Genomic DNA, 115343 nt, shown 5'->3' on the forward strand with positions numbered 1-115343 from the left:
AGATGTGTATATGTGACAGTTGTTCGGTTTGATCGGGGCGGGGCTCTGGCTGTCCGTTTCGATCAGAGCGGCGACGGCGACGGCGGGGCGTCCTTCCAAAGCCTCGCTGCGATTCTCGAACGCGCTTTTCTGCGCGCGGCCGAGCCCCGGCCTTCGAGGTGAGGCGCCGGGATCGATGCGCGTTGCGATCCGGATTCTCCTCGTTTCGGTTTGGACGGCCTCATGCAAGGTGCCGGGCGGCTTCGCGATTGGGCCGGCGAACCTCCCGACGCCTCCGCTCCGGGCGATTCGCTCCGAGGGCGTTCGTGCGGGCCTCGTCGGACCGGGTTGCCGAACGGGCTGGACCGCCTGGGCGTCTGCGCCCTCCGCTTTGCCAGGGCCGTCCAGCGCCTTCTCCTCTTCCGATTCATACGACCTCGTCCTGCTCTCGGCTCGTTTGCGCGGCCTTCTTGTAAGCTGGGCGCACGTCTTCGGTTGGCTGGCTTGCCGACTCGCCCGCCTGCCCGGAGATTTGACGCATAGTGTTTCCGGTTCGATGACAATTTCGCGCCGTCCCTTATACTGATCCGAAAAAACGATGCGATTCGCAGGAGGAGTCATGAACGAGAAGCAAACGGCCAACGAGACATCCGCGGCGTGCAAGGAGCGTTCCGGCGGCGTCATCGACGTCGCCGTCATCGGGGCGGGTCCGGCGGGGCTCACGGCGGGGCTGTACGCTGCGCGCGCGGGCCTCGAGGCGGTGCTCTTCGAGCGCATTGCCCCCGGTGGCCAGCTCGCGCAGACCGAGCACATGGAGAACTACCCCGGCTTCCCGGACGGCTCGAACGGCTTCGAGCTGGCTTTCGCCATGAAGCAGCACGCCGACCGCTTCGGCGTGAACCACGTGGGGGAGGAGGTGACCTCCGTCGACTTCACGCAGAATCCCAAGGTGCTCAGGACGGCTTTCGGCGAGTATCGGGCCAAAAGCGTGATCATCGCCACGGGAGCGCGTCCGCGCAAGCTGGGACTCGACCTTGAGGAGGAGCTGCAAGGCCGCGGCGTATCGTACTGCGCCACCTGCGACGGCAGCTTCTTCCGCGGCAAGTCGGTCATGGTGGTGGGAGGCGGCAACACGGCCGCCGCCGACGCCATCTACCTGTCGCGCATCTGCGAGAAGGTCTACCTCGTGCACCGACGCGACAAGCTGCGTGCCACGGCCATCTACCACAAGCGCCTCGAGGATCTTCCGAACGTCGAGTTCGTATGGAACGCCGTTCCCAGAAAGCTCGTGGCCGACGAGGGCGCGCTCGCGGGCGTGCGCATCGAAATGCTCGAGACGGGCGAGGAGCGCGACATCGCCGTGAGCGGCCTGTTCGTGGCGGTAGGCACCGAGCCGAACACCGAGTTTTTGGACGACGCGCTCACGCTCGACGAGACGGGCTACATTGTTGCCGACGAGACGGGCGCCACCGAGGTGCCCGGCGTCTACGCGGCGGGCGACGTGCGCACGAAGGCTCTTCGCCAGGTGGTCACCGCCGTGTCCGACGGGGCGCTGTGCGCCGAGGAGGCCGCCGAGTACCTGGCCATCTAGCGCGGCTTTGCGGGCCGGCGTCCGACGGGGTCGATGCCGCGACGCTCGCGCGTCTGATCACGAGGTGCTCTCCAGGCCCGCGCACCGTCTCTTCGGGGCCGAGGGACGTCGTTGTCGGTGCGGATGGGCTCCCGGGTCCCGCTCGTCGGGAGCCGTCTTTGCGACCCCGTCGGCTTCGGATGCGGGCGTCTTTTCGATGGCGCAGCCGACAATCGTCGCACCCTGTTTCACATCACGCCGAGGACAAGGTGCGAAACAGGGCACGATCTGCTATCATAAGCCGGTTACAGCGAGGAGCTCGCTTCCGCACACGGAGGCGGGCGCTCTCGGCGCGCGAGGGCGCGTCGAGGTTACCATACTACGTGGCGAAGGGCAGCACACACCATGCAAGAGACCGATATGCGAGAGAAGCTCGAGAAGATCATACAGGCCTACGAGGATCTGCAGGACCGTATGGGCGACCCGGCCGTCCTCGCCGACCAGAAAGAGTACAACCGGTTGGCTAAGGAGTACGCGAGCCAAGGGCCGCTCGCGGCGAAGGCGCGCGAGTACGTGCAGGCTTCCGACGACTTGGCCGCAGCCAAGGAGATGCTGGCCGACGCGGACATGAAGGAGTTCGCGCAGGAGGAGATCGCCGGCATTGAGGCGCGTCTGCCCCAGCTGGAGGAGGACATCAAGTTCATGCTCATCCCGGCGGACCCCGCCGACGAGAAGGACATCATCGTGGAGATCCGCGCGGCGGCCGGCGGCGACGAGGCCGCCATCTTCGCGGGCGACCTGTACAAGATGTACGAGCGCTTCGCGGGCGCGCAAGGCTGGAAGACCGAGACCATGGACGTGTCGCCCTCCGAGGCCGGCGGCTTCAAGGAGATCCAGTTCAAGGTCAAGGGCGATCACGTGTACTCGGTCATGAAGTTCGAGAGCGGCGTGCACCGCGTGCAGCGCGTTCCCAAGACCGAGAGCCAAGGGCGCATCCACACGTCCACGGCCACCGTGGCCGTGCTGCCCGAGGCGGACGAGGTGGAGGTGGAGATCAACGAGAACGACTTGCGCATCGACGTGTACCGCGCCGGCGGCCCGGGCGGCCAGTGCGTCAACACCACCGACTCGGCCGTGCGCATCACGCACCTGCCGAGCGGCCTGGTGGTGCAGTCGCAGGACCAGAAGTCGCAGCTGCAGAACAAGATCGCGGCCATGGCCGTGCTCCGCGCACGCCTCTACGAGAAGATGCTCGCCGAGCAGCAGGCCGCCGAGGGGGCCGAGCGCCTCGCGCAGATTGGCTCGGGCGACCGCTCTGAGAAGATCCGCACCTACAACGGCCCGCAGGATCGCGTGACCGACCACCGCATCGGCTACAACGGCACCTACAACGGCGTGCTTTTGGGCGACGGCCTGGGCGACGTGATCACCGCCCTGCAGGCCGCCGACCGCGCGCAGAAGCTGGAAGCCGCAGTGTAGGCGCGAGGGAAGCCCTCGAATTCGGCTGCCTGCGGCAAACCGGGCGGCGAAGTCACCGTTTTGACCGCTGTGAAGCTTTTTCGCCGTGCGAGAGGCCGCGATTTCGCCCGAGCTCTGGAAATGGCGAGAAGCGCCATGCGCCCGACCTGGCGTTCTTCAAAAAGGATTGTTGCGCGACGGGCTGACGATCCGGGAATGAGCTTCAGAGCGGCCAAAACGGTGACTTCGGAGCGCGAAAAGTCGAAGGCTCGCTTCAAAGTGGAGCCTCGGCGAGGTGGTTTCGGCACCTGCAAGATATTCGGCCAAGCGCGGCGAAACCTGGGCAGGCATTATGGCTTACGGGAATGGCGAGCCTGCCGGTATGCGCTGGCGGTTCGAGAGGGAAACGGCAATGGACAACGATATCTGGACCATCAAGGCCGCGCTCGACTGGACGGTGGGGTACCTTGAGCGCAAGGGGGACGAGAACCCGCGCATCTCGGCGCAGTGGTTGCTGGCCGAGGCGTGCGGGCTCTCGCGCATCGAGCTGTACACGCGGCTCGACCAGCCGCTGTCGATGGACGAGCGCGACGTGCTGCGCGGCTACGTGACGCGTCGCGGCCAGGGCGAGCCCCTGCAGTACATCACCGGCGAGGTGGGCTTCCGCCATATATCCGTGCGGGTGCGCCCCGGCGTGCTCATCCCGCGCCTCGAGACCGAGGTCCTGGTGAGCGAGGCTCTGGCCCTGCTGCCGCCCGCGCCGCGCCCGCGCGCGAAGGACGAGGAGGCGGAGGCGGCCGCCGAGGGCGAGGCGGGGGAGGCCAGCACCGCAGGCCCCCCTTCCGCCGAGGCGCCCGAGCCCGAGCCGCTGCTCGTTGCGGACCTGTGCACGGGTTCCGGCTGCATCGCCTGCTCCATCGCCTACGAGCACCCGCTTACGCGCGTTGTCGCCACCGACCTTTCACCCGAGGCCGTCGCGCTCGCGTGCGAGAACGTTGCGGAGCTCGGGTTGAACGAGCGCGTCGAGGTTGTGGAGTGCGACCTGGGCCAGGGCGTCGACCCGGCGCTTGTCGGAAGGTTCGACCTCGTTGTATCGAACCCTCCTTATGTGCCCGCTTCCGTCCTCGCCGCCATCCCGCGCGAAGTGGCCGATTTCGAGCCTGCGCTTGCGCTCGACGGAGGCGAGGACGGGCTCGACGTGCTGCGCCGTTTGCTGCCGTGGTGCGCCTGCGCGCTCAAGCCGGGAGGTGGTGCGGCCTTCGAGCTGCACGAGTCATGCCTCGACGAGGCCGCGTCCCTTGCTCGCGCGGCTGGTTTCGAGCAAGCGCGTATTGTTTCCGACCTCGCAGGACGTCCTCGCGTGCTCACGGTCCGCAAGATGGTTTCGTGAATGCGCGCCTTCGTTTCGGGCGATCGGCCTCCCGCTCGACTTCGGTTATTGTTGGTGAAATACGCCTCGGAGGCGCTAGCGCTGTCGCTATAATGGACGGCGGGTCACGAAGAAAGGACACGCCATGCTCGAACGCAACATCCTCGACGACAACCTCACGCTGTCGGCTTATGTGCTGCGCAGACGGCTGGAAGGCCGCGAGCCGACGGTCGGCCTGGTGCTGGGTTCGGGTTTGAACCCGCTCGCCGACGAGATCGCCGATGCGGCGTCCATCCCTTATGTTGAAGTCCCGCGCATGAAGACGTCCACGGCCGAGGGGCACGTGGGCCGCTTCGTATGCGGCACGCTCGGCGGCAAGTGCGTTTTGGCCATGCAGGGCCGTCTGCACGGTTACGAGGGCAACGACGCGCAGGAGGTGGCGTACCCGATCTGGCTCATGGAGCGCCTCGGCGTGCGCACGCTCATCACCACGAACGCGGCCGGTGCGCTCAACCCGAACTATGAAGTGGGCGACTTCTGCATCATGGGCGATCAGATCAACTTCACGGGCCGCAATCCCATCGCCGCTCCCGATCCGGCGAATCTTTCCGACCGCTTCTTCTCCATGAAAGACGCGTTCGACCCTGAACTGCGCGCCATCGCCCACGACGTGGCCGCGGAGCGCGGCATCCGCGTGCAGGAGGGCGTGTACCTGGGCGCGCTCGGCCCGAGCTTCGAGACGCCGGCCGAGATCCGGATGTTCCGCTTATGGGGCGCCGACACGGTGGCCATGAGCGTGTGCGAGGAGGTCATCGCCGCGCGGCATGTGGGCATGCGGGTGCTCGGCATCTCGCTCGTGTCGAACATGGGCTGCGGCATCGAGGGGGCGAGCCCTACGGGTTCTGAGGTTCTCGACGTGGCGAAAACCCGCGAGGCGGACTTCGCGAGCTTGGTCACGGGCGTGATAGCGCAGCTGTAGCGGAACGGAAGGGTTGCCATGGTGCGTCGTTTGGCAGTGCACGTGCTCGCGAGCGGAAGCGGCGGCAATGCGACCATCGTCGAGGACACGGCCACGGGGGCGGGCGTGCTTGTGGACTGCGGCATCTGCAAGCGCGATTTTCTCGCGCGCTGCGAGGAGGCCGGATTCGATCCGACGCGGCTTTCGGCCGTCCTCGTGACGCACGAGCATACCGATCACACGAAAGGCCTCGGCGTGGTGATGCGAGGTCTTTCGAAGCTCGGCGTCGAGCCGGCGGTGTACGCCGACGTCGCCGTGCGCGCGGCCAGCAGGGAGGTTGCAGCGCTCGAAGGGACATGCGATATGCGCGTGTTTTCCGCAGGGGACGTGCTCTCGATCGAGGGCATGCAGGCTCACGTCTTCCGAACGTCGCACGACGCGGCGGCATCGTGCGGATTCAGGTTCGAGTGCGCGGGCGATGCGGCAGCGCTCATGACCGATACGGGCGTGGTGACGGGGGAGGCGCACGAGGCGCTTCTCGACGTGAGGTTGCTCGCGCTCGAGAGCAACCATGACGCGCATATGCTCGAGCGCGGCCCCTATCCGTATTCGGTCAAGCGCCGGGTGGCGTCTGATCGAGGCCACCTCTCGAACGCGCAGGCGGCTGAGGAGTTGGAGGCTCTGCTGACGCATAGGCTCGAGCACGTGGTTGCCATGCATGTCTCTCAGCGCAACAACACTTATCAGCTGCCGGGCGAGACGCTGGCTGCCGTGGTCACGCGCGCGGGCCATGGCGCTTGCGTGCAGGTTGCCTGCCAGGACGGTCTCACGAGCATTCGCTAGTCTGCGCGAAAGCCGCGCTCGGTTTGCGTTGCGTCTGTTGCGGGCGAGCTAGTCCGCGCTCGCGTAAGACCACAGCGCGGTCGTTCTGCTGAGCACTTCGTCAAAGGTCCAGTGACGCGAGGAGCGCTCGTCGCTGAGCGGGTCGTTCATCACGAGCCGTCCGTGCTCGTCGATATCCGAGAGCACCACGTAGGTGATGGAGGGACTGAGCGTTCCCGCATCCATGGCGGCGATGACGGGTCGGCCTGCCACGATCTCACGCCTCAGGGCCATCTCGCTTTTATCCACGGCGCTTGCGACGAGGCCGAGCTCTTGCGCGCCGTCTGTGAGCAGGGCGGTGGCGTCGGGCGAATCGGCGTAGCCGCTGCGCTGGGAGAACGACGCCACGTCGATGGGGCCGGTCTGCACGTCGCCGGTCGCCGATACGCGAACCATGGCCAAGCATACGGGCGCCGCGCCGGCGGTCCCGATGGTGCTCGAGCCGTAGGGCCGGTCGGCCCACTGGGGGTCGTCCTGATAGAGCTCGGGCACGCTTCCCATCTCCCATGTCGATCGCGGGGCGCTCAGGCTTTCCGCGCGAGTCTCGTTGTCTGCGCCGAAGGCGCTTGCGAAGGCCCTCGCGTCGTCGCCGAGGAGGCTGCTCGCGGCGCGGGCCGCGTACATGCCCAGAAACGTCGACAGGATGACGATGAGCAGCATGGCGAGCACGGCGGCGAGCACGCGCTTCAAATCGATGATTCCGGGAGGCGGATCTTGCGGTGTGGCGGTTGCGGGCCGCACCGACTCGGAGGGGGCGTAGGTTCTGATGCGCGTCGTTCGGCGCGGGGACGAGACGTAGGACACCCCGTGTGTGCGGTTGGGGAGGCTCCTCTGCTCGGTTGCGTACGGATCGGCACGCACCTCGTGTGTCTTGCTGCGGGTCACGAAGTAGGGAATTCCTCGATACGTCATGCGGATGCCTCCTTTCTCGGCTTCAGACGGGATGGACGTTGCGCGAGGTCTCGTGGCGGAAGGCGAGTGTACGACGCAGGCGAACCGCAGAGCGCGTCTTCGGACGGTCGTTTCCCCTCCTTGGCCGATCGGTCAGCCGTCCGACATGTTTGCGGATGCAGGGGCGCTAAGCGGAAGAGCCGTCGCGGCGATAGGGCCTGGGCCATCATGCCGCGCCGGTGTCGATGAGGCTCGTTTTCGCGCGAAGGGGATCCCTTATGCGCGCTATCCAGATTGTCGCGCTCGCTTTCTCCGTGCGACCGCAAGGTGCGAACGGGCCTTCCTCGTGCTGTGGTCCTGCGCGCGCAGCATGCGCATCCCGTTTGTCGAAACGACCGGAGTCCCGATGGCGGCATGGATGTTTCGCGCCCGGGGGAGCCCTGCGGGTCCGTGAGCGGCCGCATGTTCCGGCCCTCCGCCCGCTTTCTCGCAAACGCGGTGTTCTCCGCGCGCTCTTTTTAAGCTTCGCGCGCATCCCCATCATGCATTCGCAGGCGCATGCGCGCGTCTTGGGACTTGCGGACGCGGCGAAGAGGCGGTCGCGCCGTCGGCAACGTTCGACCGGTTTCGAGGCGAATGCTCCGCAAGCAGGCCGCCTTTCCCTGTCTGAGCGAGGCGTGCGCTTCTCAAGCCCCATCGGGTACGATTTCGGGCCTTTTTGGAACGCTTCGATTTGTGGCTTTTGTGGAGGGCGCGCAAGAGGCGCGCGGGAAAGGATGGGCGTGGAGGTATACTTCCGCTCGAAAAGTTCATAGGCGAAATGCGTTGACGAGGACAGTAGGGACGAACCCATCTTCAGAGAGCCGGCGGATGCTGCGAGCCGGCGGTGGGCGGCCTGAACGCCACCTCCGAGCAGTTCGGCGCGAACGTCGCGCAACGTATCCGGACGACCTTCGGCTGCGCGCGAGGCAAGTAGGCTGAACCGGCGACCCCGTTATCGGTCCGATCGAGAGCTGCCCCGGCGCGTGCGTCGGCGGCGCGCGCTCCTTCATTCCATCTGAGGTCCTGGTGCGGTCTGCCTGCAACGGGATTTTTTTATGGGCGGAAACGCCGCGGTCGGCAGGGCGCGGCATCGGGAGAAAGGATCGGACCCATGCAGCTGAGAAGCGATGCCGTGCGATGCGGCACGGCGCGCGCCCCCCATCGCAGCCTGCTCAAGGCCGATGGGGTCACCGACGAGGAGTTGGAGCGCCCTCTCGTCGCGGTGGTCAACTCGCGCAATGACATCATCCCCGGCCATAACAACCTCGACAAGATCGCCGAGGCCGTGAAGGCTGGCATCTACATGGCGGGTGGCGTGCCCTTCGAAGTGTCCACCATCGGCGTGTGCGACGGCATAGCCATGAACCATGACGGCATGCACTACTCGCTCGTGTCGCGCGAAGTCATCGCCGACAGCGTGGAATGCGCTGTGCAGGGCCACGCTTTCGACGCGATGGTGTGCATTCCCAATTGCGACAAGATCGTGCCCGGCATGCTCTTGGGCGCGCTGCGCGTGAACGTGCCCACCGTGTTCGTGTCGGGCGGTCCGATGCTCGCCGGCAAGCAACCGGGAGGGCGCGGCCCCGCCACCGACCTCAACACGCTCTTTGACGGCGCGGCTCGGGTGCAAGCGGGCACGATGACCGAGGACGAGCTGAAGTACCACGAGGACCATGCCTGCCCCACCTGCGGCAGCTGTTCGGGCATGTTCACGGCGAACTCGATGAACTGCCTCTGCGAGGCGCTCGGCATCGCGCTTCCCGGCAACGGCACGATTCCCGCGGTGTACTCCGAGCGCATCCGTCTGGCGAAGCGCGCCGGCATGAAGGTGATGGAGCTTCTGGAGCGGGGCGTCTGCGTCCGCGACATCGTGAACGCGGCGGCTATCCACAACGCCATGGAGTGCGATATGGCCTTCGGCGGCTCCACGAACACGGTGCTGCACCTCACGGCCATCGCGCGCGAGGCGGGGCATCCCATCACGATGGACGACTGGGATGCGGCGAGCGCGCGCACGCCGCACCTCGTGAAGCTCGCGCCCTCCGGCCCGCGCCCGCTCTCCGACCTCTACGAGGTGGGCGGCGTGCCAGTGGTCATGCACGAGCTGGCCGAGCTGGAGCTGCTCGACCGCAGCGCGCTCACCTGCATGGGGCCGCTCGACGAGTACCTGCGCGACTGCGCCCGCCCGGCCGACGGCGAGGTATGCCGCGCGCATGACAATCCATTCTCCCCGGTGGGCGCCTTGCGCGTGCTGCACGGCAACATCGCGCCCGACGGCGCCATCGTGAAGAAGTCGGCCGTCGACCCCTCGATGCTGACGCACACCGGCCCCGCGCGCGTGTTCGACTCCGAGGAGGCGGCCTGCGCCGCCATCAACGCCGGCGAGATCAGACCCGGCGACGTGGTGGTCATCCGCTACGAGGGCCCCAAGGGCGGCCCGGGCATGCGCGAGATGCTCACGCCCACGTCTTCCATCGTGGGGATGGGCCTGTCCACGAGCGTCGCGCTCATCACCGACGGGCGCTTCTCGGGCGCGACGAAGGGCCCGGCCGTGGGGCACGTGAGCCCCGAGGCGGCTGCGGGCGGTCCCATCGCGCTCATCGAGGAGGGCGACAGCGTCACCGTCGACATCGAAGGCGGCGCGCTCACGCTGAATGTGGACGACGCCGAGCTGGAACGCCGCCGCGCGGCCTGGGAGCCGCCGGCGCCGAAGCACGACCACGGTGTGCTCGCGAAGTACGCGAAGCTCGTCTCTTCCGCAGACAAGGGGGCGTACGTGTCATGACGAACTCACGCAAGAAACCAGGCTGCGCCGAGGCTGCGGCGCCCGGGGGCCGCGAGCCGCAAGCGCCGCGTCCCGGCGCGACGGCCGCTGCGAAGGGCGCGCCGCGCGGCCTCGGAAGCCGCACGGAGAAGCAGGGCCGCACCATGACGGGCGCGCAGGCGGTCGTCGCCTCGCTCGAGGCCGAGGGCGTGGACCTCGTGTTCGGCTACCCGGGCGGTCAGGCCATCAAGATCTACGACGCGCTCTTCGACTCCATGCAGATCACCCACGTGCTCTCGCGCCACGAACAGGGCGCGGTGCACGAGGCCGACGGCTACGCGCGCGCCACGGGCAACGTGGGCGTGGCCATCGTCACGAGCGGCCCGGGCGCCACGAACACCGTCACCGGCATCGCGACGGCCTACATGGACAGCGTGCCGCTCGTGGTCATCACCGGCCAGGTGCCGCGCGGCGTCATCGGCACCGACTCGTTCCAGGAGTCCGACATCGTGGGCATCACCATGCCGGTGGTGAAGCACAGCTACCTGCTGCAATCCACCGACGAGCTGACGGCTACGTTCCGCGAGGCGTTCCACATCGCCAAGACCGGCCGCCCCGGCCCCGTGCTCATCGACGTGCCGAGCGACCTGGCCAGCGAGGAGCTGGTGTTCGAGTACCCCGACGAGGTGAACCTGCCCTCCTACAAGCCCACTTACCGCGGCAACGCCAAGCAGGTGCGGCAGGCTGTCGCTCGCATCGGGCGGGCGACGCGCCCTGTTTTGTACGTGGGCGGCGGAGCGGTGTCCTCCGGAGCGTCGCAAGAGCTCGTCGAGCTGTCCGAGGCCATGCGGATACCCGTGGTCACCACGCTCATGGGCAAGGGCGCGTTTCCCGCATCCCATCCCCTCAATCTCGGCCCCGTGGGCATGCACGGCTCGAAATACGCGAACCTCGCCATGACCGAGAGCGATCTCATCATTGCGGCGGGAGCGCGCTTCTCCGACCGGGTGACGGGTAAGCTCGACGAGTTCGCACCGCATGCTGACGTCATTCATATCGATATCGACCCGGCCGAGATCGGCAAGGTGCGCGAAGTCCAGGTGCCCATCGTGGGCGACCTCAAGGGGGTGCTCGAGGGCATTATCGCTCAGATCGCCAAAGAGGGCGTTCGTCCCGACACGGCCGCATGGGTGGCTCAGATCGCCGAATGGCGCACGCGTCATCCGTTCTACCATCCTGCTGTCGGCGACAATCCCGGAGAGATCGTGCCGGAAGTGGTCATGGAGAAGCTTTCCCATGCGCTCGATCCTGAAAAGAGCATCGTCGTGACCGAGGTAGGCCAGCATCAGATGTGGGCGGCGCAGCACATCGACCGCGAGGTGCCGCGCACGTTCATCACCTCAGGCGGCCTCGGCACGATGGGCTTCGGTTTCCCTGCTGCCATAGGTGCGGTTTTCGGATGCCCGGACAAGACGGTGGTGTGCGTTGCTGGCGATGGATCGCTGCAGATGAACAGCCAGGAGATGGCCACAGCCGCCATCCACGGCGTGCCGGTGAAGGTGCTCGTCTTGGACAACCGGTGCCTCGGTATGGTGCACCAATGGCAGAAGCTGTTCTACGGGGAGCGCTACTCTTCCACGCTTCTGGACGCATGCCCTGACTTCGTGAAGCTGGCTGAAGCGTATGGTTGGCGAGCCGAGCGCGTGGAGCGGCCCGACGAAGTGGACGCTGCGCTTGCGCGCATGTTGGAAAGCGGCGGTCCTTATCTGCTCGATGTGGCTATTTCGCGTGACCAGAACGTGTATCCCATGGTGGCTCCGGGCCGTGCGCTCGACGATGTGATCGGGGCCATCGACGTGGCCGTGGGGGCCGTGCGCGAGGGAGTGCCCGAGGCGGAGCCCGCCGCAGGCGTGAAGGAGGGCATGCGATGAGGCATATCCTGTCCGTCCTGGTGGAGAACAAGCCCGGCGTGCTCTCGCGCGTGACGGGACTCATCTCGCGGCGTGGCTTCAACATCGAGTCGCTGTCCGTGGGTCCCACCGAGGACGCCACCATGTCGCGCGTCACGGCCATCGTGAAGGCCGACGAGGTGGCTTTCGAGCAGATCACCAAGCAGCTGCACAAGCTGATCAGCGTGCACAAGATCAACGACCTCACCGACGAGGGCGCTATCGAGCGCGAGCTGGTGCTGTTCAAGGTGAACGCGCAACCCGAGCGCCGCGGCGAGATTATCGAGATCGCGAACGTGTTCCGCGCGAAGATCGTCGACGTGGGCAGAAGCTCGCTCACCATCGAGGCGACGGGCGACGAGAGCAAGCTCAAGGGCATGGAGGACCTCTTCCGCGCCTACGGCATCAAGGAGATCACCCGCACCGGCAAGATAGCGATGTCGCGCAACAGCAAAGACACATGAGCGTTGCCGGCTTGGTAAGGCCGGCGAAGGGTGCCGAGACGTCCGGGATTGCCGTGAAAGCTCGACGAAGCGCGCCTTTGGCGCGTGGGGAGGGCTTGCCAAGGGGAGGTTGGGCGCTTCGGCGCCACGCAGCGTCAGCTTCTTCTCCGTTCGCCGGAACGGCGAAGCGATAAAGGTAACCGCAGCCAACAAGAAAGGAAGAGAGAACATGGCTGTCACCATCTACTACGAGCAAGACGTGGATCCGAAGATCATCCAGGAAAGGAAGATCGCCGTCATCGGATACGGGAGCCAGGGCCACGCCCATGCCCTCAACCTCATGGACTCCGGCTGCGACGTGCGCGTGGGCCTGCGCGAAGGCTCCTCGTCGTGGGCTGCCGCCGAGGAGGCGGGCTTGAAGGTCTGCACGATGGACGAGGCCGCCGAAGAGGCCGACCTCATCATGATCCTCGTGCCCGACGAGCTGCAGGCCCAGGTGTACAAGGACCACATCGAGGCGCACCTCAAAGCGGGCGACACGCTCGCGTTCGCCCACGGCTTCAACATCCATTACGGTTACATCGTGCCGCCCGAGGACGTGAACGTGATCATGTGCGCGCCGAAGGGCCCCGGCCACATCGTGCGCCGTCAGTTCACGGAGGGGTCGGGCGTGCCCGATCTGGCTTGCGTGGCGCAGGACGCCACCGGCGACGCATGGGACGTGGTGCTGTCGTACTGCTGGGGGGTGGGCGGCGCCCGCTCGGGCATCATCAAGGCCACGTTCAAGGAGGAGACGGAGGAGGATCTGTTCGGCGAGCAGGCGGTTCTATGCGGCGGCCTCGTGGAGATGATCAAGGCGGGCTTCGAGACGCTCACCGAGGCGGGCTATCCGCCGGAGCTGGCGTATTTCGAGGTGTACCACGAGATGAAGATGATCGTCGACCTCATGTACGAGAGCGGCATCCACTTCATGAACTACTCCATCTCAAACACGGCCGAGTACGGCGAGTACTACGCGGGCCCGAAGGTCATCAACGAGGAGTCTCGCAAGGCGATGCGCGAGATCCTCGCGCGCATCCAGAACGGTGAGTTCGCGCGCGAGTTCATGGCCGATTGCGAGAACGGCCACAAGTGGCTGCTCGAGCAGCGCGCCTCCATCAACGAGCACGAGATCGAGAAGACGGGCGAGAAGATCCGCGGTATGTTCAGCTGGATCAAGCGCGGCGACGAATAAGACCGTGCCGGAGCGGTTTCCGTAGGAGGTGCGCGGGACCGCTCCGGAACCCTGATCGAGGGGGATGGTTTCTGAGGTTTTCGCCGAGAGGCGGCTCGAATTCTGGGAATTCGCATTATCATGGACGCGTCGTCTCTTGCTGCGCGATCGCGCCGCTCTCCGGGACGATCCGAACCAGGCAAAAGTATGCTCGAAGGTGGTTTTCGCTATGACGAAGAAAGTGCTGGTTACCGAGAGGCTGGCCGAGGCGGGCCTATCCATGCTGAGGGACAAGGGCATTGAGGTCGATGTCAGGTTGAAGCTGCCTCCCGAGGAGCTTGTCGCGGTCATCCCCGCCTACGACGGGCTCATCGTGCGCTCGGCCACGAAGGTGACGCGCGAGGTCATCGAGGCGGGCGGGCGCCTGCGCATCATCGGGCGCGCGGGCGTGGGCGTGGACAACGTGGACGTGGAGGTCGCCACCGAGCGCGGCGTCATCGTGTGCAACGCTCCCACGTCGAACATCGTGAGCGCCGCCGAGCACACCATGGCCCTCATGCTGGCCTGTGCCCGCAACGTCGCCCAGGCCAACGCCGTCGTGCATGCTCGCGAATGGGAGCGGGGGCGCTTCATCGGCACTGAATTGTACGAGAAGACGCTCGCCATCTTCGGCCTGGGTCGCGTGGGCGGGCTCGTGGCCGAGCGCGCGCGGGCGTTCGGCATGAGACTGGTGGGCTACGATCCTTACTGCAGCCCCGAGCGCGCAGAGCAGCTGGGCGTCGCGCTTTTCGACGACGTGGACACCGTCGTGCCGCTCGCCGACTTCATCACGGTCCACCTTCCCAAGACGAAGGAGACGATCGGCATGTTCGGGCCGGACCAGTACGCCCGCATGAAGGACGGCGTCATCCTCGTCAACACGGCACGCGGGGGCATCTTCGAGGAGAAGTCGCTCGCCGACTTCTTGGCCGCGGGCAAGATCGGCGCAGTGGGCATCGACGTGTTCGAGTCCGAGCCGTGCCGGGAGAGCCCCTTGCACGAGTTTGAAAACGCTGTGCTCACGCCGCATCTGGGGGCGAGCACGAAAGAGGCGCAGGAGCGTGCCGGCGTGCAGATCGCCGAGTACGTGGCGGCGGGTTTAGAGGGTTCCATCGTTCCCACGGCTCTCAACATGGCGCCCGTTCCGCCGGAGGTCATGGACGCGGTGGGGCCTTACGTGCCCGCCTGCCAGATGATGGGGAGCATGCTCGCGCAGATACACGGCGAGATCCCCCAGTTCTTGAAGCTTTCCGCCGACGGGGATCTGGCGACAGCGGATCCGTCCATCCTCGTGGCCGGCACGCTCAAGGGGCTTTTGTCGTACAAGAACACCGCTACGGTCACGCCGGTGAACGCCAAGGCGGTGGCGAAGCGCCACGGCATCAAGGTGGAGACGACCTCGGCGCCCGATGCGGGCGGCTACGCCTCCCGGGTATCCGTTGTGGCCGACGGCACGGAGGTGGCCTGCACGCTGGCGGGGGAGATCCAGGCCGCGCGGCTCGTGTCGCTTCTCGGTTACCAGCTCGATATCGCGCCGACCGGGCAGTCGCTCGTGTTCGAGTACGTCGATGCGCCGGGGAAGATCGGAGCGATCGGCACCATCCTCGGAGAAGAGGGCATCAACATCACCACGATGCAGATTTCCGCGTCGCCTGCAAATGGACGAGCGCTCGCCTACGTGAATGTGGAGGGCGAGGTGAGCGATGCGGTGCTCTCGAAGCTGAGGGCCGGAATCGCTGATCTCGAGAATCTCTGGTGCGTGAGGCTGTGACGCCTCGCTGCCTAAAACGCCCTCGTCGGTCCGGCCAATCAGGCGGGTTCGGGGCGTCGCTTTGACGGTCGGCTTTATCGAGCACCGCCCGGCCCGGGGAGGACGCGGGCGGGCAACGAAACGAAAGGACGCACGATTATGACGCGCAAGATCAATATCTTCGACACCACGCTGCGCGACGGCGAGCAGTCGCCGGGCGCCTCCATGAACACGGAGGAGAAGCTCGTCGTCGCGCGCCAGCTTTTGCGTTTGAACGTGGACGTCATCGAGGCGGGATTTCCCATCTCGAGCCCCGGCGACTTCGAGTCGGTCCGCCGCATCGCCGATCTGGCGGGCGATATGGCCACGGTGTGCGGCCTCACGCGCGCGGTGGAGAAGGACATTGACGCGGCGGCCGACGCGCTCAAGTACGCCAAGCGCCCCCGCATCCACACGGGCATCGGCGTGAGCGAAAGCCACCTGCGCGACAAGCTGCGCATCACCGAGGACGAATGCGTCGAGCGCGCGGTGAAGTGCGTGAAGTACGCGCGCAACTTTGTGGAGGACGTGCAGTTCTACGCCGAGGACGCGGGTCGCTCCGACTACGACTTCCTCGCGCGCGTCATCGAGGCCGTCATCAAGGCCGGCGCCACGGTGGTGAACATTCCCGACACCACGGGCTACTCGCTGCCCGAGGAGTTCGGGGCGCGCATCAAGTACCTCATGGACCATGTGGACGGCATCGAGAACGTCACGGTGTCGGTGCACTGCCACAACGACCTCGGCATGGCCACGGCGCTGTCGCTGGCCGGCGTGAAGAACGGCGCCACCCAGGTGGAGTGCACCATCAACGGCCTGGGCGAGCGCGCGGGCAACACGGCCATGGAGGAAGTGGTCATGGGCATCAAGATGCACGGCGAGGAGCTGGACGCCTGCACCGAGATCAACACGCGCGAGTTCATCAAGGCCAGCCGCCTCGTGTCGTCCATCACGGGCATGAACGTGCAGGCCAACAAGGCCATCGTGGGCGCGAACGCCTTCGCGCACTCCTCCGGCATCCATCAGGACGGCGTGCTAAAAAAGCGCGACACCTACGAGATCATCGACCCCGCCGAGGTGGGCGCGGGCCAAAGTCAGATCGTGCTCACGGCGCGCTCGGGCCATGCGGCCCTCAAGCACCGTCTCGAGGAGCTGGGCTACGAGCTGGAGGGCGAGGCGCTCGACCAGGTGTACGAGGCGTTCCTCAACCTGGCCGACAAGAAGAAGGAAGTGTACGACGAGGATCTCGAGAGCCTCGTGAACGAGCGCGACCGCAACGAGAGCGCACTGTACTCGCTCGAGGGCGTGCAGATCAGCACCGGCTTCCCGCTGACTCCCACGGCCACGGTCACGCTGCGCAACGCGGCCGACCAGGTGGTGACAGCGTGCGAGTACGGCACGGGCCCCATCGACGCCATGTGCAAGGCCGTGAACAAGATCGTGCAGGTGGACAACGACCTCACCGAGTTCTCGGTGCAGTCCGTCACGCGCGGCATCGACGCGCTCGGCGAGGTCACCATCCGCGTGACCGATCCGAGCGGGGAGGTGTACACGGGCCGCGGGGCCGACGGCGACATCGTCGTATCGTCCACGAAAGCCTACCTCAATGCCCTCAACCGTCTGCTGAACGACAAGCAGGGGCAGCGTCGATAGAGGAGGTTTCGTCGCGTTTCGAGAACTGAGAGAGGCCGCGCACGCCGCATGCACGGCCTCTCTCGTGGTGTTTTGCGCGGTCCTTGCACGCTTGTCTCCATTTTGTCAAAAGGAGCCATAGTGAGAGCAAAAGAGAGACGCTACCATGTCGTGCACAGTGGCGTTCCCTCCATCAGGCTCATCGGCGATATGCAAAATGAAGCTCCCAGAGATAGAGACTGTGGAGCGATAAAGGGAGATCTCCATGATAATGAGGGACGCGTTCCCTTGTTGATGCTCATAGATGGCGTGACGTACGAGGAGCACCTTGCATGCGAGTAGGCCGTGCGAAAGTTGCATAGATAGAGATAGTGGCACCTTGTTTTTCGCAACGGTTTTCATGGCCGGATCAAAACGACGAACCGATAGATTTGATCTCCATTGCATCCGATATATCTTGAAAGTCAATGGACCTCAGATTGTTAACGATCTCGATCAAAGCATTGCCTTCTTATTTCACGATAAACAGATTTTGTTTATTTGGTGCCTAAGTTGGAAATCGCGTCCGATACGCTCATTCTTTTTGGTGATGACGTTCTTGTGCAGAAAACCCTCACGTCATGGATGCATATCTTCCCGAGATCTTATATGCGGCTAAAAGCGGGCCTAAGTCTTCGTCCGCTTGTCCTCAACGGTTGTTGGTGGGCTTTGACATATGAGGCGGAAAAGCGTCTGGTTACAATGCTTTTCGTAGATTCGTTTCGGAAATCGTAGAATCTGAACGTATGGCCAAGAATCATATATCCCATAAAACTCGTAAGGGAACCTCGCCATGGCCGCCTTCGTGGTGTTCAAGATGCACTTTGTCGTTCGCATGCATATCCAAAACCGATGCGTGTGTGCGTTCTGAGTGATGTCTTAGCGGTGATGGTTTGCAAACAACGCTTCGTCAATGAGAGGATGGAAATGGGCAATAGCCTTTTCCTGTCATTGTTGAAATACTATCGAGATCTTCCGTCGAGCTTACGTTCCTTTATTTCGCACAGCGTCTTTTCTCGAAAGATTCGGCGGTTTTGCGTTTGGGATTGTTCTTTGTCTCGCCGTTTGCTCCTTGGCGCGAAATCCAGCCATCCTTCAGCAATAGTGCGTCGTAGCCCGATATGGCCGTTTCGGGATTTCCCTATTCGTGGGCTTGCGATTCCCTATAGTCTCCCCTTAGGTCTGTCTTGTATTTCTTGAATGATGACGAAACGGATGTTTTCGTGAAGGCATCGGCGATCGCTCAGCTTCGAGACATCTAGAGAATGCGGCTGAGCTGCTGCTCTTTGATCACGTTTTCGAGAGAGGTGTGAACGATGTTCACGAAAGGGCCGATATCGGCGCGCAGGGGTCTGGATGGGGGCTCAAGGGTGCGGCGAAAGAAATAGGACAAAAATGCTCCTGTGTAGAATTCAGCGAGAAATGCCACGTTCTCCTCTTTGAGATATCGGTTACTCAGGATGAAGTGCACATCGTTCTGCAGTGCGGGCAAATAGAGTCGGTATAGGTACTCACGCAGCCCGTCGGGGGTTGCGTCGCGAAGCACCTTGGCATAGAACCTCCTGCGGGACTCTATGCAATCTGCGAATGCTTCAAAGAAGGCCGCATGGTCGAGGGAGCGCACGCCGCGTTTGGCGAAGAGGTAGAACGGATAGGATGAAGCCCCGTCCTTGCTCCTTTCTGGTTCATATACTAGAAGAGATTCTTTGAATCGGCTGGACAGGATGGTGCCGAGATCTCGGCGAAAAATCCACGCGACGAGAGCGTTCTTGTCTGCAAAATGATAGTAGAACGTCTTTCGGTTCTTGCCCGACGCCGAGACGATGTCGGAGATGGTTATTTTCTCGGGAGGTGTCGATTCGGTCAAGGCGATGAACGTTTCCCCGATAAGTTGCATCGTATTCAGAGAGCTCACGGCGTTCCCCTTCCAGCGGATGGCGAGTTCTTCGCGTAGCTCGCTCGTTATTTCCGTTACGTCCCCATTTCCTTTGCAATTATAGGAAGTCTCTATCGTAATGCCATCAAATAGGCGATTTTGACCATAAAAAAACCAAAAGACTTAGAGGATTATACGTAGTGGGTTTGTTCTTGGTTGTTTTGCGCTACTCAAGATAGCGCTTCCGCCTATAGAGAATCTGGCGCTCTGGAGGCGAAAGCGCGTATATTCCCGCAGGGAATACGTATCGAAGGAGGAAGAGAGTTGGGAGAAGCAACCTATACTGACAAGGTGGGCGTGAAGCACATGCTCGTCATCCTCACCGGCATCATGATCACCCTCGGATGCTCTGCCCTTGTGTTCTCGACGTGGAGCGCGTTCCAGGCGGTCGTTCCCGAGGTGCTCGGCGTCGAAACGGCGACCTGGGCGTTTTACGTCACGGTGCTGTACTTCGTCGAGGCGCTGTCCGCTCCGTTCATCGGGCGGTTGTTCGCAAAGTACGACATCCGCATCGTCCTGTCGGCGTCGGCGATCCTCGTCGGCGGCGGATTTCTGCTCATTTCGGTTTTCAAGAGCATGTGGGTGTTCTACCTTGCCGGCGCGATGATGGGCCTCGCCGAGGTCGGATTGCTGTGGCTGGCCGTTCCGGCGCTGTGCAACAGCTGGTTCAACCAGAAGGCCGGAACCATCCAGGGTCTGTGCATGGCGTTCACCGGCATCGGCGGCGCGCTGTGGCTGCAGGTGTTCAACGCCCTGTATGCGAGCGGCAACGGCATGGACGTGTGGAGCATCTACATGGTGTGGGGCCTGATCGCCCTTATCACCTCGCTGTCGTTCACCATCTTCTGCATTCGCAAGACGCCGCAGGAGGCGGGTGTTTTGCCGTACGGGAAGCCCTCTGTGGCGACGGGCGGCAAGGCGGTGGGCATCTCCGCCGCGAAGGCCATGAAGTCGCCGGTGTTCTATGCGGTGTTTTTGTTCGCAGGCATCATCAACCTTCTGACCATCGTGGCCCAGCAGTTCCCCAGTTACACGAAGTCGCTGACCGACGTGACGTTCGATGCTCTTGCCGTGGGCGTCATGATGTCTACGGTCATGATGGTGGCCCAAGCCGTCTGCAAGCTGGCTTTGGGCGTGTCGGCCGACAAAAGCCCCAAGATCTCGTTTTTCGCTGCGTTCGCGACCGGCGTGATCGGCGTGTTGCTCGTATGGTTTGGGACGGGCAGCGAGATCATGCTGTATGCGGGTTCTGCGGTGTACGGCTTTTTCTTCGCTTCGTGCGTGGTGCTCGTCCCCATCGTGGTGCGTCAGATATTCGGCACGCGCGAATACACCGATATCTATTCCCGGATCAGCCTGTTCGTGAATCTGCTCGGCGGCCTCGGATCGACCATCTGGGCGTTCATAGGAGGGTCGTTCGGATATCCTGCGGTGTTCACGGTGGCGCTCGTCTTGTTGGTCGTCGTGCTCTTGCTCGGCATGTACAGCTTCGCCAACGCGAAATCAGTTCAGAAGGAGTGGACTGAGTAAGAGGAAGGCGAACGTTTCGAAAAAAGGACGGCCCTGCGATGAGGGGCCGTCCTTTTTTCGATCCGCATGCGATCCGCGGTGTCGGAGCCGAGGGTGGAGGCGTGCGGCTCCACCTTTTCCTTCACGAGTGCGGCCATTCGAACTGGCGGGCGAATTCGATGAAGTTCTCGGTCGCGCGCGTCTTGTACGCGCCGGTCTTGTATGCGAGACACACCTTGTGGAAACCATCTTCAACTTCCACGAATCGTTTCGTGATAAGCTCACGGAACGGCCTGAGGCCAAGCGTATCGAGTGCGACCCCTACAGCGCCTTCCGTGCTGTCCACCATGCTGGCGAGTGTGATCTCGTCGTTGCAGACAGGCATCGAGGGGGTTACCCCATGGGTTCTCAAAAGCTCGGACACTTCCTTGCCGATGGGCGTTGTCTCCGGATAGGTGATAATCGGAGAGGCGTCTTTCAGGTCGGAAAGGCTGAGCTGAGGTCTCCAAGCCAGCTTGTGGTAGCGATGCACGACTGCCACAAGCCTTTGAGTGAGGACGGGGACGAAGGTGAGGTCGGGCTTGTTGTCGACCTGGGCGCAGAACACGACTTCGTATCGGTCGCTTTCAAGATCCTCTATCAACGGAAGCGAGAGCCCTTGGCACACGTTCACGGACGCGCCCTGCCCGTATTGGGTCCGGTAGGCGCTGATGAGCGCGGGGAGATAGTCCCCTTGGATGGTGTAGATGGTGCCCACGTCCACGTTTCCGGTGGGCGACCCCGCATGCTCCTTCGCAAGGGCGATGCCTCGCTCGAGGGCGTTGATCGCCTCGAGCGCATGCTCGTAGAACTCCTTGCCGTAGCGTGTGAGCCGCACATGGCGTCCTTCGCGTTCGAACAGGGGTATTCCCAACTCCCTTTCCAATGAGGCGATGGAGTTGGACAGCGTTGGCTGGGTGATGAACAGCTCCTTCGCGGCGTTGGTGTAATGCTGCAACTCGGCGAGCTTGCGAAAGTAATAGAGTTGGGGAAGGTTCATGCGTCCTCCTCGATGATCGACAACCGCAGTATAGCGCATGGGAGCCCCGGCATTTCGGAGGGAGGGGCTTTGCAAGCGAAAGCCCCGTGTCCTTCGAAAAGGAGCACGGGGCGCGTCTTCGTCCCGAACGGTCGCCAAAGGTGCAAGCAGAGGGAACGCCGGGCACGTCTGAAGGAAAGGGGGAGAAGTCCGGATACTAGAAGGTGTACTCGATCCTTCCGTCGTGGTTTTGCGTCTCGCGCGCGATGGTGATGCGCTGTACGCAGGGAGCGCCCTCTTCAAGCCACATGGCGCGGCAGTCGCGATAGAGGCGCTCGGTGGGGCCGTACGGGGAATCCTCGAAGTAGCCGTCGCCGCCGAAGATCTCGAGCATCTCGTCGGAGACGAGTTTGACCGTGTCGATGGAGAAGAGCTTGCAGATGGCGGCTTTCTCGGTGACGTAGTCGTTGTGCGGGTTCTTGTCGAAGTCGCGCGCGAAGTCGTAGATGGCGCAGCGCAGCACGTGGATCATCTTCTGCATCTCGGCGATCTTCTGCTTGATCATCTGGCGCGAGGCGATGGGCTTGCCGAACGTCTTGCGGTCGTTGGCGCGCTTGAGGGAGATCTCGAGCATGCGCTGGGCCATTCCCAGGTTCGACATGGCGATGTGCACGCGGGAGACGGAAAGCGAGTGGATGGCCACCTCCATGCCCTGGCCCTCCTCGCCGAGCAGGTAGATGGGGTCGAGCTTGACGTTGGTGAACTTCAAGCCCGCATGGCCTGCGCCCTTGCAGCCCATCATGTGGGGCATGGGGACGATCTCGAAGCCGGGGGCGTCGTTGGGCACGAAGAACGCGGAGAGGCGGCTCTCCTTGTCGCTGTCGGGGTCGGTGACGGCGATGACGTAGGTGAAGTCGGAGCAGTCGGTGTGGGAGATCAGCCACTTCTCGCCGTTGAGAATGTAGTTGCCGTCGGCGTCTTTGAGGGCGGTGGTGTGCAGGTCGGCGCCGGTGCCGCCGGTCTGCTCGGTGATGGCGAAGTTGCAATAGACCGTTTTGTCCTGGAACTTGTCCATGTACTTGGCCTTAAGCTCGGGCTTGCCGTAGTCGTCGAGGATGCGCCAGTTCATGTCGGCCGCGTGATGCAGGTGCATGCGCATGCCGCCGGGGCCACGGGAGAACTCCTCCTGCACGCGCAGGATCTCAAGCTCGTTGAGGTCCCATCCGCCGTACTCGGAGGGAAGGTAGAACCGGTAGAGGTCGTTTTTCTTGGCAAGCTCGTAGAACTCTTCGGGGAAGGTGTTGGTCACCTCCACTTCCTTTTGAATCTCCTCGAACGGACCTTCGGCCAGCTTGCGAATCTGCTTGAGGTACGCCTCAAACTGCTCGTCGGTGATCTTGGCGTTCGGATTCATGTGCAACCTCCTTTTCCGGTGGCGAAGGGGCGCGTCCTAAGGCCCCTCTCTCTGCCATTAGTATGCGCTCCGACCTGGCGAAAATCCAATTCGCAATACCGGCAGATACCGGGGGTTTCCATTTCTGGAAACTATGGCGGGCCTTGCGTTTTCGGGCGGGGAGGGCCTGCACGCCCGAAGCCGCTTCGCAAGGGCGCGCGAAAGCGCGGAATCGGCTCGTTGCGGCAAAGGTTGGGCGCAGGATGGGGTATAATGATGCGAGTCTTTGGACGAAGGGCGAACCTCGTCAGACTCGTCAGACTCGTTCTGATCGCCACCCGAGGCGCGCAGCATCGGGGGGGGGGGGTAATGAATCTCTCACAGCTCTACTACTTCCGCAAGCTCGCCGAGCTGCAGCATTACACCAACGCTGCGAAGGAGCTGTTCATCACGCAGCCGGCTCTGTCCGATGCGATCCATTCGCTGGAGAAAGAGCTGGGGGTGCCGTTGTTTCGACGCGAAGGGAGAAACGTCCGTCTGACGAGGTACGGCTCGGAGTTTGCGTCGTATGTGGACTCGGCTTTGCGCGAGCTTGACAAGGGCGTCTCGGTGATGAAAGAGTATACGGGCCGCCTGTCGGGGCGCCTGTCGATCGGAGGGCTGTACACCATCACTGGCGATTACCTTCCGGCGCTGATCGGGGCTTACGAGGCGCAGTTCGGCGACGGCGTGCAGTTCAGCGTGTCCCAAGGGTTCTCGCGCGACCTGGTCAGGGGGCTGAGAGACGATGCGTACGACGTCGTGTTCGCGGCGCGCGACGCCGACGCTGCGGAATTCGGATGCGAGCCGGTGGTGTCCCACCAGCTAGTGGTGAGCGTGAACGCCAAAAGCCCTCTCGCCTCGCGCAAGGAGATATCGCTCGAGGATCTGCGCGGCTTGTGTGTATACACGTATCGGACGGGTACGCCGATTGGCAACGAGGTGGCGCGGATATGCGATCGGTACGACGTGCCCACTCGCCGGGAGTTCGACGACGAGATCACACTGGGCGGCATGATCTCCCGCGCGACGCGCCCGGAGGTGTGTGCCTTAGTCACCTACACTATCGGCTTGAAGTCGTTCAGGAACCTGACGAACATCCCCATCACGGAGCGCGAGGTGCCGCACGATTTCCACCACGTGTACATGATGTACAAGAAAGACGAGTTCCGGGCGCGCGCTCTGGAGTGCTTCATCGAGTTTGCCGCGGGATTCATTCCTCCGAAGGGGACGATTCCCCGCTGTGGGGAAGAGTAAGCCCGCCCCTTCCCGAAGATCGCAAGGCGCGGGGAAGGGGGCTGCATGAGAAAAGAAGGGGGCGCCCCCTTCTTCTCTCATGCGCCTCGCGATGGGGCGGCGCTACTTTTTCAGATTGAGGGAGCTTATGCGGTCGAGCGGGGCGGCGACGATGCCGAGGTTGCGCACGCCCACGTAGAGGACGAAGCCGTTCTTGCAGCGAAACGCGCACTCGTCGCAGGGCTTCTTGTCGCAATAGGCGAAGGCGTCCTCGTCTCCGAGGGCGAACACGAGGGGCGGGCGCTTTTTCGGCATGACGTACTTCAACTGCATGCCGGTGAACGTCTTGAGGCACATCCACTCCACCTCGCAGCCGCTTTCCGCAGAGACGGACCACGATGCCACGACGCAGTTGTTGTTGAAGCCGCCGTCTATGCGGTAGTCGATGGACACCTCCTCGGGCAGCTGGTCGCAAGGCACGAGCTTTGGGCGCGTAAGCCCCGACGGGGCGGGGCCTTCCAGAAGGCCCAGGTACGGGGGCATCCCCACGAGGGTGCGCCCCGACCCGGTGTAGGAGGCCGGCTGGTCGCCCGACACCCCCAGAAAGACGTTGCCGTCCCCGTTGGCGAAAAAGGGGAGGTCGCGCGCGTCCACGCGCGGCTTCCACGTGGCGCGGGTGCGGGTGATGCTGTACTCTTGTGCGTTGCTCATGGTCATGCTCCAAACCAAGGGGCTCTCGTCTGCTGTTCTGCCTCGGCGCGCCTGCGGCGCTTTCGGCGAGGTGCGAAGGGGTCGGATTATTCTTTGCCGAGGCGACGGCCAAGCTCTTCGGCGAGCGCGTAGCGCTTGACCTTGCCGGTGGCGGTGCGGGGGATGGCCTCGATGCGCTCAAGGCGTTCGGGCCACAGGCGTTTCGCCACTCCCTTCCCCCGAAGGTGCTCTTTCACGTCGTCGAGCGAAAGGGGCTTTTGGCATCGAGGGTCGGCGACGTAGAAGAGACAGATGCGCTCGCCAAGGCGCTCGTCGGGAACGCCGACGGTTGCGTAGTCCGCGATGCCGGGGCATCCGAGCACGACGTCGTCCACCTCGCGCATGGAGATGTTCTCGCCCCCTCTGATGATGAGCTCCTTCTTGCGCCCGTTGATGCGGATTCGGCCTTGCTCGTCCATGCAGCACAGATCTCCGCTGTAGAACCAGCCCTCGTCGTCGAGCGCGCGCCGCGTCTCCTCGGGGGCGTTGAGGTAGCCGACGAACTGGTGCGGCCCGCGGCTCGCCTCCTCGCCTTGGACGCCGCGCGGAACCTCGCGACGGTGCTCGTCCACCACGCGCACCTCGATTCCCTCGTACGGAACGCCCGAGAAGCGGCCGTTCCACTCAAGGCACTTGTCGAGGGGGACGTGGATGTGCGGGCAGCTTTCCGTGGAGCCGTACAGCTCGCAGAGGAGTATCCCGTGGCGCGCGGCGTGCTCCACCATCGCGGGCGGGACGGGCGCGCCTCCGCACAGGTAGAAGCGCAGGGTGGGCACGCTCTCGCCCGATTCGTCGAGGTAGCGCAGGACGTCGTGCATGAACGGCGTCGCCCCGCACGACCAGGTGCAGCGCTTCTCGTTGACGAGGCGCACGGCCTCTTTCGCGTCGAACTTCGTCTGAAGCACCGCCCGACCGCCCGTCAGCATCGGGGTGATGAGGCCGTGGAACAGCCCCGTCGCGTGGTTGAGCGGGGAGGGCATCCACACCGCGTCGTCTTGCGAGAGGCCGGCGGCGGAGGAGAAGGATCGCTCCGAGAAGAGGATGGTGTTGTGCGTGCACAAAGCCGCCTTCGGGCGTCCGGTCGTTCCCGAAGTGGACAGGATGCACGCCACCTCGTCCGAGGCCGCCGGGGACGGGCGCTTCGCGGGCGCGTGCGTCCTCAGGATGTCGCTGAGAAGCGGGAGGTCCGTCCGGGCCGGCCCCTCCTTGTCGATGAGCGCCGTCGCCTCGAGGGTGGGAAGCTTTTCGGCGACATCGAGGTACTGCTGCTCGTAGTCGGTTTTGTGGTGGAAGGTGGGGCAGAGGTAGACCTTCGCTCCCACCTGATTGATGAGGTAGTCGAGGTCGCGGCCGTTGCACCTCGTCGCGATCGGGTGCATGACGGCGCCCGCTTTGAGGCAGGCGACGTAGACGATACAGAACTCGATCCATTTGGGAATCTGGAACGACACCACGTCGCCGTTTCTCACGCCCACCTCGTCGAACCAAGAGGCCAGCCGCCGCGCCTGTTCGTCCACCTGCCCGTAGGTGAGCGCCCCTCCGAGGTCGTCTTCTACGTACACGCGATCGCGAAACGCGTCCGCTTGCTCGTCCCATACGTCGCATAAGGTGCGTTCCGACCAATATCCCAGATCGTAATAGCGTTTTTTGGCGCGTTCGTCGATGGATAGGTTTTCGATCACGTGCTCATCCCCTTTGCGTGAATTTGAAAACGACCCCGAAAGCCTCTCGAAGGGTGCTGGTCGGGGGTGCCGGTCGGCTGTCGGGGAGGGTGCGGGGCGGCGAGGCGCCCCGCACCGCGACGGGAAGGCGGCCTTATGCCTTGCCCTGCAGAACCGCCAGGTCGGTCGGGCCTTGAACGGCCCCTTCGCTCAAAGCGGCCTCGATGTCGGCGTCGGTGTAGCCGAGCTCCTTCATGACGTCGGCCGTCGCAGACCCCAGCTTTCCGGTGGGCTTGAGGTCTTTCGTCTCCTCGAGCTCGAACTGAACCGGGATGGTGGGGCACCAGCGGCCGCCGGCGGGGTAGGGGACCTGCTTGATATAGCCGTTCACGAGCGCGTTTTGATCTTCGTACACGTCGAGCGGCGTTTGCGCGGGCTCGCAGGGGAAGTCGTTCTCCTTGAACATCTTCATGAGCTCTTCGCGCGTGAACTGGGCGAAGCCGTCGTCGAGGATTTTGACGACCTCGGGGGCGAGGCCCTTGTCGTTGACGATCTGGCAGACCGAGTAGTCGGGGTGCTCGGCAAGCTCCTCGCGGCCGATGAGCTTCATGACGCGCGGCCAATCGCGGTCGTACTCGGGCAGGCACAGAACCACCCATTTGTCGTCCTTCGAGCGGAACACGTTGTTGAGGGGGTTGTTCACCTCGAGGCGGCTCTTCGGGTAGGGGTTGCCGTACTGGGCCGACACCATGCCGGTCGACAGGGCGTATATGCCGGCATGCTGGAGGGCGCAGGTCACGTAGTCGCCCTCGCCCGTCTTTTCGCGTCCGAGCACCGCGGCCAGAAGGCCGGCGGCCAGGAACATCGAGCACTGGAAATCGCCGTACCCGTTCGTCGGAATCATGGGGGAGTCGCCGCGGTTGACGGTCGTGCCGAACACGCCGCCGCGACCCATGTAGCAGGTCACGTCGAAGCCGGCCGCGTCCTTCTCGGGGCCCTTCTTGCCGTAGCCCAGGCCGTGGCCCATGATGAGGCGCGGGAACTTGGCGTGCAGGCTTTCCCAGTCAAGCCCCATTTTCGCCAGGGACTTGGTGCGCGTGTTGGTGATGAAGATGTCGGCCTGGGACAGCAGCTTCATCATAACCTCGAGGCCCTTTTCGCTCTTGAGGTTGAGCGCGACGAAGCGCTTGTGCATGTTGGCCATGTCGAAGCCAAGGTTCTCCTCGTCGCTCGAGGGCATGCCGAATACGACCGCCTGGTTCACCCGGCCGGCGTCGCCGCGGAACGCCTCGACTTTGATGACGTCGGCGCCCCACTCTCCTAGCACGCGCCCGGTGGCGGGGGTGGCGAGAAAGGTGGTCAGGTCGACGACCTTGATTCCCTGCAAAGGCAACATCGTTACGGTTCCTCCTTCTTCAGCTCGGCGCGGGCCGAGCCTTGCTATGTGCGTGCAGATCGTTCGAGAGAGAAAAGGAGGGCCTGCTTGCGTGCAGCGGCCCTCCTTCCTCGTTCGTGGGTTTGTTCTCGGTCGATCAGCCTCATGCGAGGCGACGCGGTGCTTTACAGCTGGTACTCAACCTTGCCGCCGAACTTCTGGCAGTTGCGGGCAATGGTGATGCGCTGTACGTTCGGGGCGCCTTCCTCGAGCCACATGGCGCGAGCGTCACGGTACAGGCGCTCGACCGGGCCGTAGGGGCAGTCCTCAAAGTAGCCGACGCCGCCGAAGATCTCGAGCATGCCGTCGGAGACGATGCGCGTGCTGTAGATGGAGAACAGCTTGCACATGGCGGCCTTCTCTTCAATGTACTTGCCGTTGGGGTCGGCGTCGTACTCGCGGCCGAAGTCGTAGACCATGCAGCGCAGCGCGTGCGTGTAGGTCTGCATCTCGGCGATCTCGCGCTTGATCATCTGGCGGGAAGCGATCGGCTTACCGAAGGTGATGCGGTCGTTGGCGCGGGCCAAGCTGATCTCGAGCATGCGCTGGCACATGCCGAGGTTCGAAGCGGCGATGTGGGCGCGGGAGACGGACAGCGAGTGGATGGCGATCTCCATGCCCTGGCCCTCTTCGCCGAGCAGGTACTTCTTGTCAAGCTTCATGTTGGTGAACTTGAGGCCCGTGTGCGCGGCGCCGCGGCAGCCCATCATGTGGGGCATGGGCGTGACCTCGTAGCCGGGGGTGTCGACCGGCACGAAGAAGGCGGACAGGCGCTCGTCGCCCTTCTTCTCGGGGTCGGTCACGGCGATGACGTAGGCGAACTCGCAGCAGTCCGTGTGGGAGATCAGCCACTTCTCGCCGTTGAGGATGTAGTCGCCGTTCTCGTCCTTTTCGGCCATCGTGTGGATGTCGGCGCCGGTGCCGCCGGTCTGCTCGGTCAGGGCGAAGCAGGTGAACACGCTCTTGTCCTGGAACTTGTTCATGTACTCGGCCTTCAGCTCATCCGAGCCGTAGTCGTCGAGGATGCGCCAGTTCAGGTCGGCAGCGTAGTGCAGGTGCATGCGCATGCCGCCGGGGCCGCGGGAGAACTCCTCCTGCACGCGCAGGATATCGAGTTCGGAGAGGTCCCATCCGCCGTACTCCGCAGGCAGCGCGAAGCGGTAGAGGTCGTTCTCCTTGGCGATCTCGTAGAACTTCTCTGGGAAGGTGTTGGTCACCTCGATCTCCGGCTGCATCTCCTCGAGCGGCCCCTCGGCCAGCTCGCGGATCTGCTTGAGATACGCGTCGAACTGCTCAGTGGACAAAGTGCTCATGTAATCCTCCTTCAGGTTACCTAAGCGTTCCCTCGACCTGGCCAAACACCGACTTCCTGCGCTTGGCTGGGCCGTGCTTGCAAGCGTATTGTGCGATGCGACGCGATGCGCGGTCTAATAGAATGAGCTTTTCGGTTCCAAAGAAATCTATAAGCTGAAGTTATCAATTTGGTATTCATATCATCTGATCTGTGCAAATTTGATGACTATTTTGATTTGGTACGGATAGTTTTTTAAAATTGTTGAAATATTTTTTATACAAAATCGAAAAATTAAGTAAATGTGAAATCGAGTATGCGGCCCTCTGGCGCTCGGATGGGGAGAGCGTCCTCCGACAAGATTTGCGTAGTGATCGCTCAATTTGAAACATAAGGCTCTTATTGTTGGTATTTATAAAATCACATTATTTTGAAGCACTGGCGGATGAATTTTTAAAAACACCATATGAAATGCTATATATAAGCGAAATCTATCATTTTTACGGCTATTCCGAAGGAGTGCTTATGCGTCAAAATTCTTAGGTCATATTTACTCAAAATTATAAAATTGACCATTAAATCTCACTGTTTGAGCGCCTATGCTGTCAACGACGACCAGGGGGTTCCCGATGCCTTTTGGTCGGCAAGAGTTTCAACGCGTGTTTAACGGCTTAAGAACGAGGAGGAGACATGGACTTCGCTTTGACCGACGAGCAGCAGCTGCTGCTTGAGAGCGTTGACGAGTTCTGCGAGCGCTACTTCACGGAAGACGTCGTGAAGCAGATGTACGAAACGCACTGCATGCCCGACGAGATTGTCGAGGCGTACCGGGACGCCGGGTTCGGTCTTATGGGCATCCCCGAGGAGTACGGCGGAATCCCGGCCGACCGCGTGACCATCGGCCTTATGATCGAGCGCTTGTACCACAAGAGCGGCTGCATGCACATCCTGTACCAGAACTCGCTGTCCATGTTCGACATCATGGAGTTCGGTACGGAGGCCCAGAAGCAAGAGGCCATGGAGCACTATCTGGAGACGGGCTGGCCCATCGCGTCGCTTTCCATCTCCGAGCCGGGGGCCGGTTCCGACAACCGCTCCATGACCGCCGTCACGAAAAAGCAGGAGGACGGAACCTACAAGTTGTCGGGGCAGAAGACGTGGGTGACCATGGGCTCGGTGCTGCCCTACACCATCGTCGTGGCCAAGGACGAGGACCCCTCTTCGGACAACGGCAGCATGAGCCTGTGGCTCGTAAAGATGGACACACCGGGCGTGTCGACGGCGCCCCTGCACAAGATCGGCCAGCAGTGCATTCCGTTCTGCGAGGTGTACTTCGACGACGTGGTGCTGACGGAAGAGCAGCGCATGGGCAATTCGGGCGAGGGCTTCATGATGCTCATGAAGAACTTCGAGGTCGAGCGCGCCTACATCGTGGCCGAGCAGGTGGGACTTGCCCAGGCCGCCCTCGAGGATGCCGCCAAGTACGCCAACCAGCGCATCGCTTTCGGTAAGCCCATCACGCGCTTGCAGATGATCCAGGAGCTTCTGTGTGACATGGAGATCAAGGTGCAGAACACGCGCAACATGCTGTATAGGACGCTGTGGATGATGGACGAAGGCCAGCCTGTGCAGCTGGAGTCGGCGATGCTCAAGCGCTACGGCTGCTCCGAGTGCTTCAACGTCGCCAACGACGCGCTTGAGGTGTACGCGGGCCTCGGCTACACCACCGAGGTGCGCATCGGGCGCTTGTGGGCCGACATGCGCGGCAACATGTTCGGCGGCGGCACGCACGAGATCATGGCCTACATCGCCGGACGCCAGGTTGCCAAGAAGTATGCGGAGTAGCGTCTCGGCGCCTCTCCGTTCGCCGACGTTTTCAAAAAGGGCACTGAGGAAAGGAAGGAACCTATGAGAATCGCCGTGGCCTTCAAGGCCGTCCCCGACTCCCAGGACGTGCAGGTGGCGGCCGACCGCACCCTGGACTTCTCCAAGGCCAAGCTGGCCATCTCGGAGTACGACAAGAACGCCATCGAGCTGGGTGCCCAGCTGGCCGACGAGGCCGTGGCCGTCACGGTGGGCGGCTCCGACATCGACAACTCGAAGCTGAAGAAGGACGTGCTCGCGCGCGGCATGGCGCGCCTGTGCATGGCCGCCGATGACGCGCTGGCGGGCCTTGACGCCCATGCGACCGCCGCGGCGCTTGCTGACGTCATCGCCAAGGCCGGCGACGTGGACATGGTGCTGTGCGGCGACGGCTCGGCCGACGATTACGCGCAGCAGGTGGACGTGCAGCTGGCCGAGAAGCTGGGCTGGCCGGTGGTGACCGCCGCCGCCAAGGTGGAAGTCAGCGGTTCGACGGCCGTTATCGTGCGCGCCCTCGAGGAGTGCAAGGAAACGGTGGAGGTGGAGCTTCCCGCCGTTGTGTCCGTGACGCCCGACGCCGCCGAGCCGCGCATTCCCGGCATGAAGGACATCCTCGCCGCCGGCAAGAAGCCGATGGAGGTGTCGGGGGCCGACGGCTCGTACGAACGCGTGCTCGACACGGTGGAGTGCTTGGCTCCCGAGCAGGCCGCACGCAAGCAGGAGATCGTCGATGCGGCCGATGACGGGGCCGTTGAGAAGCTGGCCGCCGCCATCAAGGCCGCGCTGTAGGGAAGGAAGGTGCTGAACATGAAGGTATTGGTTATCGCTGAGCACGCCGACGTCGCCCGCGAGCTGGCCGGCGGCGCGCGGAGTTTGGGTGCCGACGAGGTGTCGCTGGTCTGCTTCGGTGGGACGGTCGAGGGAGCTGCCGACACGGTTCTGAACATCGCGGTGCCCGAGGGCGCGCTCGTCGACGATGCGCATGCGACGCTTGCCCCCTTCGCCGAGCAGGCCGACGTGACGTTGGTCGAGGCGACCCGCCGCGGCAAGGTCATTGCCGGCCGTCTGGCCGCGAAGCTGGGCGCTGCGGCCCCGACCGCGACGGTTGCCCTGACGCAGGACGGTGCGCGCGGCACGTACTTCGGCGGCGTGGCCGAGCGCGTGCAGAAGCCCGCGACCGGCGCTGCCGTGTACCTCGTGGCGGCAGGCGTATGCGATGCCGCCCAGGCGTCCGGCGCGGGCGAGGCCATCGAGGTCGCCTGGGTCGCTCCCAAGCGCGCCGCTCAGGTGACCGCGACCGAGCCGCGCGAGCGCACCGCTGCGGATCCGACCAAGTCCGATGTCGTGGTGGCGTGCGGCCGCGGATTCGCCGCCGAAAAGGACCTGCAGCTTGCTCGCGACTTGGCTGGCAAGCTCGGCGGCGCCATCGCGTGCACGCGTCCGCTCACCGAGGGCGTGAACTGGCTGCCCACCGAGCTGTATGTGGGCGTGTCGGGCTTGACCGTGACCCCGAAGGTCTACGTGGCCGCCGGCGTCTCGGGCCAGATGCAGCACATGGTGGGCTGCAACCGTTCGGGCGTCGTTGTCGCCGTGAACAAGGACAAGAACGCCCCGGTGTTCAAGCAGTGCGACTACGGCATCGTCGGCGACGTCAAAGAGGTTCTGCCGGCGCTGACCGCGGCCCTGTAGGCGCGCTCCCGCCGCCCTCGCCCTCCCTGGGCGGGGGCGAGGTTTGCCGACGCGGCGCGTCGGCGGCTCCGCACGGCAAGCGCTCTACCCTTGCCGTGCGAGGCGGGCGTCGTGCCTCTTGCCTTACGGGCGTCGCCCCTCGCATCCTCTGGCTCCAACCTTTGCAGCGAAACAGACGAGAAAGGACGAACGGTGGCTGAAACAGACTTCGATGTCATCGTTGTGGGATCCGGCTGCGCCGGCGGCGTGGCCGCTTACATGGCCGCCTCTGCGGGCAAGTCCGTCCTCGTGGTCGAGCGCGGCAACTACGCCGGCGCGAAGAACATGACGGGCGGCCGCATCTACTCCCACAGCTTGAAGGAGGTGTTCCCGGACTTCGAGTCCGAGGCTCCCCTCGAGCGCAAGATCACCCACGAGCGCATCGCCATGATGGATACCGCGTCGAACATGACGATCGACTTCACGAGCGCCGAGCTCGCCGAGGAGGGCAAGGATTCCTACAGCGTGCTTCGCGGGCCCTTCGACCAGTGGCTCGCCGAGAAGGCCGAGGAGGCCGGCGCCGAGTACATCTGCGGCATCGCCGTGGAGGAACTCGTCAAGGACGAGTCGGGGCGCATCATCGGCGTGCGCGCCGGCGAGGACGAGATCACGTCCCAGGTGGTGATCCTCGCCGAGGGTACGAACTCGATGCTCTCCGAGCGCTGCCTGGGCAACCCTCGCCCCAAACCCTCCCAGATGGCTGTCGGGATCAAGCAGGTGTTCGAGCTGCCCTCCGGCGTCATCGAGGACCGCTTCCTGCTCCCGGAGGGCGAGGGCGCCGCGATGCTGTTCGTCGGCGACTGCACGAAGGGCCGGGTCGGTGGCGGCTTTTTGTACACCAACAAGGACTCCATCTCGCTCGGCCTCGTGGCCACCATCTCGACGGCCGCCGACGGGGCCAACGAGACGCCGGTCTACCAGATGCTCGAGGACTTCAAGAGGCACCCGGCCGTGGCCCCCGTCATCAAGGGCGCGAAGCTCGTCGAGCACTCGGGCCACATGGTCCCCGAGGGCGGCTACGACATGATTCCGCAATACGTGTTCGACGGCTGCCTGGTCGCCGGCGAGACGGCGGGGCTGTGCATGAACATGGGCTACCAGGTGCGCGGTATGGACTTCGCGGTGGCGAGCGGCCGCATGGCCGCAGAGGCCGCGTGCGAGGCCATCGACAAGAACGACGTCTCTGCGGCGGGGCTGGCCTCCTACAAGGACAAAATGGAGGGCTCCTTCGTCATCCAGGACCTGCGGACCTTCTCGAAATGGCCGCACGTCATGGAGGAGTGGGGCAGCATGTTCACTGACTACCCGGTGATGGTGAAGGAGATCTTCAACGCGATGTTCAGCGTGGACGGGCAGCCGCAGAAGCCCCTCGTGAAACGCATGATGCCCATTGTGAAGAAGCGCGGCCTGTTCAAGCTGGCGGGCGAGGTTCGGAAGGCGGTGAAGGCGCTGTGAACAAGGTTTGCGAGATCACGGTTAACGTCGACGAGGCGCTGTCCGTCAACAAGTACGAGGTCGACGAGGAGAGCGCCCACATCGAGTTGGCGGAGGACCCCGACGATGAGGAGTTCCTCAAGCTCGTGCGCGTGTGCCCGGCGGCCCTGTACAAGGTCGACGGGGACGGCAAGAAGTCCTTCGACTACGCCGGCTGCCTCGAGTGCGGCACCTGCCGCATCGCCTGCGAGGGCACGATCGTCAAGAAGTGGGTCAACCCCGGCCCGACCATGGGCGTGGAGTACCGGTACGGTTGATCGGCATGAAGGACGATTCGGAAAGCCTCCGCGTCGAAGAGGGCGCCCTTCCCCCGTATCTGAGGGAAGGGTGCCTCAATCATCTGAGCGATCTTGGTGGGTTCGAAGCCCTGCGTAACGACCTGCTGCGTCGCGGCTATGTCCGCAACCGTGTGAAGGTGCCTCAGGATGCGGCGAACCTATTTCGCCGCGCGCACGGCGGGTTTCTCATGTTCCTCGTCGACGTGACCGCCTGCATGGCGGGCTATTCCATGGGCAAGCACAACGTCACGCAGCACGTCTCGCTCGATTTCGTGCGAGGGGTCTCTTTGGGGGACGAGCTTGCCATCGAGGCGCGCGTGCTGCACGATGGGCGCACCACCGCGCTTGTGGACACGAGGGTGCTCGACTCGGTTGGCCGTCTCTGCGTGAAAGCGAGCTGCACGCTCTTCTACGTGGGAGCGGTCGACTCGAGCGAACCCCCTCCCAAGCCGTATCTGGGCCGAAACCCCGGCGTGCGCTAGCTTTGCTGCTCAAGCGGTCCGAAGAGGAACATGGTGTAGGTCGCCTCGGCCACGATCTTTCCCTCTTCGGTTTCGATGGAGCAGTGCACGACCGCCGTGCTGCGCCCTTTGTGCGAAGTGCTGGCCGACACGTTCAGGCGCTGGACGCCGACCGCCCGGATGAAGTTCGTCGCGCTGGTGAGCGCCACGTTGCCCACCCCGTACGCGTACGTTGCCATCCCTGCGGCGATCTCCAGAATGAGGGAGATGGCGCCGCCGTGGATAGTTCCTCGGTAATTCGAAAGGGATTCAGGAACGTCGATCGTGTAGCCCACACTGCCGGGCTCTGAAGTGTGTATCTCGATGCATCCTTCAAGGTCCGGTAGCGGAGGGACATTGCGCATAAGCTCCTTGGTCACTTCCTGGGAGAGTTCAGTCACGATAGCCTCTCTTTTGTCGGGATAGAAAGGGGCAGCTTAGCTGGCCTCTCTCTGTCGGATTGTTGCGTCAATGTACGATGATAGGGTTTCCGTAGTTTTCCCGCGCCGTTCGCCATGAAAATCGCAGGGAACATGCCACAATGAAAGATAATTGACCGGATGGCGTAGCCATCGCGTTCGTTTGGGATCCACATCGAAGAGACTTGGGCTCATACCGGGCCTCTCGTGATTTGAGGAGGGAGACGGATGGATTTCGATTTGACCGACGAGCAGCGACGTGTGGTGTCCGAGGTGCGAGCTTTCGGGCAGCGGCGTCTAGGCTGGCCGGACGTGCGGCAGTGGCAGCGCGATTCGGGCGTTCCCGACGAGGTGGTCAAAGAGTTCGTGGGGCTGGACTTTGGCGATTACGGTGTGGTCCATCGACGCAATCACGTCGATTATGACATTTTCGCCCAAACGCTCGTTCTTGAGGAGCTTGCGCGTTGCGCTGGAGCCGTTCTGCCGTTCTCTAACGATTTTCTTAACCTTCAGATTATGGAGGAGTTTGCCGGGTCGGATCAGTTCGAGTTTGTACGTGCAGGCTATCAGGAGGAGGGAAGGCTTGCGTTTGCGCTCGCCATATCGGAGCCCGAAGGCGGGTCGGATACTATGGGCATGCGTACATCGACGCTCACGGTGGACGGGGACATTGTGCTCAATGGTGTGAAGACGTTCGTCAACAACGGTGAATATGCTCCGTACCTACTGGTGGGGGCCATCGACCGTGATGAGGAGCCGGGTAGGTATCCGGCTCTGTCTTTCTGGCTGGTGCCGCGCGACCTCGAGGGCATTACAGTGTATCCTGTCCAGAAGATCGGGCAGTCCATCCTGCCGTTTTCTACCTGCCTGTTTGAGAACGTGAGGTTGGACGAGAAGTATCGTCTGCATGGCAAGCACGGAGGGTTTCCTCAGTTGTTTCATCTATTCGAAATAGGAAGACTGTTCTCGTGCGCTACTGCACTCGGGCTTGCTCAAGCGGCTATGGAGGACGCGGTGGCTTATGCACGCACGAGGACGGCTTTCGGAACGCAGATAGCAAATTTCCAGCAGATAGAACAGATGCTCACTGATATGGAGGTGAAGCTAGATGCCATGCGTGGCTTTGTATACAGGTGCGCATGGGGCCAAGAGCGGGGCAGGAGAGATCGTCTGAGTGCGGCCTTGATGAAACGCTTCGTCCCAAACGCTGCGACTGAGGTTGCCAGCGACGCCATGCAGATCCTCGGTGGGCGTGGCTACACTCGAGAGGAGCGCGCGTCTTCCATCTGGCAGGATTGTCGAGGGTTCCAGATTGCAGAGGGAACCGACCAGATTATGGTTTACATAGCAGCTCCGCTTATCATGAGAAAGTACGAGCAGGGCTATTCCGGCGAGTAAGAGATCTGGTGGTAGCTAGGGGACGAGGGTTGGGCCATCGTCCCCATCGTTTTTGCATTCGAGGGCCGTCCACGATGCCGAATCGGCAAAGTCAAGGAACGTTTGCGGATCGATGCCCATCAACATTCCAATATCATCGAAAGTCCCCATGAAGAATTTCTCGAACTTACTCTTCACCGCTTCGTTCACCGGTCGACAGAACCACACCCATGCGCTGTTTGGACCTCCTGCGGTGTCGAATTCAGCACCGAAACCCGCGTCGACTGGTATGCCCTGCTCGTTTTGGATCATGAAGCCATCTATGGTGAAGCAGCCGATGAATCTCACACGTGTTTTTCCTTCCGCCGCTTCGCTGTCCGTCCTGTTCTCTTTCTCGTAGAACACGATACGCGTCCCATCGGGTCCGATGGATTCGGACGGTTGGGACGCAGAAGCGCCAATGCTTGTCAAAAGGGAGAGGGCGTTGAGGCTGTGCTCGGCATTTTGTTTCGGCACGGCGACTCCTTTCGTGTCGGCGAGCATTTTGGACGCAACCAGAGGTACGCTTTTCGAGACGCGTTATGCTTTTGGTGCCAATGGAAACAATATAGCTCATTTTGGTGCATCTTTTTGCCTTTCTTTAATCATGTATTCATAAATGATTCCTATGATTTGTTCATATTGCGTCAATTTGTAATATCTATCCGGTGACGGGAAAAAAGAGGTGTCGGATACTGATACGCGTTTTCGGAGTGCCTGGTACTGACGGGCGGGGATTGATCGGGGGTCCGATATGGAAAGCGCGAAAACTCAGGGGATGACGGCGCGACATTGGGGCGTGCTGGCAACGTGCGTATTCTGCACATTTGGCTGCGCAGCGATCGCGTTTAGCACGCCGGGACTTTGTTATCGCCCCGTGTCGCAGTATTTAGGCGTCGAGGTGTTTGATGTCTCCTTTTACATGACGATTGTATACTTATCGGAAGTGGCGTTTTCTCCTATTGCTGGCAAGCTCATGCAGCGTTTTGATATGAGGATTGTCTGCACCATCGCTGCGCTGTTCACAAGTTGTGGGTACGCTGCAATGTCATTCTATGTCGAGTTATGGCAGTGGTATATCTCAGGTGTCCTCATAGGGTTCGGAGAGGTTGTACTATTGTGGCTTATGGTCGCAGGCCTTTTGAATCGCTGGTTCAAAAGGAGGCTCGGACTTGTGATCGGTCTTTCTTACGCCATGACGGGAGCGGGGGGAGCCGTTCTCAATCTTGTGGGTCAGTTTCTGCTCGGAAGTGACCTGTCGGGCTGGAGGGAAGTGTATCTTGTGTTGGGCGTCATCGCGTTCGTCTTGAGCGTGCCCTTCACACTGTTCGCTATTCGGTCACGACCTGAAGAATGCGGCTTGAGGGCTTATGGCGAACCTTTTGCGGCATCTGGCGAGGAAACAGAAAGTACAGAGGCTTCCGTATCGCCGGGCGTCCCTGCTAAAAAAGCGTTTCGCTGCTGGTATTTTTACGCGCTTGTGTTCGCGGGTTGCATGGCCAATATAGGGGGTATATTCCCTCAGCACTTTACAACTTTCTATCAGGGTTTCGTAGCGGTTGACCGTGAAACCATGGAGAGCATTGGTAGTCTCATGGTTATGTCGGGAACGCTCGAGGCGTTCGTCATGGTGGGAATGGCGGGCGGCAAAGTGCTTATCGGGATGCTCGAGTCCCGTTCCGTTCAGCTGGCTCTTGTTGTTGGGTGTGTTGGAGGCTTTTTGGGACTTATCGGTATTTGGGTGGGTGGCGAGGCGGTATTTTTGCCCATGCTGTTCGGCGGAGGCTTATTCTACGGATTGGTGTATCCTTTTGTGACCACGCTGCTTCCTTACGTAACACGACTCTTGTTCGGCAGCAGAGAATACGACAGAATTTATTCGGTCATTTTAATGCCTGTGAATCTGGTGGGGGCGTTTGCGGCATCGGGGCTTGCGCTGCTGTATCAAATCGTTGGGTGGAACGTGTTTTTCATTGTTGGATTAGTGAGCATTGCAATCATTTATATAGGGTTTAGTATTGCATACAGTGCAGGTAGGAAGAGATACTGCGAGGATCTGAGATAGATGCGACGAGGAGCCCCGGATTGTCCGGGGCTCCTCGTCGCATATCGTCTGTCGTGGGCGTGTCGCCGTTCGCCAATCGTGCCTTCATGTGTATGCGCGGCTTTAATGTTACAAAATTGGCAGCAATCGAGAAAACGACACCGCTCGGATGATCGTTTGGAAACGAGGGCCGTGCGCAAAGGAGTTGGGGTGTATGGTGGCTGCACCGGCCCGACAGGTCGGAAGGCGGGCGAAACGCGCGTCTTGCGCGCCGTCGACACGCGTCGTGAGACGCTGCGGCAGCCATCGCTCGCAGAGCAACCTCATGCGAAAGGACGCATCATGGATAATCCAGCCCAGAAATCCTACCAGCTCTACATCGACGGACAATGGGTCGACGCCTCGGACGGGGGTACGCTCGACGTGTTCTGCCCGGCCAACGGCGAGCAGCTGTCCACCATCGCCGACGCCACCAAAGAAGACGTCGACCGCGCGGTCGATGCGGCGTGGAAGGCGTTCGAGACCTGGGGCAAGACCGACAAGGCCGAACGCGCCATCATCCTGAACAAGGTCGCAGACATCATCGAGGCCAACGCCGAGAAGCTGGCGCTCTTGGAGTCGCTCGACAACGGCAAGCCCATCCGCGAGACGCGCGCCATCGACGTGGCGTACTCCGTCGACCACTTCCGCTACTTCGCCGGCGTGCTTCTGGCCGACACGGGCGAGGCCGACCTCCTGCCCGGCAACATGATGTCGCTCGTGCTGCACGAGCCCATCGGCGTGGTGGGGCAGATCGTGCCGTGGAACTTCCCGTTCCTCATGGCCGCCTGGAAGCTCGCGCCGGTGCTCGCCGCCGGCGACTGCACGGTGTTCAAGCCGTCGTCCACCACCTCGCTCACGGTGCTGGAGCTGGCCCGTCTCACCCAGGACGTCATCCCGGCCGGCGTGTTCAACGTGGTCACGGGCCGCGGCAGCAAGTCGGGCCAGTACATCCTCGACAACCCCAAGATCAGCAAGCTCGCGTTCACCGGATCGACCGAGGTGGGCCGCGACGTGGCCCGCGCGGCGGCCGAGCGCCTCATCCCGGCCACGCTGGAGCTGGGCGGCAAGTCCGCGAACATCATCTTCCCCGACTGCAAGTGGGACATGATGCTGGACGGCGTGCAGCTGGGCATCCTGTTCAACCAGGGCCAGGTGTGCTGCGCCGGCAGCCGCATCTTCGTGCACGAGGACGTCTACGACAAGTTCGTCGAGGATGCCTGCCGCGCGTTCGGCAACGTGAAGATCGGCATGCCGTGGGAGGACGACACCCAGATGGGCAGCCAGATCGACCAAGGCCAGATGAACAAGATCCTCGAGTACGTGGAGATCGCCAAGCAGGAGGGCGGCCGCGTCCTCTGCGGCGGCGAGCGCGCCACCGAGGGCGACCTGGCCAAGGGAGCGTTCCTGAAGCCGACGCTCATCGAGGTGCCGAACAACTCGTGCCGCGTGGCGCAGGAGGAGATCTTCGGGCCCGTGGCCGTGGTCATCAAGTTCAAGGACGAGCAGGAGGTCATCGACCTGGCCAACGACTCGGTCTACGGCCTGGGCGGCGCCGTGTGGACCCGCGACATCAACCGCGCGTTCCGCGTGGCGCAAGGCGTGCGCACCGGCCGCATGTGGGTGAACACCTACAACCAGATCCCCTCGGGCGCGCCGTTCGGCGGCTACAAGGAGTCCGGCATCGGCCGCGAGACGCACAAGATCATGCTCGAGCACTACTGCCAGACGAAGAACATCATGATCAACCTCGGCGAGGAGCCGAGCGGCTTCTACCCCGAGAAGTAGGGTTCCGATCGAAAACACGCGTGCGAGCGCCCCGGATTCCGGGGCGCTCGTCTATGCTTCTCCGGGGAAGCGCCCCGGCGGGGAAGCTCGCAGCACACTGCATTCTAAAAGTCGCTGCGCTGCATGTTGAGGTAGTTCAAAAGCTCGCTCCTCTTGTGGATCTGCATTTTCTCGTAGATGTGGCGGATGTGGGTGTTCACCGTGTAGGGCGAGATGACCAGTTTCTGGGCCATGTTGTTGGTGGTGTAGCCGCGTGCGATAAGTTCGAGGATCTCGCGTTCGCGCGTCGACAGGCTGAACTCGGATGCCACCTCCGCGCAGATTTCGTCGATCTCGGCTTTCGAAGGAGGAGCGGCCGTCAGCGCCACGATGTTGAACTCCTGTCTCACGAGCGGCACGAGCAGTGCGGCCAGCGCGCACATGAGCGCCAAGCACGTTTCGGGCGTGACGAGGTCGGCTAACGAGGGCGCGTGCTCGTATCCTACGGCCCAAGTGTTTCCTATGGCGATGCCGGCGCGCACGAACGCGCCAGAGAAGGCGAAGGCCGCCGCGGGAGTGACGTAGCCTTTCGATGTGAGGATGCCGAAGTACATGATGAGGAGCATCTCTAGAAGCGACGAGATGCCCGTGGCCATGACGAAGGAGGGGAGGAAGGCCGACTCGTCGGCAAGGAACAGCGCGAACGCCGCAATCAGGAGCACGATCATCCATGGGAGCATCTTGAAGATGTTCGCCTTGTCCTTCGACGCGATGCTGATGCCGGCGATTCCCAGCATGATGGCACCGCCGCCCAGCACGCCGAGCGTAAAACTGAGATCTCGAGTGGGCAGCGCCTGCCAGGGAATGATGGCCACGAGGAAGTAGCACGCCGCGCTTGCCAGAAACGTGATGACGCTCACGGTCGTCATGCTCTTCAGGCCGCCTTGCGAGGCGCTCTTGGGGAGCAGCACGGGAAAGGCGCGAGCGCCGTCGCGCCGAGCGACTGCGAGCAGCGTGCCGGAGGCAATCGGCAAAAGCGAGACGAACGTCGTCGACGCGTACGTGGGCAGCGACCATGCGACGACGACGGTGGCGAGCAGCGTGAATCCAAACGTCGTGCCGATGTGCCGCAGCGAGAAATTCGCCTTCACGCATGCGTAGCGCTCGCCCCAGAGGATCCACATGACGGATTCGGTGGCGCCGAGGAAGAAGGCCAGCGCATAGGCGAGGATTGGAACGGCGAACACCTGGGGCGCCAAGCACAGCGCGAGCGTCGCCGCGCACGTGAGTGCGGGCGCGGCGACGTAGAGAGGACGGTATGTCGAAAGGTGGCGCTTGCGGCCCAGGAAAAGGGCTATCAACAAAAGGGACACGACGGTCGCTCCCAGGTTCACGAGCCAGGCGGTGGTCACGCGCTCGTCGAGCAGCTCGGTTTGCGCGAACACGTGCGGCACGAACCATAGCGCGTAATGCCATGCTAGAAGCAGGGCGAAGCCCACGTATTTGAGGGCGGCGCGGTTGACGAACTCGGCCACGCCCCTTTCCTTTCCCTCCGTTTTCGCCGTCCGAGGCCTTGAAGAGGCGTGCTTTTGGAGCTCCATGAAACCGATCATCCTTTCCGTCCCTGTTAGCGATGGATGATGATGCCGTTGAACTGCCCGGATGCGGAAAACTCTGCGCTGCTCTCGTTTTCGCCGCCCCGTTATCGTCAGAGGGAAAGCTATCACTAATTCAAAGCTAGCGCGTCGCAAAAAAGTAAGTATTAGGCCAATCAGTAGGGTTTTGCGATGCCAAATCGGTTGCCCGAGGACAAGAATGCGGGCAACGGTCCGGATCTCCGCCGGGCGCATCGCGCGGCACGCGGCCGGAGGAGGGATGGGCGAGGACAAGGAGAAAGGAAGGAAGATGTCACTGCTTGCCAAGAGCAAGGGCGAGGTCACCTACAAGGAGCTCTCGACGCTCCACAAGTGGGCGCTCGTCGTGCTCATCTCTATGGGGTCGTCGATCATCTACGCGCCGATGTACCTGAAAGGAGTGTTCTACGATCCGCTCATGCAGGCGCTCGGATGCACGAACGCCGACCTCGGCCTCATGGTGTCGGCCTACGCCACGGCGGCCATGATCTGCTATCTGCCCTCGGGCATCGTGGCCGACAAGTTTCGCATGCGCACGCTCGCATGGGTGGGCTTCATCGCCACTGCGGTGCTCGTGTTCGCTTACGCCATGCTGCCGTCCGTCCAGATCTGCCTCGTCCTGTTCGTGCTCATGGGCGTCACCTCCATCCTCATCTGGTGGGGCACGCGCTTCAAGGTCATCCGCCTGTGCTGCGAGGAGAACGAGTACGCCTCCAAGATCGGCATCAGCTACTCCATCTACGGTGCGACCGGCCTTGTGGTCGGCCTCATCAACGCCGCCATCATCGCAGCCCTCTCCGGCACCCTCGGCGTGCAGGTTATGATCGGCTTTTTGGGCGTCATGATCGCCCTGCTCGGCATCGCCTCGTTCTTCCTCATCCCCGACTTTAAAGGCGAGATCAACAAGGACGCGAAGCTGTTCAGCCTCAAAGAGGCCGTCCAGGCCGTCAAACATCCCGGCGTCATCTGGGCCTGCATCGCCTACTTCTGCGTGTACGCCGTCTACCAGGGTGCCACGTACACCACGCCCTACCTCACCCAGTGCTTCAACGCCGACGGCAACCTCGTGAACGTGGTCGGCCTCATCCGCACCTACGGCATCGGCTTGGTGGCCGGCCCGGTGGTGGGCTTCATCGCCACGAAGATCAAGAGCCCCTCGAAGGCCATCATGGGCGGCCTCGTCCTGTCGGTGGCCGCGCTTGTCGGGTTCATCCTGTTCCCGCAGGATCCCTCCGGCGCCATCGTCGCCTCCGTCCTTGTGGTCGTGTTCGGCTTCACCACCTACGGTGCGTTTTCCATCGGCTCGTCGCCTCTGTCCGAGGTGAAGATCCCCATGGCCATCTTCGGCACCGCCTCGGGCCTGCTGTCCGTCGTGGGCTTCATGCCCGACGTGTTCATCCACACGTGGTACGGCGCGATGATCGACGCGCAGGGCGCCCAGGCCTTCAACGCCATCTTCGGCTTCGAGATCATGTTCGCCGTCATCGGGTGCTTCTGCCTCGTCATGGTGCTGCGCACCCTCAAGAGGCACTTCGCCTCCGAGAAGCGCGCCGAGGCCGACGCCGAGACGGCGAACGCCTGACGGCCCATTCGTCCGATGCCCGGGCCGTCGCTGCAAACCGGCCCGGGCCCTTCCGAAACGACCGGAAAACCGAGAGGAGAGGGCTTCGTGAACAAGATCGACGTGCTTTCCAAGATCAACCCGCAGATGAAGGCGGTCCTTGCCAAGGAAGACGAGCTGGCAGGGGATGCGAACGACACGAGCGTGGGCTTCGAGCAGATGCGCGAGAACTACGTGGTCGGCCGCGCGCACTGGACCGAGGGCGGCCCCGTCATGGCCGAGACGGTCGATGCCGAGGTGGACGGCCCCCACGGCCCCGTTCCGGTGCGTCTCTACTATCCGACCGAGGAGGCGGCAGCGGCTCGCGCGGCGGGGAAGGGCGCGCTGCCGGCCATCGTGTACGTGCACGGCGGCGGCTTCGTGCTGGGCAATCTCGACACGCACGACCGCATCTGCCGCATCCTGGCCGAACGGACGCGCGTGCCGGTGGTGGCGGTGGATTACCGCCTGTCGCCCGAGGCGAAGTTCCCGAGCGCGGTCGAGGAGGTCGCGGCTGTGGCAGCGCACCTGCACGAGCAGGGAGCCCGGCACGGCATCGACGGCGAGCGCCTGTCGTTCGCCGGCGACTCCGGCGGCGCGCACCTCGGGCTCGCGGCCACGCTGTACCTGCGCGAGGAGATGGGCGGCAGCGGCTTCGTGAAGTGCTGCCTTTTGTACTACGGCTGGTTCGGCTTGGCCGACTCGTCCTCGATGCGCCTTCTGGGCGGGCCGTGGGACGGGCTCACCGAGGCCGACTGGCAGTTCTACATGCAGATGTACGCGAACGATCCCGCCGAGCTGGCGACCAACCCGTACGCGAACCTGTTCCTGAACGATATGGAGCGCGACATGCCGGCCTGCTACATCGCGGCGGCGGAGTACGACCCGCTGCGCGACGACTCGGCCACGCTGGCGGCCATCTGCGAGCAGTACGGCACCCCGTTTCGCTACGAGGTGTTCGAAGGCGTCATCCACGCGTTTCTGCACTACACCAAGATGCTCGATGCGGCCAACGACGCCCTCGAGCACGGCGCGACCTTCTACCGCGAGCAGCTGGGGCTGTAGCGGCGCGCCGCGAAGCGGCCGTGTCGAAGATCGGCGAGGGGCCGCGGCGGAGGAGGAATCTTCTGACGCATTCGGAAGGGAAGGGCTGTTGCGAGATTGCGCCTCGTGGGGATGCGATAGAGATTCCGCCCCCTGCCACGCAAATACGGTTTCAACGGGGGATCGGCCCCGTTGCATGAACATCGAAGGAGGATCAGCATGGATTTCAAGTTGACCGACGAGCAGGAGCTCATCGTCGACAGCTACCGCGAGTACATGGAGAGCGAGAACTGGGAGACGTACTTCCATGAGTGCGACGAGAAGCACGAATACCCGCTGCGCTGGGTCAAGGGCCTCTGCGAGCTGGGCTTCGACCAGATCATGCTCCCCGAGAGCCACGGCGGCCTGGGCCTTGAGCAGCCGTGCGTGACGCTCATGGCCGTCTACGAGATCCTCGGCAAGTACGGCGCGCCCACCTACGTGCTCTACCAGCTGCCCGGCTTCGAGACCATCATCCGCGAGGGCACCGAGGAGCAGATCGAGGCCGTCATGTCCACGCTCGGCTCAGGCGAGCAGATCTGGAACTCCGCCTGCACCGAGCCGGGCGCCGGCAGCGACGTGAGCTCGCTCGCCACCACGTACAAGCGCGAGAACGGCAAGATCTACCTCAACGGCACCAAGACCTTCATCACGTCGTCGCTCGGCGTGAAGTACCTCGTCATCATGGCGAAGAACGCCGACGACGAATCCGTGTTCACCGAGTTCTTCCTCGATATGAGCAAGCCGGGCGTGAAGCTGTCTCCGCTCACCAAGCTGGGCCTGCGCATGGACAGCTGCTGCGAGGTGTACATGGACAACGTGGAGCTCGAAGAGAAGGACATCTTCGGCAAGGAGGGCAACGGTTTCATGCGCGGCGTGTCCGACTTCAACTTCGAGCGCTGGCTGGTGGGCGCTTGCGACTACGGCACCGCCATCAGCGCGTTCGAGGACGCCATGAAGCATGCGAACACCCGCATCGCCTTCGGCAAGCCCATCAGCCGCTTCCAGCTCAACCAGATCAAGATCACCGACATGTGCATCAAGCTCACGAACATGAAGAACATGCTCTACGAGGCCGCATGGAACGCCGACAACAACGGCGGCAACTTCGACCCGGCCGCGGCCGCCATGTGCAAGTACTACTGCGCCAACGCCGCCTTCGAGGTGGTCGACGACGCCATGCAGATCATGGGCGGCATCGCCGTGGCCTCCGAGCACCGCATCAACCGCATCTGGCGCGACCTGCGCGTCGACCGCGTCTCCGGCGGCACCGACGAGATGATGATCCTCGCCACCTCCAAGGGCGCCTCCATCAAGTACCGTCAGTAGCATGTCTTGCTCGTTCGCCCCGCAAGGCGGGCGGGCGCTGCGAGGCCGAGGCCCGCGCCCCTGCGCTCCCTTTGGGGCGCGGCGGGCGGCGGGACCTTCGTTCGGTCGTCCGGGCGACCCCGCCCCGGGGTTCCGAGGCCTCGTGCCGGTTCACCGCGCTTGCGCGAACACATGAAAGGAGATCAGCAATGTCCGCCATTCCCACCGAAAAGCCGTCCTTCGGCGTACTCGACGACGTGAAGGTCGTCTTCGCCGCCATGGAGGAGGCCATTCCGCGCGCCTGCAACATCATGGCCGACTGGGGCGCCGACGTCACGTGGCTCGAGAACACCGGCTACGGCGACACCGTGCGCGACGCGAAGAACGCCGCCCAGGCCGAGCGCCGCAACTGCCGTTCCGTCGCGCTCAACCAGTTCACTCCCGAGGGCAAAGAAGTCCTTCTGCGCATGCTGAAGGACGCCGACATCTTCTTCGAGTCCTCCAAGGGCGGCACCTGGGAGCGCAAGGGCTTCACGGACGAGGACATGTGGGCCGTGAATCCCAAGCTCGTCATCGTGCACTGCTCCGGCTTCGGCAAGGTGGGCGACCCCGACCGCGTGAAGCGCCCCGCCTATGACGGCACCGTGGGCCCCTACGCCGGCTTCACCTGCCAGAACGGCACGCCCGAGCAGCCGATGATCACCATGCCCTACTCCGGCGACTACATAAACTCCTACCTGTTGATCGCCGCTTCGCTGGCCGCGCTGCGCAAGGCCGAGCGCACCGGCGAGGGAGAGAGCATCGATTGGGCCATGTACGAGGGCATCATGTACATGAGCCAGTACTATCTCGTCGACTATCTCAACGACGGCATCAACTGGGGCCGCGCCGGCGCCCGCAACCAGAACCTCTGCGGCATCGGCGTGTACAAGTGCGCCGACGGCTTCATCGCCCTCAACCTGTTCGGCATCCGCCAGAACAAGTGGATCATCGAGGAGCTGGGCCTCGGCGAGCAGTGGGGCACGCCGGAGCTTCCCGAGGACACCGCATCGCTGTGGCTGTCCATGCCCATCGCCAAGGAGTTCGAACGCCGCCTCGAGGCGTGGCTTTCCGAGCGCACGAAAGCGGAGCTCGAGGACATCCTCGCCGAGCACGCCATCGCGGCCCAGAGCGTCCTTGAGTTCGAGGACATGGTGAAAGACGAGCACATGAAGCTGCGCGGCAACTTCGTGGAGTGGCAGACCAAGGACGGAGAGACGTTCAAGGGCCTCTCGCCCATGCCCCGCTTCGAGCAGACGCCGGGGCGCATCTGGCGCCCGATGCCGGCCCAAGGAGGCGACACGATGGATGTGCTGACAAAGCTCGGCTACACCGAGGACGAGGTGCGCGCGCTCGCCGAGAAGGACGTCGTGAAGGTGGGCGAGAACTAGTCCGAAGTTCCGAAAGCTAGGCGAGCGAGACGATGGGATGGCCCCTGCGCCATGGGTAGCGGGGGCCCGCGAAGGGCGCGTTCGGTTCGCCTGCGCGCTCTTCGCGCAAGCAGGACGCGATGCCGGAGGGCGCAGAGCAAGGCGGATGCGTGGGAAAGCGAGGCGAGGGCATGGGCGGCATCATGGGTGACGGGAACCTCCGCGCCCTCTGGGAGCGGCTCGCTGCGAACCGCGGCGAGCATGTGTTCATGACGTTCGAAGACCGGCGCGGCTCCGTGCGATCCTACACCTACGCGGAGTTCGACCGCCTTATCAATCGGACGGCGAACTGTCTGCTCTCCCTCGGCGTGGAGGCGGGTCAGAACGTTGCGGTGCAGCTGTACAACTGTCCCGAGCACGTGTCCGTTGCGGTCGCCCTTGCAAAGATCGGAGCCGTGGCGGTGCCGATCAACATGCAGCACAAGCTCGAGGAGTGCGCCTACGTCCTCAAGAAGTGCGGCATCGACGCGGTGGTATGCGAGCCGGACTGCCAGTACTACTACCTTGAGGAGGCTGCGGGGCCCCGGCGGGAGACATACGGAACGCTCGGCGAAGGGGAGCGTCCCTACTCCTTGTCCCGCGTGCTTGTAAGCCATGCGAAGGGTCAGGAGCTTTACGGCGAGGCCATCGACTTCGACGCCGCGGTAGCCGCATGCTCGGACGAGCTCGTCGAGCGACGTCCGCTCGACGAGCTCGACACGTGCATGATCATCTTCACGTCGGGGACGACGTCGTGTCCCAAGGGCGTCGAGCTCACCCATGGCAATTTCCTGTTCGGCGGCGCCTACGGCGCCTGGCAGTGTGGTCTCGGACCCGACGACCGGTTGCTCACCACCATGCCCGCGTTCCATTCGAACTTTCAGACCGCGGCTCTCATGCCGGTGCTCTGCGCGGGCGCGACGCTCGTGTTCGTGGAGAAGTACAGCGCGCGTCGCTATTGGGGCCAGGTGCGAAAGCACGGCGCCACGGCCGTCCAGCTCGTGGCCATGATGGTGCGCACGATGATGATGCAGCCGTGCGATCCCGCCGAGCGAGACCATTGCGTGCGGTCGGCCCAGTACTACTTGGCCATCTCCGACGAGGAGCACGATGCGTTCGAGGGGCGTTTCGGCGTGCGTTTGCAGAACTGCTACGGCTCCACCGAATCGGTGTGCTGGGTGCTCACGGATCGGCCCTGCGGCGAGCGCCGCTGGCCGAGCGTGGGGAGGCCGGGCCCCGGGTACGAGGTGGAGATCAGGGAGGGGGGTCGAGCGCTCCCCGTCGGGGAGGTGGGCGAGATCGCCGTGCGCGGCGAGCGTGGCATAGCTCTCATGAAGGGCTACTACGCCGATGCCGAGGCCACGGCGCGCGCGGTGGACGAGGGCGGTTGGTACCTGACAGGCGACAAGGGCTACCGCGACGCCGATGGCTGGTTCTACTTCGTGGATCGCAAGAGCAACATGATAAAGCGCGCAGGCGAGAACATCTCGGCGTCCGAGGTGGAGGATGTGCTCGCAGAGCATCCTTTCGTTTCCGAAGCGGCTGTCATCGGCGTGCCTGATCCTGTGCGCGACCAGGCCGTCAAGGCCTTTGTAGTGCTCGAGCGCGGGACAAAGGCGACGGTGGAGGAACTCGTGGGGCACTGCGCTCGCCACCTCGCCGACTACAAGGTGCCCACCATCGTCGAGATCGTGGAGGATCTGCCCCGCACGAGCGTGGGCAAGGTTGCGAAGAAGCTTTTGGTCTGAGGCGCCTGCACCCCTGGGCGCTGTGTCTCGGTGTCGAGAAGGGTGCTGTGGCGCTCGGGCGCGCGGCGGTGCGACCGCAGAGAGGGAGGAGGCCCCTATGGCCATCAGCACGGATATCGTCGGCACGACGTTCGGTCCGTTCGTGCGAGACTACACGTTCAGGGATCTCGAGATATGCGCCCTGGGATGCGGCGCGGGCTGGGACGGCGAAACAGACTTGGAGTACGTGAACGAGCATGACGCGGAGGATCCAGCGCTCAAACCTTTGCCCGTTTTTGCCGTGCCGCTCACCGTCAACGAGGAGGTGACGCGCACGCTCGATTACGGATTCGACTACTCGGGATCGCTGCACTACGGCGTCGACGTTCGCTTTCATGCGCCGTTTCGGATGAACGACCGCGTGGAGACCTACGTCACCCAGGAGGCCATCTGGGATCGCGGCGAGGGCCGTGGATCGCTGTCCAAGCAGGTGGGGAAAACGTACTCCTCGGACGGCACGCACCTGTGCACGGTGGACACCTACGACTGCTGCATCCACGACGGCGGTTGGGGAGGCCCGCGGCCGCCGAAGGACGCGGTCGATTACCCCGACCGCGCTCCAGACGCCTTCAAGGACGAGCGCTACGGGCTCAACTGGCCGCTCGTGTACCGCCTCATGGGCGATTGGCATCAACAGCACATCGACTGGGCCTATACGGAGCAGACGGGCCTTGCGCGCCCCATCGCCCATGGCGTGAGCACCGCCGGCGCGGCCATGCGCCACGTCATCTCGCTTCTGTTCCCAGGCAGTCCCGAGCGCATGACGCGATTCAAATGCCGCTTCACCTCCCCGGTGCTGCCTGGCGCGGTGCTGCGCACGCAGGTGTGGGCGATGGGCGAGGGGCGCGCGCTCTTTCGCGTCGTGGATGCTTCCGATGAATCGGCCAAGCCGTACTTGAACGCCGGCATCGTGGAATGGGCGTAAGCCCGACCGTTTGCCATTCGCCGTGGCAGGGTGCCTGCTTCGCCGCCGATGGCGGGCGCCGCGGCCAGCCTCGAAAAGGGATCGATGCGGAAGGAGCCGAGGACATGAACGATGTGAAGCGGATGACGCAGGTGACAAGCCCGCCTTCGTTCGGGTTGGTCGAGCCCGCCGATGCGGCCGACGGGACGAAGCGTATCGGCGGGGAGATGGTGGACAAGGTGAGGCGTTCTGCCCGAAAGACCATGGACGACGTGGCCATGACGCCGTTTCTGCGCAAGATATCGTTGTTCTCGAGCGGCGGGTCGTTTTTGGACGGCTACGTGCTGTCGCTTATCGGCGTGGCGCTCACGCAGATCACGCCGTTGTTCGATCTCGCATCGGTCGAGAGCGCGGCCATCGGCGCATCGGTGATGCTCGGCATCTTCTTCGGCACCATCTTCGGAGGCTACCTCACCGACCTCGTCGGGCGCAAGAAGATGTTCACTATCGACATCGTGGCCATCGCGGCGTTCTCCCTTTTGAGCGTGTTCGCCTCCACGCCGTGGGAGCTTGTGGTGGCGCGCTTCTTCATCGGCGTGTTCGTGGGCGCCGACTACCCCATAGCCACGTCGCTCATAGCGGAGTTCACGCCCAAGCGGCATCGTTCGGTGTCCATGGGCATGGTGTCCGCTGCGTGGTACCTTGGCGCCACCGTGGCGGCGGTGGTCGGCTACGCGCTGTACGAGGTCCCCGATGGTTGGAAGTGGATGCTCGGATCGGCTGTAATTCCCTGCGTCGTGCTTTTGGTGGGCCGTCATGACATTCCCGAGTCGCCGCTGTGGCTTGCGCAGAAGGGCCGCAAGGAGGAGGCCGACGCCGTCGTGCGACAGGTGTTCGGCGACGAGGTGGAGCTCGATTTTGCCCCGGTCGAAGGGAGGCCGTCGTTGTCGGCGGTGCTGCGCTCCGGCTATCTCAAGCGCATGGCGTTTCTAGGCGTGTTCATCCTATGCCAGGTGGTGCCCATGTATGCCATCTACACCTTTGGCCCCGACATCATGGCTGCCTTCGGGTTGAACGAGGGGCGGGAGGCCATCCTGGGCGAGAGTGCCGTGAGCTTGTTCTTCCTCGTCGGCTCAGTGCCGGCCATGTTCTGGCTGAACTCCATGGGCCGCCGCAGGCTTCTGCTCGTCAGCCTGTCGTTCATGTTCGCAGGGCTTGCCGTGCTCGGCGCGTGGCCCTCTGCTCCCGTGGCGGTGGTCGTGGCGGCGTTCGGCCTGTACGCGTTCTTCAGCGGGGGGCCGGGCATCCTGCAGTGGCTCTATCCCAACGAGCTGTTTCCCACCGAGGTGCGCGCGAGCGCGGTGGGCATCGCTATCGCCTTCTCGCGCATTGGCACCATCGCGGCCACCTACGGCACGCCGCTGTTCCTCGATGCGTTCGGCGTGGGGCCGACGATGCTCGTGGCAGCCGGCCTTGTGGCCTGCGGACTCGTCCTGTCGTACTTCATGGCGCCTGAGACGCGCGGCAAGTCGCTTGCGGAGACGAGCTCGCTCGACCCGGGAGACGCACGTCCGCGCGGCGCGTAGGGTGGCACCTGCCTAGCTCGCCCCGGTTCTCATCCCGGATTCCGAGGCCAGGCGGAAGCGTCCGCCGGGATGGCCTCGGTCTTCCAGCTCGTCCGCACCCTCCGGCTCGGCCCGCATCCCTGCCCGATGGGCGCGGTCCGCCTGGATCGCAGGCGCCTGCTTCCTTTTTCGCGTCCAACGGTCAAAAAAGAGCCGGTTTGGCAATCTGCAGGGTGGATCGGACGCTTCGCTTCGGCCTTCTGGTCGAGAAAAGCCTGGTCACTTTCCCTCCGAATTCGGCAAAGCGTTTTGACGATTGCCAAACCGGCTCTTTTTTGACAGCCGAAGGCCTTTTCAACGTCAGGGGCGCGGCAAGCGCGGGTTTTCCAGGAGCATCCCATGCAAGACGTGTTGCCTCGCGCGCCAGGAAGGCTGCCCGCTGCGCAAGCGCACTCCGAGTCGCGTTCGCAGGATCTGCGCGATGCGGTCGAGTTCGATGAGGTTCCGGGCGCTCCCCGACGTCACCGACACCACCGTGAACCCGCGGTTCAGGAGGACGTTGCGTCTTCTCGCATCGTCCGCTGCCTGTCGGGGCCCGTGGAACTCCGAGCTGTCGTATTCCAGGGCGATGCGGGCCTCGTGCCAGACGAGGTCGCAGAAGCACTGCCGGTCCTCGGCGGCGAACCGGCCGCGCCGCTTGGGCCGGATCTCGCGGTTCATCTGCGGTTTGGGGAGGTTGTACCCGCCCAAGCGCACTGGAAGGCACAGCAGCATGACCATGCACGTCTCCATGGGCGAGGCAGAGCCGGAGGCGATGAAGCGCAGCGCTTTGCGCGCCTTGACGGTTCCCGGCATGTCGCCGGCCGCCTCGATGAAGCGGCCGAGCCGCGCAACCGTGGTGAAGGGGCGTTCGAAGCCGTAGTCCGCACGGGCGACCGTCGGTATGCCGTACGTGCCGCAAAGCTCGAAGCCGAGCCTGACGAGCGCGATGGGCGGCAGCTTGGTTGCCATCTGCACGAAGCAGAGCTCTGGAGAGCTGACGAGCACGCCCTCTGCAAGGCGGACGAACGATCCCCGCGGATAGGTCGACGAGCTCACGTGGCAGGCCGCGAGCTCGCTTCTGCTGCGGGACGCGGCGTCGGGCACGAGGACGTGCAGGGGAAGCACCAGGTTGGCGATCTTGAGGCCTGCGATGCCTTGGATGTCGCGCAGGGCGACCTTGCCCTGGGGCAGGGGCCGGCCCGTCCGCCAGCAGGGGGTCTTGCGCGGGTCGGCGTGCAAGGCGAGCGCAGCCGTTCCCTCCTTCAAGGAGGACCATACTTGGAGGGCCGATATGTGGCTGACAAATACGCTCATGCTGCCAACCTAGCATGGCCGCCGTGTGGTTGCCAGCATGTGAAGAGTGCGTTGACCAGGTGTTACCATGAGCAGAATTTCCGCTGGATCTGCGTCGGGATTCTGCTTGATTCCTGCAAGATCCGTGCAAGGTTTCTGCAAGGTCGACGGAGGGGCCGCGAGATGCGGACGCGCATGTCGCGGTTTTCGCCCTTCCCTGCCAAAAAAGAGCCGGTTTGGCAATCGGCGAGAGCATGGTTTGCATAGCGGTTTCACGTGATCTGGGGCGATAGGCTGTCGAATGCCGCGCAGGAGGGGCGAGCGACGCTTTTGGATTGCCAAACCGGCTCTTTTTTGGCGGGGAAGGGCATATTCCTCGGCAGGCTGGGTTCTGAAAGGGAAGCGAGGCTCCGAGGGAGGACGAAAGCATGCTCTCCGAGGGAGAGGGCGGAAACATACTCCTCGAATGAAAACCCCGGGCTGGCGAGGGCCCGGGGTTCAGCGCGCCGGCGGGTGGTCCGCAGGCGTCGAATCGGCCCGCCGAAGCGGGAAGGGGAGGGTGAGGGAGGCTACTTGCCGATCCAGTTCGGCTCGCGCTTCTCGACGAAGGCGGCCGGGCCCTCGATGCCGTCGGCGGTCTTCTCGAGGAAGCGGTAGGCGGCGTCGGAGTAGCGCATGGCGTCCTCCTCGGACATCTGGTCGGCGGCGTGCACGATGTACTTCGTCCACTTCAGGGCCAAAGGAGCGTTCTTCAGGCAGGCCTCGGCCAGCTCGATGGCCTTGTCCATGACCTCCTCGGCCGGCACGACGTAGTTGATGAGTCCGAGCGCCTTGGCCTCATCGGCCTTGATCTTCTTGCCGGTGAGCAGAAGCTCCATGCAGTCCTTGCGGTTGATGTCGCGGGCGAGGCGCACGAGGCCGCCCGTGGAGGCGATGATCCCTAAGCCCACCTCGGTGCAGCCGAACTTGGCGCGCTCGGAGGCCACCACCATGTCGCAGGACAGCGCGATCTCCATGCCGCCGCCAGCCGCCGATCCGTTGCAGGCCGCGATGACGGGCTTGGAACACAGGCGCGCGGTCAGGCCGCCGAAGCCGTGCTCGGTCACGGTCTGGCACTCGCCGCCTTCGGAAAGCTCGGAGAGGTCCTCGCCCGCGCAGAACACCTTGCCCGTGCCGGTGACGATGATCGCGCGCACGGCGGGATCGGTCTCGGCGTTGTTCATGATGTTCTCCATGGCCTTGGAGGTGACGCCGTTCAAGGCGTTCGCCACCTCGGGGCGGTTGATGCGGATGATCAGCAGGCCGTCCTCGCGCAGCTCGGATACGACGGTGTCGGTGCCATAGTAATCTGCCATTGTTCCTCCTTGTCTTATCGACGGATGCGGCGTTCGCGTCGAGCGCTTGCGCGCCTTCGGCGCGTGTTTCCATCTTGCGATGCGCGCCGCGTGCCGCGCATCGCAAGCGGCGCGGTATCTCGGCGATACCGAAAAACCGGTTATCGCAAGAAACGCAGTAGAGAACGTTGGGACGGCGGAAAAAGGGGCTCGATCGCGAATCTCCTGCGCTCTGACGCGAGGTGCCCTGCTCCAATCTCGGATTCTCGCGCGACCTTTTCGCGAAGCGGGGTTTGACGCGTCGCGTTGCGGTCCCGCATGAGGGGTCGCGAGGGGCGTGTGCGACTTCGAGGCGGGATGGCCGCCCGTCGGCGCTCCGAGATGCAGCGTCTCGGGAGCGAGCGCGGCGTCCGTCCCCAGGGGCTTTCTGCGAGCGCGTATCCGTACGTCGCCTCCTTCGAGGCCTCGAAACGGCGTGACGAGCGCGTCTGCGCGATCCCGGAGCATGGCGCGATATTTTCCGCAGGCTAGTCCGATATCGCAAAATCGCAGGTCGTGCATAGTTAAAAGGTGAGTAACGAGAGATTCGCAGCCATTTTGCGATGCCTGCGCTATCCGTGCGCGTCATAGTGCGCTCAACGAAACCGTCGCCCCTGGGGTGCGGTCGGCGCGCTCGGTTCCCGAAGCGCGTGCGCGAAGCGGAAAGCGAGCGCAGGCGGGTTCTCGGACGGGGCGCCGCATCGTAAGCGCATGTTGTGCGAAGAGAACGAGAAGGGAAAGGTTAGCATGAACATTGTTGCCGCTTTCAAGGTTGTTCCCGACGATCAGGACATCCAGGTGGCCCCCGACCGCAGCCTGGACTACTCCAAGGCCAAAAACACCGTGTCCGCCTACGACCTGAACGCGATAGAGGCCGCCGCTCAGCTGGCCGCCGCCGAGCCGGGGTCGAAAGTGGTCGCCGTGAGCGCGGGCCCCGCATCGATCGACGACTCCAAGCTCAAGAAAAACGTGCTCGCCCGCGGCGTGGACGAGCTCTACCTGACCGCCGACGACGCGTGCGCGAACCTCGACGCGAATGCGACGGCTGCCGTGCTCGCCGAGCTTCTGTCCAAGGTGGGCGCTTGGGACGTCGTGCTGTGCGGTGACGGCTCGGCTGACAACTACGCGCAGCAGGTGGACGTGCAGTTGGCTGCCCGCTTGGGGGTTCCCGTGGTGAACGGCGCCACAAGGATCGTCGCCAAGGGCGATGCGCTCGAGGTGGAGCGCACGCTCGAGGACGTCGTCGAGACGGTGGAGGTTCCGCTGCCGGCCATCGTGTCCGTCGCGCCCGACATCGCCGAGCCGCGCATCCCCGGCATGAAGGACATCCTCGCCGCCGGCAAGAAGCCCATGAACGTGGCCGGGACGGACGCCTCGTTCGGCGCGAAGGTCGAAGTGGTCTCGTGCCAGGCTCCCGAGCAGGCCGACCGCAAGCTCGAGATCATCGACGCCTCCGAGGACGGGGCGATCGAGCGCTTCGCCGCCGCCCTCAAGGCCGCGCTGTAAATTTTGACACCTTCATCCGTCGCACAGAGAAAGGCAGGGTTGATACCCATGAAAGCACTCGTTATCGCCGAAAGACAGGATGCCGCGCGCGAGCTTGCCGCCGGCGCCCGCACGATGGCCGACGAGGTGGTGCTCGTCTCCTTCGGCGAGGCTCCCGAGGGCGTCGCCGACAAGATAGCGCGCATCAGCGTGCCCGAGGGCGCCGTCCTCGACGACGCCGCCGACACCGTGATCGCCGTGTTCGACGCCGAGGCCCCCTCCGTCGTGCTCGTCGAGCCCACGCGCCACATGAAGACCATCGCCGGCAAGCTGGCGGCCCATGCAGGTGCGTCGGTCATCACCGACGTCATGTCCTTCGAGAACGGCGCGAAGAGCCTCTATTTCGGCGGCGTGGCCGAGCGCGTGCAGAAGCCCGCGACAGACGTGGCCTTCTACACCGTGTCCGCTGGCGCGTTCGCGGGGCTGGAGGCATCCGGGGCGAACGTTGCGGAGGACGTGGCGTGGGTGGCTCCAGCAAACCCTGTGAGGCTTTTGGCCTCCAAGCCCATCGAGAAGAGCGGCGTTGATCTGTTCAAGGCCGACGCCGTCGTCGCGGCCGGCCGCGGCTTCGCCGAGGAGGCCGACCTCGATCTCGCCCGCGCCCTTGCCGAGAAGCTCGGCGGCGGCTTGGCGTGCTCGCGTCCGCTCACCGAGGGCGTGAACTGGCTGCCCACCGAGCTGTACGTGGGCGTGTCCGGCCTCATGCTGTCGCCGAAGGTCTACGTGGCCGCCGGCATATCGGGCCAGATGCAGCACATGGTTGGCTGCAACCGCTCGGGCAGCGTGTTCGCCATCAACAAGGATAAGAACGCTCCGGTGTTCAAGCAGTGCGACTACGGGATCGTCGGTGATGTGAAGGACGTGCTGCCGGCCCTCGTGGAGGCGTTGTAGGCAGCACGTATCGAGCGTCCGCGCGCCGGCACATCGCGCTCGGATGCCGACAGGCGCCGGCCGTCATCCTGCGCGACGGCGGCCGGCCTTTTCCCGCCAAGGGAAGAGACGTGCTTGGAAAGGGACGAGACGGCAAGGTGCGGGCGCTGTCCGGCACGTTGCGACGAGAAAGGAGAGCCCAAGGTGGCTGAAGCTGATTTCGACGCGATCGTCGTCGGCTCCGGGTGCGCGGGCGCCGTGGCGGCCTACGAGCTCGCAAAGGCCGGCAAGAGCGTCCTCGTGGTCGAGCGCGGCAACTTCGCCGGCGCTAAGAACATGACCGGCGGGCGCATTTACTCGCATTCGCTCAAGAAGGTCTTCCCGGATTTCGAGCAGGAGGCTCCTCTCGAACGAAAGATCACTCACGAGCGCATGGCGTTCATGGACCCTGAGAGCCAGATGGCCATCGACTTCACGAGTCCCGAGCTTGCCGAGGAGGCCAAGGATTCCTACAGCGTGCTGCGCGCGCCGTTCGACCAGTGGCTCGCGAGCAAGGCCGAGGATGCCGGTGCCGAGTACATCTACGGCATCGCCGTGGAGGAGCTGCTGAAGGACGAGAGGGGCAAGGTCGTCGGCGTGCGCGCCGGCGAAGACGAGATCACCGCCGAGGTGACGATCGTCGCCGAGGGCGTGAACTCGCTTCTGTGCGAGCGTAGCCTTGGCAATCCCCGTCCGAAACCCAGTCAGATGGCCGTTGGGATCAAGCAAGTGTTCGAGCTGCCGGCCGCCCAGATCGAGGATCGCTTCCTCGTGCCCGAGGGCGAAGGGGCGGCGATGCTCTTCGTAGGCGACTGCACGCACGGCAACGTGGGCGGCGGCTTTTTGTACACGAACAAGGACTCCATCTCGCTCGGACTCGTGGCCACTATCTCGCTGGCCGCCGACGGTGCGAACGAGACGCCGGTCTACCAGATGCTCGAGGATTTCAAGAATCATCCGGCTGTGGCGCCCATCATCCGCGGCGCGAAGCTTGTGGAGCACTCCGGTCACATGGTTCCCGAGGGCGGTTACGACATGGTTCCGCGCTACGTCTTCGACGGCGCGCTCGTGGCGGGCGAGTCGGCGGGCCTGTGCATGAACATGGGATATCAGGTGCGCGGTATGGACTTCGCCGTGGCATCCGGCCAGATGGCTGGGCTTGCGGCCGTGAAAGCCCTCAACGCGGGCGACACGTCGGCCTCAGGGCTGTCCTCTTACAAGACGGCGATGGAAGACTCCTTCGTCATCAAGGACCTGGAGACGTTCCGCAGATGGCCCCATGTCATGGAAGGCTGGTCGAACATGTTCACCGACTACCCGGTCATGGCGAGGGAAATATTCAATGCCCTGTTCAGCGTGGACGGCGAGCCGCAAAAGCCGCTCGCGAGGCGCATGATGCCCATCGTGAAGAAGCGCGGCCTGCTCAAGCTGGCCGGCGAGGTGAGGAAGGCGGTGAAGTCGCTGTGAGCAAGGTCAAGGAGATCACGGTCAACGTCGACGAGTTTCTGGCTATCGACAAATACGAGGTGGACGAGGAGAACGCCCATATCGAGCTTGTGGACGATCCTGATACGGAAGAGTTTCTGAAGCTTGTCCGCGTGTGCCCGGCAGCGCTCTACAAGATCGACGAGAACGGCGCGAAGTCCTTCGACTACGCCGGCTGCCTCGAATGCGGCACCTGCCGCATCGCCTGCGAGGGAACCATCGTCAAGAAATGGGAGAATCCTCAGCCCACCATGGGCGTGGAGTACCGGTACGGCTAGGGTTCGGGAAGGGTTTGCGGGACGGAGCCGAGGCTTCTGCCTTCCCGTTCGGACCCTTGCCGCACAGGGTTCGAAACGACGGTACGATGCGTCCCGCGCCCGTTGCTCGCGATCGGCGCGGGCGACGGGCGCTGTTCGTCCGTCCGCCTTCTCGACAGGTTGGAGCCGATGCGGGATCGCCAATGCGGTCGGACGCTTTCTCCGGTCGGGCCCGTAGAGCGCGACAGTGCTTCCTGCGCCTTTCCCGGGTGGTGCTCGCAGCGGGCTTCTCCCAAAGGTCGCGAGCTTGCGACCGGGCGCCTCCGGCCTGTCGCGAAGGCCTTTCGATCGCGTGCTTGCGCACGCTGCGCCCCGTTCGGCAAAGTAGGTGCTCGGAATGGCACAGATCGCGTCTTGTGCATAGATATCGCGCTATTTTCGCCTCGACTGGCCGTTCTGAGAAAAGCATGGTCGGTAAAACGTCAGGTCGTGAGGGACCGGACGCCGGTCATATGCTGCGAATCTATGCGCAAAACGCGATCTGTGCCGCTTAGACTGCGTCGTTCCGTCGAAACGTGGGCCGCGCGACGGCATGCGGCCTTTTGGTCGTCGCGGCGCATTGAGAGTGCGGTGCCGACTCGGCGAGGCGGGGTCCCCGAGGGCACCTCGGTCGAAATTGCCGCTCTTCGCGATGCGCTCCGTATGGGTTTTGCGGGAAGACGAAGGCGAGACGGTCGGTCCGGCTTCGATCTTGCCCCGGCGGGCATGCGGGGCCGCCTCCGCCTTTGCGTCTTTCGACGTGCGCGCTCTCGTCGCAGCGCATTGGTGGGAATCGCACGTCGAGAGAGGCTTGCGACCTTTCCTCTGCAACGCTCTCGAAGCGCTGACGGATCGGTGACGCTCCGGCGGCGAATCCTCCGCCGGAGCGCTGCGCCTCCTCGCGGAAGTTAGGGTGGGTGCACGCAACCCATCGAAAGGAGTTCCGCATGAGTACGCTTGTCGTGCTCGGTTATCCGAGCGAGTCCGAGGCGAAGGCCGCCTACGAGAAGATTCTCGATCTCGACCAAGACCTTATCGTCAGCCTGCAGTCCGTTGCCGTGGTGGCGCGTCGCGCAGGCGGGAAGTACGAGGTGGTCACACCCGGATCGGAGGTGGGCACAGGCGCGGTATGGGGATTGTTCTGGGGCGTGCTTTTCGGTCTTCTGTTTTTCGTGCCCCTTGTCGGCGCGGCGCTTGGAGCCGGTATCGGAGCCCTCACGGGCCTCGTCGTGAAACACGGCGTCGACCGAGATTTCCAGGATCGCGTGCGCGACCTGCTGTCCGCCGACGACAGCGCGGCCGTGTTCATGGTGGTCGGCGGCATGACCACCGATAAGTTCGTCCAGGCCCTCAGGCCCTTCGGCGGAGACGTGCTGCAGACGTCGCTGTCGTTCGAGGACGAGGAGGAGTTGAAGCACTCCCTGTTCCACGAGTAATCGTCCAGCGCGCGAGCTCTGTCGCAAAGCGAAGCCGCCTCCGGGCGGCTTCGCCGTGTTTCCAGCATCGATTGGGCGTTTTCAGCCCGGCGGCGGCTTTCGCGAAAGGATGCCGCCTCTCGTGAGGTAGAATGACGAAAAGGCCGCCTTCGAAGAGGGGAGATCGGGCATGGATGAGAACAAGCTGGGGAAGAAGATAACCACCCTGCGCGAGGCGCACCGCCTCACGGCGCAGGACCTGGCCGACCGCTGCCAGTGCGACCTTGCGGTCATCGAAGGCCTCGAGGCGGGGGAGGTGCCGGCCTCGCTCGCGCCGCTCATCAAGATCACGCGCGCGCTGGGCGTGCGCCTCGGCACGCTCATGGACGACGACGAGAACCTGGGCCCCGCCTACATCGACGCCGGCCAGATGCGCGAGGTCGAGCGCGTGAAGAGCCTCGAGACCACCTCCGGCGGCGATCTCAGCTACTTCAGCCTGGCCGCCGGCCGCCCGTCGCGGCACATGGACCCGTTCGTCATCACGGTGGACCCCACCGGCGAGACCGACCATGAGCTGGTGGGCCACGAGGGCGAGGAATGGCTTTACGGCATGGAAGGCGTGATCGAGATCGAGTACGGCCGCGAGGTCTACGTGCTGCATCCGGGCGAGAGCATCTACTACGACTCCATCGTGCCGCACCAGGTGCGCGCCCACGACGGGCAGAAGGCGAAGTTCCTCGCCGTGGTCTACACCCCGATCTGATCGGGGTGTAGACCCGACGCAGCCGCCCTCGCTGACTTGCTACGCCAACCTGTGCGGCCAGCATGCGCCCTCGGGGCGCATGGGCGGGTCGTTCCGCCCCGCCCGGCCGAACCTGCGAGAAAAGAGGCCCCTATGCCCGAAACCGAAACCCCCGCATCCGCCCCCGTCCCGGGCGATCCCGACTATCCGCTGCACTCCGAGAAGACCATCGGCCGCTACTTCCGCGACCAGGTGGCCGCAGACCCCGACCACGAGTTCGTCGTGTACCCCGACCGCATGCTGCGCTGGACGTACCGCGACTTCGACGAGCGCACCGACAACCTGGCCCGGGGGCTCCTCGCCATCGGCCTGCGCCCCGGCGACCACCTGGGCGTGTGGGCGCGCAACATCCCCGACTGGCTCACGTTCATGTACGCCACCGCCAAGATCGGCGTGGTCATGGTCACGGTGAACCCCATCTACAAGTCCCACGAGCTGGACTACGTGCTCAAGCAGTCCGACATGAAGGCGCTCTGCGTCATCGACGCCTACCGCGACGTGGACTACCTCCAGATCATCCGCGAGCTCGTTCCCGAGACGCTCACCCAGCAGCGCGGCTACCTGGAGTCGGAGGCCTACCCCTGCCTCAAGCACATCATCTACATGGGCCCCGAGAAGCACCGCGGCTGCTACAGCGTGCCCGAGCTCATCCTGCTGGGGCAGCACGTGCCGGCCGACGCGCTCGAGGAGGCCGAGACCCACTTCGACAACAACAGCGTGGTCATGATGCAGTACACCTCCGGCACCACGGGCTTCCCGAAGGGCGTCATGCTCACGCACCGCAACATCCTGAACAACGGCTTCTACATCGGCGAGGGGCAGAAGCTCACGGCCGACGACCGCGTCACGCTGCCGGTGCCCTTCTTCCACTGCTTCGGCTGCGTGCTCGGCGTCATGGCCAACCTCACGCACCGCTCCACCATGATCATCGTGGAGGACTTCGACGCGGGGCTCGTGCTGCAGGCCATCCACAAGGAGCGCGCCACGGCCGTCTACGGCGTGCCCACCATGTTCATCGCCGAGCTCAACCACCCCGACTTCAACATGTTCGACCTGTCCAGCCTGCGCACGGGCATCATGGCCGGCAGCCCCTGCCCGCCCGAGACCATGCGCGAGGTCATGGACAAGATGTACATGAAGGAGATCACCATCTGCTACGGCCTCACCGAGACGAGCCCCGTGTTCACGCAGACGAGCGCCGACGACGACATCGAGCACAAGTGCGAGACGGTGGGCCGGGCGCACCCGCCGGTGGACGTGCGCGTCATCGACCCGGCCGACGGCCACATCTGCGCGCCCGGCGAGCCGGGGGAGCTGTGCTGCCGTGGCTACAACGTCATGAAGGGCTACTACAAGATGCCCGAGGCCACGGCCGAGGCCATCGACGCGGACGGCTACCTGCACTCTGGCGACCTGGGCACCGTGGACGAGGACGGCTACTACCGCGTGACCGGGCGCATCAAGGACATGATCATCCGCGGCGGCGAGAACATCTACCCGCTCGAGGTGGAGAACTTCCTGCTCACCATGCCCGGCGTGCTCGACGCGCAGGTGGTGGGCATTCCCGATGAGCGCCTCGGCGAGATCGTGGGCGCGTTCATCCGCGTGCGCCCCGGATACGAGGGCATGACCGAGGAGGACGTGCGCGCCTTCGCCATCCCGCGCATCGCGCGCTACAAGGTGCCCAAGCGCGTGTTCTTCGTGGACGACTTCCCCATGACGCCGTCCATGAAGGTGCAGAAGTACAAGCTCCGCGAGATGGCTGCGAAGCTTGTGGGCGCCGGGAGGTGAGGACGTTCAGTTGGCGCACGGACGCCAGCACGCGGCCGCAGGCGCAGGGTCTGCGCGCGAGGATCCTGCGCCTGCGCATGGAAGACGGGCCGGACTCGTCGCTGCCGATCTCGGATGCGACGAAGCGGTCTCGCTCGAGGCGTTTGGGCGCCGCCGCTGCGTCGCCGACCGCTCCCGCCGAAGAGCCTCTCACAGCATCCTTGCGTTCGCCGGCTCCTTCGGAGCCGTGCGGCGGTAGCGAACGGCGGGGCGCCCCAGCACGAGGGTGGCGACGACGTGCTGGCCGTGACGAAGGTCCAGCAGTCGCCGAAGGGAAGGGGACAGGCGCGTCGCAACGGTGAAGAAGCCGCTGTAAAGCACGCCCAAGCCGCACGCCTCCGCCATGAGGGCCATGTTGGCGGCGGCGAGCGAAGCATCCACCCGGTTCTTCGATACCGTCATGATGGCCACCGGCGCGTTCTTGAAGAAGAAGCGCTCGTCGATCTTTATATGCGCTATCGAGGGGCGCAGGAGCTTCGCGAGCGGCAGCAGCCGACGAAACAGGCGCACCGCCACGCGCTCGGCCTCGGGGAGCGCGTCCCGAAGCACGATGAACTCGACCTCTTGGGCGTTGCTGCCGGTGGGCGTGACGCGGCCGGCTTCCACGATGCGCGCAACCTCATCCTCGTCGACGGGTCGAGAAGCGAACCGTCGGATGCTTCGGCGGGCTCGAAGAGCGCGCAGAAGCTCGTCTGCGTCCAAACGCTCGTTCCCGTCAAGCTCCACCGGCTCCTCGTCGAATCCGGTCATCGAAACCGCGCCTTCCGGGCAGACGGCCACGCAGTGTCCGCACATGATGCAGCGTTGTGTGGCAACGTGCGCGATGCGCTCCTCCAAAGCGATGTTGCCCATAGGGCAGTCGTCCCGGCACAGGCCGCATCCCGTGCACGCCTTCGCATCGATGCGCACTTCGTGCGGGCGCCTCATCGTGAATTCGCCTCGCTTCCCCAGCACAGCTCGTCGTCCATGACGTAATGGCGGTGCCGTCCTCGCGATGCGCTTTTGTACTCGATGGCTTCGGTCGGGCAGCCGCCGATGCATGCCATGCAGTGCGTGCACGTTCCCTGCCAAGTCGGCCGCCCTCCCTCGAGCCGGATGTTGTTCAGGGGGCAACGCGCGGCGCATCGCCCGCATGAGATGCACTCATTGGATACGGAGAAGCCCTTGTCATGCACGAAGCAGCGGTAGAACAGCACGTTCACGGGCCCGCTTTCCAGCCTCTCAGCCAAAGTGGCTCGTTTCGCAGGGAAGGGCTCGCCCGCGCGCACGAGCTCGGCGAGCTCGTCGATCCTCGGACGAGCCTTCTCCATGATCGCCCGGCATTCGCTTTCTGTCGGCGTCGGACCCAGGGCAAGGTAGTTCTCAGGCATCGCCACGCCTGCGAGGCCTCGGAATCGAAGCCCTATCCGCTCGCAAAGCCGTCGGGCGTACGGTGCCGCGTTGCCAACGCTGCCTCCGCAGGTGAGAACGAAGTACGCCTCGCGCGAGCCCTCGAAGCGCGCCGACTCCATCCATCGCTCCATCACGACGGGCACGCGCCACGAATAAGTGGGCGCGACGAACGTCCACGGGCGGTCCGAGCGGAACGAGCCCGTCGTCCCGTCTTTGATCAGCCGGTTGACGGAGATCAGCTCGTCGTCGAGGCGTTCGGCCATTTGCACAGCCGCTCGTTGGCTGTTGCCGGTGCCGCTGAAGTAGAGAATCATGGCTCTCCTCATGTTCGCTTGCGATCCGATATGAGACATACTGTATCATGTTGAAAGGGCATCCGATACCTGCGTTGCGGGACAAAGGGGGCGCATCTGTATCATGGACAAGAGGAAGGCCGAGAATCGGCGGGTCAAGGACCGTTTGCTGGACGCTCTGCTCCAGATCGCGGTCGAGAAGGAGCTTTCGCAGGTGAAGGTGACCGAGCTCGTGAGGCGCTCGGGCGTGGCCCGGGCATCGTTCTATCGCAACTTCGCATCGGTCGAGGACGTCGTCGACTACGGTATCCGGAGCATGGCCCGCCGGTATCACGAGGGCATGCCCTGCGCCGCCCCGCACAGCCTGGAGGCTATGGCCTACAAGTTCCGCTTCTACCGCGATCATGCCGATGCGGTGCTGGCATTCCATCGCGCCCGGGCATCCTTTACCCTGCTCGAAGTGCTTACCGAATGCGAGATCGCCGAAACCGGCGACATGCCGGCGAGTTCGATCGAGCGGTACGAGCCATACTATTTCGCCGGGGCGTTCTGCAGCATGCTCGTGTGCTGGCTCGAGTCCGGCATGCGCGAAACCCCCGAGGCCCTCGCCGAGGAGTTCCTGCGCATCTCGCGCCGGACATGAGGCGATTCGGGCGATACGCGCTTTGCCCTCCTCGTCGTTTCGCCAGTTCGCCGAAAATGTGCAGAAGTTGCGTCCACGCCCATGCGAACTAGGCAAACCGGGGCCGGTATGGTATAAAGGCTAAGCAAAGCAGCAGCGGACATCTCGTTCGCGCGCACCATACTTTCGACACACGAGAAAGTGGGCTTGTTCCCGCTTTCTTTGTTTGTAAGGCCCCGCGCAGGGCGCGGGGTGGGCGGAACCGAGCGGATAAGGAGGGCGATCGTGCTCAGCGGAAAGGAGCAGCAGCTGCTCGACGCGCTGTCCCCGCGCGCGGAGGTCGAGGGCGTCGAGATCGTGACGGTCGAGGTCGCAGGCGCGAAGAAGGCGCCGACGATCCGGGTGTTCATCGACACGCCCGACGGCGTGAGCTTCGACGAGCTCGCGTCTGCGCAGGCCTGGGTCAACGCGATCATGGATGAGCTCGACCCGTTCCCCGGGGCGTACACGCTCGAGGTGTCGTCTCCCGGCATCGACCGGCCGCTGCGAACAGCGGAGCACTTCGAGCGCTTCGCCGGCCAAACGGCCGTCGTGAAGACTGCGCGCCCCTTGGGCGGCCGCAGCTCGTTCACGGGCGCGATCATGTCGGCTTCCGACGACGAGGTCGTGCTCGATGTGGATGGCGAGCATGTGGCCCTTCCCCTTGACGGCATAAAGCGCGCCCATCTCAAAGGCGTGATCGATTTCAGCTCGTAAGAGAGCATCAGAGGAAAGGAAGCGAAGACGTGGCAACTTCAGAACTGATCGAGGCCTTGCAGGCGCTGGCTCACGAGCGCAAGATCGACGAGTTCTACCTCATCGAGCGCCTGGAGCAGTCGCTCGCCAAGAGCTACGAGCGCATTTTGGACCTCGAGTGGGACGCCCGAGTGACCATTGATCGCCAGACGGGGCGGATATACGTCTACGAGCTTGTGCCCGTGGGCGAGCCCGATGAGGAGACCGGCGAGTACAGCGAGTTCGAGGAGAGGGATGTCACGCCCGCCGACGTGAGCCGCATCGCCGCCCAGAACGCCAAGGGCGTCATCGCGTCCATCGTGCGCGAGGCCGGCCGCCAGTCCATCTACGAGGAGTTCGCGGGTCGCGTGGGCGACCTCGTGACGGGCACGGTGCTGCAGGGCACGCCGGAGTTCACCATCATCAAGATCCGCGACGGCGTGGAGGCCGAGCTTCCCCACTACGACGCGAAGCGCAACCCCGGCGAGCGCAACGAGCGTCCCGCCGGCGAGCACTACCGCCACAACCAGCGCCTCAAGGTGCTCATAATCGACGTGCGCGATCCGAACTCCGACGCGCCGAAGATGCGCGGCGAGCAGGCTCGTCCGGCCATCGTGGTGTCGCGCACGCATCCTGACCTCATCCGCCGCCTCTTCGAGATCGAGGTGCCGGAGATCTACGACGGCATGGTGGAGATCAAGTCCATCGCCCGCGAGCCGGGCGCGCGCAGCAAGATCGCCGTGGCCTCGCGCGAGGCGAACCTCGATCCGGTGGGCGCCTGCGTGGGCCCGAAGGGCAGCCGCGTGCGCATGGTGGTGGAGGAGCTGCGCAACGAGCGCGTGGACGTGATCCAGTGGGCCGAGGATCCGAAGGTGTACGTGGCCAACGCGCTGTCGCCGGCGAAGGTGACGCGCGTGCTCATCGACGAGGACACCCACTACGCCACCGTCGTGGTGCCCGACGACCAGCTTTCCCTGGCCATCGGCAAGGAGGGGCAGAACGCCCGCCTCGCCGCGCGCCTGACCGGCTGGCACATCGACATCAAGAGCGCGAGCTTCACCGGCGAGCCGCTCGCGCCGGTGGACAACATGCTCATCGACGAAGAGGACGCCGACGACGAGGCGGGGCTGTGCGCCCACGTGAGCGAGGACGGCGTCCGCTGCCGCAACCACGCTCGTCCGGGCAGCCGCTTCTGCGGCATCCACGCCGACCTCGACGAGGCGTAGGGCGCGGAGGGAAAGGCGGCAGGTCATGGCGACGGTGAAACGGCAGCGAAGCTGCATCGCATGCGGGAGGCAGGCCGACAAGGTGGCCCTTCTGCGCATCGTGCGCGATCCGTCCGGAACCGTGGCCTTCGACGCGACCGGCCGCGCGCCGGGCAGGGGGGCGTACGTCTGCTCCGAGGAGTGCTTCGCCGCCGCATGCAAGAGAAAGAAGCTCGACCGAGCGCTCAGGACGACGCTCGAGGGCGATGTGTACGAACGGATCGCCGCCGAGGTCGCCGCGGCTGCGCGCACAGCGAGATAAGAAGTAGAGGAGTGGTATATGGCCAGCATGCGAGTACATGAGTTGGCGAAGGAGTTCGACATGTCGAGCAAGGAGCTGCTCGACAAGCTGCACGAGATGAAGATCCCTGCGAAGAGCCATGCGAGCATGCTCGCCGACGCCTACGTTGCCAAGATCCGCAAGAACCTCGAGCCCGAGATCAAGCAGCGCGCCGGCCAGCTCGAGGACGAGGAGGCAAAGAAGCTCGCCGAGGAGCGCGCCGCCGCCGAGCGCCAGCGCGCCGAGGAGGAGCGCGCCCGTCGCGAGGCCGTGGAGCAGGAGCGCGCCGCCCGCGAGGCCGAACGCGCCCGTCGTGAGGCCGCAGAGGGCGCGGCCGACGGCGCGCCGAAGGCTGCGGAGCGCGCGCCCAAGAAGGCTCCCGCCCCCTCGCCGTTCGAAAGCCTGGCAAGCCAGATCGAAAGCGAGAAGGAGCGCGTCGCGCGCGAGGCGGCCGAGGCCCGCGCCCGCGCCCGCGCCGCGAAGATCGCCGCCGAGGTGGCCAAGAAGCAGGCGGTGGAGGAGGCTTTGCGCCAGCGCAGCGCCAAGGGCGGCAAGTCGTCCGCGGCGAGCGCGCCCAAGAAGCCCGCTCCGGTGCTCGGTGCGAAGAAGTCGAGCTTCGACTCGCTGCTGTCGCAGATCGAGGCCGAGAAGCAGCGCATCGAGTCGCAGCAGAAGCAGACCGCCGCGCAGCCCCAGGGCGCGCGTCGCGGCGGCAAGCCCGAGCGCGGATCCAAGAAGGGGCGCAGGGGCGCCTCGTTCGAGCAGATCGTGCCCGAGCTCGAGCAGCAGCAGACGCAGCCCGAGGACCGCTACGCCCAGATGGCCGTGCAGGCCGAGAAGCTGCAGCGCGACAAGGTGCTCGCCGAGGCGCGCGCGGCCGTGGCCGCCGCCACCTCGCACGAGGGGGAGGGCCGCCGCAAGAAGCGCAAGCAGAAGCGCGAGGCCGCCAACCGCGAGCGCCTCGAGCTCGAGGCCATCGAGAAGGGGCTCGACCCCACGCTCGTGCTCGACGACTCCGTGGTGGAGATCCCGCAGGGCGCGACCGTGGCCAAGTTCGCCGAGCTTTTGGGCGTGCAGCCCAACGACGTGGTCAAGCGCCTGTTCATGCTGGGCCAGGTGCTCACGCTCACGCAGTCGATGGCCGACGACATGATCGAGCTCATCGCCGACGACCTGGGCCGCAAGGTGCGCGTCGTGTCGCCCGAGGAGGAGTACGCCGTCGTCTACCACGACCGCGACGAGGACCTCAAGCCGCGCCCGCCCGTGGTCACCGTCATGGGCCACGTCGACCACGGCAAGACGTCGCTTCTCGACGCCATCCGCGACACGGGCGTGGCCGCGGGCGAGGCCGGCGGCATCACACAGCACATCGGCGCGTCGGTGGTGGACATCAACGGCCGCCAGATCACGTTCATCGACACGCCGGGCCACGAGGCGTTCACCGCCATGCGCGCCCGCGGCGCCCAGGTGACCGACGTCATCGTGCTCGTGGTGGCCGCCGACGACGGCGTGATGCCGCAGACCATCGAGGCCATCAACCACGCGAAGGCCGCCGAGGTCCCCATCGTGGTGGCCGTGAACAAGATCGACAAGGCCGGCGCCAACCCCGACCGCGTGCGCCAGGAGCTCACCGAGTACGGCGTCATCCCCGAGGAGTGGGGCGGCTCGAACATGTTCGTGGAGGTGTCGGCCAAGCAGCGCCTGCACATCGACGACGTGCTGGAGACGATCCTTCTGCAGGCCGACGTCCTCGAGCTCAAGGCCAACCCCGACGCCGAGGCTTCCGGCTTCGTCATCGAGGCGAATCTCGACAAGGGCCGCGGCCCCGTGGCCACCGTGCTCGTGCAGCGCGGCACGCTCCATCCGGGCGACGCCGTGGTGGCCGGCACGTCCTACGGGCGCGTGCGCGCCCTCGTCGATCCGCGGGGCCGCCACGTCGATGCCGCCGGCCCTGCCGATCCGGTGGAGATCCTCGGCTTGTCGAGCGTTCCCACCGCCGGCGACGAGTTCCGCGTGTTCGCCGACGAGCGCGATGCCCGCAAGCTCGCCGAGGAGCGCGCGCTGCGCGCACGCTTGGCCGAGCAGGAGACGAAGTCCCATATGAGCCTGGACGATTTGTTCAATCGCATCGAGGAGGGCAAACAGACCGATCTGAACCTCATCGTGAAGGCCGACGTTCAAGGCTCCATCGAGGCGCTGCGCGATGCGTTCGAGAAGATGGACCAGTCGGAGGTGCGCATCAATATCGTGCACTCGGCCGTGGGCGGCATCACCGAGACCGATGTCACGCTGGCCTCCGCCTCCGACGCCATCATCATCGGCTTCAACGTGCGTCCGACCGGCAAATCGAAGCAGCAGGCCGAGAAGGAGAAGGTCGACATCCGCCTCTACCGTGTCATCTACCAGGCCATCGAGGAGATCAACGCTGCGCGCGTGGGCCTGCTCTCGCCCGACATCGTGGAGGAGGACACCGGTGTTGCCGAGGTCCGCGAGACCTTCAAGGTGCCGAAGGTGGGCACCATCGCCGGCTGCTATGTGACCGAAGGCGAGATCCATCGCGACGACAAGGTGCGCATCGTGCGCGACGGAACGGTGATCTTCGAAGGCGCGATGGCGTCTCTGCGCCGCTTCAAGGACGACGTGAAGTCCGTGAAGCAGGGATACGAGTGCGGCATCGGCATCGAGAAGTTCCAGGATCTCAAGGTGGGAGACCTCATCGAAGGCTACGTTTCGAAAGAGGTCGAACGCACGGAATAGTTCGGTTGCTGCGGCCTTCCGGCCCACCGCAACGAGCCGACGCTGCGGCCGGCTGCGATGTCCGATCTTCGCGCGATCCCGGAAGCTCGCGTACCAAAGTACGCGTCGCCTCCGCGATCCCACGAACCCCAGGCATCGCAGCCGGCCTTGCTGACTTACTACGCCAACCTGCGAGAAAGGAGCTTTTTCCCATGAAGCAGGGTTCATCCAACCGCAAGGTCAACGAGCAGGCGCGCGAGGTGATCGCGGGCATCCTCTTGTTCGAAATATCTGATCCGCGCTTGGCGCTCGTCACCGTCACGGGCTGCGAGGTGAGCTACGACCGCAGCGTGTGCAACGTGTACTACACCGTCGAACCGGGCCGCTACGAGGAGGCTGCTGCGGCGTTCAAGGCTGCCGCAGGTCGCATCCGCTCGCTCATGGCGCGTCAGCTTTCGTGGCGCGTGGCGCCCGAACTGCGCTTCCGGTTGGATGCGAGCGTGGACGAGGCCGAGCGCATAGCCTCGGCCCTCAAGCGCGATGCCGTCCGCAACGCAGCTGTCGCGTCCGGCGACGATGAGCGGGCGTCCGGCGACGATGCGGCGGGCGAGTAGGGAGGGCTCATGTCTCCCACTCCTCAGACAAACACCGACCTCGCGGCCGTCGCTGCGATGCTCGAAACGTGCGACGACGTGGTGATCTGCGGTCATGTCAGTCCGGATGGGGATTGTCTCGGTTCGCAGCTCGCGTTGGCCGCTGCGCTCAGGGGCCTTGGCAAGCGCGTGACGTGCGTGCTCGCCAAAGACGAGCCGGCCGACGCGCGCCTCTCGTTCCTTCCGGGCTACGGCGCCCTCGTGCCGGCGGCTCGCTACGACGGCCCTGTGCAGGCGTTCGTTGCCGTCGATGTGCCCACGCGCGCGCGCATCGGCGATGCGGCTGCGCTGCTCGACGCGTGCGAGACGTCCGTGGTGGTTGACCATCACGCGTCGGAGACGACGATGGCCGATTTCACGTATGTGGATCCCGACGCGGCGTCAACGACGGTGCTCGTGTGGGAGCTCGCGAGGCTGCTCGGGGCGAACCGTGCGGGCGACGTGGCGGTTTGCTGCTACACCGGCCTTGTCACCGACACGGGGCGCTTTCAATACCAGAACACCGACGCGGCCGCCTTGCGTGCGGCATCGGAGATGGTGGAGGCGGGCGCCGACGCGGCCGCAGTGTCGCGCGCTGTGTTCCAGAGCCGCTCGGAGGCTTCGGTGCGTCTCGAAGGCGTCGCCGTCGGCCGAATGCGCCTCGGCGCGGGCGGCTCGACCGCGATAAGCTGGCTTTCGCGCGAGGACTTCGAAGTGCTCAACGCGACGAAGGCCGATGCGGAGCCTGTCGTCGATGCGCTGCGCTCGGTGGCGGGCGTGCGCGTGGCGTGCATGCTGCGTGAACAGGACGGCGGCGTTCGCGGCAGTCTGCGGGCGAAGGACGGCACCGACGTGGCGGCCATCGCGCGCCGCTTTGGCGGCGGGGGGCATGTGGCGGCCGCCGGGTTCACGCTCGAACTGCCGCTGTCCGAGGCGGTCGAGATCGTGGAGCGTGCGATCAGGGAGGCGGTCGCTGCAGCGCCGCCGTTCCCGTCCGCGCCGGCTGCCCTTCCCGTGTCTGACGAGGGGGCGCGCATCTCGTGAAACGGGGGACATCGGGGCTTTCTCTCGTGGTTGGCGTGAACAAGCCCGCGGGCATGAGCTCGCACGACGTGGTGAACCGCTGTCGGCGCATCTTCGGAGAACGCCGCGTGGGGCACACAGGGACGCTCGATCCGCTGGCCACTGGCGTGCTGCCCGTGTGCGTGGGGCCGGCCACGCGGCTCGGAGCCTACTTGACCGGCCACGACAAGCGCTACCGCGTGAGGGTCGCCTTCGGCGCGGGCACCGACACCGACGACGCCGAAGGGCGCGTTTTGCGAACCGGCCCGATACCCGAGCGTGTGCTCGATCCGCAGTTCGCCCGTGCGTTCGTAGCGAGTCTCGTGGGCGCTCGCAAGCAGATGCCTCCTGCGTACTCGGCTGTCAAAGTGGGTGGCACGAAGTCCTACGAGGCTGCGCGCGCGGGTTCCATCATCGAGCTCAAACCGCGCGACATCGTCGTGCACGATGCGATCCTCTTGGGGGTGCGCGAGGCGGGGGACGGCTACGATCTGCCTTCGTGGGACGTCGAGTTCCACGTGTCGAAGGGCACTTACATTCGCGCCCTCGCCCGCGATGCGGGATCGGCGCTCGGCTGCCCGGCGCATGTGGCCGCGCTCGAGCGCACGGCGCTGGGGCTGCTATCCCTCGAGGAGTGCGTGAGCTTGGAGACGCTCACCGACCTTGGCGACCGAGCCGCGCTCGATCCAGTGCGCCTCCTTGGCGTGCGCTTTTCGTTCGCGCAAGGCGACTTGGCGACTCGGGTGGCCAATGGCGCATCGCTCGAGGCTGCCGAGCTGTCCTTGTTCGAGCGCAGGCGCACGACCTCGACGGCCGAGCTGTGCGCATGCACGGCGGGCGTGCGAGAAAGCTGCGAGCCGCCTAGAGACGGCGAGGTTGTGGCCGTCGTTTCGGACAACAAGCTGGTGGCTCTCTATGGGTACGAGGCTGCGCGCGACAGGTTCAAGGCGCGCTGCGTGTTTCAGACGGGGGTGTCTCGTGGCAGAGATTGTTAGGGCCGACAACGCGCTTGACCGTGGCTTCTTCGAGGGCACGTCCTGCGCCTTCGGCGTGTTCGATGGGGTGCATAGAGGACATAGGTTCCTGATCGACCGTGCGCGCGATACGGCCTCGCGTTCAGGGGGCAGAAGCATCGCGCTCACGTTCGACATCGACCCCGACGAGGTGTTTCACCCTGACAGGCTCAAGAAGCTCATGTCGAACGAGGAACGCCTCCGCATGCTTGCGGCCACGGGGGTGGACATCGTGTGCGTGCTGCCGTTCACCCGCGAATTCGCGGCATCGAGCCCTGCGGAGTTCCTCGCGCAGACCTTCGACGGGATTCCTCCAGCTTATTTGCACGTGGGGTTCGACTTCAAATTCGGCGCTCGAGCGAAAGGGACTGTCGACGACCTCGACGCCTGGGGACTTGTCGGCGGAACGAAAGTGTGCGCGCATGGCTTGGAAAGCGACGACGGCGCGCCCATCACGGCCACCCGTATCAGGCTGTTGCTGGCCGAAGGCGATATCGAGGAGGCGAACCGGTTGCTCGGGCGGCCATACTTCATGACCGGCATCGTCGAGCCTGGGCGCGGGGAGGGAGCCGACTTGGGATTCCGCACGGCCAACCTCGAGGTGCCCGACCAGCTTCGTCCGCTCGGCGACGGCGTGTACGCCGCCTACGCCCATGTGGACGGGGTGCGCTACAAGGCCGCTGTCAACGTGGGCGTGGCCGCCACGTTCGCCGGTCGCGCCACGGCCACCTGCGAGGCGCACCTGCTCGACTTTTCGGGGGATCTCTACGGCAAGCCTGTCAAAGTCGAGTTCCTGCATTGGCTGCGCCCGATGCGGGCGTTCGACAGCGTCGAGGAGCTCGTCGCCACTGTGAAGGGCAACATCGCCTGGGTTCGACAGAACCTGTGATCCTCTCGCGCATCTTCCGGCTTCTGAACGGGGAGCGACACGCCGCATGCGCTTTCGGAGGCGTCTCGCCGAACGTGCGCTTCAGCTCGGCGAGCGAAAACGCCGAATCCGGGTTCACAACATCAACAAATCCCCTACAATAGTGCAGTTGCGACTTTTCCGCCCGAATGCCCGGCGAAAAGGCCGCATGCTTCGTATACGTCCGGACAAGGAGGAGCCAGTGACCACTGCAGTCGCATGGATGGCCCCCGTGTGCGCCTTGATTGGCATCTGCATGGCGGGCTACCTGGGCTCCTGGGTGCTCAAACAGGACCCAGGCCCTGACAAGATGAACGGCATCTCGCTCAAAATCCAGCAGGGTGCCAAGGCGTTTCTTATGAGCGAGTACAAGCTGCTCGTCGTCTTCATGATCGTCGTCGCCGTCGTCATGGCCGCAGCGTTGTCGCCCATCACGGCGCTCGCGTTCGTCACGGGCGGCGTCATGTCGGCGGCTGCGGGTTACGTGGGCATGCACGTGGCCACGCGCGCGAACACCCGCACGGCGCACGCTGCCGAGGAGTCGGTGGCCAAGGCGCTCAACATCAGCTTCAAGTCGGGCCTCACGATGGGCCTGTGCGTGGCGTCGTTCGCGCTCTTGGGCCTGTCGCTGTGGCTCATCGCCATGGTGTTCGGCATGGCCGCGGGCGTGGACATCAACGCCGAGCTGGCCGGCCTCATGCATACGAACATCGGCATGGTGGAGGGCTTCGCCACCGGCGCTTCCGCCGTGGCGCTGTTCGCCCGTGTGGGAGGCGGCATCTACACGAAGGCCGCCGACGTGGGCGCCGACCTCGTGGGCAAGGTCGAAGCGGGCATTCCGGAGGACGATCCGCGCAACCCGGCCACCATCGCCGACAACGTGGGCGACAACGTGGGCGACGTCGCGGGCATGGGCGCCGACCTCTTCGAGAGCTATACGGGCGCGATCCTCGCTCCCACCATCCTGGCGGCCACCTTCGGCGCGCTCGGCGGCTACTTCGCAACGGGCGACCTCGTGTGGGCCCTCGTGACGCCGCTCCTCATCGCCGGCTGCGGCATCATCACGTCCATCATCGGCCTGTTCGCTGTGCGCACGAAAGAGGGCGCCGCGCTGCACAAGGCCCTCAACCGCGGCACGTACCTCGCCGCGGGCATCGAGGTCGTCGTGATCTTCTGCCTGTTCGCCCTCTGGAGCTCCCAGAGCGCCGAGGCGCAACCGCTGTGGCTGTTCGGCTCGGTGCTGTGCGGTCTGGTGGCCGGCCTTGCCATCGGCAAGATCACCGAGTTCTTCTGCTCCGACAAGTACAAGCCGGTGCATAAGATCGCCGAGGCGGCCGACACGGGCGCGGCCACGGTGATCATCGAGGGCCTCGGCACGGGCATGCTCTCCACCATCGCTCCCATCGTGCTTGTCGCGCTTGCCATTATCGGCGCATACACGTTCGGGAACATGGCGTTCCCGAACGCCACTGCCGAGGGCGGCATTGCCGTCGGGCTTTTCGGCGTGGGCTTGGCCGCCACGGGCATGCTGTCCAACACGGCCATCACCGTCGGCGTGGACGCCTACGGCCCTGTGGCGGACAACGCGGGCGGCATCGCCGAGATGGCGGGCCTGCCCGAGGAGGTGCGCGACCGCACCGACGCCCTCGACGCTGTGGGCAACACGACGGCCGCCATCGCGAAAGGCTTCGCCATTGCGTCGGCCGGCCTCTCCGCCATCTCTTTGTTCGTGTCCTACCAGGCCACGATGCACCACGCCATTCCCGCCTTCGAGCTCACGCTCACCGATCCGCTCATCGTGGCCGGCATCTTCATCGGCGCCATGATGCCGTTCATGTTCGCCGCCCTCACCATGGGTGCGGTGTCGCGCGCGGCCCACGCCATGGTGGAGGAAGTGCGCCGCCAGTTCCGCGAGATCAAGGGCATCATGGAGTACAAGGCCGAACCCGAGTACGACAAGTGCGTGGCCATCTCCACGTCCTCGGCGCTGCGCGAGATGATGCTTCCGGGCATCCTCGCCATCATCGTGCCGGTTGCCATCGGCTGCTTCAACCCGGCCATGCTCGGCGGCTTTTTGGCAGGAGCTGTGTCAACCGGCATGCTCATGGCCATCTTCATGTCCAACGCCGGCGGCGCGTGGGACAATGCGAAGAAGTACATCGAGCAGGGCCATCATGGCGGCAAGGGATCCGACGCCCACAAGGCCGCCGTCGTGGGCGACACCGTGGGCGATCCGTTCAAGGACACATCGGGCCCGTCCATGAACATCCTCATCAACCTGATGACCATCGTGTCGCTGACGTTCGCGCCGCTGTTCATCATGGTGCAAGGGCTGCTCTAAAGATCGGTAGGCGATTGATTGCGAAGGCCCTGGCAATCCCGGGGCCTTCGCGTGTTTCAAGGGCGGAGGAGCGGATTTTCAAGGCTTTCCTTCCGGGATACGGGCGGCGGGGCATGCTGGATGCCGCAGTGCGGAAGGGCGACGTTTCGTTGGAGGAGGCTCTCCTTCCAAGCGCCCGAGCGAAGGCTCGGGCGGGTAAGACGACACAGCGCAGCGCGCCGCTGGCGTTCCTGGGCTTTTTTGGCGCATCGTGGCGCGAGCGGGGGGGGGTCGCCGTCCTCCTCTCGTTCGAACAGCCTGTTCCTTCTTTGAACGGGGGCCTTTTGTGTACAATGGAGCCGCGCCGGCTTCCCGCGTCTTTTCGGCAGGCGCGATTCCGGTCGATGAAGGTGAACGCGAGGAAGGACATCATGTTGATCGAGACCGAAAGGCTTGTCCTGCGCCCGTTTTCGGAGGGAGATGCGGAGGATGTGCTCGAGTATTTGCGGGAGCCGGAGGTGAACTGCTTTGCCCGCATGAGGCTCGGTTCGCTCGACGAGGCGAGGAGGGAGATGAGGAGACGCGAGGTGGGGGATGAATGCTGCCTTGCCATTGCGCTCAAGGAGTCTGGGAAGGTCGTCGGCGAGATCGGGGCGCATCCCGAGAGCAACGACCCGGAGGGCTCGGACGAAGAGGCGGACACCTTCAGCCCGTATTGGATGCTGAACGCGGATTACCAAGGCAAAGGCTATGCATACGAAGCGGCGTGCGCCTTTTTCGACTATCTGTTTCGCGAAAGGGGCGCAAGGCGCATCTATGCTTACACCGAGGATTACAACCTTTCAAGCCAACACCTTTGCGAGAAGCTCGGAATGCGGCGAGAGGGCCTTTTTCGCGAATTCGTCACGTTCGTGAAAAATCCCGACGGAACGCCGCGGTACGAGAACACGGTGCAATACGCCATCTTGCGAAAAGAGTGGCGGTGACGGGATTCTGCCCGGATGCCCGATTTCGCAAGGGATCCGCATAGGGCGGTTTTCGATGAGGCGCTGTCGCATGATTCGATTTCCGAGGGCCTCAGGAACGAAACAAAGGAGCGCGACTTTGCCCGTCGCGCTCCTCTTCATCGATTGATCGTCCGAATGGGTGTCGACGCTCCTACACGATGCCCTGGGCCATCATGGCGTCGGCGAGCTTCTTGAAGCCGGCGATGTTGGCGCCCATCACGTAGTTGCCCTCATGGCCGTACTCGCGCGCGGCGTCGTCGGACGCATGGTAGATGCTCTTCATGATGCCCTGCAGCTTGGCGTCGACCTCCTCGAACGTCCAGGAAAGGCGTTCGGAGTTCTGCGACATCTCCAAGCCGGAGGTGGCCACGCCGCCGGCGTTCGCCGCCTTTCCGGGGCAGAACACAACGCCGTTTTCCATGAGGTAGTCGGTGGCGTCCATCGTGGTGGGCATGTTCGCGCCCTCTGCCACGACCTTGCAACCGTTCGTCACGAGCTGCTTCGCATCCTCGAGCAGAAGCTCGTTTTGCGTGGCGCAGGGCAGCGCAATGTCCACCGGCACGCTCCACACGCCGCGGCCTTCATGGTACTCAACTCCCTGACGTCGTTCGGCGTACGCGCTAATGCGGCCGCGCTCCACTTCCTTGATCTGTTTGACCAGGTCGACGTCGATGCCCGCCGGATCGTGGATCCAGCCGGTCGAATCGGAGAGCGTGACCACCTTCGCTCCGAGCTGCTGGGCCTTCTCGGTGGCGTAGATGGCCACGTTGCCCGAGCCGGACACTGCCACGGTTTTGCCCTCGAAGGAGTCATCGTGGCAGTTCAGATGCTCCTGCACGAAGTACACGAGGCCGTAGCCCGTGGCCTCGGTGCGGGCGAGCGAGCCGCCGTAGGACAGACCCTTGCCCGTGAGCACGCCCACCCATTCGTTGCGGATGCGCTTGTACTGGCCGAACATATAGCCGATCTCGCGCGCGCCCGTGCCGATGTCGCCGGCCGGCACGTCGGTGTCCGCGCCGATATGGCGGCAAAGCTCCGTCATGAAGGACTGGCAGAAGCGCATGACCTCGCCGTCGGATTTGCCTTTCGGGTCGAAGTCGCTGCCGCCCTTGCCTCCGCCCATCGGCAGCGTGGTCAGGCTGTTCTTGAATATCTGCTCGAAGCCGAGGAACTTGATGATGCCGAGGTTCACTGAAGGATGCAGGCGCAGGCCGCCCTTGTAGGGACCGAGCGCGCTGTTGAATTCCACGCGGAAGCCGCGGTTCACTTGCACGGTGCCGTCGTCGGCCACCCACGGCACGCGGAACATGACGACGCGCTCCGGCTCTACGATGCGCTCCAAAAGCCCCGCCTTTTGGTAGGCCGGGTCGGATTCGATGACCGGCTCCAAGGACTTCAGCACCTCGGTGACGGCTTGGATGAACTCGGGCTCGTTGGGGTTTTTGGCCTTCACGCGCTCGATGACGCTGTCGACGTAGCTCATCTTCGTTGAACCTCCATTCATGCGTGTGCGCTTACCGTCTCCATTATAGGGAGCGGAGAGGGGGCGCGCCCGCCGATTTAAACGTTTCGAAACAAAAGGCTTGCCAGCCTGCGGTGAGAGGCGTTCGGCATCGTTGAGGGGCGGGGTGTGCGGACGAGGCGCCCATCCTCTGCGATCAGGGCGCGCTTGCGCCGAGACGGCGGGAAGGACGGGTCGCGGCGCATCGGGCGGGCAACCGCGCCAGATGTCGCGTCGGTGGCGGTTCCCGCCACTTCGATGGCGTTTCGGGGTTGAAATCCGCTCGATGATGCCGGCTTATCGCGTCCGATCGCCCGTCTGTACTGAAAGCGGGTCTGACGTGCGCTTCGCGATAGGGTAGAATCATGCAGATGCGAGGGAGGAGCGAGCATGAACGAGATCAAATGCCCCCAGTGCAGGACGGTGTTCCAAGTCGACGAGACGGGCTACGCAAAGATCGTGAGCCAGATACGCGACAAGGAGTTTGCCCGAGAGCTCGAGCAGCGCGAGCAGCGTTTGGGTGAGCAGCGTGAGCGGGAAGTGCGCTTGGCGGTGGCGCAAGAGCGCAATCGCGCGCAAGAGGATGCGGCTGCGAGCGCGGCCCGCATCGCCGAGCTGGAGGTTTTGCTCGAGGCAGCCAAGCGCGAAGGGGCTGCCGGCATCGAAGCGCTCAGACGCGACCAGGAAGCGCGCGAGCGAGCCGTCGGCGCCGAGCATGCTCGCGCGCTGGTCGATGCCACGGCGGAGCGCGATGCTCGCATTGCGCAGCTTGAGCAGAAGCTGTCCGCGCAGAGTGCGACGGCTTTGGCGGAGAAGCAGCTGGCGGTGGCCGAGGCGCGCGCGTCGCTCGAGCGCGAGCGCGACTCCTTGGCGGCCCAAGTGGAGCTCGTGCGCGTCGAAGGGGAGCGCGCTGCGAGCGCCTTGCGCGAGGAGATGGCGACCAAGCTTCGGGCGAAAGACGAGCTGATCTCGTACAAAGACGAGGAGATCGCGCGCTACAAGGACATGAAGGCGCGCCTGTCCACGAAGATGGTGGGAGAGTCGCTCGAGCAGCATTGCGAAGCCGAGTTCAACAAGCTGCGCGCCACGGCGTTCCCTCGCGCGTATTTCGAGAAGGACAACGACGTGGTGGACGGCACGAAGGGCGACTACGTATTCCGCGAATGCGATGAGGACGGCGTCGAAGTGGTGTCCATCATGTTCGAGATGAAGAACGAGAACGACGAGACGGCTACGAAGCACCGAAACGAAGACTTCCTCAAGAAGCTCGACGCCGACCGGCGCAAGAAGGGCTGCGAGTACGCCGTGCTCGTCACGCTCCTCGAGCCTGAGAGCGAGCTGTACAACGAGGGCATCGTGGATGTGGGCTACCGCTACGAGAAGATGTATGTGGTGCGCCCGCAGTTCTTCATCCCCATCATCTCCATTCTGCGCAATGCAGCGTTGTCAGCCATGACGTACAAGGCAGAACTTGCCCGCGCGCGCAGCCAGAACGTCGACGTCACGCGCTTCGAGGAGCAGATGGAGGAGTTCAAGGCGAAGTTCGGCCGCAACTACGAGCTGGCGAGCCGCAAGTTCCAGCAGGCCATCGACGAGATCGACAAGACCATTGACCACCTGCAGAAGACCAAAGACGCGCTTTTGGGCAGCGAGCGCAACCTGCGCCTGGCAAACGACAAGGCGCAGGACCTCACCATCAAGCGGCTGACGCGGAACAACCCCACCATGAAGGCTGCGTTCGAGGCGCTCGCGGCCGAGAAGGGCGAAGGAGATGGCGATGATTCGTAGCGGGGATCCGGCAAGGGCCGGCGTCTCTCCCATGCGCAGGACCTGCTCTATCTGCTTGCGGGGATCTTCGTCGCTTTTCTTGCGAAGGGGTTCGTGCAACTTGTCTCCATCGCTTTGGGCGGGGCTATGACGTCGCTGCTCGAGCTGGTGCGCGAGGCAACGGTCATGCGCATCGTCTGCATGGCGGTGGCTTCGCGAAAGATGCATCGCGGTTTCTCCTTCGAACGGCACTGCCCCGAGACCGTTCTCGTGTTCGTCGTGATGCTTGCCGGCTGTCTCATCGACGAGGTGCGCTCGTATTGGCAGGCGGGGTTACCGGTCGCTGAAGAGGATGTCGAAGCGTGGACGGAGGGGCTCTCCCTCCAAGCTGGCTCGATGCTCGCGGTGTCTGCAGCGTGGCTTCTCAACGGTCTGCCCGCTTGGGTCGATCGATCGCCATGGGTTCCTTTGGCGGTAGTGCTCACGGCTTTCGTTCTCTGCGTCGTGGGCTTGGATGGAGCGCTCTCTTTCGGCGGCGGCATCCTCGGAGTCGCGCTGCTCGGGCTTGTCCTGACCCTCGTCTCGCGGATGCCTGCTTCGTGCGTCCAGTGGGTCTGTCAATCGATCGAGAAGGCCGTCTGCGGAGATGCTAAGGAGCCCGCCGACCGTCATTCGGCCGATGAGCTTGCTGAATCGGCCTCGCGGAAGCACGGCTTGCACGAGGTTGGCGAAAGCGGCAACTCTCGGCCTCGTGTCGCTCGACGTGCGACGAGCTTGCCGGCGCTCTTTCTGCTCTGCGGAGCAAGCGCGGTGGCGGTGGTCCTCTTCGTTGCGCTTGCAGGCGTGGCGGTGTTCGGGTGGAGCTTGCGGGCGCTTGCGTTCGACGTCGTATTGGGTGTGCTCTCGCTCGTTCTGCACAGCGTTTTCCTGCTTCTGGTTTGCGAAGCGTGGTACGTTGATCAGCGTGCGCGTGGAGCGCTCTGCACAGCGGTTCTCTGGATGGTCGCGCTGCCGGCTTCTTTCGTGGCGATAGGCGCCGTCCAAGGAAGCAGGCCTTCTGAACGCGTTCTTGTGGACGGCGCGCTGCGCACTGAGTTGCCGCTCTTCCTCGGCGGGATGCAGGTTGCCTTTGCGCAGCCGGTTGGAGCGCTCTTCGGGATCCCGCTCGAATCTTACCAAGAGCCGCTTCCCGCAAACGAGTCGCTTGCCGAGGAGGAGGTGGACGAGGAAGCGCGCGATGTTCGCTCAGCGGCAAAGCGGCAGCTCGTATCACACGTCGAAGCGCATCGTCGATGTCGACGCCGAAGCACGTGCCATCGTGCTCGAAGTGACCGAACCAACCGACGACATCGAGCGGGGGAGCCGGATTGGGGTCGACTGTGGATACGTGAGGCATGTTGACAAAGCGCTCGAGGAGCCGGTTGCGGGAGAATCGGCGCAGGTTCGCTCGGTGGTGGCTCGAGGGGTCGATGGAGGGAGGGGCCATAGCTGAGAAGCTTTTCGTGCGGGACCCGTCGCTCTACGAGCCTGGGCAGGGCGAGGAGGGGCGGTTGGTGAATCGGTCGAGCAGGCTTTCGAGGAGGTTGGTTGCGTGTGCCGGGTCGTTGACACGGTGACGTCGGCTGTGGGGGATTCCACGTTCACCTTTCTGGTGGACGACGGTGCTGGCGTGCTGGAAGAAGGGGTGACGTACCATGTGGTCCAGCGAGAGGGCACTCTCCGGTTGTACGGTATGTCGGAGGCGTGTCGTCGTTACCCACGACGACGCACTCGCACAGGACGCCATCGTCTCCCGGAAGCTCGGCGGACCTGACGATCACGCTGTCCGTGCCCCACTGCAGGTCCGAGTACTGGGAGAACATGCCGTCTGTGTGATGTTGGGACGGAAGAAGGAGGCATCATGGCGAGTCGAGGTGAAGAGCGGGGAAAGGCGGGGTTCGGCGGGGCGCTCGCGCGGGCGGGCTACGCGGTTGCGGGGGCGCTCGCGGCGGTGTTTGTGGGCTGGGCGGTGTCGCTAGCGTTTCCGCAGCCTCGTTCGGGAATGCTCGCGCACTTCGTCGGGGTGGTTGCGATGGGGGCGGTGCTCATGCTGTGGGCGTCGTTCAAGCCGTCGCGCCTCAAGGGAGGTTCCTCTGCGCTTCAAGCGCTGCTCGTCTTAGGGGTCGTGGTGGCAGTGTGGGCGGTTGGCGACTACCTCAACTCACCGAGGGAGATGGAATACGTCCAAAACCCTCTCATCTGGGTTTGGACCTATGTGTTCTACCTGTTCAACATTAATCTCGGCTTCGTCTTGCCGGCATCGTGGGTGCTGGGCGGCAACGAGCGGTGGTCACGCCGGCCGCTGTGGCGGGTGCTCGTGGAATTGGCGTTCGCGCTCGTGATGGGTGCGCTGATCGCGAGCGATTCGCTCGGCTTCTTGGGAACCTCCCTGCCGACTTTCGTGGTCTATCAGCTCCTCTTCGTGGTAGGTGCCCTGGCCGCTGCTGGCGTGATCCAACGGCTGACCTGTGAGCTCGTGCGACGCATCCGAGTCCGCAGTCTGCTTGCGTGATGCGCCGCAATGGAAGGCAGGCCCCGATGGCGAAGGAGCCCTTTTGACTGCTGGACGGTCTGACGATTTCCCCTGCGAGACGAAGCGCGAGCGTTTCGACCGCTTCGTCGCGAGGCTCTGACAGGTTCGTCCCTTCGCCGAGGGCAACGCGCGCGAAGGCGGTTTTCGCGGCGCTTTATCTGCGCGACCTTGGTTTCGACGCGGACAACGAGCCGATCGAGTGGCATGCGCGCTGCTTCCGCGACGTGTTCGTGCGCGCCAGCTACCGAAACGCGCGGACTGGCGCGCTGTCCGACCTGCGCTCTCGCGACCTCGCGGTGCGGATGCTCTTCGAAGACCTGTCGCTTTTGCACAACGTTGACCCCTCGCGCGCTGAACGTTTGAGGCGTCGAGCACGGGAAACCCTCGTGATGGCTCCCTCTTTGACGCGCAACCGGCCGCGGTGAGGACTGCACACAATTCGGGCTGCTCGAGCACAAAAATCCTCGATGTGAAAGGACCTCGGCCGTTCATGCGGATGATTGTTTCCGGCGACCTGGGGAAATGCCGAAGAGCGGCCTCCCTGCGAAGTCGATGCGCGCCCGTTCGCCCTGTCAGTGTTTTCACGTCGAGGATTTTTGTGCCAGGCGGCCCCGATTCGCGTGCAGCGGCACCGCAGCCGTCGGATTATGCGCTAAAAAAGGGGAGTCAGACCCCTCGTTCGTGCCAAGAATCAACCGACAAGGGGATTCGGGCGTTTGGCTGGTCTTCCAGGTCGTCGCGAACAGCCAATTCCCGTGCTCTTGCTTCGGCGTTCACTCGCTCTCGCGCAACGACTCCTCCACGAGGCGGCGCAGGTTCGCGGCGAGGCGCTCGCGGTCGTTGTCCTCGAAGGGGGCGGGGCCGCGCGTGCGGCCTCTCTGGCGGCGCACCTTCCTCTCCTCGTGGCGGATGTGAATGTCCAGGTCGATGGTGGCCAGCGTGTGCACGCGCCCGCGCACCCCTATGGCCCTCGCGCCGCGTCCGAGCGCCATCGCCACCAAGCCGATGTCCTGCGCGACCACGACGTTGCCGCGTTCGAGCTCCTGCACGATGGCGAAGTCGGCCGCATCGGCGCCCACGCCCACGGGCAGCGTGTCGACCCAGAATCCGTCGCGGGACGTGCGCGGATCGCCGTGCTGTATATGGCGCGCCAGGTTCTGCGTCGAGTTGCCCGCGATCACGGCGGGCGCCCCGCACGCGCGCGCTACCGCGAGTGTTTCGGCGGTCACCGGGCATGCGTGGGTGTCGATGTAGACGGTGGGCTTCATAGGGCTCGCTTCCTGTCGGATGCCGACAGTATACGGCAAACCGAGCGCGGTGAGTCCGCGTTCTTGCGCTACAATAAATGCTTTCGTCTGTGAGGTGGGGGTTCGCGTGGAGGTGCTCGTCGTCATGGTCGTGGGCGTGCTCGTTGGCGCCACGATATTCCCTACGCGTTTCAAGGGCTTGAACGACAAGGCAACGTTTTCGCTCACGGCTCTGCTCATCTTCGCAATGGGGGCGATGCTCGGCGGGCGCGACGCCTTCCTTGAGGAGCTCGGCGCGGTGGGATGGGCGAGCGCGCTTTTCTGCGTCGTGCCCGTAGCCTTCTCGACGCTCGCCGTATACGGGCTCACGAGCCTCTTCATGGGCGATGTCGCCCGCAGACCGGCCGGACCGCGTGTGGCGGCCGCCCAGGAGGGCGTTTCGGCGTCGGGCGGCGGCGAGGGCGCCATGGTCGGCATGGCTGTTGGGGCGCTCGCGCTCGGGGTCGCTTACGGCTTGTCGGGCGCCTCGCTCGTGCCGGTCGACCTGATGGTGGATAACTCCGACCTAGTGCTCTACGCGCTCATGTTCTGCGTAGGCATCAGCGTGGGCGGCAGCCGCGGCCTTCTGGGCAAGTTGCGCCAGTATCACGTGCGCGTGCTCATCGTTCCGGCGGGCATCGTGATCGGCTCGGTGCTGGGCGGCCTCGTGTGCGCTCCGATTGTGGGCGTGTCGCTGCCCGAGGGCGCAGCCGTCGCGTCGGGCTTGGGATGGTACAGTCTCGCGGGCGTCATGATGACCGATATCGCCGGCGCCCAGGTGGGCAGCATCACCTTCCTGGCGAACTTGCTGCGAGAGTTTGTCTCGTTCTTTAGCATCCCGTGGATCGCGCGCCACCTCAACTATCCCTCGTGCATCGCGCCCGCCGGCGCCACGAGCGAGGATACAACGCTGCCGATGATGATCCGCTGCACGAACGGCGAGACGGTGGTGCTCTCGGTGCTCAACGGCGTCATCTGCTCTGCGTTGGTGCCCGTGCTGATAGAGGCGTTCCGTCAGTTGATGTAGGAGGGCGGGGCCGAGGGACGCGCGTCGTCGCCTTGTCGCATGGTTCAGACCCTTTTCGCGCGACTGTTTCTTTGCTGTCGCGTGGTTGCGTCGTCCTCTTGCCGCAGTCGCGTCGCTCTTCTGCCGCGCAGTTTCATCGGCTCCCGTTGCGCGACGGCATCGGTTCCTGCCGAGCGATTTCGATGCGTGCATCGACCGTGCATGCGCATGATCGCTCCAGCCGCCTCTCCTGCACGGCAACCCTTTCCTCCCCTTCGATCGTTTCACGTGAAACATTTGTTCGGGAACATCTGTGCGGTTTCTGGTATACTGTCCCTATGGAACGGATGATCGAAACAGCGATGAGCGCGCAACCCGACGATGCGGGCGCCTTGCCGCGCCTGACCGCAGCGCAGCGCGAGGCCGTCACGACGACGGAGGGGTATGTGCGCGTGGTCGCCGGCGCGGGTACCGGCAAGACGCGGGCGCTCACCGAGCGGTTCGCCTACCTGGTGAACGAGCTGGGCATCATGCCGGGCAACATCCTGTGCGCCACGTTCACGAACAAGGCGGCCGGCGAGATGCGCCGGCGCATCCGACGGCTGACGGGCGACAACGACACCGGCTACATCAACACCTTCCACGGCTTCTGCGTGTCGGTGCTGCAGGAGGACGCCCATGCGCTGCAGTACCCGAAGAGCTTCCTCGTGCTGGACAACGCCGACATCGACGCCATGCTCCAGGTCGTCTACGAGGAGCGCGGGCTCACGCTGCGCGACATGACGTTCGCGAAGGCGCGCGACATGATCGAGATCATGAAGCTGAAGGAGCGCCCCGGCTACTACCGCGACATGCTGGCCATGCCGCTCCAAGACCTGCGGCAGAAGTACCTCGACGCGGAGGCTGCGAAGGACATCATCTTCTACGGCTACCTCTACCAAGAGAAGAAGTGCTTCGGGCTGGACTACAACGATCTCATCGTGTTCGTGCTGCACCTCTTCGAGCAGAACCCTGCCATCCGGTCGAAATGGCAGAAGCGGCTCGAATATATCATGGTCGACGAGTTCCAGGACATCGACGGCCTGCAGCACGAGCTCATGGAGGTGCTGGCCGGCTACCACAAGAACCTGTTCGTGGTGGGCGACCCCGACCAGACCATCTACACGTGGCGCGGCGCCGACGTGCGCTACCTGCTGGATTTCGACAAGCGCTTCCCCGGAACGCGCACGGTCATGATGCTCGAGAACCACCGCTCCGTGCCGCGCGTGGTGGCCGTTGCGAACTCGCTGATCGAGAAGAACCGCGAGCGCATGCCCAAGCGGCTCGTCGCCGTGCGCTCCACCCATGGCCCAACCGTGTGGCATCACGCGAAGAGCGCGGCCGACGAGGCCGCGTGGATCGCCCAGGGCGCGCTCGCGCTGCACGGCGAGGGCGTGGCGTACCGCGACATGGCCGTGCTCTACCGCGCCCACTACGCATCGCGGCCGGTGGAGGAGGCGCTGCTGCGCGCCGAGGTGCCCCACGCGGTGCACAGCGGCGTGCCGTTCTTCGGCCGCCGCGAGATCAAGGACGCGCTGTCGTACCTGCGGCTTATCGCCTATCGGGACGACCTCGACTTCGCGCGCGTGGCGAACGTGCCCAAGCGCAACCTCGGCCAGCGGCGCATGGCGTTTCTGCGTGAGCAGGCCGACGAGCGGGGGTGCAGCCTGTACGAGGCGCTCGCGCGCTCGGTGGACGACGAGCTGTTCAAGCGCACGAAGGCGCGTCAGCTGCTCGACCTGATAGAGCGTTTCCGCGCCTCGTGCGAGGGCCGCCCCGTGTCGGAAGTGCTGGCGGCCGTGCTGTCGGAGAGCGGCTACGAGCGCATGCTGCGCACCGAGGGCAGCCAGGAGCGCCTCGACAACCTGGCCGAGCTCAAGCAGTCCGTCTACGAGTTCGAAACCACATGCGGGGAAGAGGTGACCCTCGAGCACTACCTGGCCCACGTGGCCCTGTTCTCGAACGCCGACGCGATGGACGACGCGCAGGACAAGGTGCGGCTCATGACCGTCCACGCCGCGAAGGGCCTCGAGTTTTCGCACGTGTTCCTCTGCTCGATGAGCGAGGGCGTGCTGCCGTCGCGCAAGACGAGCACGCCGCAGGCCATGGAGGAGGAGCGCCGCCTCGCGTTCGTGGCCATGACCCGTGCGCGCGACGGCCTGTACCTGACCGAGGCCGAGGGCCGCGGCCACGAGGGCGCGCCGCGCTACCCCTCGCGCTTCCTGCTCGACATCGACCCGGCCGCGCTCGAGTTCTCGAACAGGCCTTCCGAGTCCCAGATGGAGGACGCGCGCGCCGCCTACGCGCTCGCCGACCGCTGGATAGCCGACCTCGTCCGCGACGCGCGCTTCTCCGCAGGCGACCGCGTGCGCCATGCGGTGTTCGGCATCGGGCGGGTGACCGCCGTCGACACCGGGAAGCGCGCCTACGTGGTGGAGTTCGACGGCATGGACACGCCCCGCACCATCTCGTTCAAGGCCAAGCTGGAAGAAGCCTGAGGAGGCGCCCGCCGTGCGCGTCTCGCGTCCTTTCGTAGCGTTTCGGCTTTGCTGCGCCACCCTTTGCCGTACCGTTGTCGCCCAAAACGGTCGGAATATCGCTTGAAACCGACCGTTTTGGGCGACAATGCCCGCCCCTTTTGCATTCCGCGTGGAGCGGAGCGTGCTCAGGGGAACGCCTGTGCGGTTTGCTATACTGGGGGCATGGACGAACACAGCGATACCATTCCGGAGAGCGGCCTCCCGTTCGCCGACGACGGCCTCGGGCCTGCCGATGCGGGCGGCGTGGAGCGCCTTGGTTTCGGCTTCGATTCCGAGAGCGATGGCGCTATCGATCTCGATCCCGAGGACGTCGCACGCCTCGAACGCGAAGGCCGCCGCCGGCCTGCGCTCGAGCGCGCCGTGCGCGAGCATGGGGGCGAACCCGCTGCGTCTGAGCCGCAGCGAATCAAGCTCGAGCGCATCAAGCGCGAGCTCGACAGCGTGCCCACGCTGCCGGGCGTGTACCTGTGGAAGGACAAGTCCGGCCAGGTCATCTACGTCGGCAAGGCCAAGCAGCTGCGCGCCCGCATGCGCCAGTACGTGAACTACCAGGACGAGCGGGCGAAGATCCCCCTGCTGGTCGACCAGATCGACAGCTTCGACTACATCGTCGTGGAGAACGAGCACGAGTCGCTCGTGCTCGAGAAGAACCTCATCAACCAGCACGCCCCCTTCTTCAACGCCGACTTCAAAGACGACAAGTCCTATCCATTCATCGCGCTCACGAAAGGCGACGTGTTCCCCGCCATCAAGTACACGCGCGAGAAGCACAAGCCCGACACGAAGTACTTCGGCCCCTACACCGACAGCCGCGCCGCCCGCGACATGGTGGACATCGCCCGCCGCGTCGTGCCGCTGTGCGCCACGTCGTGCGCCGACTGGCGCGGGCTCAAGCGCCGTCTCGACAAGGATCCGCTCGCCCTCATGGCGCATGACGCGCGTCCGTGTTTCGACGCGCACGTGGGTCTCGGCCCCGGTGCTTGCTGCGGACGGGTGACGCCTGAGGAGTACCAGGTCAACGTCAAGCGCATCGAGCGTTTCCTGTCGGGCCAGCACCGCGAGTTCGTCTCGGAGCTCACCGAGGAGATGCGCTCCGCCGCCGCCGAGCTCGACTTCGAGCGCGCCGCGCGCATCAAGGCGCGCATCGACACGATCAACAGCCTCACCGACAAGCAGCACGCGGTGTCCACGCGCAACCTCGACGCCGACGTCGTGGGCCTGTTCCGCGAGGAGACGGTGGCCGGCGTGCACGTGTTCATGGTGCGCGAGGGCCGCATCATCAACTCCAACGAGTTCGTGCTCGACCGCGGCAAGGACGTCCCCGACCAGGACCTGCTGCACATGTTCCTGCTGCGCTACTACGACGCCACCACCTCCATCCCGCACGAGGTCATCCTGCGCGACGAGCCCGAGGACAAAGACGCCATGGAGGCCTGGCTCACGGAGAAGCTGGCCAGCCCCCACGGCGCCAAGGTGCGCTTCTGCGCGCCGCAGAAAGGCGAGAAGGTCGAGCTCGTGGGCATGGCCGAGACGAACGCGAAGCACACGCTCATGCGCTACAAGGTGCGCACGAACTACGACGACAAGCGCATCAACGACGCGCTTTTGCAGCTGGAGAGCGCGCTCGCCCTCGACGAGCCGCCGATGCGCATCGAGTGCTTCGACATCTCCACCATCCACGGCTCCTACACGGTGGCCTCGATGGTGGTGTTCACCAACGGCAAGCCCGACAAGAACCAGTACCGCCGCTTCAAGATCAAGACGCCGCTCGACGAGGCGAACGACTTCCTGTCCATGCAGGAGGTCATGAGCCGCCGCTACGCGCCCGAGCGCATGGCCGACGAGCGCTTCGGCTCGAAGCCCGACCTCATCATCCTCGACGGCGGCAAGCCGCAGCTCTCCGCGGCGCTCGAGATGTTCGAGCAGATGGGCATCGACGACATCGCGCTCTGCGGCCTGGCCAAGCGCGACGAGGAGCTGTTCGTACCGTGGCAGGATACGGGCCCCGTCGTGCTGCCGAGCGGCTCGGCGTCGCTCTACCTCGTGAAGCAGGTCCGCGACGAGGCGCACCGCTTCGCCATCACGTTCCACCGCGAGCTGCGCGGCAAGGGCATGACGGCCTCCATCTTGGACGACGTGACGGGCATGGGCCCGGTGCGCAAGAAGGCGCTGCTCAAGCACTTCAAATCGTTCAGGAACCTGAAATCCGCCACGCTCGAGGAGATCAAGGAGGCGCGCGTCGTGCCGAACGAGGTGGCCGAGGAGCTGTTCCGCGTGCTGCAGCAGTATAATAGGGACCGCAAGGACGAGCGCGTCGTGGGCGGCGAGGCCGGCAAGGTCGATTGCTCTGGCGCGGCGGAGGCCGAAAGCGTTTTGGCGGGCGAGCTCGAGAGCACCTTTGGCGAGCTCGACGAGCTTGCGGCGAAGCGTTCGTCGGCGGAGGCAAACGGGACGGTTTTCGATGATCGGGCTTCCGGGGATGCTCGCCCGTTGTCGAACGGCGTCGGGGCTTGAGACGCGATGTCTGCGAACTCGACTGCGGCGTCGACCTCCGCTGCCATCGTGATCGTGCGAATCGAAACGGAAGGATAACGCCATGAGCGAAACGGCACAGAGGAGAGCGGCCGGGAAAGGCGAGGGCCCTTCCCTCGCACGTATGCCCGAGCTGGTCATCGTGAGCGGCATGAGCGGCGCTGGGCGCACCGAGGCCATGCACTCCTTCGAGGACCTGGGCTACTTCTGCGTGGACAACCTGCCCTCGAGCCTCATCGGCAACCTGCTCGAGCTCACCGGCATGCCGGGCCAGCCCGACGAGCACCGCCGCCTCGCCGTGGTGTGCGATGCGCGCAACCGCGACTTCTTCGCCAGCCTCGCAGCCGAGCTGGCGAAGCTCAAGGCCCAGGGCATCGGCTACCGCATCCTGTTCCTGGATGCGGCCGACGAGAAGCTCGTCGCGCGCTACAAGTCCAGCCGCCGCCGGCACCCGCTGTGCGCCGATGGCGCCTCCATCGCGCAGGGCATCGACCGCGAGCGCGACCTCCTGTTCGAGGTGCGCGAGGCGGCGCACCACGTGGTGGACACCACCGACATGCTGCCGGCTCAGCTGCGCGCGACCATCCGCGCGCTGTTCGCTCCCGGCTCCGAGCAGCAGGGCCTGGCCGTGACCGTGTACTCGTTCGGCTTCAAGCACGGGGCGCCGCTCGACGCCGACCTCGTCATGGACGTGCGCTTCCTGCCGAACCCCTATTACGAGCCGCAGCTGCGCGCGCTCACGGGCCTCGACAAGCCGGTGCGCGACTACGTTCTCTACCGCCCCGAGACCGAGGAGTTCGAGCAGCGCTGGCGGGCGCTTTTGGACTGCGTCATGCCCGGCTACGTGGCCGAGGGCAAGCAGCAGCTCGCCATCGCCGTGGGCTGCACGGGCGGCCAGCACCGCTCCGTGGCGCTGGCGGAGTCCACGGGCGACTACCTGAAGACGAAGGGCTACCGCGTGAGCATCGCCCACCGCGACCTGGCGCTCGCCGAGCGCGCCGACGGAAGCCCCGCCTCCGAGTCTGGGTCGCGGAGCTGAGGCCATGACGCCGCGTCCCTTCACTCACGATCCGTCGGCCACTGCGGCTTTCGCCGCGCTCGAGCCGACGGCTTTGCCCTTCGCAGAGGGCGAACGCATGCGCGCTGTTGTCATCGGCGGCGGAACGGGCGCTCCCGTATCCATACGCACTCTTCTGTCCATGGGGCTCGAGACGAACGCCGTCGTCGCCATGGCCGACGATGGCGGCTCCACGGGGATACTTCGCGAGGAGGCCGATGTCACGCCGCCAGGCGACGTGCGAAAGTGCATCGCCGCCATGGCCGCCGATCCGAGTGATCCGCTGACCAAGGCGTTCAAGTACCGCTTTTCGTTCGCGCGCAACCACACGCTCGGCAACTTGATGCTCTCGGCGCTCGAGGATGCGGCCGGGTCGTTTCCCGAGGCCATCGCCATATGCGAGCGGCTTCTGCACGCGCGTGGGCATGTGTATCCCTCCACGCTCGACCGCGTCACGCTCGCGGCGCGCACGCGCGATGGGCGCACCGTCGAGGGGCAGGCGGTCGCGTGCCATTCTCGCACGGCGCTCGACCGGGTGAGTCTGCGATCCTCTGGCGGCATCGTGCCGTTCGCGCCCGCCCTCGATGCCATCCGCGAGGCCGACCTCATCGTGCTCGGGCCGGGATCGCTGTTCACGTCCATCATTCCGAACCTGCTCGTGCCCGGTGTGGTGGATGCCGTCCGGGCCTCGCGAGGGTCGGTGTTGTTCGTGTGCTCGCTTGCCGACATGCAAGGCGAGACGTGGGGTCTCACCGCCCGCGAGCATGTCGAGGCGCTCATGGACCACGGCATGCGAGGGCTCATAGACTACATGCTCGTGCATACGCCCGTGCCGTTGCGTCCCGAGAGTCCGGGAACGGGCCTGTTCAGTGCTGTGACGGGGGCGGAGCCCGAATATGCGTCCACCTCTGGGCTGGGGGATGCGGACCTTTCGGGACATGTGCGGCCCGTGCGGGTGGACTACCTCGACATGCAGGCCGTTCAGGCGCAAGGCCCGGTAGTCATCGCGCGCGATCTCGTCGATCCCCAGCATCCTACTTGGCATGATCCGTCCGCTTTGCGAGAGGCGTTCGCGGGAGTTTTGAGGCTATGTCGTTCACGGCGGAGGTGAAAGACGAGCTCGCGCGCGTTCCCGCAACGTGCTCGCATTGCGACAAGGCGACGTTGGCTGCGCTCGTGCGCATAGAGGGAACGCTGTTCTTCAGCGGCCAGGGCAGGTACCGCATCGAGATCGCGACGGACGCGCCGAGCGTCGCTCGGCTCGTCATCAAGCTTCTGCACGAGCTGTACCATCTCAAGACGAACCTCACGGTGCGTCGCAGCGTGCTGCACAAGACGCCGAATTACCTTATTGAGGTGCCGGCCCAGCCGAAGTTGGCCGAATCGCTGGCCGATATGGGAGTGCTGTCGGCCGAAGGTGGCCTTGAACTGGGCGTGAAGCCCTCGCTCGTCGCCAAGGAGTGCTGCACGGCCGCCTATCTGCGCGGAGCCTTCCTCGGCAGCGGATTCGTGTCCGATCCGCGCGGCGACTTCCATTTCGAGATCACCGTGGAGGGCGAGGAGCTTGCCCAAGGCCTCGTCGAGCTGCTCGAGCGCAAGGGCATCAACGCGCGCATCATGCAGCGCCGCAGCTCGTTCATGGTGTACCTCAAAAGCGGCAGCGCCATCCTCGAGTTTCTCGCGTTTGCCGGCGCGCATAAAAGCGCGCTCGCGATGGAGAACGCGCGCGTCATCAAAAGCGTGCGCAACGACGTCAACCGCCAGACGAACGCCGAGATCGCCAACCAGGCGAAGGCCGCGAGCGCCTCGGTCGACCAGCTGTTCGCTATCCGCACGGTGCTCGAGGCTCATGGCATGGAGCACCTGCCTCCCGCCTTGCAGGAGTTCATCAAGCTGCGCGTGGCCTATCCCGACGCCACGCTCAAAGAGCTCGGACAGCGCGCGAATCCGCCTTTGTCGAAGAGCGCCGTGTACCATCGTGTCCGCCGCATCGAGCAGATGGCGGCCGAGGCGCAGGGTCGGGGAGAGGCCTGATGCCGCGTGCGCGCGTCCGCGCCTCCCGTCTAGATCGCGTCCCTGCTCAGGCCCCTCGTTGCCGCGATCGCGTCCGATTCCTGCTCGGACCTGCTGCTTGTCCCGACCCGGCTCGCCGTTCTTTCCCTCGGCTTTCCTTCCGGGTCGCTTCATGTCCGTTCCGCTTTCTCTCCGTCGTCTCCGTCCGCCTGAGAACTGCCCTCCCGATCTCCGATGCTCCTGCCCTTAACCGCCCGTTCTCCTATCGTCTGCTTTCCTGCCCTCTTATTTTTCTATTCTCGACGCAGCCGATACGCTGTGCGGCAGAGCATGCTCCCGTTCCGCTCCCATGCGTTTGTCGAAACGCTGGAGGCGTTTCATGAGCCAGGTTCGCCTTCCCGCCTTATGCCTCAAATGCAATGCAAAGCGGGAGGCGCTCGTCGGCGCGGTCCTGGCCGGGCATGCAGGCCTCTTGTCCGGGCCTCTCCGGCAAGATACGGGATAAAGCTTTCAAGCCCCTCGCCGAAGCGCCTCGACGGCGAAGCAGTTTGGCTTTCGGCGGCCTTTGAAAACTTTCCGGCGGGTCTGCGGGTGCCGAGTGCCGGGAAGGCGCCCGCGGTCCTTCGAAGCCCGAGGACCTCGCGCTTGTGGCGGACGATGCGGCGTCCTGGGCGGATGCGGTCTGGGAGCGGCCGCGCGGCGAGGCTTCGCGCGCGACGGCGATGCGCGCGCATCTAGGAGCCGCTTGTCGGCTTTTTCTCGGGAGAGAGGTCGGAAAGCGCGTCCGAACGGGGCGTTCATGGTATGATCGCGATGTCTTTTCGACAGCGAATGAGTATCTTGACGAAAGGAGATACGCATGGCAACGAAGGTGGGCATCAACGGTTTCGGCCGCATTGGGCGGCTGGTGTTTCGCGCGATGGCGAACGACCCTGAATTGGAGGTTGTTGCCGTTAACGACCTGGGGGACATCCCCACGATGGCGCATCTGCTGAAGTACGACTCCGTCCACGGTCGCGCGTTCGCGTCGGTGGAGGCCACCGAGGACGGCATCGTGGCCGACGGCCATGCGTTCAAGGTGCTCTCCGAGCGCGAGCCGTCCAACCTGCCCTGGGGCGAGCTGGGGGTCGACGTGGTCGTCGAGTCCACCGGCATCTTCAAGACCGGCGAGCTGGCGAAGAAGCATATTGACGCGGGCGCCAAGAAGGTCGTCATCACCTGCCCGGCCAAAGGCGAGGACATCACCGTTGTGATGGGCGTCAACGACGGCGACTACGACAAAGACAAGCACCACATCATCTCCAACGCCTCGTGCACGACGAACTGTCTGGCGCCCGTCGCAAAGGTGCTGCTCGACACGTTCGGCATCAAGCGCGGATTCATGAACACCATCCATGCCTACACCAATGATCAGAAGATTCTCGATCTGCCGCACAAGGATCTGCGCCGCGCACGCGCCGCAGCCATGTCCATGATTCCCACCACCACGGGCGCCGCACGGGCGGTGTCGCTCGTGCTGCCGGAGCTCAAGGGCAAGCTGGACGGGTTCGCCACGCGCGTTCCCACGCCCGACGGCTCGATGGTCGACCTCACGGTTGAATTGGAGAAGCCTGCGACGGTCGAGGCGATCAACGCCGCCATGAAAGCCGCCGCCGAAGGCCCGCTCGCGGGCATCTTGGAGTACCAGACCGATCCCATCGTGTCCATCGACATCGTGGGCGACGCGCACTCCTCCATCTTCGATGCGGGCCTGACCATGGTGATGGGCGGCGAGGGGAACTTCGTCAAGGTCATCAGCTGGTACGATAACGAGTGGGGCTACTCCAACCGCGTGAAGGACTTGGTGAAGATCTTGCTGTAACGGCTTGTTTTGGCGGGCGGCGAAAGTCGCCCGTTTTCTTGCGTCAGCAGGAAAACGAGATTCATACAATGATCTGAATATCCAAGAATCATGTTTAGGCAAAAACCTTGCTGCAAATTGTGGTCTCGGTAAGCGCGGTTGCAGAGGATACCGATGGAGTCATTTAAAAGAATTTTTGAACTTGCTACTGCGATGGATGTCATCGCTCTGATTATTGCGCTTATTCTCGCCGGGATTATGTTGTGGGCGATTATTTCTTCAACTTTGTCGCTCATGAGGATTGCTGGTTCGTTGGAAGATATAGCTGAGAAGCATGGCAAAAGTTCAGATTTGATCGAGAAAGAGAAGAAATGACCAATATCAAAACCATCGATGACCTGGATGCGCGCGGTAAACGTGTGCTCGTGCGCGTCGATTTCAACGTGCCTATCAAAGACGGCGCCGTGGCCGACGACACGCGCATCCGCGCGGCGCTTCCCACCGTCGAGAAGCTTGTCGCCGACGGCGCGCGCGTCATCCTGATGAGCCACCTCGGCCGTCCGGCGGGGAAGGGCAACGAGCCGGCGTTCACGCTGCGCCCCGCTGCGCTGCGCCTTGCCGAGCTTCTTGGCCGCCCCGTGGCCTTCGCCACCGACACGGTGGGCCCGGACGCGCAGGTGAAGGCCGCCGCGCTCGGCGACGGCGACGTGCTTTTGCTGGAGAACCTGCGCTTCGATGCGCGCGAGAAGAAGAACGACCCGGCATTCTGCGAGGAGCTGGCCGCGCTCGGCGACGTGTACGTCAACGACGCGTTCGGCACCGCGCATCGCGCCCACGCCTCCACGGCGGGCGTCGCCGCGCTCTTGCCGGCGTACGCGGGCTACCTCATGCAGCGCGAGGTGGCCACGCTCTCGGGCATGCTCGAGGCGCCCCGCCGCCCCTTCGCCGCCATCCTCGGCGGCTCGAAGGTGTCGGACAAGATCAAGGTCATCGACGCGCTCATGGACACGTGCGACACGCTCGTCATCGGGGGCGGCATGTGCTTCACGTTCCTGCTCGCCCAGGGCAAGGCCGTGGGCGCGTCGCTCAAGGAAGAGGACTGGGTCGAGCGCGCGGCGGCCATGATCGCCAAGGCAAAGGAGCGCGGCGTGAAGCTGTTGCTGCCGGTCGACGTGGTGTGCGCCGACCGCTTCGCCGAAGATGCCGAGACGCTCACGGTTTCGGTCGACGACATCCCCGATGGTATGATGGGGCTCGACATCGGGCCCGAGACGGCGAAGCTCTACGCCGATGCCGTGGCCGAAGCGAAGACCGTGTTCTGGAACGGCCCCATGGGCGTGTTCGAGATGCGGCCCTTCGAGGCCGGCACGAAGGCCGTGGCCGAAGCCGTGGCCGCCAACGCCGACGCGGACACCATCATCGGCGGTGGCGACAGCGTGGCAGCGGTGAACAAGTTCGGCCTGGCCGACAAGATGACCTTCATCTCCACCGGCGGCGGCGCCTCCATGGAGCTCGTGCAGGGCGAGGCGCTTCCCGGCGTCGAGGCGCTGCGGTAGGGAGGCTTTTCGTCGCCCGCGCGCTTTCGTTTGCCCGCAGGGGGCTTCCATCGTGCGGCACGCGGTCGAAAGCTCCAAGCCGATCAGGTTGAGCGATGCTTGCTACGTTGCGGCGCGCTGGGCCGGAGAGGCCTTCGGCCCAGCGCCCTTCGCACGGACGGTCGAGTCCGTTCGACGGCGCGGGATCGTGCGCGGATCGAGCAGGCTCCCGTCTCCGCTCCGGCGGATGCGATGGCGCTTGACGTGCTCGAAGAGGCCCGGTCGTACGCGCCCCTCGAAGGGGCGGAGGCGCACGGTCGCGGGTTTTGCGAAAGGCCTCTGTTTGGACGCGTTTTTCCGGACGGAGAAGGAGATCTGCACGGTCTCGGCTTTCGCGTCGGAAGGGAGGGCCGAGGCGTTCGGGAGGCCGCCTTTCGCGCCGCAGAAGAGGGTGCGGCGCGTCCGCGCCCGGCAAGGACGTCCTCGCAGCGGAAACCGCGGGGGACCAGACAAGCTAAGGAAAGGAAGGCTTTATGGCACGCAAACCCATGATGGCGGGCAATTGGAAGATGAACAACACGGTGGGCGAGGCGGTGGTGCTCACGCAGGAGATCTCGAACCAGTACGAGAAGGAGTGGCCTGAGTCGGTCGACATCGTCATCTGCCCGCCCTACGTGGATCTCAAGCCGGCCAAGACCGTGCTCGACTTCGACAAGACGAAGATCGCCGTGGGCGCGCAGAATGTGCACTGGGAGCCGAAGGGCGCCTTCACAGGCGAGGTGTCGGTGCCGATGATCAAGGAGATCGGCTGCGCCTGCTCGATCGTGGGCCACTCCGAGCGCCGCGAGCTGTTCGGCGAGACGAACGAGGATGTGAACCGCAAGGTGAAGGCGCTCGTGGAGGGCGGCCTGTACGCCATCGTGTGCGTGGGCGAGTCGCTCGCCGTGCGCGACGAGGGCGGCGCTGAGGAGTACGTCGCCGCCCAGGTGCGCGCTGCGTTCGCCGGCGTGGATGCGCGCGATGTCGCGCGCTGCGTCGTGGCCTACGAACCCGTCTGGGCCATCGGGACGGGTCGTACCGCCACGCCCGATCAGGCCCAGGCCGTGTGCGCCGCCATCCGCGCAACGCTTGCGGAGCTGTGCGGCTCCGAGGTGGCCGAAGCCGTGCGCGTGCTGTACGGCGGCTCCATGAATCCCGGCAACGTGGAGGGTCTCATGGCCCAACCGGACATCGACGGTGGCCTTGTGGGCGGCGCAAGCCTCAAGGCGGAGTCCTTCGTCCAACTTATCGAAGCGTGCCGGTAGGATCGTGTCGCAACGAGCGGAGGTGAGCGAAGTGAGCAAAGTGGGCGAAGTCGAAGGAGCTTTGACGAGCAGGGACGGCCTTGTACTTCCCGCCTGTCTCATCATCATGGACGGTTTCGGCCTTGCCGAGCCGGGGCCTGGCAACGCCGTGTTCCAGGCGCGCACCCCGAACCTCGACGCGCTGTTCGCCGAGCGCCCGTGGACGAGGCTCGAGGCTTCGGGCGAGGCCGTGGGCCTGCCTGCGGGCCAGATGGGCAACTCCGAGGTGGGGCATCTCAATATCGGCGCGGGACGGGTGGTCCACCAGGAGCTCACGCGCATCAACCGCGCTTGCGCCGACGGCTCTTTGGCGGCGAACCCCGTGCTGGGCGGCGCCTTCGCGGCGGCGGCCCGTCCTGGCGCCGCGCTGCACCTCATGGGCCTCGTGTCCGACGGGGGCGTGCATTCGTCCAGCGCCCATCTCTACGCGCTCATGCGCGCTGCGAAGGCCGCCGGCGTGTCCCGCATTGCCCTGCACTGCTTCATGGACGGACGCGACGTTCCGCCGAAGAGCGGGGCGGGCTATCTTGAGGAGCTTGAGGCAGTGGCGGCCGAGATCTCCGACGATCGCTGCGCAGTCGAGGTCGCCAGCATCTCCGGGCGCTACTATGCGATGGACCGCGACAAGCGCTGGGAGCGCGTCGAACTTGCCTGGCGTGCCGTCGTGCAAGCCGAACCTCGCACGGAGGCCTCTCCTTCCGAGGTGATGGAGGCCTCCTACGCGTCCGACGTCACCGACGAGTTCGTCGTGCCCGTGGCGCTCTGGGATCGGGGCGTGCGTGACGGCGATGCCGTGGTTTTCTTCAATTTCCGTCCCGACCGCGCCCGCGAGCTCACGCGCGCGATGGTGGATCCCTCGTTCGACGGCTTTGCACGTCCCGTGGTCCCGCAGGTGGATTTCGTGTGCCTGACCGAGTACGACCCGAGCATTCCCGCGCCGATCGCCTTTCCCAAAGAATTCCCCGAGGACGTTCTGGCCGACGTGCTCGCGTCGTCGGGCCTGCGACAGTACCATATCGCCGAGACCGAGAAGTACGCCCATGTGACGTTCTTTTTCAATGGGGGGCGCGAAGAGCCGAAGGAGGGCGAGGAGCGCGTGCTCGTTCCTAGTCCGAAGGTGGCCACCTACGACCTCGAACCCGAGATGAGCGAGCCGGAGGTGGCGCGGACGCTGGCCGAGGCCATCGATGCCGACGCCGCGGACGTGTACATCGTGAATTTTGCCAATCCCGACATGGTGGGCCACACGGGTGTCGTTTCCGCCGCAGTGGCTGCGGTGGAGGCTGTGGACGCTGGGGTGGGCGAGGTGCTGGCCGCGATCAAACGAAAAGGCGGCTTCGCGCTCGTGACGGCCGATCACGGAAACGCCGACAAGATGGTCTCCGACGACGGCTCCCCGCACACGGCTCATACGACGGCTCCCGTGCCCCTTGCGCTTGCGGACTTCGCGGGCACGGGGCGTACGCTCGACAGTCGCCAGGGGGCGTTGTGCGACATCGCGCCCACGCTGCTCGAGCTCATGGGCCTTGGCGCGCCTGCGGCCATGACGGGGGCGAGCCTTTTAGTCTGAGTGTGTCGTTCGGAGGGGCTCTGTCCGAAGTCCCTCCGGCGGCTGCATTGAGCGACGCGCTTTCGCGAACGGCTCGACAGCGAGTCGTCCTCTGTCGCGTTTTGATGGAAGCTCCGATTCGGGCGCTTGTTCCTCCTTGCCCTTGCGGTTGGGTTTCGGTATACTCAGCATCCTGTGTATCGTTATCATATTTGTTCAAAGGAAGAGGGAAGCCTTGAATCCGCTCCTCATCATCATGCTTGTCTTGCTCGTCCTTTCGGGCATCGGCCTCATCGTGTTCATTCTGCTGCATTCCGGCAAGGGCACCGGCGTCTCCGACATGATCGCGAGCTCGGTGTACTCAACTCAGACCGGCACGAGCATCGTAGAGAAGAACCTCGACCGCATCACCATTGCGCTCGCGGTCGTGTTCATGTTGTCGCTCATCGTGCTCATGATCGTCTATCCGAAGGGGTCGATCGGATAGCGTTCCCCGTGATCGGCTTTCGCTCCGCTGACGCCGTCCGCACGGGTTCGCCCGGCCGGACGGCGTCTCTTTTTCGCTCGCAGTAGGGTCTGAGCGGCGGCGCGTGCGGGAAGACTGAAACGCGGGCGCGTTCGTCCCTCGGCACGGTCTGGGCGCCGATAGGGGGCTGTCGATGTCGGGATGGGGCTCGAGCGGGGATTTGCTCGCGGAGTCCTCGGAAGGGCCCTTTGCGCTCGAATCGCAGGAAGACGGAATCGGGGCCGTCCGCAAGCTCGACGATGGACCCGAACGCATTTCGGGCGCCGCTTCTCGATATCCGACGACTGTCGAGAAACCGGAGCGCCTGCTTTCCTTGCGATCATCGAAGCGTGCAAGCCGTTTGAATGCGGCTACGCGGCGAACGGAAGGGCTGTGGGAGAGAGTCTTTCGGTTTCGGAGCCGGATGGGTTCCGATTTGCCATGGGCCGCGCGTTGAGGCGCGATCCTGCCCGTGCGTTGCGACCGGTTTCGGAGTACCATGTGCTTCGGGCTTTTTGACGGACGAGATGGCGGGGCGAATGCTCCGCCGGCGCGAGGAGATGCGCGTTGACGACTTTGAACGAGCTTCCAATCGGCAAGACCGCGACCGTTGCCGCGGTGGGCGGCGAAGGATCGCTTCGCCAGCATTTTTTGGACATGGGCATCGTCCCGCTGGTCGACGTGGCCATGGTGAAGCATGCGCCCATGGGCGACCCGCTCGAGGTTCGCGTCCGCAGCTACGAGCTGACGCTCAGGCGCGATGATGCCCGCAATATCGAGATCGTGGACATTCGGGACGCATCCGAAGTGCGGAAAAGCCGTGTCTCCGGCAAGCCCGTTCCGCATCCGGGCCTGGGCGAGGGCGGCAGGTTCCATGATCGGGCGGGAGAGAACCCGCTGCCGGGGGGCACGCCGCTCACCTTCGCCCTCGTGGGCAATCAGAACTGCGGCAAGACCACGCTGTTCAACCAGCTGACCGGTTCAAGCCAGCATGTGGGCAACTTTCCGGGCGTGACGGTGGATCGCAAAGACGGCTGCATCAAGGGACATGCCGATGCGCTTGTCACCGACTTGCCGGGCATTTACTCCATGTCGCCCTACTCAAGCGAGGAGGTGGTGACGCGTCGGTTTCTGCTCGACGAGCGGCCGCGCGGCATCATCAATATCGTGGACGCAACGAACGTCGAGCGCAATCTGTACCTGACCATGCAGCTTATGGAGCTGGGCATTCCCATGGTGCTCGCGCTCAACATGATGGACGAGGTCGAGGGCAACGGCGGCACGGTCCATGTGAACGAGATGGAGCGGCTGTTGGGCATTCCCGTCGTTCCCATCTCGGCGTCGAAGAACGAAGGCACGGCCGAGCTGGTGGACCACGCCCTGCACGTGGCGCGGTTCCAAGAACCTCCCGTTCGCCAAGACTTCTGCGCGCCTGACGAGCATGGCGGCGCCGTGCATCGCTGTCTGCACAGCATCATGGCGCTTATCGAGGATCACGCCGAGCGGGCGGGCATCCCTCCAAGGTTCGCTGCGAGCAAGCTGGCCGAGGGCGACCGACTCGTGCTCGACCTGCTCGATCTCGACCAGAACGAGAAGGATGCGCTCGAGCATATCATCTGCCAAATGGAGGCGGAGCGCGGCCTCGACCGCGCGGCAGCCATCGCCGACATGCGCTTCGGCTTCATCGAGCGGGTGTGCGAGCAAACGGTGGTGAAGCCGCGGGAGAGTCGCGAGCATGCGCGCAGCGAGCGCATCGACAAGCTGCTAACCGGCCCCCTCACGGCCATCCCTGCGTTCGTCGCCATCATGGCGCTCGTGTTCTGGCTCACGTTCAACGTGGTGGGGGCGTGGCTGTCGGAGTTGCTCGACGGCGGGATCGCGGCACTCACCGACGCGGTGGCCTCGGGGCTTGCGGCGGCGCATGTGAACGGGGCATTGCAGTCGCTCGTTGTCGACGGCGTGCTCAACGGTGTGGGAAGCGTGCTGAGCTTTCTGCCCACCATCGTCACGTTGTTCCTCTTCCTGTCGCTTTTGGAGGATTCTGGCTACATGGCGCGCGTGGCGTTCGTCATGGACAAGCTGCTGAGGCGCATCGGGCTTTCGGGCCGTAGCATCGTGCCGATGCTCGTGGGCTTCGGCTGCACGGTGCCGGCGGTCATGGCGAGCCGTACGCTCCCTTCGGAGCGCGATCGCAAGATGACGATCCTGCTCACGCCGTTCATGAGCTGCTCTGCCAAGCTTCCCATCTATGCGTTCTTCACCGCTGCGTTCTTCCCGGCGAACGGAGCGGCGGTGATGGTGGGCCTGTACTTCGGAGGCATCGCCATGGGCGTGCTCGTGGCGCTGCTCATGCGTTCGACGATGTTCGCAGGCGAGGCGGTGCCGTTTGTCATGGAGCTGCCGAACTACCGCATGCCCAGCGCGCGCAACGTCGGGCAGATGCTGTGGGAGAAGGCGAAGGACTTCCTCGAGCGCGCGTTCACCATCATCTTTCTCGCCACGATCGTCATCTGGTTCCTGCAGACGTTCGACTTCGGTTTGAACGTGGTGGCCGACTCGCAGGACAGCATGCTGGCCGTGGTCGCCGGATGGATCGCCCCGGTGTTCGCGCCGCTCGGTTTCGACGATTGGCGCGTCTCCACGGCGCTCGTCACGGGCGTCATGGCGAAAGAGAGCGTCGTCTCGACGCTCTCAGTGCTGTTCGGTTCGACGGCTGCGCTCGTGGCGGAGATGACGCCGCTCGCGGCGCTCGGACTCTTGGTGTTCTGCCTGCTGTACACGCCTTGCATTGCGGCCATCGCGTCGGTGAAACGCGAGCTGGGAGGTCGGTGGGCTCTCGGCATGGCGTTTGGGCAGCTTGCCGTTGCGTGGATGGCCGCGTTGGCCGTGCGGGGCGTGGGATTGGCGTTAGGCGCGGGGCTAGCGGGCGTGGCGAGCCTAGTCGTGGCGGCGGTCGTGGCGGTGCTCGTTGCGCTCGCGGTGCGGCGCGTGGCGCGCATGCGGCATGCGCGGGCCGCCGGTTGCGCGCGCGGATGCCCGTGCGGCGATTGCGCCGGCCGTGCTTCGGCAGGGGCTTCCACCGACCTCGGATCCGATGCGGCATCGGCGTCCGAAAAGCCGGCAGACGCGGGCGTGCGGTAGCGCGGGGACGGGACGGGATCGCGCCTCGCGGCGCTGCGCGAATAATCGCGAAATTCCCCCTTCACAACTAAAGGAGGTTCGGGTAGAATAACCACCGTTGCGTTTGAGGGCAACAGGTCGGAGTGGTGGAACGGCAGACACGCTAGCTTGAGGTGCTAGTGCCCATCTAACGGGTGTGCGGGTTCAAATCCCGCCTCCGACACCATGAAAGCAAAAGTCGGCTGTGGCCGGCTTTTTTTGTCGTTGGGGAAGCGTTTCAATTCCTCTTCGCACACCGTTTCGGGATGCGCGCCTCGGCCAGGCTGGTCGAAAGCGTGTCGGGCGCGCCATGGGAGCCGAGAGGTTGCGAGGAGGGGCGAGAGAGGGAGGAGGATTCCATGGCGAGGGCGTTTGCGGCCAAGGATCCGGTTTCGGACCGCATGCGGTCCATCCGGCAAGTGCTGTGGATCATCCTGCTGCTGAACTTGGCGGTGGCGGCGGCGAAGTGGGCGTGGGGTGCGGCAAGCGGCTCGGCCTCCATGCAGGCCGACGGCATCCACTCGCTGTTCGATTCGGCGGGCAACGTGGTGGGGCTTGTGGGCATCTCGCTCGCGGCGCGTCCGGCCGACGAGGGGCATCCTTACGGGCACGCAAAGTTCGAGACGTACGCGAGCCTCGCCATCGGCGTGCTGTTGCTCTTAGCGGCGTTCGAGGTGGGTTCGAGCGCCGTGGGAAAGCTTGCGGAGGGATCCTACACCGCCGAGGTTGGGCCGGTGTCGTTTGCCGTCATGGTGGGAACGCTCGCGATCAATCTGGGCGTGACTGCCTACGAGCGCCGTTTCGCCAAGCGCCTCAAAAGCGAGGTGCTCGCCGCCGATGCGAACCACACGCTTTCCGACGCCCTCGTTTCGGTGGGCGTCATTGCGGGTCTTGCGGCTGTGGCGCTTGGATTTCCCGTGGCCGATCCGATCATGGCGCTTGTCGTGACGGTGGCCATCCTTGCTACGGCCTACGATGTGTTCAAGCACGCGCTCGCCACGCTCTCCGACCGTGCGCGCATTCCCGAGGACGCGCTTCGCGCCGCAGCGACGGCGGTGCTCGGGGTGAGGGGTGTTCATCGCATACGGACGCGCGGCACCGAAGGGGAGGTCTATGCCGATTTGCATGTGCTAGTCGATCCCGGCATGACTGTGACCGCCGCCCATTGTCTGGCCGATGAGGTCGAAGATGCCGTGAAGGAGCGTTTTCCGAACGTGATAGAGGTGCTCGTCCATATCGAACCGGACGACGGCCACGAGGACTAGCGGGGGAGCGACCTATGGTGCGCGCGGTGCTCTTCGATGTGGGATCGACGCTCATCAGGCCCTTTCCTTCCGTGGCCGAGACGATGGCGCGCGTGGCGGTTGAGCGCGGACATGCGTTTTCCGTGGACGACTTCGCCGCGCATATGCCCGCCATGGAAACGTATTACGAGGCCGAGTATCGTCGCGACGGCGATTTCTGGTGCTCGCAGGAAGGGTCGACGGCCATATGGCTCGATCAGTACCGGCTCGTGTGCCGCAGGATGGGCCTCTCTCGCGACGCCGAGGGGATGGCCCGGGCCGTGCACGAGGCGTATCGGCGACCCGAGCAGTGGGGGATATACCCGGACGTCTTTGCGTGCTTGGACGGCCTTAAAGAGAGGGGCTTCGCGCTCGGCGTCGTGTCGAACTGGGATGCCGGATTGGAGGACCTGTTGCGCGGGCTGCGCCTCCTGCCGTATTTCGATGCAGTGGCTGCGAGCGCGGCGCTTGGGTGCCGAAAGCCGGATCCCGTCATCTTCGAAACGGCCTGCACTGCGTTGGGGGTGCCGCCTTCCGCGGCGGTGCACGTTGGCGACCGGCCCGATGCCGACGGTGACGGGGCTTCGGCCGCCGGCATCCGCCCTGTGATCGTCGACCGCGCAGGAGCCGAGGAGGGCTGCGGCTACGACCGCGTCCGGGGCCTCGCCGAGCTGCTGGAGCTGCTCTGACGCGATGTGACAGATGAGGGGCGGAGCGACGGGACGGCCGGCCTCCTTGATCTCCGTTCGAAACCTTTCCAGCTCTGCTGAACCCTTCGCTCACGAGGCTGCAGGCGTTCTCATCGCCCGTTGAGGCGTTGGCAGAGCGCACGTCGGGGCGAAGGGGCGGCATGGACGGACTCGTGCGGGGCGCCGCCGCATCCCCGCCCTTCCTGATCGCTCGCCGGGCGCGATTGCGCCCGTGCGTCTGATCTGGGTGCCGTCGGGTGGCGCCGTCGGCCCAAGCAGACGCCCATGCGGCCAAAAGCGGATTCTGGGCTGTTGGAACGGGTTTCGCATCCCCGCCCATGCTGCAGCGGGCAATCGCGGCGGACGCGTATCCGCCCCATGGCCCAAAGTCTGTGGAAGGGGTGAAGGTGCAGGGCATGAAAAAGGCCCGCATGACATGCGGGCCTTCGAACTTCATGGTGGGCGATACAAGATTTGAACTTGTGACCCCTACCGTGTCAAGGTAGTGCTCTCCCCCTGAGCTAATCGCCCATGAAAGCAGGCTGCGAAATGTCGTTTCGTGCCAGCGAGCAAGTAGTTTACCAGATCATCGCGCTCTGTCAAAGGCCCTTTTGAAAAAACTTATGCACGAGGCTCTATGCCCGTCTGTGCCCGCCGTCGGCGCGCTCGACCGCTGCTGAGAGCGTGGACGGCGGCCGTGGAAGGGGCTTTGACCCGGTTGCATTCCCTCTCGCCCGTCTTCGACGCGCGGTCGCGAAGCTTTAATCCTCCGCGGTTTTTGGTCGGATTTCTCGTTTGCGGGCGATGCTGTCGACATGGTCGAGAGAAAAGGAATTCAGGGAGGTTTTCCGATATGGCGCGAATGCGCGCGAGATGCTTCCGGATCGGTTTGGATCGGGGGTATCGGTAGGGCATCGATGCGCTCTTCTCCCGTCTCGCCGTTTTGGCCCCTTTTGGGATCGCGGCTCTTGCGGTGATGGCTAGTTCGGCGCAAATGCGAATCGACATCGTGATAGGCGCGCTGGAACCGGGGGGGGGTGAAATCCCCGCCAGCTCGCCGTACGGTCGGCGATCGTGGCAGGAGGGTTCTCGTCCCGTTGCGGTCAGCGGGGAGTCGGCGCTTTGGGCTTGCGGCGCTTGGCGGGCGAGCCCGCTTCCCTTGGAGAGGGTCGGCAACGTGCGTGCGCTTCGTTGCCGAAGGGCGCCGGGGAGGATCGCGATCTGCGGGGACCCGACGACCTCGCCTTGCGAGGGCTCTGCTGCGACTGGTTGGGAGACCGGCCTCTGGCGGGGCGTTTCGCGAGGGCGGGGGCGCGGCGGGCGTTCGGCGTAGCCGGCTGCGCAGGCTGATCGACGGAAGGCTCTGTGCCCAAGCGTCGATTCCCGTTCCTCTGCCCGGGTGGGCGGAGGGCTTCTCTCGTTTTTCTGTTGTGCGAAGCTGCCCGGGATCGCCTAGTTGCTTATATACGGGCGTCGATGCGTGGCGCGATGTCTTTTGCGCAGCTGCTCCGCATGTACGCGCGCAGTCTACGCGCGACAAAAAATCGGAAAACGGGGCTTGCGCGCACGGATGCGTTCCGTTATTATGTTTCCTCGCGATGCGGACGTGGCTCAGCTGGTAGAGCACGACCTTGCCAAGGTCGGGGTCGCGGGTTCGAACCCCGTCGTCCGCTCCATTGTCTACGAGAGGCCGGTCATGCGCAAAGGTTTTGGCCGGCCTTTTTCATGACGATGATGCCGAGATGGCGACGTGGCCAAGTGGTAAGGCAGAGGCCTGCAAAGCCTTCACCCCCGGTTCGAATCCGGGCGTCGCCTCCAACCGCTTTCGATGGAGGCGGTTATTGAAAAGTCGATATGCGGACGTGGCTCAGCTGGTAGAGCACGACCTTGCCAAGGTCGGGGTCGCGGGTTCGAACCCCGTCGTCCGCTCCATGAAGTACGCAGCCCCGCCGGTTCGGCCGACGGGGCTTTTTCGCGTCAATCGTTCTCGATCTTCTCGAATTCGTGATGACCGCAATTCGGGCAGGCGGGGAGGGACTCCATGTCGCTTGTGATGCGCACGACGTATCCGCAGTGCTCGCAGCGGTACGTCCCCTCGCCGGGTTTGTCGCCGGTGTTGTATTGCATAGCTGCTCCTTTCGACTCGCTGACTCGCGATAACGCTATCATGCGAGCGATGTCTGCGGGCGGCGGTTCGCTGACGCCTTTCCGTCGTCTTGGCTACGTTGCTTTCAAACGGCGTGTCGAGGGCGCAAGGCCGCCCACCTTGGATGGATCGATGCTGAAGGGTTGAAGCCTGTGCAAACCGGTCAATTTAAGGGATAATGGAAAGACGAGGCGGAGCCGATCCTGCGGGGTCGGAGCATGGCGGCCGCATCGTTTGGGAATGCTGCGATTCCCGGTTCGGGCAACGAGGGCGAGGGGGAGGCGAGAAGGTGATGGGGGCTTCCAATTTTAGCGAAGAGACGCTCGCGGGGAGCAACGGCTCGTATGCGGAGGCGGTTTGGGAGATCAAAAGGCGCTTCGGCTTCGACTTCGTTTCCATTGGTCTGACGGCCTTCATCGGTGCGCCGCTCAAGTGGGTGTACAGTGCGGGGGCCACTGGCGAGAGGCATCGGCGGATCGTGCTCATGCCCGGCCACGGCATCGGGGGCATCGCCGTCAAGGCCGGCAAGCCCATGATGTTCGCGAACATCGACGAGGAGATCGATCCGCGCGAGTACTCGTCCTATCCCATCGTGTTCGCAGAGGATCTGCATGGTTTCTGCGCCTTGCCCCTCACTAGGGAGAAGCGTGTGGTGGCAGTGTTGCTCGTGGCGTTTCGTACGGTGGACGAGGCTCACGAAGGGGCGTATCGACGCCTTATCGAGCACCTCGGAGGCCGTCTTCTCGATATGGATGTCGTGTCGAGCGACTTCATGAACTTCGAGAACGTTGTCGCGGGCAAGCGCGCCGACGCCAAAGCCAATCCGATCTTCGTGCGCTCGGAGCTCTCGCGCGTCATTGCTGCGCAGGAGGATGAGCGCAAGCGCATATCGCGCGAGCTTCACGACGGCATCGCGCAGGAGCTGCTGTCCGTTTCGCTTTCCATAAGGCGCCTCTCCGCTCACGTCGACGAGGAGGGGGCGGTGCTCGTCGCCGAAACGAACGGCGCCATCGACCGCATTCTCGACGAGCTGCACAACATTTCGGTGGAGCTGCGTCCCTCGGCCTTGGATCATCTGGGATTCGAGGCGGCGCTGCGCTCTCAGGCAGCCGTGTTCGAACGCACTTACGGAGCGAAGATCGTCTTCGAGGGCAGTTTGTCCCGCACCCGTTTCGACCAGGCTCTTGAAACCCAAGCCTACCGCATCTGCCAGGAGGCCATATTGAATGCGTGCAAGTACTCGGGCGCGGACAGGGTGTACGTGTCGCTCGAGGATGCCGACGGCTGGCTGCATGCCTCCATCGTCGATCATGGATGCGGGTTCGACACGGAGAAGCCCTCCGTCAAAGGGAGCGGATGCGGTTTAGCGGGCATGAGGGAGCGCGCAAGCGTCATCGGGGCGATGCTCAGTTTGAAATCGGGCGTCGAGGGCACGATGATCACGCTCGTCGCGCCGATGAGCATGGCGGAAGGCAAGGAGGCGACGCTATGATACGAGTCATGCTGGCCGACGATCACGAGGTGGTCCGATCGGGACTCAGGATGCTCCTTGAGCAGGACCCCGGCATCAAGGTGGTTGCCGAGGCGGCCGACGGTGCGCAGGCCTATGCCGTGGCCGCTCGGGAGAAGCCCGACATCCTGCTCATGGACATTTCCATGCCCCCTGGTCAAAGCGGGCTTGTGGCGTGCGAGAAGATCGCGAAAGATCTGCCTTCCACCAGGGTGGTAATCCTCACGATGTTCGCCGAGCCCGAGTACCTCTTCTACACGCTGCGTGGAGGGGCGGCCGGCTACGTGCTGAAAAACTCCACGTCCGAGGAGCTTCTGGCTGCGGTGCACGCCGTGGCCGAAGGCGGCAGCTATGTCCATCCGAAGATGACGGCGCTGCTCACCAAGCAGCTTGTGGGCGAGGCTGCGGAGGAGGACCGCTCCTACCGTCAGCTATCGAACCGCGAGCTGGAGATACTCCAGCTTCTGGGCAAAGGGCACACGAACAAGGAGATATCCGAGCGGATATTCCTCTCGGTGAAGACCGTGGAGGCCCATCGTTCGAAGATCTACCAGAAGCTCGGACTGAAGACTCGCGCCGATCTTGTGGACTACGCCCTCAGGCACAAGCTGCTGAACGTGTAGGGCGCTCCGCGCCAGCTTCGAAGCGCAGGCCCCTGCTTGCGGCATGTCGCCTCGGCGCGCTTGTGAGCCGCGTGCCGAGGCCGTCGTGGAAGCGAGGCTCGGCGCTTGTCGAAGCGCCTGGGGCGTATGGCCGCTGTGCGCGGTTGGCCGTGCCCGCATGCGGGCACGGCGGGGAGAAGGCGCCGCTTCTTCGAGAGGGGCGCGCAGGATTGGGCGGAGCGCCAAGAGGGCTTTCGAGCTTCAGGTGCGTTGAGAAAGGCGCGCGTCAAGAAAGGAGCGCGCGGTTCTGCCTGTCCGGGCTCTCGCAGATGCTCCGAAGCGGAAGGTCATCCAGCCTCCTCTCTTCCGGGCTTCGGGGCTCGGCCCAGCGCGAACGACAGGGCGCGCGTAGGGCAGGCGTCCACGCAGGCTCCGCACGCCATGCAGTCGCCTGCGCGCACGACGACGTCCCGTCCGGCGAGCACGGGTTCGAGGATGGCGGGGTCGGCCAAGCAGGCCTTCGAGCATGCGTCGCAGTGGACGCACGCCTTGCGGTCGAGGCGCACGTTCAGCTGCCCGACGCGTCCGAGCGCCTCGTAGAAGCCGCCGAGCGGGCAGAGCGAGCGGCACCATACCCGCCGTCCCCAGAACAGCTCGGCGACCGCGATGGCCAGAAGCGTCCATGCGCCCGCGACCGATCCGATCAAAAGCCCCTTGTTCACGGCGCTGATGGGGGAGAAGGATTCGAAAATCGGAATTCCCGCTAGAGCCGATAGCGCGAGCACGGAAAGCGCGATCCATAGCTTCGCACGGCGCGGCACGGGAGCTTCGCGCACCTCTATGCCGAGCTTGCGCCGCAGAGCGTCCACGCCCTCGAGCAGCAGGTTCACGGGGCACACCCAGCCGCAGAAGGCGCGTCCTCGCACGAGCCCGTACACGATAAGCACCGGCAATGCGGCAAGGAGCCATTCGGGTTCGAACGTCTTCGCGGCGGCGATCGCCTCGAGCATGGCGAAAGGGTCGATCACCTCCGCACCGAGGACCGTGGAAGAGGAGAGGGTTCCGAAAAACGGCAGCTCGGCTGGCGTGGGCAGGGTGTCTTCCGGGTTTGATCCGATGCCGAGAAGCCCCCAGCTTGTCGCAACGAGCGGGGCGGCGAACAGGGCGAGTGCTCCCGCTTGCACGATGCGCCGTGCAACGGTCCAGCGCTTCGAGCGCCTCTTTGCCGCCGTGCTCATCGCCTGTCGACCGGATGGAGCGAAGGGTCGTCCTCGAAGTTCGCGTACACGAGGTTGACGCCGGTCACGCCTGCGATGCTGATGAATCCGCTCGCAATGAGATGCGAGTCGTCCACCGTTTCGGCCTCAACGGTGACGACGAGCTTGTGGCCGTTCGTCTCGTGCACCTCGACGCCGGAGCGGCAGGACAGCTCGCATGCCACCTCGCCGGTGCGCTCGGGCGCCGTCTCGACGACCAGGCTCGAAATGACCATGATGACCTCCTCGTGTCTTGACCGCCCCCGGCTCTTTTCGAGCCGGGGGGCCTGTGCCTTTACGCCTGCGAGTGGCAGGTGATGCATTGATCGTGCGTCGGATCGAGCTCCCGCGAATCCGAGCTTTTGCCTTGGTAGTGGTCCTCGGGCAGGGCGGTCGATCCGGTCAGCATGGGGTTGGCCTGGTCGTTCGCCCCGTGGCAGCCGTAGCAGCCGTTCGCCCCGAGCTGCTCGAAGCGGCCCTCGTGGCCCGGGGGCATCAGCGGTGGTGCTCCGGGCGGCACCTCGGCGTTCACGTCTTCTTTCTGCGGCTGCTCGCTGCATCCGGCGATAGCTCCCACCCCCAGCGCCATCGTGAGCGCGAGGGCGGCGGCAACAATGCGCTTTCTCATCCTGACCCCCTAGATCTTCTCGATGGACACGCAGGTCTTCTTGTAATCGGGTTCTTTCGACAGCGGGCAGTAGGTGTCCTGCACTGCGAGGTTGACGAGCGCCTCCTCCGCGAAGAACGGGGCGAACACAATGCCGACGGGCGGCTCGGTGCGCCCGGCTGTGGACACCTTGATGTCGAACTGGCCGAAGCGCGACCGCACGCGCACCATGTCGCCGTCTGCCACGCCGATCCTCTCGCAGTCCTCGGGGCTCACGTTGAGCAGCGCCTCGGGCAGCGCGCGATCGAGCTCGGGCACGCGGCGGGTCATGGTGCCGGTGTGCCAGTGTTCCAGAAGGCGCCCGGTGACGAGGTAGAACGGGTACTCCTCGTCAGGCTCCTCCGCTGGTGGCTCGTAGGGGCGGAAGACCACCGTGGGCTTCATGTCGGTGCTCTTGTAGAAGCTCACCCCGCCCGCCAAGCCGGGCGTGCCGTAGGTGGCCACGCCCACCTCGTCGAAGCCGTCTTCTTGAGCCCCGTCGGAAAAGCGCCATTTCGTTGGCATCCACGTGCCGTCGACTTCGCGAACGGGCCAGGTGAGGCCGTGTCGCGCCAGGTACTCGTCGTAAGGGGCGAGCTGCTTGGCCTCCATCTTGAGCTTGGCGCTCTCGTTTATCGCCTGCGCCCGCTCGTTCAAAGACGGGTTCGAGAAGATGCGGTACTCCTCCCACAGCGCTCTGTTCGTCTCGCGGTCGTCGCCCTTGAAGTCGGCGGCGTCCTTGTCGTAGATGAAGCCGAACAGGTGGTCGAAGGCGTCCTTGTCGCCAATCCGCTCGCCGTCGAGCACGCGCCGCGCCACCTCCATGAACGTCCAGAGGTCCCACTTCGCCTCTCCCGGCGGGTCGACGGCCTTCTCGAACACGGCGCTGCGGCGCTCGGCGTTGCCGAACTGGCCTTCGCGCTCCACCCAGAGCGCCACGGGCAGCACGACATCGGCGTACTGGGTGGACAGGGTGGGGTAGACCTCGTTGACCACGATGAACGTGTCGAAGATGCCCTTGTTCTCCTCGCCCATGCCGAGGAAGCGGGTGAGGTTGGGCATGGACTGCGCCCAGTTGTTGTGGGCGCTCCACAGAAAGTCGATGTTTCCCTTGGACATCTCGCGGAATATCTTCACCGTGTGCATGCCGGGCGCCTTGATGGCGTCGAGGTGGCCTTCGGGCAGATCCCAGACGGCTTCGGTGAAGCGTCGGTGCTGCTCGTTTGCCACAAGCAGGTCGGCGGGGAGGCGATGGCAGAACGTGCCCACCTCGCGGGCGGTGCCGCAGGCTGTGGGCTGGCCGGTGAGCGAGAACGGGCCGCAGCCGGGTCGTGCGATCTTGCCGGAGAGCAGGTGGATGTTGTAGATGTTGTGGTTCATCCAGGTGCCGCGGTTGTGTTGGTTCACGCCCATCGTCCACAGCGACATGACCTTGGCGTCGGGGTCGGCGAACACTTCGGCCAACTCGCGCAGGTCCTCGACGGCCACGCCGGAGAGCTCCGAGACGTATTCGAACGTGTAAGGGGAGAGGCGCTCGGCGTACTCCTCGAAGGTGATGGCGCTCACGTTCTCGGCGGTCTTGCCGGCCTCGGTTTGCTCGTAGTCGTCCATGGTGGCGTTGCCGATGTTCTCCGCGCCCTGCTTGAACTGCAAGTGGTCGTTCACGAACGCCTCGTCGTAGAGCTTGTTCTGAACAAGGTGGTTCGCGATGCAGTTGGCGATGGCCAGATCGGTGTTAGGCTTGAAGATGAGCGTCTTGTCGGCGCTCGCGCTCGTGCGCGTGGTGATGGTTCCCAGATCGTAGTGGCGCACGCCCTCGCCCGAGAGCTTGCGCGCGGTCAGCCGCGAGTAGAGCATCGGGTGAGCTTCTGCCATGTTCGCGCCCCAGGTGACGAACACGTCGGCCTCGTCGAGGTCGGCGTAGGATCCGGCCGGCTCGTCGGTTTGGAACACGTTCATGAAGCTGACGACGGCGCTGGCCATGCATAGCCGCGCGTTCGGATCCACGTTGTTCGAAAGAAGGCCCGCCTTGATGAACTTGGCGCACGCGTAGCCCTCGGTGATGGGCTGCTGGCCCGAGAGCCAAAACGCCAGGCGGCTCTTGTCGGCCTTCCATGTCTCCTTGAGCTTGGCGGATACGAGTTCGAGCGCCTCGTCCCAGGTGGCCTCGCGCAGCCCTTCCGCCGTTCCCTTCGTGGACGCGTCGTCGCGGATGAGCGGGACGGTCAGGCGGTCCTCGCCGTAGAGGATCTTCGCCAGGTAGTAGCCCTTGACGCAGTTGAGCCCCTTGTTGGACTCGTTGTCAGGATCTCCCGTGACGCTGACGAGCCTGTTGTCCTTCACCTCGCAGATGACCCCGCAGCCGCAGCCGCAGAACCGGCAGACGGCGGTGTACTTCCGACCTTCCGTCTGCGCGTCGCCCTGGGTCGCGCCGCTCGCGCATCCGACGAGCGACGACAAGGTGCCCGCCGCCGCAGCGCTGGCGAGCGCCACTGCCGTGGCTTTGACGAACTGTCGTCTGGTGATGTCCATGGCATCCCTCCTGTTTCTCCTGGTGCTTTCCGTCGCCGACTTTCAATCCGGCATACCGTCTGCCGCCTCGCTGGCATCGGCCTTTTGGTCGCAACCCTCCTAAGATCAGCTCCCCGCTGTCCTTGCGCGCTCGGCGTCGCATACGATGCGGATGGCCGTATGCGGCTCGCCTACCACGCAGCGTTCGACGCATAAGCCACATCCCACGCACGCGTCCTGCACGATGGAGGGCGCGAACACCGAGTGGATGGCGTCTCCTTCGCGCATGCGGTAGTCGATGACGATGGCCTCGTCGATGAGGGGGCACGCTCGGTAGCACACTTCGCAGCGCATGCCTTGAAATGCGATGCACAGCTCCTCGTCGATGGCGGCGACCCCCATCCGCACGTCGCGATGCCCCTCGACGGCGCGCAGGGCGCCGGTGGGGCAGACGCGTACGCAAGGGAAGCCCTCGCACAGACGGCACGCCTGCTCGCGGGCATCGATGCAGGGCGTGCCGACGGCGATGCCCGCGCCTTGCGGGGCAGGGGCGGGCGAACGGTAGGGACACGCCTCGATGCATTTCCCGCATTTGATGCAGCGTGCGAGGAAGTCCTTCTCGCCGTGGGCGCCGGGAGGACGCAGCAGGTCGGGTTCGCCCCGAAGCGCGTATGCGGCGGCTTGGATGGCCACGATGGCCGCAGACGCGCCTGCGATGACGTTCGACAGCTTCACGGAGCCTCCCCTCTTTCCTCGCGAGAAAATCATGCGCTCGCGCGCGACGCGCGCCTATCGGGGCGCGCCCGCGTTTCTAATAGGGGAAAGTCCTGTTCGGCGTGAAGGGTTTTTATCTATTTCCAGATAAGAATGATTTTGATCAGGTTGATCGACCTTGAGCGTCACGAAGTTTCGGAGCTTCAAGGTGAGGGGGCGCCTCTCTCGAATCCGGCTCTCTCCGAATTCCCGTGCGCCTGTCGTCTGCAGCGGTCGTCTGCTGCGAC

At 64.4% G+C, this 115343-nt stretch carries 90 protein-coding genes and 5 tRNA genes; 71 read left to right on the forward strand and 24 right to left on the reverse strand.

Annotated features, from left to right (window positions below):
- Positions 1-598: 598 nt before the first annotated feature.
- The 5 genes from trxB to B5F40_RS07325 all read left to right on the forward strand — a co-directional run bounded on the left by trxB (position 599) and on the right by B5F40_RS07325 (position 6177).
- Positions 599-1570, forward strand: a complete 972-nt coding sequence (gene trxB / locus B5F40_RS07305; protein ID WP_087193690.1) for a thioredoxin-disulfide reductase — start codon at positions 599-601, stop codon at positions 1568-1570.
- A 384-nt stretch (positions 1571-1954) separates the two neighbouring features.
- On the forward strand, positions 1955-3028 hold the full coding sequence (gene prfA / locus B5F40_RS07310; protein ID WP_239442944.1) for a peptide chain release factor 1: 1074 nt from the start codon (positions 1955-1957) through the stop codon (positions 3026-3028).
- A gap of 391 nt (positions 3029-3419) precedes the next feature.
- Positions 3420-4397, forward strand: coding sequence for a peptide chain release factor N(5)-glutamine methyltransferase (prmC, locus tag B5F40_RS07315; protein ID WP_087193691.1), 978 nt, complete (start codon positions 3420-3422; stop codon positions 4395-4397).
- Positions 4398-4521: 124 nt separating this feature from the next.
- Positions 4522-5355: a purine-nucleoside phosphorylase gene (locus B5F40_RS07320; RefSeq protein ID WP_087193692.1), complete on the forward strand. Its 834-nt coding sequence runs from the start codon at positions 4522-4524 to the stop codon at positions 5353-5355.
- A gap of 18 nt (positions 5356-5373) precedes the next feature.
- Positions 5374-6177, forward strand: a complete 804-nt coding sequence (locus B5F40_RS07325) for an MBL fold metallo-hydrolase (protein WP_087193693.1) — start codon at positions 5374-5376, stop codon at positions 6175-6177.
- A 48-nt stretch (positions 6178-6225) separates the two neighbouring features.
- Here B5F40_RS07325 and B5F40_RS07330 read toward each other — a convergent pair whose 3' ends face one another.
- Positions 6226-7128, reverse strand: a complete 903-nt coding sequence (locus B5F40_RS07330; RefSeq protein WP_087193694.1) for a hypothetical protein — start codon at positions 7126-7128, stop codon at positions 6226-6228.
- 1132 nt (positions 7129-8260) lie between these two features.
- Here B5F40_RS07330 and ilvD point away from each other — a divergent pair.
- The 6 genes from ilvD (at position 8261) to B5F40_RS07365 (ending at position 16999) form a co-directional block, all read left to right on the forward strand.
- Positions 8261-9934, forward strand: coding sequence for a dihydroxy-acid dehydratase (ilvD, locus tag B5F40_RS07340; protein ID WP_087193696.1), 1674 nt, complete (start codon positions 8261-8263; stop codon positions 9932-9934).
- Positions 9931-11844, forward strand: a complete 1914-nt coding sequence (ilvB, locus tag B5F40_RS07345; RefSeq protein WP_087193697.1) for a biosynthetic-type acetolactate synthase large subunit — start codon at positions 9931-9933, stop codon at positions 11842-11844. The genes ilvD and ilvB overlap by 4 nt, the downstream gene beginning before the upstream one ends.
- Complete coding sequence (gene ilvN / locus B5F40_RS07350; RefSeq protein ID WP_087193698.1) at positions 11841-12326, forward strand: acetolactate synthase small subunit; 486 nt, start codon at positions 11841-11843, stop codon at positions 12324-12326. Before ilvB ends, ilvN begins: the two co-directional genes overlap by 4 nt.
- Positions 12327-12534: 208 nt before the next feature.
- Positions 12535-13539, forward strand: a complete 1005-nt coding sequence (gene ilvC / locus B5F40_RS07355; protein ID WP_087193699.1) for a ketol-acid reductoisomerase — start codon at positions 12535-12537, stop codon at positions 13537-13539.
- A 208-nt stretch (positions 13540-13747) separates the two neighbouring features.
- Positions 13748-15328 (forward strand): phosphoglycerate dehydrogenase, encoded by a 1581-nt coding sequence (gene serA / locus B5F40_RS07360; RefSeq protein WP_087193774.1) that lies wholly within the window; start codon positions 13748-13750, stop codon positions 15326-15328.
- A gap of 138 nt (positions 15329-15466) precedes the next feature.
- Complete coding sequence (locus B5F40_RS07365) at positions 15467-16999, forward strand: 2-isopropylmalate synthase (protein WP_087193700.1); 1533 nt, start codon at positions 15467-15469, stop codon at positions 16997-16999.
- A gap of 1276 nt (positions 17000-18275) precedes the next feature.
- On the opposite strand, the gene B5F40_RS07375 is transcribed toward B5F40_RS07365, so the two are convergent.
- On the reverse strand, positions 18276-18932 hold the full coding sequence (locus B5F40_RS07375) for a TetR/AcrR family transcriptional regulator C-terminal domain-containing protein (RefSeq protein ID WP_087193702.1): 657 nt from the start codon (positions 18930-18932) through the stop codon (positions 18276-18278).
- A gap of 285 nt (positions 18933-19217) precedes the next feature.
- Between B5F40_RS07375 and B5F40_RS07380 the strand changes: the two genes are divergently transcribed.
- A complete protein-coding gene (locus B5F40_RS07380; protein WP_087193703.1) occupies positions 19218-20483 on the forward strand; it encodes an MFS transporter in 1266 nt (421 codons plus the stop codon).
- A gap of 121 nt (positions 20484-20604) precedes the next feature.
- On the opposite strand, the gene B5F40_RS07385 is transcribed toward B5F40_RS07380, so the two are convergent.
- Both B5F40_RS07385 and B5F40_RS07390 read right to left on the reverse strand, forming a co-directional pair.
- The gene (locus B5F40_RS07385; protein WP_087193704.1) at positions 20605-21501 is read right to left on the reverse strand and encodes a LysR family transcriptional regulator; all 897 of its coding nucleotides are present in this window, start codon (positions 21499-21501) and stop codon (positions 20605-20607) included.
- A gap of 196 nt (positions 21502-21697) precedes the next feature.
- The gene (locus tag B5F40_RS07390) at positions 21698-22894 is read right to left on the reverse strand and encodes an acyl-CoA dehydrogenase family protein (RefSeq protein ID WP_087193705.1); all 1197 of its coding nucleotides are present in this window, start codon (positions 22892-22894) and stop codon (positions 21698-21700) included.
- A 348-nt stretch (positions 22895-23242) separates the two neighbouring features.
- On the opposite strand from B5F40_RS07390, the gene B5F40_RS07395 reads away from it, so the two are divergent.
- On the forward strand, positions 23243-24169 hold the full coding sequence (locus B5F40_RS07395) for a LysR substrate-binding domain-containing protein (protein WP_087193706.1): 927 nt from the start codon (positions 23243-23245) through the stop codon (positions 24167-24169).
- A 102-nt stretch (positions 24170-24271) separates the two neighbouring features.
- On the opposite strand, the gene B5F40_RS07400 is transcribed toward B5F40_RS07395, so the two are convergent.
- The 4 genes from B5F40_RS07400 to B5F40_RS07415 all read right to left on the reverse strand — a co-directional run bounded on the left by B5F40_RS07400 (position 24272) and on the right by B5F40_RS07415 (position 29307).
- On the reverse strand, positions 24272-24859 hold the full coding sequence (locus B5F40_RS07400) for a hypothetical protein (RefSeq protein WP_087193775.1): 588 nt from the start codon (positions 24857-24859) through the stop codon (positions 24272-24274).
- Between the two features lie 86 nt (positions 24860-24945).
- Positions 24946-26580, reverse strand: a complete 1635-nt coding sequence (fadK, locus tag B5F40_RS07405) for a medium-chain fatty-acid--CoA ligase (protein ID WP_087193707.1) — start codon at positions 26578-26580, stop codon at positions 24946-24948.
- Between the two features lie 133 nt (positions 26581-26713).
- Complete coding sequence (locus tag B5F40_RS07410; protein WP_087193708.1) at positions 26714-27955, reverse strand: CaiB/BaiF CoA transferase family protein; 1242 nt, start codon at positions 27953-27955, stop codon at positions 26714-26716.
- Positions 27956-28119: 164 nt separating this feature from the next.
- Entirely contained in the window at positions 28120-29307 is a 1188-nt protein-coding gene (locus B5F40_RS07415) for an acyl-CoA dehydrogenase family protein (protein ID WP_087193709.1), read from the reverse strand.
- 668 nt (positions 29308-29975) lie between these two features.
- Between B5F40_RS07415 and B5F40_RS07420 the strand changes: the two genes are divergently transcribed.
- The 6 genes from B5F40_RS07420 (at position 29976) to B5F40_RS07445 (ending at position 35130) form a co-directional block, all read left to right on the forward strand.
- Positions 29976-31130 carry an acyl-CoA dehydrogenase family protein gene (locus tag B5F40_RS07420; RefSeq protein ID WP_087193710.1) on the forward strand — a complete coding sequence of 385 codons (1155 nt, stop codon included), beginning with the start codon at positions 29976-29978 and terminating at the stop codon, positions 31128-31130.
- Positions 31131-31193: 63 nt separating this feature from the next.
- On the forward strand, positions 31194-31937 hold the full coding sequence (locus B5F40_RS07425) for an electron transfer flavoprotein (RefSeq protein ID WP_087193711.1): 744 nt from the start codon (positions 31194-31196) through the stop codon (positions 31935-31937).
- 18 nt (positions 31938-31955) lie between these two features.
- A complete protein-coding gene (locus B5F40_RS07430) occupies positions 31956-32837 on the forward strand; it encodes an electron transfer flavoprotein subunit alpha/FixB family protein (RefSeq protein ID WP_087193712.1) in 882 nt (293 codons plus the stop codon).
- 192 nt (positions 32838-33029) lie between these two features.
- Positions 33030-34331 carry an FAD-dependent oxidoreductase gene (locus B5F40_RS07435; RefSeq protein WP_087193713.1) on the forward strand — a complete coding sequence of 434 codons (1302 nt, stop codon included), beginning with the start codon at positions 33030-33032 and terminating at the stop codon, positions 34329-34331.
- Complete coding sequence (locus tag B5F40_RS07440; protein ID WP_087193714.1) at positions 34328-34627, forward strand: ferredoxin family protein; 300 nt, start codon at positions 34328-34330, stop codon at positions 34625-34627. The genes B5F40_RS07435 and B5F40_RS07440 overlap by 4 nt, the downstream gene beginning before the upstream one ends.
- A 5-nt stretch (positions 34628-34632) precedes the next feature.
- Complete coding sequence (locus B5F40_RS07445; protein WP_140396451.1) at positions 34633-35130, forward strand: PaaI family thioesterase; 498 nt, start codon at positions 34633-34635, stop codon at positions 35128-35130.
- On the opposite strand, the gene B5F40_RS07450 is transcribed toward B5F40_RS07445, so the two are convergent.
- The gene (locus B5F40_RS07450) at positions 35127-35549 is read right to left on the reverse strand and encodes a PaaI family thioesterase (RefSeq protein ID WP_087193716.1); all 423 of its coding nucleotides are present in this window, start codon (positions 35547-35549) and stop codon (positions 35127-35129) included. The two genes, B5F40_RS07445 and B5F40_RS07450, sit on opposite strands and share 4 nt — an antisense overlap.
- Before the next feature lie 246 nt (positions 35550-35795).
- Between B5F40_RS07450 and B5F40_RS07455 the strand changes: the two genes are divergently transcribed.
- On the forward strand, positions 35796-36965 hold the full coding sequence (locus tag B5F40_RS07455; protein WP_087193717.1) for an acyl-CoA dehydrogenase family protein: 1170 nt from the start codon (positions 35796-35798) through the stop codon (positions 36963-36965).
- A 15-nt stretch (positions 36966-36980) separates the two neighbouring features.
- Here B5F40_RS07455 and B5F40_RS07460 read toward each other — a convergent pair whose 3' ends face one another.
- Positions 36981-37487 carry a hypothetical protein gene (locus B5F40_RS07460; RefSeq protein WP_087193718.1) on the reverse strand — a complete coding sequence of 169 codons (507 nt, stop codon included), beginning with the start codon at positions 37485-37487 and terminating at the stop codon, positions 36981-36983.
- A gap of 250 nt (positions 37488-37737) precedes the next feature.
- Here B5F40_RS07460 and B5F40_RS07465 point away from each other — a divergent pair, with 250 nt between their 5' ends.
- Both B5F40_RS07465 and B5F40_RS07470 read left to right on the forward strand, forming a co-directional pair.
- Positions 37738-39048: an MFS transporter gene (locus B5F40_RS07465; RefSeq protein ID WP_087193719.1), complete on the forward strand. Its 1311-nt coding sequence runs from the start codon at positions 37738-37740 to the stop codon at positions 39046-39048.
- A gap of 321 nt (positions 39049-39369) precedes the next feature.
- Complete coding sequence (locus B5F40_RS07470; RefSeq protein WP_087193776.1) at positions 39370-40854, forward strand: aldehyde dehydrogenase family protein; 1485 nt, start codon at positions 39370-39372, stop codon at positions 40852-40854.
- Between the two features lie 104 nt (positions 40855-40958).
- Here the strand turns inward: B5F40_RS07470 and B5F40_RS07475 are convergent, their stop codons facing one another.
- Entirely contained in the window at positions 40959-42368 is a 1410-nt protein-coding gene (locus tag B5F40_RS07475) for a response regulator transcription factor (protein ID WP_239442945.1), read from the reverse strand.
- Between the two features lie 370 nt (positions 42369-42738).
- Here B5F40_RS07475 and B5F40_RS07480 point away from each other — a divergent pair, with 370 nt between their 5' ends.
- From B5F40_RS07480 to B5F40_RS07510, 7 genes are all read left to right on the forward strand, one after another.
- Positions 42739-44049: an MFS transporter gene (locus B5F40_RS07480; protein WP_087193777.1), complete on the forward strand. Its 1311-nt coding sequence runs from the start codon at positions 42739-42741 to the stop codon at positions 44047-44049.
- Between the two features lie 87 nt (positions 44050-44136).
- Positions 44137-45132, forward strand: a complete 996-nt coding sequence (aes, locus tag B5F40_RS07485; protein ID WP_087193721.1) for an acetyl esterase — start codon at positions 44137-44139, stop codon at positions 45130-45132.
- 198 nt (positions 45133-45330) lie between these two features.
- Positions 45331-46479 carry a crotonobetainyl-CoA dehydrogenase gene (caiA, locus tag B5F40_RS07490; RefSeq protein WP_087193722.1) on the forward strand — a complete coding sequence of 383 codons (1149 nt, stop codon included), beginning with the start codon at positions 45331-45333 and terminating at the stop codon, positions 46477-46479.
- Between the two features lie 188 nt (positions 46480-46667).
- A complete protein-coding gene (gene caiB, locus B5F40_RS07495; protein ID WP_087193723.1) occupies positions 46668-47888 on the forward strand; it encodes an L-carnitine CoA-transferase in 1221 nt (406 codons plus the stop codon).
- 149 nt (positions 47889-48037) lie between these two features.
- Positions 48038-49654 carry a crotonobetaine/carnitine-CoA ligase gene (gene caiC, locus B5F40_RS07500; RefSeq protein ID WP_239442946.1) on the forward strand — a complete coding sequence of 539 codons (1617 nt, stop codon included), beginning with the start codon at positions 48038-48040 and terminating at the stop codon, positions 49652-49654.
- A 97-nt stretch (positions 49655-49751) separates the two neighbouring features.
- The gene (locus B5F40_RS07505) at positions 49752-50618 is read left to right on the forward strand and encodes a MaoC/PaaZ C-terminal domain-containing protein (RefSeq protein WP_087193724.1); all 867 of its coding nucleotides are present in this window, start codon (positions 49752-49754) and stop codon (positions 50616-50618) included.
- 104 nt (positions 50619-50722) lie between these two features.
- Positions 50723-52183 carry an MFS transporter gene (locus B5F40_RS07510; RefSeq protein WP_087193725.1) on the forward strand — a complete coding sequence of 487 codons (1461 nt, stop codon included), beginning with the start codon at positions 50723-50725 and terminating at the stop codon, positions 52181-52183.
- 339 nt (positions 52184-52522) lie between these two features.
- Here the strand turns inward: B5F40_RS07510 and B5F40_RS07515 are convergent, their stop codons facing one another.
- Both B5F40_RS07515 and B5F40_RS07520 read right to left on the reverse strand, forming a co-directional pair.
- Positions 52523-53518: a hypothetical protein gene (locus B5F40_RS07515; protein WP_087193726.1), complete on the reverse strand. Its 996-nt coding sequence runs from the start codon at positions 53516-53518 to the stop codon at positions 52523-52525.
- A 548-nt stretch (positions 53519-54066) separates the two neighbouring features.
- Positions 54067-54852, reverse strand: coding sequence for an enoyl-CoA hydratase/isomerase family protein (locus B5F40_RS07520; protein ID WP_087193727.1), 786 nt, complete (start codon positions 54850-54852; stop codon positions 54067-54069).
- Positions 54853-55617: 765 nt separating this feature from the next.
- Here B5F40_RS07520 and fixA point away from each other — a divergent pair.
- The 7 genes from fixA (at position 55618) to B5F40_RS07560 (ending at position 63113) form a co-directional block, all read left to right on the forward strand.
- Positions 55618-56376: a putative electron transfer flavoprotein FixA gene (fixA, locus tag B5F40_RS07525; RefSeq protein WP_087193779.1), complete on the forward strand. Its 759-nt coding sequence runs from the start codon at positions 55618-55620 to the stop codon at positions 56374-56376.
- Positions 56377-56424: 48 nt separating this feature from the next.
- Positions 56425-57306, forward strand: a complete 882-nt coding sequence (locus B5F40_RS07530; protein ID WP_087193728.1) for an electron transfer flavoprotein subunit alpha/FixB family protein — start codon at positions 56425-56427, stop codon at positions 57304-57306.
- Positions 57307-57489: 183 nt separating this feature from the next.
- Positions 57490-58791, forward strand: a complete 1302-nt coding sequence (locus B5F40_RS07535; protein ID WP_087193729.1) for an FAD-dependent oxidoreductase — start codon at positions 57490-57492, stop codon at positions 58789-58791.
- The gene (locus tag B5F40_RS07540; protein WP_087193730.1) at positions 58788-59087 is read left to right on the forward strand and encodes a ferredoxin family protein; all 300 of its coding nucleotides are present in this window, start codon (positions 58788-58790) and stop codon (positions 59085-59087) included. Before B5F40_RS07535 ends, B5F40_RS07540 begins: the two co-directional genes overlap by 4 nt.
- Before the next feature lie 965 nt (positions 59088-60052).
- Positions 60053-60541: a DUF1269 domain-containing protein gene (locus tag B5F40_RS07550; RefSeq protein ID WP_087193732.1), complete on the forward strand. Its 489-nt coding sequence runs from the start codon at positions 60053-60055 to the stop codon at positions 60539-60541.
- Between the two features lie 169 nt (positions 60542-60710).
- Positions 60711-61283 (forward strand): helix-turn-helix domain-containing protein, encoded by a 573-nt coding sequence (locus tag B5F40_RS07555; RefSeq protein ID WP_087193733.1) that lies wholly within the window; start codon positions 60711-60713, stop codon positions 61281-61283.
- Between the two features lie 132 nt (positions 61284-61415).
- A complete protein-coding gene (locus tag B5F40_RS07560) occupies positions 61416-63113 on the forward strand; it encodes an AMP-binding protein (RefSeq protein ID WP_087193734.1) in 1698 nt (565 codons plus the stop codon).
- Positions 63114-63302: 189 nt separating this feature from the next.
- Here the strand turns inward: B5F40_RS07560 and B5F40_RS07565 are convergent, their stop codons facing one another.
- Both B5F40_RS07565 and B5F40_RS07570 read right to left on the reverse strand, forming a co-directional pair.
- On the reverse strand, positions 63303-64079 hold the full coding sequence (locus B5F40_RS07565; RefSeq protein ID WP_087193780.1) for a nitroreductase family protein: 777 nt from the start codon (positions 64077-64079) through the stop codon (positions 63303-63305).
- The gene (locus tag B5F40_RS07570) at positions 64076-64858 is read right to left on the reverse strand and encodes an EFR1 family ferrodoxin (RefSeq protein WP_087193735.1); all 783 of its coding nucleotides are present in this window, start codon (positions 64856-64858) and stop codon (positions 64076-64078) included. The genes B5F40_RS07565 and B5F40_RS07570 overlap by 4 nt, the downstream gene beginning before the upstream one ends.
- Before the next feature lie 103 nt (positions 64859-64961).
- Here B5F40_RS07570 and B5F40_RS07575 point away from each other — a divergent pair, with 103 nt between their 5' ends.
- From B5F40_RS07575 to B5F40_RS07625, 11 genes are all read left to right on the forward strand, one after another.
- Positions 64962-65480, forward strand: a complete 519-nt coding sequence (locus tag B5F40_RS07575; RefSeq protein ID WP_087193736.1) for a TetR/AcrR family transcriptional regulator — start codon at positions 64962-64964, stop codon at positions 65478-65480.
- A gap of 264 nt (positions 65481-65744) precedes the next feature.
- Positions 65745-66215: a ribosome maturation factor RimP gene (locus B5F40_RS07580; RefSeq protein ID WP_087193737.1), complete on the forward strand. Its 471-nt coding sequence runs from the start codon at positions 65745-65747 to the stop codon at positions 66213-66215.
- A gap of 29 nt (positions 66216-66244) precedes the next feature.
- On the forward strand, positions 66245-67459 hold the full coding sequence (gene nusA, locus B5F40_RS07585; protein ID WP_087193738.1) for a transcription termination factor NusA: 1215 nt from the start codon (positions 66245-66247) through the stop codon (positions 67457-67459).
- Positions 67460-67484: 25 nt separating this feature from the next.
- The gene (gene rnpM, locus B5F40_RS07590; RefSeq protein WP_087193739.1) at positions 67485-67760 is read left to right on the forward strand and encodes an RNase P modulator RnpM; all 276 of its coding nucleotides are present in this window, start codon (positions 67485-67487) and stop codon (positions 67758-67760) included.
- An 18-nt stretch (positions 67761-67778) separates the two neighbouring features.
- Entirely contained in the window at positions 67779-70535 is a 2757-nt protein-coding gene (infB, locus tag B5F40_RS07595) for a translation initiation factor IF-2 (protein ID WP_087193740.1), read from the forward strand.
- Between the two features lie 191 nt (positions 70536-70726).
- Positions 70727-71128 carry a 30S ribosome-binding factor RbfA gene (gene rbfA, locus B5F40_RS07600; RefSeq protein WP_087193741.1) on the forward strand — a complete coding sequence of 134 codons (402 nt, stop codon included), beginning with the start codon at positions 70727-70729 and terminating at the stop codon, positions 71126-71128.
- A gap of 9 nt (positions 71129-71137) precedes the next feature.
- A complete protein-coding gene (locus tag B5F40_RS07605) occupies positions 71138-72190 on the forward strand; it encodes a DHH family phosphoesterase (RefSeq protein ID WP_087193742.1) in 1053 nt (350 codons plus the stop codon).
- Complete coding sequence (gene truB, locus B5F40_RS07610; RefSeq protein WP_087193743.1) at positions 72187-73203, forward strand: tRNA pseudouridine(55) synthase TruB; 1017 nt, start codon at positions 72187-72189, stop codon at positions 73201-73203. The genes B5F40_RS07605 and truB overlap by 4 nt, the downstream gene beginning before the upstream one ends.
- The gene (gene ribF / locus B5F40_RS07615; protein ID WP_087193744.1) at positions 73187-74110 is read left to right on the forward strand and encodes a riboflavin biosynthesis protein RibF; all 924 of its coding nucleotides are present in this window, start codon (positions 73187-73189) and stop codon (positions 74108-74110) included. Before truB ends, ribF begins: the two co-directional genes overlap by 17 nt.
- 241 nt (positions 74111-74351) lie before the next feature.
- Positions 74352-76469, forward strand: coding sequence for a sodium-translocating pyrophosphatase (locus B5F40_RS07620; RefSeq protein WP_204217358.1), 2118 nt, complete (start codon positions 74352-74354; stop codon positions 76467-76469).
- Positions 76470-76879: 410 nt separating this feature from the next.
- Positions 76880-77434 (forward strand): GNAT family N-acetyltransferase, encoded by a 555-nt coding sequence (locus tag B5F40_RS07625; RefSeq protein WP_204217354.1) that lies wholly within the window; start codon positions 76880-76882, stop codon positions 77432-77434.
- A gap of 172 nt (positions 77435-77606) precedes the next feature.
- Here B5F40_RS07625 and gdhA read toward each other — a convergent pair whose 3' ends face one another.
- Positions 77607-78938, reverse strand: coding sequence for an NADP-specific glutamate dehydrogenase (gdhA, locus tag B5F40_RS07630; RefSeq protein WP_087193746.1), 1332 nt, complete (start codon positions 78936-78938; stop codon positions 77607-77609).
- A 408-nt stretch (positions 78939-79346) separates the two neighbouring features.
- Between gdhA and B5F40_RS07635 the strand changes: the two genes are divergently transcribed.
- The 3 genes from B5F40_RS07635 (at position 79347) to B5F40_RS07650 (ending at position 83274) form a co-directional block, all read left to right on the forward strand.
- On the forward strand, positions 79347-80744 hold the full coding sequence (locus B5F40_RS07635; RefSeq protein WP_087193747.1) for a DUF2130 domain-containing protein: 1398 nt from the start codon (positions 79347-79349) through the stop codon (positions 80742-80744).
- 93 nt (positions 80745-80837) lie between these two features.
- Positions 80838-82124 carry a hypothetical protein gene (locus tag B5F40_RS07640; protein ID WP_087193748.1) on the forward strand — a complete coding sequence of 429 codons (1287 nt, stop codon included), beginning with the start codon at positions 80838-80840 and terminating at the stop codon, positions 82122-82124.
- A gap of 499 nt (positions 82125-82623) precedes the next feature.
- Positions 82624-83274, forward strand: a complete 651-nt coding sequence (locus B5F40_RS07650; protein ID WP_087193750.1) for a hypothetical protein — start codon at positions 82624-82626, stop codon at positions 83272-83274.
- A gap of 794 nt (positions 83275-84068) precedes the next feature.
- Here the strand turns inward: B5F40_RS07650 and B5F40_RS07655 are convergent.
- Positions 84069-84563: a DUF188 domain-containing protein gene (locus B5F40_RS07655; RefSeq protein WP_087193751.1), complete on the reverse strand. Its 495-nt coding sequence runs from the start codon at positions 84561-84563 to the stop codon at positions 84069-84071.
- A gap of 106 nt (positions 84564-84669) precedes the next feature.
- On the opposite strand from B5F40_RS07655, the gene B5F40_RS07660 reads away from it, so the two are divergent.
- The 16 genes from B5F40_RS07660 to B5F40_RS07735 all read left to right on the forward strand — a co-directional run bounded on the left by B5F40_RS07660 (position 84670) and on the right by B5F40_RS07735 (position 105671).
- The gene (locus B5F40_RS07660) at positions 84670-85608 is read left to right on the forward strand and encodes a lysine exporter LysO family protein (protein ID WP_087193782.1); all 939 of its coding nucleotides are present in this window, start codon (positions 84670-84672) and stop codon (positions 85606-85608) included.
- Between the two features lie 326 nt (positions 85609-85934).
- The gene (locus B5F40_RS07665) at positions 85935-88124 is read left to right on the forward strand and encodes an ATP-dependent helicase (RefSeq protein ID WP_239442947.1); all 2190 of its coding nucleotides are present in this window, start codon (positions 85935-85937) and stop codon (positions 88122-88124) included.
- A 204-nt stretch (positions 88125-88328) separates the two neighbouring features.
- Entirely contained in the window at positions 88329-90680 is a 2352-nt protein-coding gene (gene uvrC / locus B5F40_RS07670) for an excinuclease ABC subunit UvrC (RefSeq protein ID WP_239442948.1), read from the forward strand.
- 82 nt (positions 90681-90762) lie between these two features.
- Entirely contained in the window at positions 90763-91737 is a 975-nt protein-coding gene (gene rapZ / locus B5F40_RS07675; protein ID WP_446718589.1) for an RNase adapter RapZ, read from the forward strand.
- A 4-nt stretch (positions 91738-91741) separates the two neighbouring features.
- Entirely contained in the window at positions 91742-92866 is a 1125-nt protein-coding gene (locus B5F40_RS07680) for a gluconeogenesis factor YvcK family protein (protein WP_087193753.1), read from the forward strand.
- The gene (whiA, locus tag B5F40_RS07685; RefSeq protein ID WP_087193754.1) at positions 92845-93789 is read left to right on the forward strand and encodes a DNA-binding protein WhiA; all 945 of its coding nucleotides are present in this window, start codon (positions 92845-92847) and stop codon (positions 93787-93789) included. Before B5F40_RS07680 ends, whiA begins: the two co-directional genes overlap by 22 nt.
- Positions 93790-94627: 838 nt before the next feature.
- Complete coding sequence (gene gap / locus B5F40_RS07690) at positions 94628-95629, forward strand: type I glyceraldehyde-3-phosphate dehydrogenase (protein WP_087193755.1); 1002 nt, start codon at positions 94628-94630, stop codon at positions 95627-95629.
- Positions 95630-95782: 153 nt separating this feature from the next.
- Entirely contained in the window at positions 95783-95983 is a 201-nt protein-coding gene (locus tag B5F40_RS07695; RefSeq protein WP_087193756.1) for a hypothetical protein, read from the forward strand.
- The gene (locus tag B5F40_RS07700) at positions 95980-97164 is read left to right on the forward strand and encodes a phosphoglycerate kinase (protein WP_087193757.1); all 1185 of its coding nucleotides are present in this window, start codon (positions 95980-95982) and stop codon (positions 97162-97164) included. The genes B5F40_RS07695 and B5F40_RS07700 overlap by 4 nt, the downstream gene beginning before the upstream one ends.
- A gap of 512 nt (positions 97165-97676) precedes the next feature.
- Positions 97677-98447, forward strand: coding sequence for a triose-phosphate isomerase (tpiA, locus tag B5F40_RS07705; RefSeq protein ID WP_087193758.1), 771 nt, complete (start codon positions 97677-97679; stop codon positions 98445-98447).
- A gap of 31 nt (positions 98448-98478) precedes the next feature.
- Entirely contained in the window at positions 98479-100056 is a 1578-nt protein-coding gene (gpmI, locus tag B5F40_RS07710; protein WP_342395016.1) for a 2,3-bisphosphoglycerate-independent phosphoglycerate mutase, read from the forward strand.
- 214 nt (positions 100057-100270) lie between these two features.
- On the forward strand, positions 100271-100522 hold the full coding sequence (gene secG / locus B5F40_RS07715; RefSeq protein ID WP_087193759.1) for a preprotein translocase subunit SecG: 252 nt from the start codon (positions 100271-100273) through the stop codon (positions 100520-100522).
- Between the two features lie 585 nt (positions 100523-101107).
- Positions 101108-103681, forward strand: a complete 2574-nt coding sequence (gene feoB, locus B5F40_RS07720) for a ferrous iron transport protein B (RefSeq protein WP_239442949.1) — start codon at positions 101108-101110, stop codon at positions 103679-103681.
- A gap of 116 nt (positions 103682-103797) precedes the next feature.
- Positions 103798-103886 (forward strand) — tRNA-Leu (locus tag B5F40_RS07725).
- Positions 103887-104058: 172 nt separating this feature from the next.
- Positions 104059-104964 carry a cation diffusion facilitator family transporter gene (locus B5F40_RS07730; RefSeq protein ID WP_087193760.1) on the forward strand — a complete coding sequence of 302 codons (906 nt, stop codon included), beginning with the start codon at positions 104059-104061 and terminating at the stop codon, positions 104962-104964.
- 14 nt (positions 104965-104978) lie between these two features.
- Positions 104979-105671 (forward strand): HAD family hydrolase, encoded by a 693-nt coding sequence (locus B5F40_RS07735; RefSeq protein WP_087193761.1) that lies wholly within the window; start codon positions 104979-104981, stop codon positions 105669-105671.
- Between the two features lie 456 nt (positions 105672-106127).
- Here B5F40_RS07735 and B5F40_RS07740 read toward each other — a convergent pair.
- Positions 106128-106202: transfer RNA gene (locus B5F40_RS07740), tRNA-Val, on the reverse strand.
- Between the two features lie 1069 nt (positions 106203-107271).
- Here B5F40_RS07740 and B5F40_RS07745 point away from each other — a divergent pair.
- The 3 genes from B5F40_RS07745 (at position 107272) to B5F40_RS07755 (ending at position 107603) form a co-directional block, all read left to right on the forward strand.
- Positions 107272-107347, forward strand: a tRNA-Gly gene (locus tag B5F40_RS07745).
- A gap of 68 nt (positions 107348-107415) precedes the next feature.
- Positions 107416-107489, forward strand: a tRNA-Cys gene (locus B5F40_RS07750).
- 38 nt (positions 107490-107527) lie between these two features.
- Positions 107528-107603 (forward strand) — tRNA-Gly (locus tag B5F40_RS07755).
- Between the two features lie 45 nt (positions 107604-107648).
- Here B5F40_RS07755 and B5F40_RS07760 read toward each other — a convergent pair.
- Positions 107649-107840 (reverse strand): zinc ribbon-containing protein, encoded by a 192-nt coding sequence (locus tag B5F40_RS07760; RefSeq protein WP_087193762.1) that lies wholly within the window; start codon positions 107838-107840, stop codon positions 107649-107651.
- Positions 107841-108109: 269 nt separating this feature from the next.
- On the opposite strand from B5F40_RS07760, the gene B5F40_RS07765 reads away from it, so the two are divergent.
- Together B5F40_RS07765 and B5F40_RS07770 are read left to right on the forward strand one after the other, a co-directional pair.
- Entirely contained in the window at positions 108110-109309 is a 1200-nt protein-coding gene (locus tag B5F40_RS07765; protein ID WP_087193763.1) for a GAF domain-containing sensor histidine kinase, read from the forward strand.
- Positions 109306-109950, forward strand: a complete 645-nt coding sequence (locus B5F40_RS07770) for a response regulator (protein ID WP_087193764.1) — start codon at positions 109306-109308, stop codon at positions 109948-109950. Before B5F40_RS07765 ends, B5F40_RS07770 begins: the two co-directional genes overlap by 4 nt.
- 326 nt (positions 109951-110276) lie before the next feature.
- Here the strand turns inward: B5F40_RS07770 and B5F40_RS07775 are convergent, their stop codons facing one another.
- The 5 genes from B5F40_RS07775 to B5F40_RS07795 form a co-directional block, all read right to left on the reverse strand.
- Positions 110277-111113: a 4Fe-4S binding protein gene (locus B5F40_RS07775; protein ID WP_239442951.1), complete on the reverse strand. Its 837-nt coding sequence runs from the start codon at positions 111111-111113 to the stop codon at positions 110277-110279.
- Positions 111114-111163: 50 nt separating this feature from the next.
- On the reverse strand, positions 111164-111421 hold the full coding sequence (locus B5F40_RS07780; protein WP_087193766.1) for a chaperone NapD: 258 nt from the start codon (positions 111419-111421) through the stop codon (positions 111164-111166).
- A 59-nt stretch (positions 111422-111480) separates the two neighbouring features.
- Positions 111481-111813 carry a hypothetical protein gene (locus tag B5F40_RS07785; protein WP_087193767.1) on the reverse strand — a complete coding sequence of 111 codons (333 nt, stop codon included), beginning with the start codon at positions 111811-111813 and terminating at the stop codon, positions 111481-111483.
- Positions 111814-111822: 9 nt separating this feature from the next.
- A complete protein-coding gene (locus B5F40_RS07790) occupies positions 111823-114363 on the reverse strand; it encodes a molybdopterin-dependent oxidoreductase (RefSeq protein ID WP_087193768.1) in 2541 nt (846 codons plus the stop codon).
- Between the two features lie 105 nt (positions 114364-114468).
- A complete protein-coding gene (locus B5F40_RS07795; protein ID WP_087193769.1) occupies positions 114469-115077 on the reverse strand; it encodes a 4Fe-4S dicluster domain-containing protein in 609 nt (202 codons plus the stop codon).
- Positions 115078-115343 lie beyond the last annotated feature (266 nt).

This window comes from Gordonibacter sp. An230 (genome assembly GCF_002159915.1).
In the GTDB taxonomy this organism is placed as follows: Bacteria; Actinomycetota; Coriobacteriia; order Coriobacteriales; family Eggerthellaceae; genus Rubneribacter.

Coding starts and splice junctions, on each gene's coding strand:
- B5F40_RS07655 (WP_087193751.1), bottom strand. CDS start 84,563: ATGAAGCCCACCGTCTACATCGACACCCACGCATGCCCGGTGACCGCC.
- ilvN (WP_087193698.1), top strand. CDS start 11,841: ATGAGGCATATCCTGTCCGTCCTGGTGGAGAACAAGCCCGGCGTGCTC.
- B5F40_RS07385 (WP_087193704.1), bottom strand. CDS start 21,501: ATGAACCTTCCCCAACTCTATTACTTTCGCAAGCTCGCCGAGTTGCAG.
- B5F40_RS07665 (WP_239442947.1), top strand. CDS start 85,935: ATGATCGAAACAGCGATGAGCGCGCAACCCGACGATGCGGGCGCCTTG.
- B5F40_RS07695 (WP_087193756.1), top strand. CDS start 95,783: ATGGAGTCATTTAAAAGAATTTTTGAACTTGCTACTGCGATGGATGTC.
- B5F40_RS07790 (WP_087193768.1), bottom strand. CDS start 114,363: ATGGACATCACCAGACGACAGTTCGTCAAAGCCACGGCAGTGGCGCTC.
- B5F40_RS07635 (WP_087193747.1), top strand. CDS start 79,347: ATGAACGAGATCAAATGCCCCCAGTGCAGGACGGTGTTCCAAGTCGAC.
- B5F40_RS07325 (WP_087193693.1), top strand. CDS start 5,374: ATGGTGCGTCGTTTGGCAGTGCACGTGCTCGCGAGCGGAAGCGGCGGC.
- B5F40_RS07765 (WP_087193763.1), top strand. CDS start 108,110: ATGGGGGCTTCCAATTTTAGCGAAGAGACGCTCGCGGGGAGCAACGGC.
- B5F40_RS07395 (WP_087193706.1), top strand. CDS start 23,243: ATGAATCTCTCACAGCTCTACTACTTCCGCAAGCTCGCCGAGCTGCAG.
- B5F40_RS07510 (WP_087193725.1), top strand. CDS start 50,723: ATGAACGATGTGAAGCGGATGACGCAGGTGACAAGCCCGCCTTCGTTC.
- B5F40_RS07620 (WP_204217358.1), top strand. CDS start 74,352: ATGGCCCCCGTGTGCGCCTTGATTGGCATCTGCATGGCGGGCTACCTG.
- B5F40_RS07780 (WP_087193766.1), bottom strand. CDS start 111,421: ATGGTCATTTCGAGCCTGGTCGTCGAGACGGCGCCCGAGCGCACCGGC.
- B5F40_RS07465 (WP_087193719.1), top strand. CDS start 37,738: ATGGAAAGCGCGAAAACTCAGGGGATGACGGCGCGACATTGGGGCGTG.
- B5F40_RS07575 (WP_087193736.1), top strand. CDS start 64,962: ATGGACAAGAGGAAGGCCGAGAATCGGCGGGTCAAGGACCGTTTGCTG.
- B5F40_RS07505 (WP_087193724.1), top strand. CDS start 49,752: ATGGCCATCAGCACGGATATCGTCGGCACGACGTTCGGTCCGTTCGTG.
- tpiA (WP_087193758.1), top strand. CDS start 97,677: ATGGCACGCAAACCCATGATGGCGGGCAATTGGAAGATGAACAACACG.
- rnpM (WP_087193739.1), top strand. CDS start 67,485: ATGGCGACGGTGAAACGGCAGCGAAGCTGCATCGCATGCGGGAGGCAG.
- trxB (WP_087193690.1), top strand. CDS start 599: ATGAACGAGAAGCAAACGGCCAACGAGACATCCGCGGCGTGCAAGGAG.
- B5F40_RS07700 (WP_087193757.1), top strand. CDS start 95,980: ATGACCAATATCAAAACCATCGATGACCTGGATGCGCGCGGTAAACGT.
- B5F40_RS07390 (WP_087193705.1), bottom strand. CDS start 22,894: ATGAATCCGAACGCCAAGATCACCGACGAGCAGTTTGAGGCGTACCTC.
- ilvB (WP_087193697.1), top strand. CDS start 9,931: ATGACGAACTCACGCAAGAAACCAGGCTGCGCCGAGGCTGCGGCGCCC.
- B5F40_RS07735 (WP_087193761.1), top strand. CDS start 104,979: ATGGTGCGCGCGGTGCTCTTCGATGTGGGATCGACGCTCATCAGGCCC.
- ilvC (WP_087193699.1), top strand. CDS start 12,535: ATGGCTGTCACCATCTACTACGAGCAAGACGTGGATCCGAAGATCATC.
- caiB (WP_087193723.1), top strand. CDS start 46,668: ATGTCCGCCATTCCCACCGAAAAGCCGTCCTTCGGCGTACTCGACGAC.
- fixA (WP_087193779.1), top strand. CDS start 55,618: ATGAACATTGTTGCCGCTTTCAAGGTTGTTCCCGACGATCAGGACATC.
- B5F40_RS07605 (WP_087193742.1), top strand. CDS start 71,138: ATGTCTCCCACTCCTCAGACAAACACCGACCTCGCGGCCGTCGCTGCG.
- prmC (WP_087193691.1), top strand. CDS start 3,420: ATGGACAACGATATCTGGACCATCAAGGCCGCGCTCGACTGGACGGTG.
- B5F40_RS07650 (WP_087193750.1), top strand. CDS start 82,624: ATGGCGAGTCGAGGTGAAGAGCGGGGAAAGGCGGGGTTCGGCGGGGCG.
- B5F40_RS07515 (WP_087193726.1), bottom strand. CDS start 53,518: ATGAGCGTATTTGTCAGCCACATATCGGCCCTCCAAGTATGGTCCTCC.
- B5F40_RS07760 (WP_087193762.1), bottom strand. CDS start 107,840: ATGATAGCGTTATCGCGAGTCAGCGAGTCGAAAGGAGCAGCTATGCAA.
- B5F40_RS07400 (WP_087193775.1), bottom strand. CDS start 24,859: ATGAGCAACGCACAAGAGTACAGCATCACCCGCACCCGCGCCACGTGG.
- B5F40_RS07560 (WP_087193734.1), top strand. CDS start 61,416: ATGCCCGAAACCGAAACCCCCGCATCCGCCCCCGTCCCGGGCGATCCC.
- B5F40_RS07625 (WP_204217354.1), top strand. CDS start 76,880: ATGTTGATCGAGACCGAAAGGCTTGTCCTGCGCCCGTTTTCGGAGGGA.
- B5F40_RS07460 (WP_087193718.1), bottom strand. CDS start 37,487: ATGCTCGCCGACACGAAAGGAGTCGCCGTGCCGAAACAAAATGCCGAG.
- B5F40_RS07365 (WP_087193700.1), top strand. CDS start 15,467: ATGACGCGCAAGATCAATATCTTCGACACCACGCTGCGCGACGGCGAG.
- gap (WP_087193755.1), top strand. CDS start 94,628: ATGGCAACGAAGGTGGGCATCAACGGTTTCGGCCGCATTGGGCGGCTG.
- B5F40_RS07550 (WP_087193732.1), top strand. CDS start 60,053: ATGAGTACGCTTGTCGTGCTCGGTTATCCGAGCGAGTCCGAGGCGAAG.
- rapZ (WP_446718589.1), top strand. CDS start 90,763: ATGAGCGAAACGGCACAGAGGAGAGCGGCCGGGAAAGGCGAGGGCCCT.
- B5F40_RS07480 (WP_087193777.1), top strand. CDS start 42,739: ATGTCACTGCTTGCCAAGAGCAAGGGCGAGGTCACCTACAAGGAGCTC.
- infB (WP_087193740.1), top strand. CDS start 67,779: ATGGCCAGCATGCGAGTACATGAGTTGGCGAAGGAGTTCGACATGTCG.
- B5F40_RS07530 (WP_087193728.1), top strand. CDS start 56,425: ATGAAAGCACTCGTTATCGCCGAAAGACAGGATGCCGCGCGCGAGCTT.
- B5F40_RS07430 (WP_087193712.1), top strand. CDS start 31,956: ATGAAGGTATTGGTTATCGCTGAGCACGCCGACGTCGCCCGCGAGCTG.
- B5F40_RS07785 (WP_087193767.1), bottom strand. CDS start 111,813: ATGAGAAAGCGCATTGTTGCCGCCGCCCTCGCGCTCACGATGGCGCTG.
- whiA (WP_087193754.1), top strand. CDS start 92,845: ATGTCGTTCACGGCGGAGGTGAAAGACGAGCTCGCGCGCGTTCCCGCA.
- B5F40_RS07320 (WP_087193692.1), top strand. CDS start 4,522: ATGCTCGAACGCAACATCCTCGACGACAACCTCACGCTGTCGGCTTAT.
- B5F40_RS07330 (WP_087193694.1), bottom strand. CDS start 7,128: ATGACGTATCGAGGAATTCCCTACTTCGTGACCCGCAGCAAGACACAC.
- B5F40_RS07520 (WP_087193727.1), bottom strand. CDS start 54,852: ATGGCAGATTACTATGGCACCGACACCGTCGTATCCGAGCTGCGCGAG.
- ilvD (WP_087193696.1), top strand. CDS start 8,261: ATGCAGCTGAGAAGCGATGCCGTGCGATGCGGCACGGCGCGCGCCCCC.
- gdhA (WP_087193746.1), bottom strand. CDS start 78,938: ATGAGCTACGTCGACAGCGTCATCGAGCGCGTGAAGGCCAAAAACCCC.
- B5F40_RS07455 (WP_087193717.1), top strand. CDS start 35,796: ATGGATTTCGATTTGACCGACGAGCAGCGACGTGTGGTGTCCGAGGTG.
- B5F40_RS07770 (WP_087193764.1), top strand. CDS start 109,306: ATGATACGAGTCATGCTGGCCGACGATCACGAGGTGGTCCGATCGGGA.
- B5F40_RS07680 (WP_087193753.1), top strand. CDS start 91,742: ATGACGCCGCGTCCCTTCACTCACGATCCGTCGGCCACTGCGGCTTTC.
- B5F40_RS07425 (WP_087193711.1), top strand. CDS start 31,194: ATGAGAATCGCCGTGGCCTTCAAGGCCGTCCCCGACTCCCAGGACGTG.
- serA (WP_087193774.1), top strand. CDS start 13,748: ATGACGAAGAAAGTGCTGGTTACCGAGAGGCTGGCCGAGGCGGGCCTA.
- B5F40_RS07470 (WP_087193776.1), top strand. CDS start 39,370: ATGGATAATCCAGCCCAGAAATCCTACCAGCTCTACATCGACGGACAA.
- B5F40_RS07730 (WP_087193760.1), top strand. CDS start 104,059: ATGGCGAGGGCGTTTGCGGCCAAGGATCCGGTTTCGGACCGCATGCGG.
- uvrC (WP_239442948.1), top strand. CDS start 88,329: ATGGACGAACACAGCGATACCATTCCGGAGAGCGGCCTCCCGTTCGCC.
- B5F40_RS07410 (WP_087193708.1), bottom strand. CDS start 27,955: ATGTTGCCTTTGCAGGGAATCAAGGTCGTCGACCTGACCACCTTTCTC.
- rbfA (WP_087193741.1), top strand. CDS start 70,727: ATGAAGCAGGGTTCATCCAACCGCAAGGTCAACGAGCAGGCGCGCGAG.
- B5F40_RS07570 (WP_087193735.1), bottom strand. CDS start 64,858: ATGATTCTCTACTTCAGCGGCACCGGCAACAGCCAACGAGCGGCTGTG.
- B5F40_RS07555 (WP_087193733.1), top strand. CDS start 60,711: ATGGATGAGAACAAGCTGGGGAAGAAGATAACCACCCTGCGCGAGGCG.
- B5F40_RS07415 (WP_087193709.1), bottom strand. CDS start 29,307: ATGAGCACTTTGTCCACTGAGCAGTTCGACGCGTATCTCAAGCAGATC.
- B5F40_RS07445 (WP_140396451.1), top strand. CDS start 34,633: ATGAAGGACGATTCGGAAAGCCTCCGCGTCGAAGAGGGCGCCCTTCCC.
- prfA (WP_239442944.1), top strand. CDS start 1,955: ATGCAAGAGACCGATATGCGAGAGAAGCTCGAGAAGATCATACAGGCC.
- B5F40_RS07420 (WP_087193710.1), top strand. CDS start 29,976: ATGGACTTCGCTTTGACCGACGAGCAGCAGCTGCTGCTTGAGAGCGTT.
- B5F40_RS07565 (WP_087193780.1), bottom strand. CDS start 64,079: ATGAGGCGCCCGCACGAAGTGCGCATCGATGCGAAGGCGTGCACGGGA.
- caiA (WP_087193722.1), top strand. CDS start 45,331: ATGGATTTCAAGTTGACCGACGAGCAGGAGCTCATCGTCGACAGCTAC.